We start from the raw sequence: 115,343 nt of genomic DNA, 5'->3' as shown, positions 1-115,343 counted from the left end.
ATCTCCAGCAATGGCCGCTTTGCCTTTTACGGCGGCAAATTGATGGACATCTGGACCCAGCAGGAGATCAAGGAATTGGCCGATATCGACAAAATCGCCAACCGCATCGATCTATCGCGGATGAAACTCAAGGCTGACGATCTCGGCGCCGTGACGGTTGGTCACGGCAAAGGCCAGGTGTTGGTATTCATCGATCCGCGTTGCCCATACTGCGGCAAGGTCATGAAAGACCTGCAAGTCTTGCAAGACCATTACACCTTCAAACTGGTGATGGTCCCCATCCTCGGCCCCGAATCGCAAAACATCGTCGTGCAACTTGCCTGTCAGCTGGGCGCGAGCGATGCCAAAACCAAAGACGCCGTGCGCGACCGCTTGTTGAAACAGGATTACACCGGCTTGCCGACCGAACCGCCGGTGCAGTGCAACAAAGAGCCGCTGCAAAAAGCCGTGGTCACTGCCAAGTTGTTCGATTTGAAGGGCGTACCGTTTCTGATTGCGCCCGATGGCCGCACCCACAGCGGCGCGCCTGAATCGTTAGCCGATTGGTTGGCCGATAAACCGAAACCGTCGCCCAGTCTGGCAACAACGCCCGATACAAACGCACAAAACACAAACGCCACGGAGAAAATGCCATGAAACGCTTTCATCAGTTTTCTATTTATAGCCTCAGTGTACTGCTGATCGCCATCACCACCGGCTGCGCCACCGACTACGGCTGTAAAGGCATGCCGGACGAACCCAGCTGTCTGTCGACGACGCAGGCCTACCATGTGACCAATACGGCGTTGCCGGAAGCCCCTCCGGAAAATAGCCAGGAATCAGAGCCAATGTCAAAACCGGCACTCGCACCACCGTTACAACAACCCGTGCCCAAGATCGAAGATCCCACGCCTATTCGAACGCCATCCCAGGTGATGCGGATCTGGATCGCGCCTTGGGAAGATGCCGAGGGCGATTTGATGGTGTCCAACTACGTCTACACCGAACTGGAACCCCGGCGTTGGATGATCGGCAAGGCGGCACCGACAGCCAGTTCGTCGTTGATTCCTTTACAAGTCGAGCAACGCCCACCGGAGAAACGATCCAGCGTCGATACCACTGATGACGAGAATCCAGTGAATCGATTAGGCAAACAATTGCCCTGATCCTTGATCCCATTTCACCGCAGGTACCACACCCCCTGCGAGAGTGAGCGGGCAACCGCTTAAAACCTGCCGGACTGAACGTCCGAGATTCGACGGGCAACCGTCTTTTAACTACATAGAGGATATTTTTGATGAAAACATCGCATCGAACCGGGGTACTGGTGACCCTGGCATCGTTATTTTTTATGTTGATGGCATCCGACGCCATGGCCGGTGCTGGCGGTACCGAGTTCAACAACGTCTGGACCTTGCTGACCGGCTGGGTGGAAGGCTTGCTCGGCCGCATCATCGCCATCGTGTTCGTCATCGTCGGCCTAGTCGCCGGTGTCGTGCGTGGCAGTATCATGGGCTTCGTGCTAGGAATTGCCAGCGGGGTCGGCCTGTTTGCGGCACCGACCATTATCACCAACATCGTGACGGCCACGATTTAGGCCTGGAATAACGATGACCGGTTCAACTATTGATACCGAGAACGCGGCGGGCAACCGCCGCCCTTGCACATTGGCGAAGGATAAGCGGACCGTCAAGGTCCAAGCCGCCAATGGTCAGCCGATCAACCCCTGTCATCCGGCTAGAGCCCGGCAGTTGAAACGCAAAAAGCGTGCGGTTCGCGTTTGTCGACATCCCTTTACGATTCGCCTGCGTGCCGAGCATCAAACCGAAGCCATGCAACACCTGTATTTCGAGGATCAGACCCCATGACCACCGCGCAACGCCAACGTGCCGATCAGTTATTCACGGTACTGGCTTATGAATATGACCATCATCTGTTCTTGATGGCCGATAGCAGTATTGGTTTTGGCTTTCTGTGCCGACCTCTGACCGGCGCCGATGCCAGCGTTTCCGCGCGCGTCAACGTGTTGCTAAACCAGGACTGGCCGACTGACACCTTGTTGCAGGTGAGCCTTTGGACTTCGCCTGACATCGAAGAATCGCTGGCGATCATGCAGACCCGGCGCTTGAAACAGCAAAAGCCAACCTATAAAACCATGACTCAAGCCAGTATCGAGTTTCTGCGACAAGGCACCACCAAACCGCCGGAATCGATCTCGGGGGCTCGCTTGCGGCGCAGCCACATTTTCGTGACCGTGAAATTGCCCATGGCGCATCCCCGGCCCAGTGAAAGTGACATCCGCCGGGCAACTGAATTGCAACTCGCTACGCAACAGTCGTTGTCGACCATTGGCTTGTATCCGGAGGTGTTGGGTGCTGATCAGTATGTCCGCATCCTCAACACGTTGCTCAACTGGCAGACCGATGCCGGCTGGAAAGACCGGGTGGTACCTGAGTGCGATCCTACCCAATTGATACGGGATCAATTGCTGGATTTCGACAATGCGATTCGGACCGACGAAAAAGGCATTTGGCTAGGACAAAAACGCGTTAAGACCTTATCCGCCAAACGCACACCGGATCATTTTTACTTCGGCAGCGCCAAGAGTTATCTGGGCGACATTTTGTCCGGCACCCGCGGCATTCGTCAAAACACCTTGCTCAGTTTGACCCTGCATTATCCTGACGCCGAATCGACCCGTTCAAAACAAGAAGGCGTAAGGCAATTCATTACCAACCAGGTCAATACGCCGATTGCTCGTTTTCTACCGGTGCTGGTGCAACGCAAACACCATTTCGACGTGTTGTTTGACGCCTACCGTGACGGTGATCGGCCGATCCGGGCGTATTTCGGTGTACTGCTGTTTTGCGACGAACAGGAAGAAGCCGCAGCGGTTTCCAATGCTCGGGTGTATTTTCGGGAATTGGGCTTTCAGCTTTTGGAAGACAAGTATTTCTGCATGCCGTTTTTCCTGAACTGTTTACCCTTTGGGCCGGAACGTTCAGCGATTGCCGACCTGAAACGTTATCGCACCTTGGCCACGCGCCATGCGATTCCGTTATTACCGCTGTTCGGTGATTGGGCCGGCACCGGGACACCGACCTTGAATTTCGTCTCCCGTAACGGCGAACACATGGCTGTGTCGCTGTTTGATACCACCGGCAACTATAACCTCTGCATCGCTGCCGAATCCGGTAAAGGTAAATCCTTCCTGACCAACGAGATCATCGTCAGCTATCTGACCGAAGGCGCGCAGATTTGGGCCATCGATGTCGGCCGCTCTTACGAAAACCTCTGCGAAGTGCTGGAAGGCGATTTCGTCAAGTTCACCCATGGCTCGAACATCTGCATGAACCCGTTCGAGATCGTGCAAAACTTCGAGGAAGAAGCCGATATGTTAGCCGGATTGGTGAGCCAGATGGCGGCACCCACCGAAAAACTCACTGACTTTCAAACTGCAGGTCTGAAACGGATTCTGAAGCAACTGTGGACCGAAAAGGCCCAGGCCATGTCCGTCGACGACATCGCCCGGCAGCTCTGCGCCGAAACCGATCAACGTTTGAAGGATGTCGGCGAACAACTGTTTCCGTTCACGACTCGTGGCGAATACGGTCGTTACTTCAATGGCCGCAACAACGCCAAATTCACCAATGACTTTACCGTGCTGGAACTGGAAGAACTCAAGGGCCGCAAACATCTGCAACAAGTCGTGTTGCTGCAACTGATCTACCAAATCCAGCAGGAAATGTATCTGGGCGAACGCAACCGGCCGAAGATCGTCATCATCGACGAAGCCTGGGATTTGCTCACCGAAGGCGATGTGGCCAAGTTCATGGAACACGGGTACCGCCGGTTTCGGAAATACGGCGGTGCAGCGGTGACCATCACCCAGTCGGTGAACGACTTGTACCGCAATGCCGCTGGCCGGGCCATTGTCGAGAACTCGGCCAACATGTATCTGCTCGGTCAGAAAGCCGAAGTCATCGAAGGCATGAAGCAGGATCGCCGCCTACCGTTGTCGGATGGCGGCTATGAACTCCTGAAAACCGTGCATACCTTGCCCGGCGCCTACTCGGAAATCTTTTTCATCACCGAGATGGGCTCAGGGATTGGCCGTCTGATCGTTGATCCCTTCAAACGCATTCTGTTCTCCACCAAACCCGAAGACGTCAACGCCTTGAAGCAATTGCGCCGGCAAGGTTTGAGTCTGGGCGATGCCATTCAACAACTCATCGACAGTCGCCAGTCTAAAACACGGGAGTTGAATCATGGACGCTAAATCACAATGGCTCAGCACTGTTTTAATCGCTGTCTGTCTGGGATGTCTCGGTGGCTGGTTGGCTGCGCAACAGCAATTACAACAGCCCTTAGAACGCTTGAATTTGGTGACGCCGGTATTCGTGTTCGACAGAGCCAAATTGATTCAATCGATACCACCCAATGCCAGCCAGGAACAGATGGCCAAAATTGTCGATGACTGGCAGGGTCAAGCCAAAAAGCTTAGTGACGCAGGTTATCTGGTGATCGATTCAACAGCGGTGGTGGCCGCACCGGAGGATGTCTATGTTCGACAAACCGGACGCTAAGCCTATGAATAAACCCCGGTTCCATTCGCCATCGTCGCCCGGTGTCACTCGTCCTCGCTTAGGCCTCTTCTTGCTGAAGGCGATACCGATTTTGTTGCTGGTGTTAGCCGTGGAACGTTACCTCGGCCAACGCTTTCTGATCGGCGGCGATGACCAGGTCGATCGCTGCCTGCCGGATAAATGGATATACCTGATCGATACCCAAAATAAAGACATCTGGCGCGGCGATTTGATCGCGTTTCGCGCCGAGCGCATGGCGCCTTTTTTCAAGGACGGCCAGATCATTGTCAAAATCGCCGCCGGCGTCACGGGCGATAGCATTCACGTCGATCCGCAGCACACCACGATTAACGGCGAACGGATCATCGACGGTTTGCCGCTGACCGAGAAACTCAAGAAGCCGGCGGTCCAATTCAAACGCCATGAAACGATTCCACCGGCCGCCTATTGGGTGACCGGGCAAACCGACAAAAGCTTCGATTCGCGTTACTGGGGCTATGTCTACGACCATCAAGTGATTGGACGGGCTTATGCATTGTTTTGATCGGTCACATCGTCCTTGGCGTCAATCGGCGGTCTGTTTGCTCTATTGGTTCAGCGTACATACGGTTCAGGCTGAAGAAGCCTGGCTAGATCGTTCTCAGGCCATCTTGCAAGCCTTGGAAGGCCAGCCTCGACCTGAATGGTTGAACGGTCAGGTTGATCAACGAGACATGAAACGCCAGGCGCAACAAGTCTTGAAAGCTTCGCAGGCGATCCAAGCAGAGGCGCTATCGACGGGATCGGAAAACGTCCACCCGACAAATCCTTCGAACAAGCCACTCACACTGCTGTTTGTCTCGTTTTCGCTCGGCGATACGGCGCTGAAAGAACTCTTCGAAGAAGCAGTCGACCGGGACGATGTGCTACTGGTGTTTCGCGGCCCCAAACCCGGCCAAAAACTGCCGGCTTTGATGGCTGACCTCAAACGCTTGCTGAAGGGCATCGATCCTCTGCCAAACATCGTCATCGATCCCACCCGTTTTCAACGCTGGTCGGTGACGTCAGTGCCTGACATCGTCGTCGAACAGGAAGGGAAAGCCCGTTTACACGTTCGAGGTGTTAGCAGCTTGTCCTGGTTGGACGAGCAACTCAAAGCCGGCAAGCAGGGTGATTTGGGAACCTTGGGCGATGTCGGCGAGATTGCCGAAATCGACTTGCTGGAAGAACTCAAACACCGAGTGGCGGCCATCGACTGGAAACAAAAGCAGCGACAAGCGATTGCACGGTTTTGGGAACAACAGAAATTCGAAGTGCTGTCGGTGGCTCAGGATGATCGCGATCGAATCGTGGACCTGACCATCACCGCCCCGCGCGATCTGACAGCACCCAATGGACAGCTGATCATCCGTGCCGGACAAACCGTCAACCCATTGGACAAGATGCCGTTTGGATTATGTCTGATGGTGTTCGATGCCACGGTGCCGGCGCAAGTTGAGCTGATTCAGCATCAGTCCTGCCAGGACAAAAAGGCCCTCGTGATGTATTTGTCCACGTCTCTGCCGCGTCAAGATGGCTGGGAAAAGCTTAAACACTTGGAAAACACCATGCAGGCACCGGTGTATTTACTGACACCGGATGTGCGCAGCCGTTTTCAGTTACAGCATGTTCCATCTTTCATCGAACAATCTGGCAACCGTCTGATTGTTCATGAACGAAAACTGCCTGTCTCTTCGGGAGAGCGGTCATGAAACGATTCGTTTTCCCTTGGGTTTTGGGAGGCTTGATAACGCTGGCAACCCCGCTTTATGCCGAAACCACCACCAATAGCGTCGATCCGTTATGTTCCGATGCCGAACTGTGGTCTGGCAAGCTGGTCACCGATATTTGCTGGAGCTGTTTGTTTCCGATTCGGGCGGCGGGAGCTTCGCTGGGCGGTGGTAACGTACCGAGCATCGCGACTGATGAGAAGTTCTGTTTCTGTACCGATCCAATGGGGATTCCGGAACTTGGCATGACCATGGGTCTTTGGAATCCGGCGAGACTGATCGAGATTGTCCGCAATCCCTGGTGCTCGCCGGCTTTGGGAGGCCATAAATTCAGTGCCTCGAACGTGCGTCTGATCGCCACCACCGGCAAGGCGGATTTCGATGCCAGTGAGATGTCATTTTTCAATTACCACTATTTCGCGTTTCCGTTGACCATTTTGCTGGATCTGTTCTGGGATGGTCGCTGCAACAGTGATGGCTATCGGGATTTCGATTTGCTGTATGTCTCGGAACTGGATCCGACCTGGAATAATGACTTATTGGCGTTTTTTACCAGTCCGGAGACGACCCTGTTTGCCAATCCGGTGGCCATTTCCGCCTGTGTCGCTGATGCCGCAGCGGCCGCCACCGGCAATCCATTGGATGCTTTGTTCTGGTGTGCCGGCGCCTGGGGTCACATGTATCCCTTATCCGGGATTTCGCCGACCAGTTACGGCACCGATCCCAGGATTACCAGTTTGTTGGCCACGCGCGCCACGGCCTCCTTGCATCGCCGTGGGCTGGCCTGGAAAACCTCGGGCAATGATGCTTTATGCGGCGGCTATATCTATCCCTTCATCCCCAAGTCGCAATACCGGCTATCGATGTTTTATCCGGTCGCGGAAACTGAGTCCAATCATGTAATTGGCGAAACCACCTTCAAATGGGGGGCGGGACGCACGTATCCGGGGCCGGGTGAAGATCATCTATACATCCTATTTAGGTGGCAAGATTGCTGCGTTGGTTTATGAGGCGATGAGACAATTCTTTGATCCCCAAACATTTGTTACGCAAATCCTGTCAGCGGTGCTGTGCGTCACGCTGGCCTGGACACCGTTTGGTGTGTCCTGGGCCGATGCGATTCAGGCGGCCGGGCGTGATGGCCAACAACTCGGTCAGCAAGTCCTCGATGGTTTTGCGTTTCCGCTCGATACCGGCAACGGCACGCTGACCTTAAATCCGGGGACGGCTCAGGAAAGTGCCATATCGATTGGCACCTTGTTTCCGGACACTAACAGCGCTACGACCACGGCCCAGGAGTTTGCCGATCTCTATGGCAACAACCCCGGCACACTGGCGGCGGGGTTGAACGCGCAGACCGCCTTGAACGGCGAATCCAGCTTCACCGGCGAAGCCTATCGCACCTTGATCGACAACGCCCACCAGTCGCATCCGGATTTACACAACGATGCAGTCTGGACTGCCGGTGATCAGGTGTTTGCCAATTTCACGCCCTGGTCGCAGTCGTTTTCGGACTGTACCACCGTGACCACGCAAACCGAGACCAGTCATTCGGTGCAAGTGCCGGATTATCAGTTGTGTCTGCGCCAGCCGACAGTGCCGCAAAGTTGTACAGCGACACATCAAGTCAATGTAGAGACCCTACTCAGTTTTGTCTCCGGGAACGGCGGCATGTCCAGTTGTGGATCCGGCTGCATGGATTTGTATGTTGGCCGAGTCGGCGACAACTACTGGTCAGCCGGTTGCGGCATATTCAACTGGGAAGTCACATACAACGTCCTGCACCCGGAAGCCATCATCAGTGCCACGCTGGAAGATGTCGAGTTCGATGACCATGCCCGCGTCTATTACGGCGGGAATCTGATCTATACCGGTTCCACCGGCTGGGGTGGCTCATGTGAGCTCAGCAATAGCTGGGTCGACCATCCCAATCGCGACGTCACCTATGCCTTCAACAGTACGGGCAACAAAGTCTTCAAACAGGAAACCATGGTTGGTGGTAATGGTGAAGGTTATTCCAGGATTCGGCTCCGTTATGATTTGTCGAAATTGATCACCCAGGATCAATGGAGTTGGAGTGGCCCGAATTGCCAAAACTTAGCCAATGCGATTACTGACGGCATTTGTCAGGCCGGCAGCCAATTGAGTTGTACTAGCGATCCTGCCAATGCTTCGGGTTGTTACGTCGATCCAACTTCGCAGGTGATGGTTTGCGGCACGGATTTGGCACAAGCCCCGGTGGCCAGTTCGACCGGGATTCGCAATACCTGTATGGCGATTCAAGCCTCAGGGCATTGCGATTTGAATCAGTATGGCCAATGCTGGACCGATACCGCCGGCACCCACTGTTTAGAACCGCCGACGAACGGGATACCCAACAAGACCTGTGCGTTGTTGGAAACGCAAGGCTGCTCGTTCATCAAAAGCCAATGTACCAGTGTGTTGGCCTCCGGCACCTGCTGGGACAGCGTCGATACTTACGACTGCGGACAAACTGTCGGCATTCCCGGCATTCAAAGCAATACCCAACAGCAATGCGCCGGACCGATTCGCTGCATGGGCGAAGATTGCATCACGGTGAATCGGACGCAGAGCCAGGATTTCAGCAAGGCAGTAGCCTTACTCAACAGCGCTCAGCAAATGGCGATGGACTTGCATTGTGACTATGCCAACGCCGATCTGCAGCAGAAGGATCCGACCACCTGTCAGGTATTCCAGGGTAAACCCGCCAGTTGCAAAATGGTCGGCGGCGCGCTCAGTTTGGTCGATTGCTGCGAAACGCCCTCGGGTGCGATGGGACTGGGACGTTACATTGATTTATTGATCGCCACCAGTCAGATGGACAGTGCGGTCATGGCCATGGACAGCACTTCCGCCATACGAGGCGCCTGGGAAACCATGCGCACACCGTTTACTCTGGCGGGCGACGCCTGGAATAGTTTTCAAGCGGATTTTGCCTCGACCGTGAATGACTTGGTCGGCACCGACATGCTCAGTACCAGCGACATCGCCTCACAAGGCTTGCTCGACTCGCTAAAAGGCGAATTGATGAAGTCGGTGGCGGAATGGATCGGCCAGACCTTTGGCGAAGCGGCCGGCAATGCCTTGTTCAGTGCCGGCGGTCAGGCTGCCTTCGATTCGGCGGGCAATTTGACCCCGGCGGCGGAATCGGGTGGCGTCGAGTTGGGCGGCGGTGCCGCGGTCGCCGGCGAACTGCTCAGTACGCTGATGACGGCCTACACCGTGGTGATGATCATCATCATGATTATCCAGATCGTCTATTCCTGCGAAGAACCGGAGTACGAACTCGCAGCCAAGAAACAACTGAAAGTCTGCACGGACCTCGGCACCTATTGCGAAAGCAAGGTGGCTGGCGTGTGTTGGGTGCGCAAGGAAAGTTACTGCTGCTACAACTCGCCGCTAGCGCGCATCCTCAATGAACAAATCAAACCTCAGTTGGGCATGGATTTCGGCACGCCGGAAAGTCCCAGTTGTACCGGCATCAAAGTTGCGGACCTGGACCGCGTGGACTGGACCCAAGTCAATCTCGACGAATGGTTGGCGATTCTGGCGCAGACGGGGCATTTGCCGACCGCCGCCAATGCGGCTTCCATGCTGAATCTGGATCAACTCACCGGCACAGGCAGCCGACTCAATCCGCAGAAATACGGCGCAGCCTCCAGCGGCCGCCAAGACACCTTAACCCGTACTCAAGGCCGGATGACCGATTTGGATGTACCCACGGTCAAACGGCAGTCGGAACTGGAAGGCTGGGGCATGGGGCCGCAATGAGCGGTCTAAAACTTACTGAACTGCGTCTTTCAGGCCTTTGCCGGCTTTGAAGGATGGCAATTTGGCGGCAGCAATGGTAATGGCTTCGCCTGTTTGTGGATTGCGTCCAGCGCGTTCGGCACGTTCTTTTACTTCAAAGGTACCAAAGCCTACCAAAGCCACGGAATCACCGGATTTCAACGCGGCTTGAATGGATTGGGTGATGCCATCCAATGCGCGACCGGCATCGGCTTTAGTTAGATTGGCGTGGCTGGCGATGGCGTCGATAAGGTCGGATTTAGTCATAGATAATGTTCGGTGCTTATAAAAAAATGAGTCAATAACGACTATTCTAAGTTTTAAGGGATATATAGTTGTTCATAATTCGTTTGTACAATAAATAGTGGCAAACGTATACCCTTTCAGTTTTTTCAGTTGAGGACGAATATTAAATCGCTCTGACAGCACTGATTCCCGATGAGTTGGAGACAGGCACTCACTAAATTTGAGTTCGTTGATAAATTCTTCATCAATCGGCACATGCAATCTCTCTGGCTCGTGAAATATGCCCTGAACGATTTTTTTTAACGATTCAATATTTACTGCACCGGTAAAACTTATTGAAAGGTTATCGGATACCACTTTCCATGCCTCGCACTCAAGGGCATCTGCCAAAGTTGCATTAATTAGCTTACCAGCGAATGTCCACCAAACTAAATGGTCATGAGAGTAGGAGAAAAGGAAAGTTTTGCCTGGTTCGACCCAATCATATTCCTCACGAAATTCTTCCATTAGAGCGATTGCTCGTTTGGAAAACTTGACCGGAGAGCCTTCCCTTGCCAATACACGCGTAATGGCTTGGCATAAGTCAAAGTGGAATGGCTGCCCCGAACTGAGCCACTGCGATCTGCCTTTCAATTCTGTAGGTTCAACGTATGCTTTTCGACGCGGCCAATCGATATAATTAGTCTGCCAGGATCTGCCACCCAATGTCAGTACGCATGGAGATTTTTCTTTCACAACGAAAGTGGTTTGATGAACTTCCCCTAGTTCCTGCCTTCCATGAAATACTTTGACCAAAGGTGGACTCAGGAAAACAGAAAAAAGCTCCATAAAGTTCTTCCTGCCAAATTGCCTTTCTCCAGAGTCACCAATACTTAAAATCCCTTGGTCAGAATGAAGAATTCCGATATCACACATGTACTGAATTAATTGATTTAGTTGCGTTGGAGGTAAATGAGACACTCCTGGTAAACGTCCAATCCATTTTGGCCAGTCATTAGAAGCAATGCCCCCTTCCTGCAAGGCTAGTGCCATTATTTGCTGTGCGAAAATATGTAAAGGCAGTGGTGGAGGAATAATTGGCTCAACATAACCTTCAGACCAAAGCTGCATCAGTGCTGCAGTTTGCAGGAAGGATTCTTTTTTAGTGGCCAGAAACAGGCAATTTCTTGAGGTTCCCGAACGTCGTCCAGTGCGGCCAATACGTTGAAGAAATGATGCTACAGTTGCTGGTGCATCAATTTGGATTACCCTATCCAAATCACCCACATCAATACCTAGTTCCAAAGTGCTCGTCGCCACAATGACACAATCATTACCTTGGCTGAACGCCTGTTCAGCGGCTTTACGCTCTTCCAGACTCAAACAGCTATGAGAAACATATGTTTCTACCGCCATGCTGCGCAATAGGACCGCCAACTCCTCCACACGCGCCCGACTATCACAGAAGACAAGTCTTTTTTCACCACGATTCATGCGGGAAATGACAATTGCGGCATTTCCCAAGCTCCCTACCCAGTCAATTTCAATTGCAGGTTTAACTGTGCTTTCAACTGGGGGATTTATAACGCTACGCGGTTTTGAACAGCCAGCTGCCAACCAGTCACATAACTCTTCAGGGTTTCCTACAGTAGCGGACAATCCAAGTCGTTGTATTTCTTGTTGTGATAAATGGCCGAGCCTTTCAAGCAAATACATCAGGTGCCAACCCCGGTCATCGCCAGCGAAAGCATGTACCTCATCGATAATGACGCATTGCAAATTACCAAGTAGCTGTCGATGATCAATGCGGTTTGATACCAGCATAACTTCCAGCGACTCGGGCGTAGTTAGCAAAAGATCTGGTGGGTCAGCACGCAGTTTGTTTTTTTGTGAAGGGCTTATGTCCCCATGCCATAAGCCCACCCTGCGACCCAACAAGCTTCCATAATAACTAAGACGAGATTCCAGGTTATTTAGCAATGCCTTGATAGGGCAAATGTATAAAACACTTAAACCCCGCCAGTTTTCAGTGAGCATTCGGGAGAATATTGGAAATGCAGCAGCCTCTGTTTTACCCCCAGCAGTTGGGGCTAAAAGGATAGCGTGTTCTCCATTTAGAATTGGCTCAATTGTCGCTTCCTGTAATGGGCGTAAAGATGGCCATCCTAGACTATTGACTATGTGGTATTGCAGTGCGGGATGTAGTCGCTCAAATGAGCTCATAAATCCAGCCCAATATCATCGACACTATTTGCAAATTTCGCAGCTCGTTCAGCAGCGTTCAGTTCTGTATCGCTTATTGTCAGAGCATAGTGCAGTCGTGGAGCAAAGTCATCAAACTGATCCACCCTATCCAGAACATCGCCCACCAGTTTTTTAAGAAAAATCCTGGGAGCTATGCCTACTTTCCCCCCAAGATTTCCGGTAACAGCTCGAGCCAAATCCTCGATATAGGCGTCGTCAACCAAGTTGCCAATTCGGGTTGTACGCTTGGAATCGGCATAGAGGTTACGGGCCTTGCGACCGACCTCAGTAAGAGAGTCAACATTAAAACCATTGAGTCTAATCTGCACCGCGCGTGGATTATCAAATCTTGCATCAGTAGCAAAATCCACAGCCAAACGTTGCGCTAAGGGCGCAAGACGCTGTATCCCCATTGGGCCATCAAAGAATGCTGGCGTACCAGTAATAACCAAATACAACCCAGGAAAACGACCACTGTCGATTTCATCCATGAGTTGTCGAAGAGCATTCAGGCTTTTATCACGCACATCGCTACGCATCCTTTGTAGCGTCTCAACTTCGTCGAACACAAGAAGTAGGCCGGGATGGCCAGAATCCTTCAAAATGGTCAATACACCTTGAAGAAAACTTAGCGCTCCAAAATGATCAATGTCGCCTTTTATTTTGGCATAACGTTTGATTTCAGCTGCGATGTTGGGCTGACCAGCCATCCAGGCCAAAAGACCGTCAGCAATGTCTTCCTGACCATCCAGTAAGGCGCGGCGGTAGGCACGTAAAGTTAATGAAAATGCGGGTGCAGTTTTAACAACTTCGCCTAAACGTTTCTCCATCAACGCATCAGTGGCGCTGACAAGCGCTTCTACATCGTTTGGGTCAATATCACCTTGAGAGATGACATCCTCTTCCAGGGTAAAAAACCAGGCTTCAATAATATTGCGGAAAGCGCCGGAGGGAGAGTCCGAGGTAGTCAGTCGTTCCATCAACCTGCGATATACCGTCTCCAAACGATTTAAGGGGGTCTCGGTTTCTGAGATCTGTACTTCTGCACAGGCAAAGCCCATCTGCTGAGCACGCTCGCGTAGCCAACGTGTAACGAAGGTCTTACCACTACCATATTCACCGCGAATGGCCTTGAACTGTCCACTGCCTCTTGCAACCTTTCCTAGCTCTTCGTCAAACGTATCGCTAAACTTATCCAATCCAACTGCAAGGGCATCCAGACCATATTGTGGTACTGTGCCACGTCGCAACGCGTCGATAATATCTTCCTTGCGTTGGCTACTGATGCTCATAATTCAAATTGTTTCTTTAAAGATTCTATATTGAGTTTTACCGTTTTAGCTGCCCTGTCAATAGATAATACCGGGTAGCCGTCTACATTCAGTATTTTCTGCACCCCGGCAAGAAATCCGGTGACCCTGATGGCTGGAATTCCAAGTTCTTGAACGACCGCAGCTAACATTTGCTGACCATCCCGCTTGTCCAGGAAGAGCAGTAATGTCCGTAGTTGATCGTCACTTATGACAACGCGACCTAAACGCGATTTCATTTGTCCGTAGAGTGAAGAATTCAGCAAGTCGCTAATCCATGCGACCTCAGTGCTTTGAGATTGGGCGGTTGTGGGGGTATTGCCAAATAGGTCAAAAGTCAAATTGTCCTGCTTAACCTTTTTTGCTGCAGCCGGAACTGCTGCATTTACCGATACGGATTGAAAATCGCTAGGTTCACTTGTCTCCAATCGCCACCATGAAGGTTCTTGGCGAGGTACTTCATGCCAGCCTTCAACTTCTTTGGTGTCACCCGCGTTACGAAAAACTCCAAAAGGAATAATGACCTCCTGTAAGCTACCCCCGCCGTGGTAACCCATTTTTTTACTTGTATAGCGGACTTTTTCTGACCAAGGTAAGATCACCTGATGCGATGGCTGTACCACCCTAGAACCAGTTACCAATACTTCATCCTCAGTAACCTGTTCTATTACTTGCTTAAAGCGCTCACCCTCAGTTTCACTTTTGCGGTAAGTCATATCATGATCTAGCACATGCCCATGGTCACTGGTGAAAATAACCAAACGTTCTGCTTCTTTGGCAGCTTCCAGCACCTGTCGAAGTAAACTAATCGACTCTATATTCCAATTGACGGACAATTGAGCGCCACTACTCAATTGATCGTCAATGGCATTAATGACTGCTCCAACGACTTTATAGTCAGCCCTGGCAATGATTTCCCTGACCTTACCAGACAATCCACCACTTCCAGTTTCATAAAGATCTGCTTTATGAAAAAGGGTTGGGGGGAACTTGGGTGATGTTTGTGATTTCAGATTTTGATGGGCCGTGAAAGCATTTTTCTCATCAGCACTCGTGCCTTCACCAACTTTGCCCGCTAGCAGAGAGTACCTGCTTACCCTAGTTACACTAGGTAGGGCAGCCAACAGACATTCTGGACCATTGCCAGCATCACGGTGCAACTCAACCCAATGATTATGATTAAGGTCGTCCACAAGCTCATGATAAACAGCCTGGCTCATACCATCCAGAACCAGGAGTAGAACAGGGTGATTTTTGGCAAGGGGAGTAATCAAATTATCCAGAGCAGCCTCAACCGGCCAAATTCCACTATCCAGACGATCACCACGAGCAATCACAGGCAAATGATATGAAAACTCCTTGTTAAGTGATTCCCTGAATTCCGTTATTTTTTTAGTTAGCGACCGATATGCTTGGCTGAGTTGTTCGTGCTCATCTCCTGCCCATATTTTACTTCGCGCCCAATCCAGGAAACTGCCATTCTCAACATAATGACGAATGATTAAAGCAGTCCCTTCGGATCTGGCTGTTGTCTGTAAGTAGTTGCATATACGAAGTGCATGCTCAGCAGTTTTTACTTGTTCCTTGCGAATTCTGGTGAGTTGATGCTTCTGAAGTAACTTGAGACCATACACTGCAGATTGGATTGATTTTCCACTAATAGCCTGCTTAAGATTTCTGGCAAACTGTTCCAATCTCATACCAAAAGCTGCTGGCAAAAGGTCAGAATTGATGGCTAGCGCCGAAATATCAAGGCTTGCAAGAATCTGCTCTGTATGGGTGAATGCCTTATTGAGTGCTACCCGGTGAATCTGTTGAATAAGCAGTCGTTGGGCAAATACATTGGATTTTTCCCCATAGATTTTGAGGATATGACCATCAAGTCTGACGCCCCCAAGAAACCGTTCAGTAAATCTTCCACGAGTCTGATAAATATCCTGATCCTGCGTATGATCATCGGTGTAAAGCAAAGAACAAACTAGGCCAATTGCCAACATGTCGGCTGAATGCCCTTGTTTCCATAGTAGTTCAATCAACGGAGTCAGTTCCTCCAGCCTTGGCGTGAGCCAGTCACCCAGATGTTCCTGAACCTTCTTAGGAAGAGTTGAAGCTGCTTTAGCTGAATCTGGCTTTAGAGACCACTCCAACAAAGATTCCAAATCAAGGGATGACTCCTGATAATCAAGCAAACTAAAGGATAAAGCCTCCCAGGCTTTATCAAAGTCCAGCACTTCACCAAACCTGACTTTTCCCTGATAGACGGAGTAAGAGCTTACCAACTGCTCTGCAATCCATCGGTATTCTTTGCCAGTAAGACGAGGATCAATATTTTTGACTCGCAACAGTTGTTGCAAGGTGCGCCATGGGCTGATTCGTTTGGGTTCGTTTTCCCATAATCGAGCCAAAACATCCTTGGCCAAGTGGGTTTCATCAAATGCGGACAATATCACCAAACGGGAATTGTCAGCTTTGTGTTGGGTTAATTGCTCGCGGATGGCAAGTTCAGAGATGCAATACACCAGATCAAACTGAATATTTTCAATCTCGATTGCCGCGTTATCCAAGTCAATCGGCTCTGGCCAGACCAAGGCAATACAGTCGGCATTGGCATCCTTACTCAGAATAGCTTGTATCTGCGTCATTACTGGGCCAGGAACCATTGCTGCTTCCACCATTCTTTCACTCCTCGCCCATAATGGTATAGCTTATGTCGACGGTGACACCATCTTGAAGTTGTTCCTGAATCTCATTCAACAAGACTTTAGCCTCGGTAATCGCCAAACCTTTACGTACATCGCTCTTCACGACTTTTTTTCCTCGCGGCGGTAGCGGGGGCGTTGGTTCCGGTCCTGGAACCGGTTTTTCACGGGTAATGATTGCGGTAGCATCCGTTTGAGCCTGCTTTAACGCAGCAGCCAGATTTATAACCAATTCGTCAGTGGCGACTGCATCCTCCACTGCTTTCTTGATTTTTTGGACTTCGGTGGAGCCATTACTCCAAACGGTTTCCAATAATTTCCAATTATTGTCGGCAAGTGCATGGCTTACTCTTACAGCACTATTGATACTTTTAGCCAGTGCTTGCAGGGTGGTGATTGGCTTAATCTCTGACAAACTCTTAACCAATGCTGCGCCTTGCTGGGATTTAAGATTTTCCAGAACCTCTACGGCAAGTTTTGCATTTTTCAGACGATTGTTGTCCAAAGACAAGCTTAATGCACGGTACTGATTGGTGAGATCGGCTTCCAGTGTTTTACAATCATCCAGATAGTGAACAACGGATTCGGTGACTTTTTTCTGCAAGTCATGTTGATTATTTGCTGTTCTCAATGGGTTGGGAGTCAGGCCGAACAGAATGCCCGCATTGTCACAAGCTTGCTTCCACTGGGCTGGCTCAGCCAATTCCTGCTTGATCAGAGTCAATTCATCTCGGATGTCTTTCAAGGCAACATCGTTGTATGCGCCGCCATACAAGAAATAACCATATTGCCCATGTTCGGCAAAAACCATAATCAACAGGTTTTGAACTTCTTTAAGTAATCCTTTGGGTTTGGGTTGATCCATAGCCTCTCGCAGAACGGCAGCCGTGATGTCACCTCCTTGTTTTGCCACTTCTCGGGCCAAGTGCTGAGGCCAATCCGATTTAAAAATGAAATGCCGCTCGTGCATTTCACCTAGTTTAAGTGGCTGAGCAATTTGTCTCATCAAAGGACGCAACGAAGTATCAACCTCAATTCGTCCGTTTTCAGCGTGAATCGCCCTACGTAGTTCAGTAAAGACTTTCCCCAAATTGGCAATGGATACTTCACCATCAAATTCAGGGTGGTCTGGATACTGAAAGGAAAGGGCTTGACCTAAAAGCTGGTTAAAAGCTTTCTCCATGGTTGTACCCTGCGGCAGCCGCGGGGTAAAGCCAGGTTGCAAAGACATGATTTGGGATTGCAACAAATCATCATTGTCCAGGGAGCCAGGCGAAGGAGTGGTTACTCCATATGCGCCCATCAGATGATCCTGAATTTGCTGACGCAACTGACTCCGCTGATTTTCCAATAACGTTCGGGCACTCGCACGATCTTGCGGGGTTAGATTTCGACTGTATCGAGTGTAACTATCTTCGCTTTTCAAAATCTCCTGAAGCACAACCAGCTTTCCCAGACTCTTTTTGGCGCTTTCACTGAAAAAATAAGGTAGCCAACAGAGAGTTAGCGTCTGACCGCCTTGTTCCTCATAGTTTCGTACTACAGCTTGATCGTCTGTCGGCGAATAGTTTCCTGTATCAAACGGAAAGTCGATGATAACTTTCCACTCATCATCGCGTGCTTCAAACAGACGATTATCGGTAATTTCACGGATGTTCTGAAAAACAATCTCAACCCTGCGCTGAGTTCCTCTCCAGACAAATTCATGTTCCACAAAGAGTTGATTACTATCCCGAATACCAAACGCATCAAATACCATCTCTTTAATCAAACGACGCCGGTTACCGTCATTGTCGCTAATCCGGGCAAGTTCGATAATGCTTTCGGTATCCACCCCTGATAAAGCGATACCAATAACCGGTGTAGCATCGTCACCTGAAAACTTGATCTCACCAACTTGGCCAGCCCATTTTCGGCATTTCTGCAATACGGTTTGTACTTCCTTTCCAGGGATGGGTGATTTGATGGTTCCGTGATTCAACGCAGCCAATTTTGTAGCGGTCAGCTGTTTGAAGCACTCAATTTCTGGCACCAAGGCGGCCAATAGCAAGGTTTTTAGCAGACGTATGTCGTTATTGAATGCTTGCCGGCTCGCATCACTAGCAGGCAGGTCATTGAGGGTTGCAAAGCTCACCCGATGCTCAGCCTCCAGCATAGGTATCAGTTTACGTTCAAATAGGGTTTTGGCGTCATCAAAGTGCTTACGCATTTGTTCCGAGAATGGCTCAGCTTCAGAACCAATTACGTCATAAAGATCTCCAACAGGAATAACACAACCCAACTCCAGGGTCTCCCGTTGATCGACGAGCAGCATGAGCATGACCTTCAGCGCCGTACGTTCACGCTGAAGTGCTGAAGACAAGGCTACCAGCGCTTGCACCAGTGCCGGGCTAAATGGATAGAGTTGCCGGAACATCTCCCTGTCGCCCTGGCTGGTAAGCAGCAGATTGAATGCCTCTTCACGCATTTTTTCTGTCTGGGCAAACGCCTGCTCGATTTGCATTCGTGCCGCCTCATCGATAGGACTTAGCAAACGTCGCTGGGCGATGACAGGCAGGTTGCGATCTTCGAGCGTAATGGTATGAAACCGGCCGTCCCAGTATTTCAGTGAGTCGCTCAGTATTTCCTGATCCACACCGTTATATTGGTCGCCCACAAATTCACGTAGATCGCGCTGACGGGCGATAAAGCTGACCAACGGTAAAGCTCTAGGTATGCCTGTTTCTACCAGTTTGACGACTTTCTGGATTTCTGTATTGATAAATTGCTGGTCAGACAAGCGGCTAGCCAGCCACAGAATCAACTCGTCCAGAAACAGAATAACGGCATCGTAACCAAGTGATTTGGCGTGCTGAGTCATTATCCGCAAGCCTTCGTCAAACTCGACATAATTGCCATGGCCCGTATTAGCCAATTTGCTGAACGCTTTGAATAGTGTTCCAACCAGATCAGCCACCAGTCGTGTCCGATCTTCGTCGCTGGCTTGTCCACTCACGACCGATTCAAAACTAATCGCATCCCAACCGGAGGCAACATCACCCCAATCATCATCACTGGCGACCGAACTGCTGCCAGCATTCAGGGCGGCAAAAAATGCTGCGTTCCCCATGTGATTACGCATCTCAACGGCATCAGCAAACAAATGTTCGCTAAGGTAGAAGCCAGGAATGGGAGCTTCAGGATGGAGTTTTGCAATGTGACGTGCGTATCCTCCTAAGACTCCGGATTCTAAATTGGCCGCGCCGATCATGTGATAGGGAACAAGCAGAATATTCTTGCTTTGCATCCAGTCATCATGTTTTGCAATAGCAGGAGCCAACTCAGCAATGGATCGTGCTTGGGTATTGCCTTGTAACAACAGGTGCAATACCGCCATGAAGTGCGATTTACCGCTACCAAAGCTGCCGTGTAGATAAGCGCCCTTATTGCGGTTTTGTTGACTGCTTACCGTACTTTTTATGAAACTCAGTGCATCTTCAAAGCATTTAGCCAACTGAGGTGTAACGACATAGTCTTTCAGCGTTTGCTCAATGGCGTCTGCTTCCAGACCGCTGGCTAAATTAAGTACAAAATCACCTCGCTGGACTTTCTCAGGGATATGAATCAGCTCTTTTATCAAGGTCATGATGGTCACTCTTAAGCTGTTTTACGACGACGGCCACCGCCGCGTTGGGTTGTTGGCGGTTCCCAGGTCAATAACTCGTCGCGGGACAGTTGTAGCTGGCGTAGTTCTTCTAATAGGAAGCCCTCGTAATAATCGCCCAAGCGCTCACCAAACTCAGGGTCAATCTCGTTATGCCACTGTTTGAGCCATGGAATCAGTTCATCAAGGGCAACCAGCATGGGTTTTAATTGTTCCGCATGCCAACCGTCCCGTTCCTTGCGGTCGATGTACCAGACAGCAATCGCTTGCGCTCGTTGCAGGTGATTCAAACCTGCCCAACCGATAACTAGTGTGCTATCGCCAGATTTTTCGCAATGGGGCAGACTAAAAAATCGCTCTTTAGGTACGTCCAGCTTGCCTCGTAATGGCCAGTAGGACGGTTTACGAAAATCCGCCGTTGCATATTGTGGCGGGAGTGGAATATCACCTATCTCTTCGGCTTTTATATCAACAGCTTGTTCCTTGCTAAGGAATTGTGGGTCTGTTTGATCCAGTTCGGTACGTGCGTCAATAGCATCTTCAGCCCGTTGTTTATCCCACGTTTCCTGCCAGGCGCGGAATTTGAGCATGGCGTTGGGTTTATAGCGAGCAGCCGCCATTTGTGGAACGTTGTCCAGGTCTACCAGCCCGCTTACCAAGGTTTGAGCGTCGAAGGTATCCGTGCCAGTGTAAATTGTTGCCACCTGCTGGAAGGCGCTGTCATTGCGGACACGGTCTGCCAGTTGAGCGCAAGTTAGTAGTTCTGATGCATGGGTTTGTTGTTCCAAATAGTCCAAAAGCCATTCTTGCAAGGCGCTACGTAATTCGTCTGAACGAGCAGAATGGTTAAAAAGGCCCTGACGACCTATCCACCGGCGTTTGTAATGTGGATCTTCGATGATAGCCAGATCACTATTACTGCGGATAGCTTCAATTCTTTGCCGCCACTTTTCTTGCATATCAACAGGCCATTGTGACGGTATAGTCGCAGGTACCTCAAAACCATCCTGATTGATGCCCGTAGCAATCTCAAAAGGCCGCTGCCCAGCTTCTATGGAAGCATCAGTCCAGTTACTAATATCCGCCAGTAAATCAGCTTCACATAGGCCATAGGCATGGTAAAGAGTCCAGTCAAGCTCTTCCTGAATCAGGATCAGTTGGCCGCGTAACCGAGATTTTTCACTAATGGCATTCTCCCAGGCAGTTAGGATAGAACTACCATCTTTCAGCGCCTTATCTAACACCTTCACCGCAGACAACTCGCTTAGCCTATGAGCGAGAGCGTCTGCCTTAGCCGTAAACTGGATGATGCGATTGCGGGTGTAAGGTTGCTCAAATGTACTGGGAATGGGTAGTTTTTTTAAGGCTGTGCCCGCAAATTGATATGGAACCTTTGACCTGTCAGTGATACGAACACCATCTCCTCCTGTCATCTGTTTTTGGTGACTGACCTGCTTCATCCAGAACCCAACAATCGAGCTATTCAATAGTCCCAGTAAAGCAAAATGATCTTTCTCTGTTGCTGTTTCTGGAAGCGTGATCACCGGAGCTGTCTGCTTGAATACTTTGCCTCCACGATCCAATACAAAGTGGTTATGGCTTGCGACTTCCGCAAAAGTGATAGATAACAGTGATTTAAAGCGAGCAAAAAAGAACATTGAGTGTTCGTACCAAAGAAGACCCCGTTCTTCGATAAATTGTCCAAAATCTTTCCTATGCCGAAGGATAGTTCTGTATGGAAAGAAATACTCGTTTAAGTTGAAAGGTAATGGGCTTAATGCATTCCCAGTGTTCAGTTCATATGGCATTAAAGACCAGTCACCTGTAGTGATTTCCCAATCTCTAACTTGTTCTCCAATTACTAAGGGCGCTATGTTTTTGTCCATACCTCCAGTAAGAAAAACTTTTCTTGGCAAATAATAAATCGAATCTTCACCTGTATGGGTTGTTCTCCCAATATCGGAAGTTATGTCGCCTAAAAACCGTTCACATTTTTCTTCCAAATTTTCCTTTAGCTCTGATGCGCCACCACCACCGATACTCCAAGGATGCTTTATGTATAAGGTTCTGGCTTGATCTGCCACACTCACATAATCATTTTGACTACCAGGTTTTTCCAATAGATCAACAACTGAGCACCAAACCTTACCCTCAGAAGCATTGTTTGGAGTACTAGGCTCACCACGAATACCAAGCACCGCACGTATCCAGTCAGCCCTAGGCTTTTGGTTACGGGCGAAAAGGATCACTGTTGGTGTACCGTGTCCAGGAATGTAGGCTCCAGACACATCAATTACATGTGTCAGATCTTTATGAGTCAGATAGTCTTCAATCAACTTTTTCCCGAACTCCCGTTTCATAAAACTGTTGGCGGTAATCATTCCCATATACCCAGCAGGTTGATTTCCCTCTAGTGCTAGAGTTAGGTCAAAAAAACGTTCGGTAAAAGGTACACCTAATGAGTATTGACGGTGACAAGTTGGGTATTTGTCTCGGTAGGCTTGGTTCAAGGCTTTATCTCGAACCACGATATAAGGAGGGTTACCCACGACAACGTGATATTGCTGTCCCAAGATTTTTTCCAGTTTGCCGCGATCTTCTACGTCAAACACATGAGCAATTGGATCGTTCAAGGCATCCATCTGAATACCTTGGCCATAGGATTCATGCCGCCGTCCGTGCAGTAAAGAGTCGCCCACCGCGAGATTGAAGTGGAAATCGGGCGCGTTATTGATTTTGTCACTGCCCGAAGCCTTCATCGCCGCGATCAGCAAACGGAAGCGTGCAATGGCAATCGCATAGGGGTTAATGTCCACTCCGAAGATGGCATCCAATGTCCTCTGTGCCAATGCACGTGCATTGGTCGATGGCTCACGTTTGATCCAGTCGGTGAATAAGCGCTCAAAACTGGTGAGTAAAAAATGCCCGGAGCCACAGGTAGGATCAATCATCCGTAATCCAGGCAGCCCGAACGTTTGTTTGGCTTTTTCTAGGGTGTAATCAAGAATGAAGCTTTCCACAAATTCCGGGGTCTGTAACAGTGCGTAACGTTTGCGCACAGACTCTGACAAGTCTTGATAGAGATCACCTAGAAAACGGGTATCCCAATTCGGATCAGTGAAATCATGCACGATGTCACCGGTCTCTGGGTTCAAAAGCTGAAAGAAATCAATGATGCTCTTTGCACCATCTGCGGAAACAGGCAACTGCCACAATGGATTGTGACGATGATCCAGCAATTCACCCATAGCAGGCAATGATTCCAGCGCTTCAAATTGGCTTAACAGGTATTCTCGTTCGGCGTGGGTTGGATGGTCGTTAAAGTAAACCGTCAGCCGATCCTTGGCATGTTGCAATCGGGTTCCCGCTGGACCAGCAATGATGGGTTCAACCAGCAAGGCATTGTCTTCAAGAAAGCGGATAAATACGCAGGTCAAAATCCACGCAACCGATGCTTGAGTGATTTGTGCCGCCCGCCAGTCAATGAAATGCTCGGCAGTACGCTGCGCCTTTTGTGCGTTTGCATATTCTTGTTTCAGATGCTCATCCAACTCTGTTTGGGCTTGGCAATGCGACAGAACATCCTGTTCAATTTTGGGCAAAAGACGTTGTAAGTCTTGAAGGAGTTGTTGGCGTTGAATCATGAATTCTGGGTTCCTGTCATTGCTAGAGCAGAGGTTTGTTCAGTTGGCTGCGCCTGTGTATTTTCTGATTGTTGTAACAACCAGGTTCTAGGAATGCGGATGAATTCCTTGCTTCCAGCGCCACTAGGCAAGCTAACGCCATCAATAACCGCTCCGGAAGAAGCTACATCGTTAGCGATCAATAGCAATAAGGCCTGAGGCTGTTTGGTGGTCATTAGGTTTTGCCGTAATTCACCCAGCCAATCGTTGATTAGTCCATAGCGTGCAATCAACCCTGGTTCGGTGAGCAGCACAGGTTGGCCTGATTGCTTGATTTCCTCGGCTATCAAAGGTATCGCTTTCTTGACCATCATTTGCAGCCGCGACCAGTCAACACTGTTCTTTTCCGCAGCGTCAGCCTTGAGAATGGTCTCCCATTTAGGAGGTCTACTCATTACGACACAGAGCTGGCGTAAATGATGTAGCAATAACTCATCGAAACTGAGGCATTTCAGGTTGAAGGCCGCTTGCAATCGTATTTTGGCTAGTTGCAACTGGCTTGTTCGCACCGAAAGCGCTAAAAATCGTGCGGATTTTAGGCTGGTCTGTAATGTTGTAAGGAATTGTGTGATTTCTTTACCAAACGCTGGATCACCCTCATCATATTGGGTAGCGAAGTAAGTGCCTTTAGCTGAAAAAACATTGGTCTGGCGTGACTGAGGCAAACAATACGCGCCTTTTGTCCGATCAGGCAGTTCGTAACTGCCATCCCACTGAAAGCCCAGATCAAGTCCCTGCATGAGCGCATCAAGCTGGGGTCTGCCTGGCAACGGTTTAGCATCTGGGTAACGACCCTGAATTCGCGATTGAACTTCTCTGACTGAAAGGGCTCGTGCACCCAGTAAAGCGCCTTGTGCCAACGCTATACTACGTTCCGCCGGCATATCTCGAGGGTAAAACTCTGCACGACTGGATAGCGCAGCACCCTGAGAGGCCGCAACAGCCAGACGCAATAATCGGTGATTACTAAGACCCGCAAATGATTCAGGTGCTGCGACGGCACGAATGCGCTCTAATGCACGCACTGGCGAAAGAAGGGGTTGTTGCTCCGCGCACTCATCTGCCAGTTGTCCGAGTGCTTCGGCGTAATCAGCCAGTTCTTCACCTCGCTCTTGGGTATTGTCTGCTATGAGGACTCGTTTGCCAGAACGGCGCAAAGTCCATCGTGCTTGTTGTCGGCTTAGCTCGGTTTCTACCGCAGCCCGCACTACTGCTTGCGCATGACGTTCGCGTTGTGGCGATGGTTGCATGGAACCTCTTCGCAGTAATACCAACTCAGACAGCTCTATAGCAGTTAAAAGTCCGCCGTTATCAGCTAGCAACTGGTTAATATCGTTACGCAGTTGGGTGATGAATTTGTTTTTTCCCCATTGAGTGATCACTCGCGACTGCAGATCACGTGCCACCATGGTTTCAATGCCGATTTCTGCGCTCAAACTAACCAAGGTTGGCCAATGAACATTGTGGCTGCCTCTGGGAGCGTCACTATCCAACCGTCCCAGGAATTCATTAAGAAAGGCTGCGCGCACTGGGTCACTCGCCTTGTTGCCCTTAGGCACCACCATTGCGAACAGTTGGTCAACGCTACCCAGCAACCCTTCCTCGAGTTGAGAGGTTTGCGGTAATATTTCTGCTCCCAACCGATGTTGTAAGCGGGCGACCAGCTCGGAAAGCTCACGACGGGTCTTGATGCCAACCCCGGTCATTCGCACTAATTCGTTACGGGGCAACTGAAGCAGATCACTGACAGTGTTGATATTAAGTCGACTCAAGGTATCCAGAGCTTGGGGAGATAAGGGTAACAGGCCGATTTGGGTATCAGGTTGTGCTTCTTCAGAGCAAACAGCCGGTTTTTCAGGTATATCGGTATGCAGTGTTGCACGGCGCGCCTGAAGGAAAACCTGATGCCATGCTCGACGCATATCCTCTGCATTGCCAAAACGTTGTTTTACGTCACGCGCCAATGCCTTGCGAAAAAAACTAGACATCACGTCTCGTATCACGGGATCAAAAACAGCTCCGTCGACTTCCAGTGACCCTTCGATCAGTGGTGGCAATCCTTCACTGTTTGTCCAGCCAGGTAAGGTTCCAGTCGCCATTTCATAGAGGGTAAGGGCAACGGAAAAACGCTCGGCATAATCATCCCAACGGCGGCGGCCTGTATCCCGAATAAAGGGATCCATATAGGCGACGGTTCCTGCGGTGTAGTTGTCAGCGCTGATATTGGAGAGGGAAAAGTCAAACAGTACAAGATGCAACTGTTTACCTTGCATCATCAAGCCGATATTTTCTGGTTTGATGTCACGATGTGATATGCCCTTGTCTTCCAGATGGCAGATAGCACCCAGTAAGTCATCACCAAAGCGCTCGAGTAATTCAAGCTGAACAGCTCCTTCTTTACGCAAACGCCGGGCAAGAGTTCCTTCACTAGCATAATCAAGCAGCAGTCCGGTATGCCCAGCAAAATCCCTGGTTTCGTGATGGGCGATAATGGATTGATGGCGAAGTTTGTGTAATGTTTCACCCTCGCTACGCAATCGTTTGTTGTGATCAACATCGACAGCAAGTTTGAGGACGTGCACTTGCCCTTTGTACTCAACGACAAAGGCGACGGAACTAGATCCTCTTCCCAGTTTTTTCTTGACGACAATCCCGCCCTCAAACATGTCACCAGGCACGGCTTCGGTCGGATTGGTCTGGCGCTGGTTGTCTGGACGAGTAATTTCATCTTCAACCAGACTCATGTATTCAATGAAGTCGTCTACAGTCCCAATACGTATAGCCACGTCGGGATGAGTCGCATATTGAATTAGATCCTGTAATTCTTGCCCCGCGCCATTGAGCTCGTCAGTTATCTGTAAACCTGTCCCACGGCTGAGCTTGTCCTGTAATTCCAGTCCATTTTGTGCGGGTGGTTTTCCCGTAAACAGCAAGTATGCAATGGCTCCCAGCGAGAATATATCCAGATATATGGCGTCGGTTTCAGCCTGCGAATGCGCTTCTAGGGCAAGATAAGGGCTTGCCTCTTCCTGGATAAGGCAACTCAAGTTACTCAGAACTGTGAGTTGGTGGGTCTCACTATCGAAAGAGCGATTGGCTGTAGACCAATTGCCAATCTTAACAATGTACCGGCCATCTTCCTTCTTGATGATATAGATGCTCTGAGGGCTTAGGGCTCGATGGTAAAGGTGCTGACCGTGAGCAAATCTCACTGCATCGGCAATTTGGCGAGTCAAATTCAGCGCATCGAGAATATCCAGGCGCTGGCTTGCACCCAAACTGGCAATGAAATGATCCAGTCGGATAGCCGATGGATCATGTTCAAATACCAACGCAGGACCTTGGTCGTGTTGCTGGTATTCACGGGCATGAATAATCCCTGGATGCTCAATGCCTTCTAGCAATCTGAATTCAAGTTTTGCAGCCCTCTCAAGTGTATTAGCTTCTTGGGAATCTTTGCCGTAAGTGAGATAGATGCGGATGCGCCGTTGAATATTGGTTTCGGAATGGGTTGCCAGCCAATCTTGGAAGTGATCAGCCTCATCAAGCAATTCTTTAAGTTCGTATAAACCCACACGCCTTAATCGAAGCGACTCCTTGATCCCAGCTTCTTCCATGGCTCGGGATACCATTTTGGAGGTTGGGCGATCTAGTTTCTTGTGAGTCCAGAACTCGTCAATTTTGCTTAACTCATCCAGTACATTTTTCCGGGTACAAACGTTCTGCCGGGCAGGACCTTGCAGTTTGTTGATTACATTTTCTGAGGACAAAAACACGAGAGTATTGATGAAAGGAATTGTCGCATTTCGAGCTGCGCGTTGGCTGCGCAATAACGAAGCAAGCTTTTTTGCCTTGCGATCAGCCAGCAGACGAGGATTATCAAATGCCTTGCAACGTCCATTATTGTCCCATACCCAAGTGCCCGCATCCCCGCTGATCTCGCCAGGATGTGACTTGATTTCTACCAAGAACAATCCCTTTGGAGTAGCGACCAGAAGGTCAATTTCATTAATAGAGCCATCTTGGGCAATAAACTCAAAGTTCGCCCAGGCACGATAGGGTTCATGATCAGGAAGACATTCACGTAGAAACTCTAACGCCTCGTATTCCCATGCATAATCCGAAGGAGTGATCTGTTTCCAAAGTTTATCCATTTTTTTCTTCGTCCATGAATTCAAGGAGATCACCCGGCACACATCTAAAATAGCGACAGAGAGAGTTCAATGTGTCGGTGCTAGTATTGTATCCAGGTACGTTGGCGATTCGAGTCAATGTTGCCCGAGAAATACCCGTCGCGCTGCTTACATCATTGATTGTAATGCGTTTCCTTTCCCTAAATGCTTTCTGATCAAGACATTGTTTAAACAAAACTCGGATCATGTGATTGCCCTACCTTTACTATATACACTGGAACTAGCTCGGGCATCTTCTCATTGACTCATATTTGAGTCAATTGCATCGATTGTGATTTAGTAGATAGGAATTACACCATATAAAAATCGCTGAAATGTCCTACAAATCGATCCAGCCACAGATGTTCAAGCCCCGCCAAGTAATGTTCAATAGCTATCGTATATCGGCACTTGGTTAGATAACCCAGATAAACCAAAACGTAGGGCATGACCCAGTGTTTGAGACAAAGTGGCCGACCCTAATAAGTGCTTAGCATACGTTTCGGCTAACATCGATTGTTTACTGAAACGGATTAAAAACCGGGCTGTACAAATTCAAAAAAGTTAAACTGTAAGGCCATTTTTATTTCATTTTAGGGAACATGCCAGACACCACCTACAAACAAGCCGCCGGATTGATCCGTGAAGCCGAAAAAATCAGTGCGCTTCCGGTGCGCGTGACCTGGGACGATACGCTTCAGGTTGGCGCCGTGCTGCATTTGAGTGAAGCTCAATGGTCAATAAGTGAAACTGGATTTGGATACACCGCATCCCCATGACACATCACAAAACCAATCGCATTGCAGTATTCGTAGACGCCGAAAATGTCACCAATTGGATCAAACACGATGGCGTCAAATTACTCATGGAAGAGTTGAATCAGTTTGGCCTGATCATTATCCGTCGCGCCTATGGTGTTTGGAGCAAGCCGAATTTGGCCATGCACCAAGCAGCCATCAACCAATCCGGATTTGAACTCATCCATTGCTACCATCCCGTGACCGGCAAGAATACGGCGGATATTCAGATGACGGTGGATGTCATTGAATGCGCTTGGCAACTACCAAACATTACCTGCTTTGTGCTGGTCACCGGCGACTCAGACTTTACGCCAGTCTTTCGCCGACTTCGGGAGATGGATAAGGATGTAATTGGCGTTGGTCAGCATTCAACGTTGAGCGAATGTGTGAAGACGTCTTGCACTCGGTTTATTTATACGGACGATGTCATTAACACGTTGATCGGCAATGAGACTTCGCCACAGGAGTCCGTACCGCCGCAGTCGTTACCGAACTCCACACCAACGCTTACACTGGCACAGGCCGATGAATTGGTCATTGCCCACTTGAAAGCATCGTCTACACCGGTCAATACCTCACAAATCAAGAATTTGCTCAAGCGGACTGCGGCCGACTTCGACGAAAAACATTACGGATTTAAAACATTTACCGATTACCTAACTGCAAACGGTGCCATCGAAATCAGCAAAATCGGCACCGCCAATTTCGCCAGTCTGGCGAAGCTTGCCCAACCGACCAAAACAGTCGAAGCAGTTGCTACCGCAGAAGCCTACAAAGCCCTGCTGAAAAAACACAATGCGCTGCCGGACAATGCCGACACGCTGAAAAAAATTTACAAACATGCCGTGGCCTTGAAAGACATCTGCCCTGATGCGGCGCAATTCAGAGTGGCCTTATTCGATCAGTGCCATAAAGTTGATCCGAGCATCGCTAAAACGACCGTGAACAAGGCATTTTCCTATTTTATCGTCATGGGACTGGTGCATACCGAAAAGGCTAAAGGTGGCGTCGATACCGTGCGGGTGAAAAAAATGACACTCAAGGAGTTTTTATTGAAATCCGACAAGTTGGTCATCGCTAAGCTGCTGGAACTTAGCAAAACCCAGGCCTTGGATTTGAAAGCCAAGGAAATCAAGAAAATCACGCTGTCAACGATCAGTAAAGACAGCATCAAAAAATTGATTGGGGAATAAGACACCATAAACCGGCGGATCAGTACTCCTACGACTCAACATGCGCGAATCGGTGTGACCTCCGGCAGATTAGCAAGCGGAACCGTCAAGCCTGTTTCATTTCATGCGGATTATCGGTCATTTCGCACCGGCCTTATCCGAACTTGGTTATGATTCATTGTCATCAACCACCGAATCCTCATCCTTGGAAAGTTTCACTGGCTCACCCAACAGTCCAGATTCCTGTCGGGCCAGTCTGACTTCTTCCCCATGCCCTTGCTCGTACGCGGCCTGATGAGCATGCCTTTCCATCGTCACAATTTTATTGGCTAGTCGCTGCAATCGCTGCTGCCACTCCAGCCGCGCGGCAATGCAATGTTTGTTGGAGATGACCTGGCATAGCCACAAGGTGTCCATCACGATCATCAACTGATCCAGCAAACGAATCAGCTCGACGAACTGCGCAATCTGCGGTGAGGCAATCTTGGCCACAAATTCCCTTGGGTGCGTGTAGGTCGGCGTTTCATTGATGCCATTGTCAGCCTTGAGTTTTTCCAGTCGACTCTTTTCCTGCTGCAGTTGCTCCGCGCATTCGGCAATCATTTGACCGACGATGCTTTCGATTTCATCGACGGTTTCCTCCCGGCCGATGATGCGCAGGATCACGTCGATCGCATACAAGGACACCATCAGTCGATGATAACTATCACGGATGACCCGAATGGCTTGTTCGCTGTTGATGCTAAACGTACGCTCAAATATAGGCCGACTGATGGCGCGACGCTGGGCTTGCTTGGGCTGTGGAGCTGTTTCGGACATGATCGTTTCCTGATGTGGACGAATGATTCATGATCGTATGCCAATTTTTTTTCGACCTTTCTGCAATAAAGGTCGAATTCGTCCTTTATTGCAAGATCATTTCAAAAAATCTCTGTTTCAATACCCGCCAACGGAATCAGTTGGTCATCGGCCTTCCGATTCTTCCCAGACTTTCTCGGCTGATCTTTCATGATCGCCTTGATCCGACTTCGGTCGGCGTTCCGCTTTTAAGCGGCGACGGTGGTGTTCCATCGGCGTGTTAGGTGCGTCAAGCCTGATGTGAGTTTTTTATTTTTTAACCCTGCCGGGCGTCTCGATTCCCAGTCGGGGTTCGACGGCCGGCGTGCCCATCGCCGCGCCGCTGGGAATTGTTATCGTTGAGTCGGGCGCGGCCGATAGGAGGACATCATCATGGCCAATCGTGGTGTAAACAAAGTCATCTTGCTGGGCCGTCTCGGCGCCGATCCGGATATTCGCTATTTACCGAATAACGGCGGCAAAGTCGTGGCGGTGCGTTTGGCAACCAGTGAAGTTTGGAAAGACTCAAAAAACGCCAAACAGGAACGTACCGAATGGCACCGGGTCGTGTTTTTTAAAAAGCTGGCCGATACCGCCGGCGACTTCTTGAAGAAAGGCAGCAAAATCTATGTAGAAGGCAGTCTTCGCACCCAGCAATGGGATAAGAACGGCGAAAAGCGTTACCGCACGGAAGTGGTTGTGCATGAGTTGCAACTGCTCGATCGCCCAAGTGCGCCTGCATCTGCAAACGGTTCATCATCGAACCCGGTGTCAGATGACGCCGATTGGGACGACGAGTATGCCGACATGCCGCTCAACTAAATCCAGGCGTTACACGAGCTGCCGCAAGCGCCGGTAAATTTTAACCTACTGCCGACCAGTTTTTGCTGTTACGGCTTTTCAACCCAAAGGGGACGACTATCCCCGTTGGGGCCATGGCGTTCCCATTTTGATAAGGAGACCCACCATGAGCAATCAAAATCGAAACTATCAACCTAAGTCGCGCGACTTACCCATGCCGATGGCAGCCCAGCAAGGCTATGGCATTTCGGAGCAGTCCTGGAAGGTATTGACCGAAGTGACTTTCCCCACTGCTAAAACCCCGGAAGCCATCCTGATGGCGCTGGATTATTGCAAGGCCCGCAAGTTGGACATCTTCAAAAAACCGGTGCATATCGTACCGATGTGGAGTGCCGCTTTAGGCCGCAATGTCGAAACCGTCTGGCCGTCCATTATGGAAATCCAGACTACCGCGTCCAGAACCGGTGTTTGGGCCGGCATGGATAGGCCCGTCTGGGGTCCTGATGTCACCAAGACCTTTACCGGTCGCTACAAAGATGACAACGAGCAATGGCAAGAGTCCAGTGTCACCTTGACTTTCCCCGAATGGGTGGCCGTCACCGTGTACCGGATCGTCGGTGGTAAACGCTGCGCCTTTACCGAGGAAGTCTATTGGCTCGAAGCCTACAGCACCGCCGGCGGTAAAAACTCGCAAGTGCCGACCGCGATGTGGATCAAACGCCCCAAGGGGCAATTATCCAAATGCGGTAAAGCAGCGTCGCTTAGGACAGCCTTTCCGGAGGAATGCGGTTATGCCGCCGAGGAAATGGATGGCAAAACCCTTGACGATATTGCCGACGGTAGTGTGATCGATGGCAGTGCCACTGTACTGAATGCAGCCGAGGTTGGCAGTGACGATCACGTTTTTGGGGGCGATTCTGACGTTGATGCAAACCGCGTCATCGATCTGTCGCAAATCCATCCCAAAGTGCAAAAAGCGGTTGCCGAACTGGTTAGACGGACAACAGCGGCCGGTGCCTGGAAAGCCGCCTACGACTATGCCAATCAGAAGTTCAAAGGTCTTGACCTGACGTTTGCATTGGCCGAGTTGGACAAGGTATCGGAGGTTGAACCCAGGGCCACACAGGCATTGGGCCAAACGGAAGGTACCGTCATGCCGCCATTGACACCGAAAGACATGGCGATGACGCAGGCGCGTCAGGCGTTGGGCGCCAACCGTTAGTCATTTCGCTGCACAGGGCTTTTCCGTTGCTTAATCAAAGTACCGGCTAGGCCAATTTCATACTGATGTGTGCTGGTTTTCAGCGTCACATTCAACTACCACCCCTTCAGGGCGTCATGACTCGCCCGTGTGGGGATTCATGATGCTCTGAGTTTTTAGTAAGGAGAGATCATGAATGCAATCGATCAATCATTAAATCGGCTTCCCTGTCATACCGATTGGCGGCGTTACGACTCACCCACGGTGATTCGCCGACATGGGCGTGGCTTTTTAGAACGCAGCTTCAAACCTGGAACAGGCGCGACAGACGTCGACAAACCCTCCAAATCGGAACTGCACAGTTTGGTGGAAAGCTTTGGCGGCTTGGTGTTGCCGACCGCGGATGCCGTGTTGCTGCTGTTTGCCGATTATCACTGGGCGCAACGCTGTGAACGGCATTTAACCCAGCGCGGCGTGCCCTCGTTGCGGTTAGGCTGCCACATTCAGTTGCCGGAAGCCTGGCGATGAAAGTCATCAACGTCTCCCAACGTAGCGACGCCTGGCGGCAATGGCGTTCACAAGGTATCAGTGCCAGCGAAGCAGCCATCGTCATGAACCACTCGCCGTACAAGACCCCGTGGAGGTTGTGGGCGGAGAAAATCGGCCTGGTGCTGGAAGCCAGACTGGACAACAACCCGTTGATCCGCGCCGGCATCCAGCAAGAGCCCGAGGCTTTGCAACGCTTCGAAGACAAACACGATCTGATGTTATTGCCACTGTGCGGTGAGTCGGAACAGTATCCGTTGATGCGGGCTTCGTTCGACGGCTTGTCCGACTCGAATGAACCCGTGGAAATCAAATGTCCGCACGAGACCACGTTTCTGGATGTGCTGTTGAATCGGGAAGCGTCCGAGGCCTATCAACTGTATTGGTGCCAAGTCCAACAACAATTGCTGGTTTCCGAAGCGCAACGCGGGTTTTTGTTTTTCTACCACCAAGACCAGGATGTGGAATTCGAGATTCAGCGCGATGAGACTTTTCTCACCCGGCTGGTCGATACCGCGATGGACTTCTGGTCGGCGGTCAAATCGAAAAAGGAACCGAGTAAGGATCCCGAACGCGATTTGTTCTTGCCCAAAGGTCATGCGGAGCAGCAATGGCAGCAACTGGCGGCGACGTATCGGCAACGGGCGTTGACCATCTTGGACCTCAAAACCCAACTCAACCAGTTGGAGGACGAGCAGTCGCGCATTGAATACACCTTGGTGGCTTTGATGGGCGATTACGTGGCTGCGGAGCATTCCGGGTTACGGATCAGCCGGTTTCAAAGCCAGGGTGCCATCGATTACAAGGCGGCACTGCAGGCCTTGCAACCGGATGTTCAGGCAACGGCGCTGGAAGTCTATCGTAAACCGTCGGCCATGCGGGTCCGGGTGACCTGCCGGAACGACGACGGCAAACATGCCGAAGTGCCGTTCGACGCGCAAGCCTTGAATGACTTGGTTGGCGTGGACTTTTGGTTTTGAGTCTTGATGGTTCATTTAACAACATCCTGTAACCCTGGTGGTTACGGGATGTTCATTCATTGACGGCAGAATCGATTCAGGTCGGGCATGTCGGTTTTAGGCTGGGCTTTGCCGCAAAACCCAACCCAAAACCCGCATCGTTCAGGCATTCCCTTCGTGGAATCCCGAATCCGGTTTCGACCGGCGTTCCGTTGTTAAGCGGCATGAGCGTTTGCCTCGTGTGTCAGGTGCGTCAAGCCTGGTGTTTTTGTTTGTCCCGTTAGGGTTCATCACCTTTGCGGGACTCGGTGACCCCTTTTATTCATTGAAGGAGGTCATTATGAATCACGACTTTTGGAAAACCTTGCACGGCTGGCTGAACGTTGCCCATAGCGACGACATCCAGGCCAAAAAGCGGTTGCTGCTGGAGATGCACCGCCAAATCTCTGACCCCGGTTTGAGAAGCGACATTCATCGCATCCTGCGTTTGATGGATCGGGAGCTGTTGGCCCGCGCCGAATGGGCAATGTACTGCGTGATGCAATTGCGTTAACCCGTTTTAGTTACCCTGCCTTGTCAGGCATTATCCACCCGTTGGGGCTCATCACCCCTCGGGGCCGGTGCGCCCCTTGTCATTTGAGGCTAGTCCTCGAGGAGCTCACCATGTACCAACAATATTCCATTGCCAATACCTTTGGCATTCAGGCCCCGGCTGCCATGAAAGTGGAAGGCTTTATTCCAGCCAATAATCCGTATGTGCCGACTATCAAGCCGTATGTGTTTCGTAAGGATCACTTGCGCGACGTGTTGGCGTTTTTAGGCGCACACAATGGCGACGGCTTATACCTGACCGGTCCTACTGGTTCCGGTAAAACCTCGTTATTGGAGCAAGTCGCGGCGCGTCTTAATTGGGGCGTGCATTCGGTCACCGGTCACGGTCGACTGGAACTCAACGATCTGCTCGGCCAGTACATGCTGGTCGACGGCGGCACGATGAAGTGGATCGACGGCCCGTTGACCCTGGCAGTCCGCCTAGGCCATGTATTGTTGATCAACGAGATCGATGCCATTGATCCTGCCGAGCTGATTGGCTTGAATGAAATTGTTGAAGGGAAACCTCTAACAATTCCGCAAACCGGCGACGTAATTGTCCCGCACCCGAAGTTTCGTTTGGTGGCCACCGGCAATAGTGCTGGCAGCGGTGATCAGTCGGGCTTGTACCAAGGGGTGTTACGTCAGAACCTGGCGTTTTTAGACCGCTTTAGATTGATGGAAGTCGGCTACCCCGAACCCGAAGACGAAATGAAACTGTTGGCCGATGTGGTGCCGAGCATGCCGGAAACGGTGCGCGAAAGCATGATCAAGGTCGCTAATCAGATTCGTAAAGTCTTCATCGGCGGCGCGGATGGCGGTGGCATGTTATCGGTGACTTTATCGACGCGCGGTTTAGTGCGTTGGGCGTCATTGGTGGCCACTTTCAAAAGTGCGCCCAATGCCTTGGCTTATTCGCTGGATCGGGCCTTGACCTTTAGAGCCGAACCCGCCGAACGCGAAGCGATTCATCGCATCGCCAAGGATGTGTTTGGGGATGATTGGGCGAATTAGCCATGAGCGTCTGGACTTTATACCGGCATCGTAATGCTGACGGCAGTTCCAAAGATTGGGCGGTCCGAAGTAATTCGGATGGCAGTATCACCACCCGCTGGGGCAAAACGGATTCTCGTCTGCCGAGCAGCAACACACGAACGGGAATACGCCAGCACGATATCGAACGACAAAAACAGGCCAAAGGCTATGTGTTTGTCGGCAAAGTCGAAATCGATACCGATGGCAACATCCGTTTGCCCCGTTCCGCGCCGATAGCCGATCCAGTAACAGTGTCGATCGAAATGCCACCAGTCGCGGTCGACAAGCTGTATTGGCATGTCGATTGTCGCGCCGGGCACGCTACCTTGCTCGACATGGGTATCGCGCTACGCCGTTGGTTGGGCGATCTGGAAGCCTGGTCTCAGGCTCAAGGATTTGCCGCAAGTAACTGGTCCGGTTGGCAACGACTGATCAATGCCAGTCTGGGCGAAGAAGCCTTTGATCTCAGCGGGCAAATCCACCGTGAACACGGGGTGTTGCCTTGGCTGTGGATGATGGCCTTGAAGCATGCGGCATTTCCCGGCGTTTTGGTCGGCATTGCCAGCGAAACTGGCCGTGATGTGTCGTCGGACTTGAAAGCCGAAACCGAGGTATTGGCATTATTCGATACCGACATTGAGGCGATAAGGCCGCTGGCGGAAAGCCTGGGGCTCTTGAAACCTCGGCTCGATCTGGCGTTGGCCATGGCCGATCAAACCGATCATTGGTTTTGATTTACTGAAGGCCCAGCCTTTTATTCCTGTATCGAGTTCGACACAGGCATTTTTTAACATTCACCCGGAAGGGGCCATTCGCCCCTGCGGGGTCAGTGAGCCTTCTTCCATAGGAGGTTCACATGACACAAACCCAACTCATTTTGGATCAAGTCGTCTTGATCAAGGTCGACGCTACGATTTACGGCGCGCGCAAAAAGCTCAACAAGGAAGATCTAGTATTGGCCGACGGTAGCAAGTTGCCGCCGGAGGATTTGGCCAGTTTGGGCTCGAAGCGCTTGCTCGATCCGGATCGGCTATCGGTGTTCAACCGCCTGAAAAAGGAAGCCGAACGTATTTGTTTACGCGTCGGCACCCGATTTCTGGGTGGATTCGTCGTACCGGTCGTGGCAGCGGCGCAGGTCACAACGGAACTGGATCGCATCGCCGGTGACTTTGCCCAGGCACGGACCGAGTTTCTGGATGGCTACGATGCGGCGGTACAAGACTGGATGATTAAACATCCGGAATTTGCCGGCATTATCGAAAAAGCCATCGACTCGGTGGCATTGGTCGCCACCCGCTTGACGTTTGACTACCTGGTGGTCTCGGTCGCCTTACCAGACCAGTTGCCAAAACAGGAGGTGGAACGCCTGGAATCAAAAATCGGCTCGTTAAGCGAGCAGATGTTCCATGAAATCGCGGCGGACGCCAACTTGCTGGTCGAGCACTCGTTGCTCGGCAAGGAACAAGTCACCCGCAACGCGCTCAGGCCGATCAAACGCATCCGCGACAAGCTTGATGGTTTGAGTTTTTTGGATCATCGGGTGGCACCGGTGGTCGCGACGATCGATGACTTGCTCGGCAAAATCCCGAATCGGGGATCGATTGAAGGCAGTTTGCTGCAGGAAATCCTCGCTACGGCGATGTTGCTGGCCGATCCGGATAAAACCCGGCGGCACGGTGAAGGTTTGTTGGCTGGGCAAGCTCCGGTTGTCGAGACTGATGCTGATGTTGAGATTGATGTTGTAGAAACCGTCGATCAGGCGTCGTCAGAATCATCTGAACTGACCGCATCATCAACCCTCGTCATTCCCGTATTAGCTGATGCCGCTACAGACGAAACGGATTTTACCGATTTGTTTGACGGTATCTTTGACGACGAACCCGAAGCTGAATCGGTAACCGATGACTGGGCTTTGGATGTCTTGCTGGATAAGTGTCAGCCCGATCGGGAAACCGGGCACGATGCCGAACAAGCCTCTGATTCGGAAAACTCAGCAGAACCGGCAACGGTGACGGCGGGAGACGATGAGGAAGCGGACGATTCTGATCAGGACTATTGGTTCTGATCAGACGCCATTTAACACTTAACCCATTGGGGCAAAATCATGTCCCGCTGGGGTCGTGGTTTGCCCCTAAATTTTGGAGTACACCATGAAAAATAGAACCCTACACAATGCATTCCCCATTGTTGCTGCTGCCATTGGCAATCGCTTTGGCGTCAAAGTCAGTGTCGGCGGTGATAATGCCTATACCGATGGACAATCGATTCAATTGCCAGCCTATGACGGCGATGATCCGGATTATCAGGATGTCGCCTGGGGCCTGTTAGCCCACGAAGCGGCACATATTCGCTATTCGGATTTTACGCTGCATTACGGCAGTTCGGTCTTACGCCGGCGATTATGTAATGCGATTGAAGACGTCCGCATCGAGCATGAACTGGCGAAAGATTTTCCGGGTACGCGGTTGACGATAGGTACGGTGATCGAAAAAATGATTGCTAAAGGCGACTTTGTGGCCAGCCTTATCGACGATCATCCGGCCAACATTCTGTACGGCTTCGTGTTGAAAAGTTTGCGAGCCAAGGTATTGGGTCAAGCGGCGTTACGGCCGTTGGTCGAAGAAACCGAAACCTCATTGAAGGCGAAGTTTCCCATCGGCGCGGTGACGCGGTTGAAAGGCTTGCTGTCCGAAGTCCCGGAGGGTTTACAATCGGAGAGTGATTGCCTGATGTTGACTGATCGTATCCTGACCATGATTGAGCAGGAATTCGAGCAACAACAGCAGCGTAATCAGAACCAGATATCGGCCGATAGGGAATCGTCGCCTGAACCGGGCGATACGGATCAGGATGGTGAATCAGCCGATTCGGACGATTCGAATGCCCCGGATTCGAAGGATGACATGGAACCCGGTGAACAGTTAGCAAATGACACTGATGACGAATCGTTTTCAGAACCAGTGGGTAATGGTGCGTCGGATCCAGAAAATCCTGACGATGAACCGGCAATGCCATCCGACAGCTTGACATCCAACCAACAAGGGGATGATGAAGATGATACGGAGATTGCCGACCCAATGGACGTCTTGCAGACCTTGTTGTCCGCCGGAGAAGGTGACATTGAGCAAGATTTATTCGAGTCATTGAAATCGGCGTTGTCGTTGGCCGCGGAAAATGTATCGGAGTTGCTGATGCCTAGCGGCCATGAACCGCCCATGGATGATCGAACCGGTGCATTTTTGCTTCGTAAGGTGCAATGCGAATCGGGAAAAATCCGCGCCGCTTTGCAAGGCTTGGTGCAATCGCAAACTCTCAACCGCTCGCAACACGCCTGTCGTGGTCGGCGGATGGATGGCAAGCGCTTACACCGCCTGCCGCTCGGTGAAACCAAGGTGTTTCAGCGTAAGCAGGTCAAAGCAGCACCCAATACGGCGATTCATCTGTTACTGGATAAATCCGAAAGCATGGGTTATCAGGTGACTGATAGCCAAGGGCAACCGATTGGATCGCGAATGCCGATTGCGTTGGAAGCCACTTTGGCGCTGGCGTTGGCCTTTGAAGGTATTCCGGGGGTTAATCCTGGCGTCACTGCGTTTCCCGGGCTTCAGGATGATTCGGTGTTCCAGTTGCTGGAGCATGGTCAACGGGTGAATGTCCGCACCGGTGCCTTCTCGCTGGCAGCCACCGGCAGTACGCCGATGACTGAAGCGATTTGGTTTGGTGCGGCGTCACTGCTGCGTTGCCGAGAACCGCGCAAGGTATTGATGGTGATGACCGATGGTCAACCCAACGATACGCTGAGCACGCTGGATATTTTGCAGCGCTGCCGGGATAGCGGTATCGAAACGGTGGGCATTGGTTTGGGACTGGATGTCAGTCATCTGTTTCCGATTGCCATCACCATTAACGATCTTTCAGAGCTGAGAGCACAATTGTTCGATCTCTCGAAAGCGGTGTTGTTGGCGGCCTAAGTCTCGGCCAGTCAATTATCCGTAGCCCAATCCTTGGCGTAATGCCTTGGATTGTGGCTATGGGTAGCTGATTGCAAACGCAGTTTGTCGAATGCACTCACTTCCTGGAGCCCATTCGACAAACAGACATTTCATGCGTTCTTTTCAAAGAATGGTGAATCCGACTTCGGTCGGCGTTCCGTCTTTAGACGGCGAGCACGTTAAGCCGTGATCGTGTCGGGTACGTTAAGCCCGATGTTAATCGCAGTTTGCCCTGGCAAATTGTCTGCAATTCATCCCACTTCGGGCGACCATCGCCCGACTGGGCGCTGTTCATTCGAAGTGTTTTCTTAAATTTTCAAAGGAGAACTTCAATGAACTTTATTTTCGGCATCATCCTACTGGCTATGTTTATCCTCGCCTTGCGGGTGATTTGGGCAACAGCATTGCAACTGCTGGGCGCATTGAAACATGCGTCTCAAACGTTTCACAGCTATCGTGCAAAGCGCCTAGCTCGAAACCGATTACCGGTGATCTTGCCCCAAATCCGTCATGAAGTGGATTGGTTGGCGATGTCAGATTCGGTGCGTCAGGAAATTCATAGTCGCAATCGTGAAACGAATCGCGAGCTGGATCGCTTGGAACTCCAATATCAAGCCAAACAGAAAACGATCAAACTCTACGAGGCGGATATTGAAATCGCCAAACTAGAGCGGGATTTATTGAAAATCAAACCGACTATCGTCTCGGCGGAAACCGAGGCTAAACCCCGTCGGCGGTCTAAAAAAGTGGGCGATTCAGCCCTGGTGGACGACAAATCCGCTAAGACTGCCCAACAGGTATTTCAATTGAGGGAAGCGCTGAAAGGTAATGCCAACGCACCGGCTAATCAGCAAGCCCGCCATTGAATACTCGTAGCGTGATTCCGGTTCCTGTATTGATGCTGCGAACCGGAATCTCGCGTTGGTTGGATTCATCAGCAAACACCCAGCTACCTTCGGGCAATAACGACAACAGGTCGTTCTGGGTTTCCCGACGTATTTGGCGAATTTTGTTTAGAAACGGCCAGGCTTGTTCAGGATCGTCAACCCGATTGAGCACGTCGGCTTCCAAAACATCCAATTTTTGGAAAATTTGTTGGCAATGTCGAACGACTTTTAGTGGTTCGTCGACAGGAATAGCCATCGGCTTTTTCGTTGGAATCAGCTCCTCTGTCCGCTTCGGACTGAGGAAGTCAAAAATGCGCAAAATATCGTCAATCATGGCTTTTTCTCTGCTTTTTAATGAGTTTTAGCCACCATATACCGATTTTTACGCGAATTCAACCCCGCTGAACGAGCCGTTTTTCGGCTTTAATCAGCGTTATTTACCTGCAGGAACGTCATCCTGCCGGGTGATCGTTCCTGCGATTTTTTGGAGGCAATGACCATGTCATCAACATTAGAAAATGGCGTTAGCCATTCGCATTCTGAAATTGAAGGTGTTTGGTATTTGAATCAGTACCGCTGCCCTTACTGCAAAACCGAATGGGCGGATGTATGGGATAGCGGCTGTAACGATCGCTGCCCGGACTGTAACAAGGAGATCGAGCCTTATGAAATCGCATTGATCGAGGGTGAATCGGTGGAAACCGAATCTCCAGTCCAAGAACCAGCCTTAGCCAATGCCACGCCGGAAGGCATGAATCGACTATTCGTAGTGTCCTACGAGATCGACTATGTGCACCGGGTGTCGGTGGGTATCACCGCGGATAGTCCCGAAGCGGCACAACAAATTGCCGAACAGGCATTCAATGACGCCACCATTTGGGATGACACCGCCGCCATACCGTTATTGTCGGATGAATACCTTGAGTCGGGCGATGAAAGCCTGGTATGGGAATGCGTGGCTGTTGAACAACTGCCGGAACCGGATTATTCGGTACGGCAATTGAAGCAGGAACAAGCAGCCATGCGGGTTTGTCGGGGTTTGATTGAAGCCTATCAACAAGGCGAAACCAACGGCGGCAGTATTGATTGGGACGATTTGGATCAGTTAATACCTCTGGCAGTGCAAGCCTTGGGAAAACCTGCACTGGGCATCCAATCCTAAAAAATGCGCCCGTTGTGACGCGCTATTTGTAAAAGCCTGAGTTAGCCAAATCATCCGATTCGGCACTCATTTTTATCCACCCACACGGGAATGTCCTATTCCCGCTGGGGATTCGTGATGTTTCCGTTTTTTCATTGAGGACAACATCATGAATCAAGTCTTTGAACACACGTTCGGCACGGGTCATTGCATCCAGTATCAGCGATTACCGTCCGGCACCTGTTATCACGCCGACACACCGGAACCGGTGGTCGAGTTGCTGGAACAGTTGCGGTACAGCCGACGCAAAATCCGGCTGTATTACGGCGATATCCAAACCGGCCAATCCTGGCTCGATGAACACGATGTCATCGGCTGGATTGGTCGCTCGATGGGCACGATCAAAGTGCCGTTGTTGATAGAACCCGGTGACATCGGCGGTCCGGCATTAATGGATCATTGCATCGTTCGTGTCGATAGCCCGCGCCAGGTGCTTTACCAACACGAAGACTTTCGCGTCGGCGAGGTGGAACTGGTGAGAGGTGAGCTTAAACGCTTGCCCTGGGAAATCTGGATCGACGGCAGCGTGCAAGCCCGGTTCAAGGCAAAAACCGAAGCCCGGCAGTATCAGGACTTCATTCAAGGTAAGCGGTTTGCGTTGATCTGACGCGCCGTTTGATTTCGACACTCGGTTAAGCCGAGATTTTTTTATTTTACCCCTGCGGGATGATTCTATCCCGCCAGGGATAAATCGGTCGTCAGGGGATTCTTTGGAGTACACCATGACAGACCCTTATCAATATTACCCCACGCCAGAAGCACTGAGTCGTAAAGCTTGGGCGATGTTCAAGAACCAACAATTCGCTCGGGTATTAGAGCCCTCAGCAGGCGAAGGACATTTGCTTCGTCCAGGGCCATACCAGTACGGTAAACGTTTGCCGATCGATTGCATTGAAATCGATATCCGCAAACACGCGGCTCTGCGCGATGACGGATTTGCTGTGGTGGGAATGGATTTTCTGCAGTTTCAAAGCGGCAGTGTCTATTCTCACATCATCATGAATCCGCCGTTTGCCGAAGGCGCCAAACACGTGTTGAAGGCTTGGGAGATCTTGTTTGACGGTGAAATCGTCGCCATTCTCAATGCCGAAACTGTGCGCAATCCGTTTTCGAAAGAACGCCAGTTGTTATTACGGTTGATCGAGCAGCACGGCGAGGTCGAGTTTCTGCAAGAAATGTTCGCCGGCGAGGATGCCGAACGCAAAACGCCGGTCGACGTGGCTCTGGTCTGGTTGAAAAAAACTTCGACGTTCGAACAGGACATCCTCGGCAGTATTCTGGACGATTTGCGCCAGGATCGTCGAGAGGCCGACGATTTAGCGGGCGAGTTTCATTTGCCCCATGAGCTGGCCTTGCCGAATGCCTTCATCGATAACGCGGTGTTGATGTTCAATGCCGCGGTCGAAGCAGCGCGACAGGCCGTGGTCAGTGAAGCCCGTGCCAGCCGTTATCGGGCTATGCTGGGCAAAACGCTCGGCGAACTGAGCGGTGGCGGTATCAGCAGTGAAGACGAGTCGTCTTCGGATGCGGTGAAGCGGACGCTGTTTAAACGCTATCACGATCTGAAGAATCGGGCCTGGGCCAGCATTTTACGCTCGACTCAGGTCACTTCGCGCTTGTCATCGGCGGCGCAGAAACGCTTGGAGTCGGATTTCGAAACGGTCAAGTCCTTGGAATTTACCGTGCCGAATATCTATGGCTTTCTGCAAGGCATCATCGATCAGCAAGGTGAAATTCAACTGAGCATGGTGTGCGATGTGTTCGATCTGATCACCCGCTATTACAGCGATAACGCGGTGTTTTACATGGGCTGGAAAAGCAATGACAAACATCGCACGCTGGGGATGCGGATCAAAACCACGCGATTCATTCTGCCGGGTCATGGCTCGAGTGCTTACCAGAACGGCCTGAATTGGGAGTCAGAACGGCTATTAGCGGATTTCGACAAGGTGTTTGCCTTGCTCGATGGTAAGACCGAAGCGGAAGTGAGTTTGGTGTCGGTGTTTCGGCAGCATTTTCACGCGCTTCGGGTTGGCAAGCGGATCGGTGGCAGTTACTTTGACGTTCGCTATTATCCGGGCGTTGGCACCATTCACTTTTTTCCGAAAAGTAAAACCCTGATCGACCGGATGAACCGTTGGGTCGGTCGCCAGCGTCGCTGGTTGCCGCCCGTGGAAAGCCAAGCCGGACAAGGTTTCTGGCAACAGTTCGAACAGGCGGAAGCGTTCGACAGGGTGTTTCACACCGAAGTGAACAAGCAGTGTCCACGCAGTAGCCGGCATGTCCATTTCGATCCGTTTTGGGCGATCAAGCACGGCGGCGAGTCGGAACGGGAAAAAGGTCATCGTCTGTTAACCCAGGCGATGAGCAGCGTGTTGGCCAGCCGAGGCATCGATCCCGATGCGGTGTTGGAAAACGAACAATCCAGCTTGTTGGAATGGACGGGTTCTCTACCATCGGCTACCGACCTGGCTTTGGCATCGTAATTCGGTGTTAGACCGGGACTTAACTTAACCACTGGCCTAGCCAGTATCACCCGCTTCGGGGAGATGATCCGTTCTCCCCGTCGGGGTTGGACTGTGTCGCTTCCTCAGGGCTTTTTATTCGAGGAACTCACATGAACACCACACAATTATCGGTAAACCCCGAAAAATTGATTAACAACCTGCGTTTCAGCTTTACCCAGTCCACCACGGTACTGGGCGAATTGATGCAAAATGCCCGCCGCGCCGGCGCCACGTTCGTCAGTTTCGAGTATTCGGAAGACACTCGAACCTTGACGGTGTGTGACGATGGCTGCGGCATCGCCTGTTTGAAAACGTTGCTGACCGTGGCCGAGTCGGGCTGGGATGTTGACGTCATCGAACGGGAATGCCCATTTGGCCTGGGATTTTTGTCGGCAATCTTTGCCTGCGATGCCATCAGCGTCGACAGCAAAGGCGGTCGATTTTCGGTGGATACGGCCGAGCTATTGGCCTTCCAACCAATTGCGATCGAACCTGCTGACTGGCAAGGCATCACTCGTTTGACGCTGACCCAGTTCAAACCCGAAGCGGATCGGATTGAATCCCAGTTGCGTCGATTGGCGCGGGGATTTCCGATTGAGGTGCGCTTTAACGGTGTCAGCCTGGATCGGCCGCGAGCAGTCACGTCAACATTACCGTTCATCGAGATCGAACTGGGCGATCTGTACTTGTATGGCTTGTCCCAGGGCGAAGACTGGTTGCGACAGTCGGAGTATTTTCATCTGTATCTGCAAGGTTTACCGGTCTATCACAGTCACCACGAACGAGACCCCGGTCATGTCATCCACTTGGATTCAAGCCGGTTTTTCGCTCGGTTGCCCGACCGGGATAAATTGATCGATGAAGCACAGGTGATTGCTGAGGTTAAGCACGTTCTGCAACGGGAAGCCAGGCAACGAATGGAAATGATCAAACGCGAATTGTCTGCTGAGGAGTTTGTCCTTGGCTACGACACCTTGAAAACTTACCGCTGCCTGGATTTACTGAATGACGTGCCGTTATTGCCGAAACAGGTATTGGCCATCATTCAGGATTATCCGATCAAGGAAGGTTGCAGCAGCGTCAATTTGGCAGTGGTTTCGCAACCGGTCAGTCGAAGCGATGTGGAAAACGGCCTTGTCAAAGTTGCCGACCTGGATGATCTCGATGAGGTCGGTGCGCTACGCTGGATGTTCGCTTGGCGCCGGGATTATCGAATATTTCGACCGGGGCTGGATGCCGGGCATTGGCTATGTTCGTACCTGGTCGATTTGAATGGGCCGGAAGTCACTTTGGACATAGTCAATGAATCGCACCGCGCTTATTTTGCGGGGCAATGGGTAAGTGGTCAGGCGGTATTTTGTGAACAGTACCGGTTAACCCTTAATGGCGAGTCTGTCGACATCGATAACGATGCCGTATATGACGAGGACCAGGATCGCTTCATCGTACCAAGTCGGGAGACATCCGGATTGGTGGTTTGCCAGGCATCGTCCTACTACGACGAATGGGATACGTTCATGGAATCCGCCAAGGAAGCCGATGAATGGGATTTTCATAACTTCGTGGTGGCCAATACGGCTGACAAACCGGCGGATGCATTGCAACGACTGCTGCCGAAATTTGGCAGTTGTCCGGCGCTGTTTTCCAGGACCTTTCAAATCGTGCTCGGCAATAGTGGCGATGTCGTCACCGTTGCGGAAGTGTAGTCGAAACCCAATCGGGCCGATGGCCGCGGCTGTGTTAGCCCGTGGCTTTTGGCTGGATTTCTGGCGAACGACCACTTAACAAGCATCATTCCAAAACACCTGACGCAGTAATGGCGTCAGCTTAAGCGTCTTTAGCGAAATGTGTTCTGCCGACGGTCAACGTCTGCAGACATCGCTGACGAGGCTTTGAATATTTTTGACAACCCTTCCGGAGAAAGTCCACCCCGGAAGGGAGCGGCTTTCTCCAAATTTTAAGATTACGGGAGAAAGCCCATGTTATTCATTCGAGGAACCAATAATCGTTACCGTATGGCCGATGAACAGGATGTCATCTTAGAGGCCATTCAGATTTACAACCGCACTTTCAGTCGAGGCGAAGCCTTGACCAGTCCGGACAAGGCGAAGGACTGTATCAAGTTAAAATTGGCGCCGTATGAGCACGAAGTATTTGTGTGTCTGTTCTTGGACAATCAACACCGCGTCATCGCTTGCGATGAATTGTTCCGGGGGACGATTGATGGCGCTAGCGTGTATCCGCGCGAAGTGGTCAAGGCCTCGTTGCACTATAATGCTGCGGCGCTAATCATGGCGCACAACCACCCATCCGGGATTAGCGAGCCCAGTCAGGCGGACCGCGTGATTACAGAGAAACTCAAAGAGGCCTTGGCCTTGATTGACGTACGCGTACTTGATCATTTCATCATTGGCGAGACCGTATATTCCTTTGCGGAGCATGGCTTGTTGTGAGCTTGCTCTTGGGCTACCGAGGCAGACCAACGCATCACAGAGCGTGGAGATTGATCCAATAGGCTATTTCAAGAAAAAAATGTGATAACAGCGCCCCGTCCTTCAGACGGTGGCGCATTTTTCCATCATGATGCATTTTTGTTAAATGCTTCACAATTATTGCCAGCATCTTCCGTTTTATCCTGTTTTTTCACCGTCTCCCAGTCAACGTCCCGCAAAGTCTTGCGAGGAAAGTACCCCAAATCAGACCACTTTCCGTGTGAGATTTTTCCAGTGCGTGGGCCTAGCATAACGCCTAACGAATTTGCCGAACACGGGAAGACAAGTAATGTCGACACTGGAAGAAGATCTATCGCAACTCAATTTTGAATATCTGATGCTGGCTCGTGAATCTGTCCGTAGCAACGCGCTGGAAGCCGCCTGGCGTTTTGGCCTGAATCAGAAACAGCTCAGTGTCATGGAAACATTGACAGTGGAAAAGATGCGGGCATTGGCGGGTAACAGTCGGGCCATCATTCGTTTATTACCGCTAAAGACTCCACAGCATATGGCACCGTCTGTGCATAGCGCATTGCTGATGTCCGAGCTTGATAACGAGGAGGATGTCTGAATGTATCGGATACCCAGCGAAATAGCTTTGCCGGAATTTTTGGAAACGATGTCCATGGCGAACAAACTCATTCGGTTAGGGGCAAGGCCACCAGTCGTTCAGCATCTCTGTGGCATCGGTCGCAAGGTGGCGATTCGTCTGCACAAGGACGCCCATCACAGCCCATCAAAATCAGGCATGTTGCCGTACGATTCTTATTGGATTGCCCGTTCATCACTGAATGCGCTGCATGCTTCGACTTTTCTGGGCATTTTTGCGGATATCTCTCAACTCCACAGTCAGAATTCTATCAACGCTAGGAGATTCTTGGCTGCGTACGCGCTGTACAGCGAAGTGTTTCGGCGAGCCAATAATCTCAATGGTTTGGGCGTTAGCGCTGATCGCGGTAACTTATTGGTTATTAACCGTGCTTGGCATCTTATTCAACAATTAAATAGCCGGGAAAGTCGGCTCGTTTTATGCGAAACCTGTCAATCCCGGCATATCGTACTGAACACAGTGCCAAAATTTTACCAACGCTGCCCAATTTGTGAGGTTTGGGCTGAAAAAAACATACGTCGCTACAAGGCGGCTTGTCTTGGCAGGCAAGTCGATCAAGCTCGGGATGCACGGTTGTCGACGACTTAACCACCGACAAGGAGATTGTTATGTATGTCGTCATCAAGCACCTCACCAAACTGAAAACACCCCAGACCTGTCATGGTAAGCAACTGGTACAACGAGCGAGAGAATGTTTTTTGCTCAACGAATGCCTGACACTGGACTTTGAAGGGGTCGAATCCATCTCTATAGGTTTTTTCCAGGAAGCCATCCTCACGCTGGTGAACGAGTTTGGAGCTGACTTCCTCAAATGCAAGTTGCAGGTAGTCAATATGAGCCCGGCTGTAGAAGCGATCATGCAGGATGCAGTGATCCGTGTGGATGGGTATGTTGATCGATTGATGACCCTACACCAAGAAACCGTTGACCAAGAGCTATATGATCTGAATCTGGCGTGGCTAGTAAAGGTGCGTACCGTCGCCCGAGAAAATGCCCTACAAGCGCTTTTGATCATGGGAATTGCCGATGAAGAGTTGCGATTAGCAGTGGCAAAGTTGTCTATGGACGAAATGCAGGCTCTCGCCCGATCTGGTTGTTTATGTTTTGCACCCCGCTTTACATCGCAATTTATTCAGGGCTTTGGACAGCGTCACCATGATCTGGTTGATTTGTTGTTGGCTTTCACTGCGGGTTAGGTGGAGTGGTCATGTTAGATAACTACAAGCAACAAACACTGGCCCTTGAACTCATCAAACGCAAAGCCCGTATTGGCACGATTCATCAAGAAACAGCCATTTCAATTAAATGGCTGCGAAAAGCTTATCGTCAATATCATGGGTTTTCTGCGCGTTCCGGTGATAATAAACAATCCATTCACGCGCTCACCCGCTCTAACCAACAATATAAAGAGGCTGCAGCCTTTGCTGCTTGTTATAGACAGGCTCAGTTCATCATCGACCAACGCAGTATTTACCAAGTCATCAATGCTTTTGATGCTTTTAAGAAAATGCACCCGGCCAGCAAACTGGATTTCTCCGAAACCAGTGTGATTATTGAAGAACTATTAGCCAACACAATTGAACTGACGCGATGTCCTGTTTGTAATTGCTGGAATTTGCTGCGCGCCCGCATGAATCATATTGAGCGGTGTGGGGTTTGCAAGGCACGTTTGAAAAAATGAGATTGAGCAGGTGCATGGCGGTTTTTTAATTTTCAAGTTGGCAGTAAGAATCCAGGAAGTTACAGCCTATTTTTGCCTGATTGGCGGAATTTAAAACATGACGAATAATTACCCACCAAGAATCTTAAGGCTGCCAGAAGCACAGTATTACTCTGGTATGGGGCGAACCTTGTTTGATCGTGAGATTCGTCCCAATCTTCCCGAAATTCAAATGGGAAACCAAGGTATTGGCTTTGATCGACTTGACCTGGATCACGCTTTAGATGAATATAAAACCCGCAACGTGAGGGTTAAGGAGCAACCATCATGGCAAGAAACAAACTCCCAGGGTTGTACTGGGACAAGAAAACAGGGAAAGGTTCCGTCGACAAACGGATCGACGGGATCGGAAGAGTTCGCCACCGCTTTACAGCGAGCTCACAAATCGAAGCAGAGGCGGAATACCATAGAGCGATAGCTGCAGCTAAAACGGAAGCGGCAGCGCCGAAACTGCGGACGTTTCGAGAAGCTGCAACAAAATTTCTAAACGAGGAGGTCAAACCTAGCTTGAGTCGAGATGCCAAGTGCTTGGAAAATTTGGATCCGTGGATTGGGCATCTTAGAATTGATCAAGTGCATCAAGGCACCTTACAGCCCTACATTGAGCATCGCCAGAAACTTGGAATTAAAAGCGGTACTGTTAATAGGGAGTTATCTGTTGTAAGAAGGATATTGTCTCTTGCCTCTCGGGTATGGCGAGACATGGACAATAATCCATGGTTACCGACAGCTCCGCTATTACGGTCCCCAAATTGGGGAGACACTGCGCATCCTTATCCACTGAACATTGAAGAGCAACGGCGTTTTTTTAAAGAGTTGCCTTCGCATTTGGCTGAAATGGCCATGTTTGCTTTGAATACTGGTGCTAGGGATAAAGTAGTTGGTGAATTACGTTGGGAATGGGAAATCAAAATTCCTGAAATCGGAACGTCTGTCTTCCTAGTGCCGGGAGATTTCACTAAAAATGGTACACCGTGCTTGTTGGTACTAAACAGTACGGCGAGAAACATAATTGAAAGCCGGCGTGGGAAAATTGCCACGCATGTTTTTGGTTACAGGGGGAAACCGGTCGTTCGAATGTATAACTCCGCCTGGAAAAAAGCTTGGGTAAGAGCGGAGTTACCTGTAGGCAAAGAGGTTTTATCAGGACCTCACAACCTCAGACATACCTTTGCAAGGAGGTTACGACTTGCGGGTGTGCCATTGGAAACCAGAAAAGCGTTGATGCATCACATTGATGGAGACATCACGGTGCATTATTCGCCAGCAGAAGTTGGTGAATTGATAACGGCAGTCGAGATGCTGACTAAGGTTGAAGGGGTAACTATGTTGCGATTGGCATCGTGATTTACCCAGTGGGTAAATCAGCAAAAATCGACTGGTTTACCACAAAGCCATAACCAATTGATTTTTTAGCATAAAAATGGTGCCGGCAATAGGAATCGAACCTACGACCTTCGCGTTACGAGTGCGCTGCTCTACCTGCTGAGCTATGCCGGCGTGTGAGGGGGCTATTTGTAGATGGTTTTGGGGTCTTTCAAGACCGGCTCGGTGGTTTGCCAGGCACCATCGTGCAGGCTGCGGAAAAAGCAACTTTCTCGGCCGGTATGGCAGGCGATGCCGCCTTCTTGTTCAATTTTAAGCAAAATTACATCAGCATCGCAATCCAGTTGCATGTCGATGACTTTTTGTCGGTGCCCCGATTCCTCGCCTTTGCGCCACAGGCGCTGGCGAGAACGCGACCAGTATACCGCATAACCGTCTGCGGCCGTGAGCGCCAGCGCCTCGCGGTTCATCCAGGCAAACATCATCACACGGCCGCCGATGCTATCTTGAGCGATAACCGGCACCAGGCCGTCCTCGGTCCATTCGATTTCGTCCAGCCAGGCTAGGCTCATAGCCGCACCTCTATACCGCGAGCTTGCATGTGTTTTTTGGCCTGTTCGATTGTGTATTCGGCAAAGTGGAAAATGCTGGCGGCCAATACCGCATCGGCTTTGCCTTCGAGGATGCCGTCGGCTAGATGGTCGAGGTTGCCGACGCCGCCGGAAGCGATCACCGGGATGCTGACCGCTTCGCTGACGGCCCGCGTCAGCGCCAAATCGAAGCCGGACTTGGTGCCGTCTCTATCCATGCTGGTCAGCAAGATTTCGCCGGCGCCGTAATCCCTCATTCTGACGGCCCATTCGACGGCGTTAATGCCGGTTGGTTTGCGGCCGCCGTGGGTGAAGATTTCCCAGCGGTCTTCCTCGCCGTCCTGGCTGATTTTTTTGGCGTCGATGGCGACCACGATGCATTGCGAGCCGAATTTTTCCGCTGCTTCTTTAACGAATTCGGGCCGAAACACCGCTGCGCTATTGATGCCGACTTTGTCCGCGCCGGCATTGAGCATGGTGCGGATATCCTCCAAAGTTCTGATACCGCCGCCGACTGTCAGCGGAATGAAAACTTCGCTGGCCACTTGTTCGACGACATGGACGATGGTGTCGCGGTTATCGTGAGTGGCGGTGATGTCGAGAAAGGTAATTTCATCGGCGCCTTCGCGATCGTAGCGGCGGGCGATCTCCACTGGATCGCCGGCATCGCGAATATCGACGAACTTGACGCCTTTGACGACGCGGCCGTTATCGACATCCAGGCAAGGAATAATACGTTTGGCTAGGCTCATTGTACTGACGATAGACCGGGTTATAGCTTAAGCATCGGTTTCACCGAACGATTCGGCCAATTTTTCCCCTTCGGCAAAATCCAGGGTACCTTCATAAATCGCTCGGCCGGTAATGGCGCCCATGATGCCTTCGTGAGCGACCGCGCCGAGGGCTTTGATGTCGTCCAGGTTGGTGATGCCACCCGAAGCGATGACCGGGATATGAATCGCCCGCGCCAGATTGGCGGTGGCTTCGACATTGACGCCCTGCATCATGCCATCACGGGAAATGTCGGTGTAAATAATCGCGGCAACGCCGTTGGCTTCGAATTTTTGCGCCAGATCGATGACGTCGTGGCGGGACAATTTCGACCAGCCGTCGATAGCCACCTTGCCGTCGCGAGCGTCCAAGCCGATGATGATGTGGCCTGGAAATTCGATCGATACGTCGCGGACGAAGTGCGGCTCGCTGACCGCCTTGGTGCCGATAATTACATATTGCACACCGGCTTCCAGATAGGCTTGGATAGTATCCTCGTCGCGAATACCGCCGCCGATTTGCACCGGCACATTCGGATAAGCTTGGGCGATGGCTTTGATCACTTCGGCATTTTTGGGTTTGCCGGCGAATGCGCCATCCAGATCGACCAGATGCAATCGCTTCGCTCCCGCTTCCACCCAGCGACCGGCGACGGCTAGCGGATCGTCGGAAAACACGGTGTCGTCTTCCATACGGCCCTGGCGCAAACGGACACATTTCCCTTCTTTCAAGTCAATTGCGGGTATCAGCAACATATCTAAATCTCGACAGTTAAATCACTAAATCTAAAGGTTAGTAAAGCCAACATCTAAGGGTTGGAAGTTACACCGTCCCGTTCCAGCGCAAGAAGTTTTGCAATAATTGCAAACCTACTGCCTGGCTTTTTTCGGGGTGAAATTGCACGGCAAACACATTGTCTTTTGCCAGTGCGCAGGTGAATGCTTGCGGATAATCGGCGCTGGCGGCGGTATGCCGCGCATCGTCAGGGACCGCGTAATAGCTATGCACGAAATAGAAGCGGCTATGGTCCGGAATGTCTTGCCAAAGCGGGTGCGGCACTTGTTTGACCCGGTTCCAGCCCATGTGCGGGATTTTCAGGACGTTGCCTGCGCCGTCGAGCATATGGTCGGCAAAACGCCGGACATGCCCCGGAATTATATTCAGACAGTCAATGCCGTCGTTTTCCTCGTTGTCGGTCAGCAAGGCCTGCATGCCCAGACAGATGCCCAGGAACGGTTTGCTCGAAGATACATCACGGATCACATCGGCCAAACCGCTATCGGTCAAGGCCTGCATGCAGTCGCGGATCGCGCCGACACCGGGAAACACCACGCGATCGGCCGCATGGATGACGGCGGCATCGGCGCTGATTTGTACGTTAACGCTGCTGTCGGCATGTTGAAGCGCTTTGGCGATGGAATGCAGATTGCCCATTCCGTAATCGATAACGGCTACTGATGACATAAAACTAGGGATTCAGGGTCAGGGGTTCTAGGCGGAATGCTTGGAAATTATAGACTGCCTTTGGTGGAAGGCATGATGCCCGCCATGCGCGGGTCCAGGCTGATCGCCATCCGCACGGCCCGGCCAAATGCCTTGAAAACGGTTTCGGCGATATGATGAGCGTTGCCGCCTTTCAGATTGTCGATGTGCAAGGTCACGCCGGCATGATTGACGAAACCCTGGAAAAACTCCTTGAACAAATCCACGTCGAAATTGCCGATAAAAGCGCGCTTGAATTCCACGTTATAAAACAAGCCCGGACGGCCGGAAAAATCCACCACCACTCGCGACAAAGATTCGTCCAACGGGCAGTAGGCGTGGCCATAGCGGTAGATGCCTTTTTTATCGCCCAGCGCTTTGGTAAAGGTCTGGCCGAGCGTGATGCCGATGTCTTCCACGCTGTGGTGGGCGTCGATATGCAGGTCGCCGTGCGAGACTATTTCCATGTCTATCAAGCCGTGCCTGGCTACTTGATCCAGCATATGGTCCAGAAACGGCAAGCCGGTAGTAAACGCGGCCGAGCCGTTGCCGTCGAGATTGATGGAAGCTTTAATCTGGGTTTCGAGCGTATTGCGTTCAACCTGAGCGGTGCGTGGGTTCATGCTTGTGCGAATGGCTTATTTCGGCGCTAGTTTACGTGATTGTGACGGCTACGCCAAACTCTTGCTGGCGATCTCATAAACATCCTTGGACAGATGCTCGGTAGCGACAATACGCTGTAATTGCTGTTTCATCAAGCCCTGACGGTCCGCGTCATAACGCCGCCATTGCGCCAGACCGGTTACCATCCGGGAAGCGATTTGCGGATTGAGCGTATTCAGCGCCAATACCTGATCGGCCAGGAAGCGGTAGCCATCGCCGTTTTTAGCATGGAAATGCAACGGGTTGGCTTGGCTGAAGGCACCGATCAGCGAGCGCACCCGATTCGGTGTTTTCATGTCAAAAGCCGGATGCCGCATCAAGGCCTGCACGGTGGCAAAGGTATTGGGCATGCTGCTGGTAGCCTGTAAGGTAAACCATTTATCGACGACCAGTGCTTCCTTGCGCCATTGCACGTAAAAACTGTCCAGACTTCTGGCCTTGGCGGGGTGATGGCTGTTGACGATGGCCGCCAGCGCCGCCAGTTGGTCGGTCATATTGCGGGCGCTATAGAATTGTTTCTCGGCCATTTGGTAGCTGTCTTCGGATTCCAGCGTAATCAAATAACTCAGGCAGGTATTTTTCATGCGCCGCCGACCGACCGCGCCGGCATCGAAACAGCCCGATTCGTCGCGGTGATGTTGGATATACAACTGTGTAAGCTCGGCTTGCAAGGCTTCCGCCAGGGTCTTTTTCACAAATTCGCGGGCTTGATGAATCGCATCGACATTGATGATAGCCATTTGCCCGGACAAATAGCTCTCTTCCGGCAGCGCCAGCAGCAAGGCTTGATAAGACAAATCCCCAACAGGGTCGGTCAATACGCTGCGATAGGCCTCGACGATGACCGGCTCCAAATGCAGAGGTTTGTCCGATTCTATCGCCTCGATCAGCTTGAAGATGGCCTGCACCGCCAATTGCTGGCCGGCTTCCCAGCGATTGAAGGTGTCGCTGTCGTGCCGCAGCAAGAATGCCAGTTCGTCCAGGCTGCGTGGCATTTTCAAGGTGACCGGCGCCGAGAAACCTCTTAATAGTGATACTACCGGCGGCTGGGGCAGATTCTCGAAGTTGAAGGTTTGCTCGGCTTCGGTGACATCCAAGGTGATTTCCGCTTGGTTGGTGCCGTTGAAATGAATCGGCATGGCCGAGCCGTCCGCTGCCAGCAAGCCCAGTTTCACCGGAATATGCAGCGGCGCTTTCACCGGTTGATTCGGCGTCGGCGGACAATTTTGCTGGATGGTCAAATGTAGCTGTTGCGTGGCGGCATCGTAATGCTGGCTCACCGTCAACACCGGCGTGCCGGCTTGCGCATACCAGCGACGGAATTGATTCATCTCCACGCCGTTGACCTCTTCCAGTGCTTTGATGAAATCTTCGCAAGTGACCGCCTGGCCATCGTGACGTTGGAAATATAAATCGCAGCCTTTACGAAAACCCTCCGCGCCCAGCAAGGTGTGCAGCATCCGCACCACTTCCGCGCCTTTTTCGTAAACGGTCAGCGTATAGAAATTATTGATTTCGATATAAGCTTCCGGGCGCACCGGATGCGCCAACGGGCCGGCATCCTCGGCAAACTGGCGAGTCCGTAATGCGTTGACGTCTTCAATCCGCTTCACGGCCGGCGAAGTCATGTCGCCGCTGAATTGTTGGTCGCGGAATACGGTAAAGCCTTCCTTCAAACTCAGCTGAAACCAGTCGCGGCAGGTAACGCGGTTGCCGGACCAGTTATGAAAATACTCGTGGCCGATCACGCCTTCGATATGCTCGTAATCGCTGTCGGTGGCGGTATCGGGTCGGGCCAGCACAAACTTGGTGTTGAACACGTTCAAACCTTTGTTTTCCATCGCCCCCATATTGAAATGGTCCACCGCAACGATCATGTACAAATCCAGGTCGTATTCCAGGCCGTAGGTCTCTTCGTCCCAGCGCATCGCATTTTTTAGGGACTGCATCGCATGCGCGCATTTATCGACGTTGTGCTGTTCGACGAAAATTTCCAGCGCAATATGGCGACCGCTCATCGTGACAAATTCGTCTGCCACACATTCCAGTTGACCGGCCACCAGCGCGAACAGGTAGCAAGGTTTGGCAAACGGGTCTTCCCAACTGACCCAATGCCGATTGTTTTCCAACTCGCCACTGCCGGTTTTGTTGCCATTGGATAACAGTACCGGATATTTGGTTTTGTCCGCGACCAGCGTGGTCTTAAAGCGGCTCATCACATCCGGCCGATCCAGAAACCAGGTGATTTTCCGAAAGCCCTGTGCCTCGCACTGGGTGCAGAGCATGCCGTTGGACAAATACAAGCCTTCCAGCGCTGTGTTGGCCTCGGGATTGATGATGTTCTCCATGATGATCTGAAACGGCCTGTCCTGCGGCACCTCATGCACGATCAAGGCTTCCTCGCCGAGCAGATATTGGCTTGGTTCCAACGGTGCACCGTCGATCGCGACGCTAACCAGTTGCAATTCCTCGCCTAGCAGTTTTAGTGCGACACTCTCGGCTAAGCTCTGTGGATTGCGGCGCAAGCTCAAGGTCGCGCGCACGTGGGTACGTTGTTCGTCCAGATCGAAATTCAGTTCGACGTTGTCGATCAGGTATTCGGGCGGGGTGTAGTCTTTCAGGTAAACGGTTTGCGGGGTTGCGTCGCGCATTATTTATCGCTCTTCTTGTTTAACGGGTTGCGGCTTATACGAAATCAGCCAGTAAGTCAGGCCCAATGCCACGATGACTGCGGCAATGGCCGTAATGTAAGCGGGATCCAGGTCCTTGAAATCCAGCATGATGACTTTCCGGGCCACGGCCATCAAGGCGGTGGCGATCACCATTTTAATCGGCAGGGTATCGTGCTTGATGTACAGCGTGATGTTGATGAAAATTTCTATCGCGATCAGCACTGCCATGAACGAACCAAAAATCACCAGAATGTCGGATACCGTCAGCATCAAAAACGGCGGTTCGACCAGGCGTTGGTACATCACATAGCCGACATCGGCCACAGCCCATAAAATCACCAATACCATCAGCACCGCCAATACTCTGACCGCGAAATGAATCACCGCATGCAGCACTTTGAGCATGCCATCTTCCGCGACCGGCGGCAGTTTTACCTCTTGAGGGTCGTCGCGCAAATTGCGGTTCGCTCCGGGCCGGGAGGCTGACGAAGGCGGCGGAGCGGGTCTGGCGGGTGGTTTGGATTCCATCGATTACTCCTGATTTTTTTGCAAAGCGACAAAGGCCAATAATCCCCAAGCCGCTAAAAAGGCCAAGCCGCCGAACGGGGTAATCATGCCCAGCCAGCCGATATTGAATATCGCCAATAAGTATAGACTGCCGGAAAACAGCACGATGCCCGCCGCAAATAACCAGCCGGCCCAGCGCAATAATTTATGTTCCGGCAACACTGCGATCAAAGCCAAGGCCAACACATGCCACATCTGGTAGCTTACCGCGGTTTTATAAACCTCCAACAGGTGATCGGGCAGCAAATGCTTCAAGCCGTGGGCGCCGAAGGCTCCCATCGCGACACCGGTAAAGCCGCCGACGGCAGCCAAAAATAGAAAAGGCGAACGCATTATTTCTCCAACAGCCTAGGCATCAGTTGTACCAGATTACACGGCCGGGTGCGGTAATCCAATTGATCTTTGATCAAGGATTCCCAAGCCGTGCGGCAAGCGCCGGACGAGCCCGGCACACAGAATATATAGGTGGCGTTGGCGACGCCGGCGATGGCCCGCGATTGCATCGTCGAACTTTTGATGTCTTGATAAGAAAGCATCCGAAACACTTCGCCGAAGCCATCCAACACTTTATCCAATAAGGGCAGGATGGCTTCAGGCGTACCGTCGCGGCCGGTCACACCGGTGCCGCCGGTGGTGATGATGGCGTTGACCGCCGGATCGGCGATCCAATGGCTGACGGCTGCACGAATTTGGTAAATATCGTCGGGGACGATTTTCTTGTCGATCAATTGATGCCCGGCATCGGTCAAACCGGTCGCCAGGGTTTGCCCGGATATGTCGTCCGCTTCGGTACGGGTATCGGATATCGTCAACACGGCGATATTGATCGGGATAAACTCTCGGGCTTCGCTCACGGCAAGACTCCAGTTAAAGACTTAAGCATTCTATGTAAAGCGCCGCCGGACAAGCAAGCGCTGATTAAATCGCCGGCTGTCATACCGGCTTAACCGAGAATGCCGTAAACTCGGAGCCTGATTTAAATTCCGTTAGCTGCTGCGTCCTTGATTATGCCTATCCAAATTTCCCGTTACGAAAAAATCGCTAGTCTTGCGGCCTTGTGCCTGCTGCTGTTTGCCTGTTATCAGGTGTTGCGGCCGTTTCTTTTCGATCTGTTGTGGGCGGCCATCCTCTGTTTTGTGACCTGGCCGCTGTATGCCCGTTTGCGCGACTGGAAACTGACTGCTAACTGGGCGGCGGCGGCGATGGTCTTGCCGATCGGCATTTTGCTGCTGACCCCGTTTGTCGCGGCAGGATTTACCTTTACGGACGACATCAACCGGATGCTGCAATGGCTGAACCAAAGCGCCCATGTCTGGCCGGCGGCGCCGACCTGGCTGCAATCTTTGCCCTTGGTCGGCGATAAGGCCGTTACTGCCTGGCAAAGCTTCGGTGAAGATTCCAGCCGCCTCGTCAATCTGGCCCGGCAATATGCCTTGGGCGCCAGCACTTGGGTGTTGCAACAAAGCATCAATCTGGCTGCGGAATTGATGCATATGGGCCTGAGTATCCTGGTGCTGTTTTTCTTCTATCGCGACGGCGAACACGTCGCCCAGCACGTCGTCATCGCCGTCGAACGCCTGGCCGGCGAGCAAACCCAGCGCATCCTGCACATCGTCCGCTCCAGTCTGCGGGCCGTGGTTTACGGTATCCTCGGCACCGCGCTCGCGCAGGCGTTGGCGTCTATCCTGGGCTTTGTGATTGCCGGTGTGCCTTACGCTTTCGTGCTGGGGGTGGTGGCTTTCTTCTTGATGATCATCCCGGCGGCCGGAACCGTGATCTGGTTGCCGATCTCATTATGGCTGTTGGCCGAAGGCGAAACCGGCTGGGCGATATTCATCGCGATCTGGTTCCTGGCCTTCGTCGGCACGATCGACAACTGGTTGCGGCCGATACTAATCAGCCGGGAAGTGGAATTACCGTTTGTGTTGATCGTGTTCGGGATATTCGGTGGCTTGTTGGCGTTTGGTTTCATCGGCGTGTTTATCGGCCCGACTTTGTTGGCAACCAGTTATGCGTTGGTGTTGGATTGGTTGATAAGGAAGGAGCAGGAGGGGTTTGAGTCTGGTTCTGGTGCTGGTTCTGAAATTTCGGCTGATGATGCTGATTGATTGTGTCGCTAATCGTAGGCGGGCTAGACATTAGCGACACTTAATGGACAACCAGTTTTAGATTTCCGCGTGCGGGAAAGATGGGGCTTGCTAAAAAGCAACAAACCCAATCAACTCGTCAGCTTCAAATATTTCTTATACAAACTGTCCTTATCTTCGACCACGGCAGGGTCTTTATCGATGCAATCCACCGGACAAACCTCCATGCACTGCGGCTTGTCGTGATGGCCGACACATTCGGTGCATAGGGACGGGTTGATGACATAAATATCCTCGCCTTGCGAAATGGCGCCATTCGGGCACTCCGGTTCGCAGACATCGCAGTTGATACAGTCGTCGCTGATAATGAGTGCCATGATTACTCCTGAAATTTTTCGGTTAAGCGTTGTTTGACCAAATCCGGCACGAAGCTGGACACATCGCCATTCAACTGGGCGATTTCGCGGATCATGCTCGACGAGATGAATTCGTATTGTTCGGCCGGGGTCAGAAATACGGTTTCGATGTCCGGAGACAGGCGGCGGTTCATGCCGGCCAGTTGAAATTCGTATTCAAAATCCGACACCGCGCGCAGGCCGCGGATGATGACGCTGGCCCGATGCTGCCTGGCGCAATCGACCAGCAAGGTGTCGAAGCCGATCACGCTGACATTGCTGAATTCGGTGACCACTTCCTGAATCAAGGATACACGTTCTTCCAGCGTAAACAGCGGCATTTTGCCTCTGCTGACAGCGACTGCGACAATGACATGCTGGTAAAGCCGGGAGGCGCGGTGGATCAGATCCAGGTGACCGTTGGTGATCGGGTCGAAGGTGCCGGGATAAATCGCGGTAATGTTCATCGGCTTTGAAAATGGCAAAAGCGGCTTATTTTAAACCATTCGCAGCAGCAAAAGTATCCGATTGCTTTTGCAGCAAGTGATAACCGACTTCGCCAGCCGTTTTGGCTTTTAGCAAGCGCCAGCCGGCGGGCAGATCGTCCAGCGGCCGATTGCGTTCGCATTCCAGATAGATTTTGGCGTAATCGGCCAGCCAGCCTTGGGCGTCCAATAGCCGACAGGTCTGCCCGATCAAACCTTGTCCGAACGGCGGATCGAGAAACACCAGGTCGAACGGCTGAGCCGGCGTGTTTAGAAATTGCCCAACATCTTGCTGCACCACCTGAATCTGTGTCGCCGCCAGTTTAGCGATGTTCTCGCGCAACTTTTGGCAGCTGGCCGGGTTGTTTTCCACTTGCACCACCCGTTTGGCGCCTCGGGACGCGGCTTCCACGCCCAAGGCGCCGCTGCCGGCGTAAAGGTCCAGGCAGCGGCTACCCAAAATGTCGGCTTGCAGCCAGTTGAACAAGGTTTCCCGCACCCGTGACGGGGTCGGACGCAAGCCAGGCGCGTCGTCGAATACGATTTGCCGGCTACGCCATTCGCCGCCGATGATACGGATTTGATTTGCCACTTTTATTTCTGACCTACTGTCACGGTTTGCAACAATTCCGGTTTTACCCGGCGTTTGAACGCATCCTTGATTTGCTCGATGCTGACGGCTTCGACATTGCTCTGAAAGGTATCCAGATAATCCAGCGGCTGCTGATAAAAACCGATCATGGCCACGTAGTCGGTCAGCTTGCTGTTGGTATCGAAACGCATCGCAAAGCCGCCGGTGATATTTTGCTTGGCAGCGGTCAACTCTGCATCGGTCGGGCCTTTATTCAAAAATTCATCGAAGGTCTTGTGTAGCACGTCCAAAGCCTGCTCGGCTTGGTCGTTACGGGTTTGCAGACTCATCATGAACGGGCCTTGCCGGTACAGCGGGGCAAACATACTGTGGGCGCTATAAGCCAAGCCACGTTTTTCCCGCACTTCGTCAAACAATCTGGAAACCATGCTGGCACCGCCTAGGATATGATTGCCAACATACAAGGCAAAATAATCCGGGTCTTTACGGTAGGTGCCCGGCAAGCCCACCAAGACATGGGTTTGCGTGGAAGGGAACTCGATATGTTGTTTGCTGGCTTTGCTTGGCATCGTCACCGCTGGAATCTCGGCGGGTTTGCTGCCAACCGGTAATTTGCTCAGCAGTTCGTTCGCGGTGCGCTCGGCTTGCTCGCGGCTGACGTCGCCGACGATCACCACCATTGCGTTGGCAGCCACATAGTGTTTTTGATAAAAGTTTTTCAGATCGGCGGCGCTAAAACCGGCCACGGTTTCGACGATACCGGCCTCCGGATGGGCGTAGGGATGATCGCCGTAAAGCGCTTTGTTGAAGGCAATGCCAGCCAGCTCGCCAGGCGATTCTTCGCGATGTTTCAAACCGGCCAAGGTGCGGGCTTTCTCGCGTTGAAAGTCGGCTTCGTTAAAGGCCGGCTGCGTCAACACGGTTTCGAAAGTGGCCAGCGCTTTATCGAACAAGGCTTTCTCGGTCAGCGTCCGTACCGCTAGCCAGGCCATGTCTTCGCTGACGCCAGCCGAGTATTGCGCGCCGACCGATTCGAAACGCTGGGCGATGTCGTCGGCGTTCAAATTACCGGCGCCGCTGTCCAGTAACGCGGAGGTCAGCGCGGCGACGCCGAATTGCGCTTCATCGCGGGCGCTGCCGGCATCGAATACCACCCGTACATCGACCATCGGCAAGCCGGCGGTGCGCACGTAATAAATACGGCTGCCTTGCGGCGTTTGCCAGTTTTCGATTTTGGCGGCGGACCAGACAGTTTGGCTCAACAGCAAAAGTGCCAAGCCGATTAAATTAAAACGCATGATGGGCTCCTATGGCTTTTGCAGGTTTGCTGGCTTGGGTAATCGGTTGCGGATCGAGATAAGCGACGGTCAGCGTATCTTCGATCAAGTATTTACGCGCCACTTCCCTAACCTGCTCGGCGGTGACTTGATTGACCTTGTTCACATACTCGTCGGCTTTTTGCCAACCGATACCAACCGTTTCCAGCGTGCCTAATTGCATGGCCTGATAGAAGTTGGAGTCTTTTTGATACACCGCGCTGGCCAGTACCTGGGCCTTGATGCGTTGTAATTCGTCCTTGTCGATCAGTTCGTTTTTCAATTGATAGACCTCGTCCAACAAGGCATATTCCAGATCGAAAACGGTTTTGCCTTCCGCCGGGGTCGCTTCCAGCAAGAACATCTCGGGCAAGCGTGAGGTCAGGTCGTAACCGGCACCGGCCGCTACCGCGATCTGCTTGCCTCTGATCAAGCGCGAAGACAAACGGGCGCTATCGCCGCCGTCCAGCACGCCAGCCAACACTTCCAGCGCGTAGGCTTCCCATTCCGGCTTGGCGGTTTTCAACACCGGCACTTTGTACCCCATCATCAGGTAGGGCAGTTTGGCGGGTGCTTTGACGGTAATGCGCCGCACGCCGCGCTGCTCACTTTCGTCCTGCGGTTTTACCGGTTTCAGCACGCTGGGTTGCAGCGGCGCGAAATACTGCTCGGCGAGTTTTTCCACTTGCTGGGCATCGACGTCGCCCACCACTACCAGCGTGGCATTATTCGGGGCGTACCATTGCTGATACCAGGCTTGCAGGTCTTCGACTTTGTAATTGGCGATGTCGGACGGCCAGCCGATTACCGGATTCTTGTAAGGACTGTTAGTAAACGCGGTGGCCATGAATTGCTCGTGAACTTTGGAGCGAGGCTGATCGTCGGTGCGCATCCGCCGTTCCTCGGTGACGACTTCCAATTCTCTTTTCAATTCCTCGGCTTGCAGATTGAGGTTGCGCATCCGGTCGCTTTCCAGTTTAAAACTGATCTCCAGGCGCGACTTTTCCAGGGTTTGAAAATAAGCGGTGTAATCCTGGCCGGTAAAGGCATTCTCGTTGCCGCCGTTTTCGGCGATGATCCGGGAAAACTCGCCGGCTGGATATTTTTCGGTACCCTTGAACATCATGTGTTCCAGCATGTGCGAGATGCCGGTGATGCCGCCGGGCTCGTAACTGGACCCAACCTTGTACCAAACCTGCGATACTACCACCGGCGAACGATGATCCTCCTTTACCAATAGTTTCAAGCCGTTGCTAAAAACATGTTCGTGTACCTTGCTATTCTCGGCGTGCGCCAACACAGCAGGACAAAGCAGCGCTAACGCCGCGAGCCTATAGTTCATAAATCCCTCGTTAACTAAAAGATGGTGAGCGCCTGTGATTATTTTAATAATCAATGGTTCACTGTTATTCTATATGTTTAAAGACCTGCAAATCCATTTGGTACTTGATGACCGACACAACTTCCGCGCTATCCTGGAAAGACTACTTAGAGCTCTGTAAGCCCAGAGTGGTGGCATTGATCGTGTTTACCGCCATCGTCGGCATGTTGCTGGCCGTGCCGGGCATGCCGCCACTGGACAAGTTTTTCTACGGCAGCATAGGCATCGCCCTAGCGGCATCCTCGGCAGCGGCGATCAATCATTTCATCGATCAAAAAGCCGATGCGGAAATGGGCCGCACCAAAAACCGTCCGCTGCCTACCGGTCATTTGAACTCTCATCAAGTCTTGGTGTTTGCCAGCTTGATCGGTTTTGTAGCCATGGCAATACTAACCATCAAGATCAATGTGTTGACCGCCTTCCTGACCTTTTTGTCGCTGATCGGCTATGCGCTGATTTATACGGTATACCTCAAAAAAATGACGCCGCAGAATATCGTGATCGGCGGCGCGGCCGGCGCGGCACCACCGGTATTGGGGTGGGCGGCGATTACCGGTGAAGTGCATCCGTATGCGTTGTTGCTGTTTTTGATTATCTTCGTCTGGACCCCGCCGCATTTCTGGGCGCTGGCCATCGCCAAACGCGAAGAATACGCCAAGGTTTCCATCCCGATGTTGCCGGTGACGCATGGCGTGGAATTCACCCGTCTGCAAATTTTGTTGTACACCATCCTGTTGCTGATCTCCACCCTGCTGCCCTATCTGACCGGCATGAGCGGCTTGATTTATTTAGTGGCGGCGGTGTTGCTGGGGTTGGGCTTTATCTATTACGCGATTCAAATGATGCGCAAGAAGGACAACAAAACCGCGATGCGCACCTTCGGTTATTCCATTGTTTATTTGATGCTGATTTTCGCGGCATTGCTGATCGATCATTACTTCCCACTGTCATTCTCATGAGCTTGTTGACCCAGGAACATCCGTTCGCGGAATTTATCAAGATACTCGGCAAGGGCAAAAAAGGCGCCCGGCCGCTGACGCAAGACGAAGCCTATCGGGCGATGCAAATGATCTTGGCCGACGGCCAGGTCGAGCCGATTCAACTTGGCGCATTTTTGATGTTGATGCGAGTCAAGGAAGAAACCTGCGAAGAGCTGGCCGGCTTCGTGCAAGCCGCGCGGGAAAGCTTTGCATTCGAAGCCAAAGTGTCGGTCGATCTGGACTGGTCGTCCTACGCCGGCAAACGCCGTCATTTACCCTGGTTTTTATTGTCCACGCTACTGCTGGCGGAAAACGGCATTAGGGTTTTCATGCACGGCGCCGGCGGCCATACCGAGGGCCGTTTGTATACCGAGAATGCGCTGCAAGCCTTGGGGATTAAGGCCGCAACCTCGATAGCCGAAGCCGGCCAGCAATTGGAGCGGGACAATTTCAGTTATCTATCGCTGGAATATATCTGTCCGAAACTGTACGACATGATCAATCTGCGGCCGGTGATGGGTTTACGCTCGCCGGTTCATACGCTGGTTAGATTATTAAATCCGTTCGACGCCAGCCATAGCATTCAGGGCATCTTCCATCCCAGCTATCGGCAGGTTCATCAAAAGGCCGCACTGTTGCTGGATCAAAAAAACATGGCGGTATTAAAAGGCGAAGGCGGTGAAACCGAGCGCAACCCGGATGTGGAATGCCTGGTACAGAGCGTGAGCGACGGTGAGCTTGAGGACGAAACCTGGCCAGCCCTATTCGAACGCCGACATATGAAAGCCGAAGATTTAGATCCTCAATTGCTAGCGCAATTCTGGCAAGGCGAGCTTAGCGACGAGTTTGGCGAAGCAACGGTGATTGGTACTGCGGCGATAGCCTTGAAACTGCTCGGCAAGGCCGATAGCCAGCAACAAGCTCAGCAATTGGCGATGCAGTTTTGGACAACCCGCAATCGGCAGCGTTTTTCAATCTGAAGTCAAAGGTGGGTAGCGAAAAATCGGGATGCCTTTGATGCTGTCTCGTTCCATATGTAGGTATTGCAAGCCCATCAGCGTCGAAATGTCGTCATGTTCGCTCCAGATCACTGTCGCCTCTCCGCTCAGGCCAAGATGATGGTATTCAAACCCGGTCACCGTGCCTTCCGCAACATCTATCCTGCCGAGCATGCGTATCATTAAACCATCCACTGAAACGTTTTCGGTATTGAAGGCATAATCGGTATCGTTGAAAATGATGTGGCCGGGAGCCGTCATGTTTTTGCGATAAGCGCGGCGGCTATAAAGCAAATTGTCGGTATCGTAGGACAAATTGCGAAATTCTATCGCTATCTGAAAACCGTCTTCGGTTGCTTCGGCTCGAGCGACTTCCGCTTCCCCCGCCAAGCGTATTTCAGGGAGGTAAAAATCGACAATAGGCGAAACTTGCAGTGCGGTAAAAATGTCCTTAATGTCGTTAATCTGCGGTTTGACCTTTAACACCGCCAGCAACCCGGACAGCGAAAGATTCACGACCCAAATTTCGTGTTCTTCGTAGCCCATGTAGAGCAGGCCGTGGCTGGTGAGGTTTTTGCGGTAGGCGCGGTTTTCAGTCGTTGGCATTGTTGTCCTTCTGTTCGGTAGGGCTTCCTATGTGATTGTCGATAAAATACTAAGGTGTTAATTAAATCAATGCCATTGTTCTTGAAAATACCATCAAGGGCAGGAACGGGAACCCAAAGTAAAAATCTGAATCCCTGCTTTCGCGGGCGACGATTTAGTTAGCGCTTTCCTAAAGTAAGTTCTTTATTACAATCTGATTCGCTAGGATATGAAACGCAGAATAATTTTTCTCGCAAGTCTAGTCGTTTTATCGGCCTGTGCAACCATGCCACCGAAAAACACCGAAAATATTTGCCAGATTTTTCGTGAAAAAGACGATTGGTATCAAGCGACATTAAGTTCAGCGCGACGCTGGGGTGTGCCTATTGCGGTGCAAATGGCCATCATCCATCAAGAATCCAGCTTTGTCGCCGACGCCCAGCCGCCCCGGCCGTTGATCCTAGGCTTCATCCCCTGGTTTCGCTCCAGCAGCGCTTACGGTTATCCGCAAGCCAAGGACGAAACCTGGGCAGACTATCAGCAAAAAGCCGGCAATTGGTGGGCGGATCGCGAAGACTTTTCCGACAGCTGCGACTTTGTGGCCTGGTATTGCGCGACCAGCAATCGCAAACTCGGCATCCCGACTTCGGACACCAATAAATTGTATCTAACCTATCACGAAGGTCTCGGCGGCTTTCAGCGCAACAGCTATTTATCCAAGCAATGGCTGCTGAATACCGCACAAAAAGTCCATCAACGCGCGTTACGTTACGATGCGCAACTGGCGACCTGCCGGCAAGAGCTGGACACTAAAAACTGATAAACTAGCGCCCCCAACCATTTATCGGGAGTCTTCATGAAATCCACGAAACAACGTGTTATTGCTATTTTAATCGCTTTTATTACAGGATTCGTTATGTTCTCAATGGCCAATGCCAATACCCCAGCCGAAAACAAAGCCGCAGGCGAAAAATTTCTGGCGGATAACGCCAAAAACGCCGGCGTGATCGCTACCGCCAGCGGTCTGCAATACCTGGTCTTCAACGAAGGTACAGGCGCCGCACCTAAAGCCACCGACAATGTCACCGTGCATTACAAAGGCACCACCATCGACGGCAAGGAATTCGATAGCTCCTATGGCCGCGGCGCGCCGGCGACTTTTCCATTGAATCGGGTGATTGCCGGTTGGACCGAAGGATTGCAATTGATGAAAGAAGGCGCCAAATACCGCTTTTTCATCCCATCCAATCTGGCGTATGGCGAGCGTGGCGCTGGCCGTGACATCGGTCCTAATGCCGCGCTGATTTTTGATGTGGAATTGATCAAGGTCAACTAAGATTTGACTTGCAGCCGGTATTCAAAATGCCGGCTATTTTGTTAGTTTTGGCGCGGACGGTGGATCAAACTATTCGTTCGTGCCGAGTCGATAAAATGATGGGAAGCTATCCAGTTTCCCATGTTGGCGCTCAGGCTTAATGTTAGGTCAATGCGTCGAATTGACTTGTCAAACCAAGCGCAGTTCATTTATGCTTAAAAGCCGTTATTCAAAGGCAGCTGGTATACAGGCTATTACGGATTAGTCCGCTTTTGACATTTTCTGCAACAATTTCAACGCATCTTCGTGGCCAAGGAATAGGACATTACACCTTCAATATTAACTGAAGTAAACCTCTAAATCGTAATCTTAAATTAGGTGGCTCACCGTATAAATCGCCATCTTTCTTTTTATAAGCAAGCTAAATAGCGCCTAGAATTTTGGCCGGTACCCGGCCTTAAATTCTTCGAGAACAGAGGCATTTTATGAAGCACCTAATTAATCTTTGGATAGTGATAAACCTTTGCTGGGGTGTTCAGGCAATAGCTGTCGATTATTATGTTAATCCCAATGGCGACGACTCATGGTCTGGCAGTCTCAAAACGCCCAGTTCGCAGCTTAACGATGGACCGTTTAAAACCCTTGAAAAAGCCAAACAAGCCATCAGGAGTTTGAAGCAAACACACGCCTTTAACGACAAGGTTACCGTTAATATAGCGGGGGGTATTTATTATTTAAATCGGCCGCTCAGTTTTAATTTAATGGATTCCGGCTTTGCAGGTCGAGAAATCGTTTGGCAAGGCGAGCCTGATGCGGAAGTAATAATTAGCGGCGGGCTACCCATTACCTGTAAAAAGCGCGACGCGCTAATTTGGGACTGTCCGCTTACCCAATTGCCGGAGAATAAAGATTTTTTCGATACCGGGCGCATAAAAGGTAATGCACCGAAATTTGAACTGTATGTCAATAATCAAAAACTGGAATTGGCCCGCTGGCCGGATCAAGATTGGGCGCATATTAAAATTCCACTAGATCAGAAAACCCAGTTTTCGGTAATGGAAACTATGCCGCCACTGAGCGGAGAGATAAGCGCTGCCCAGGTACATATATTCCCTGGCAATGACTGGTTTGATCAAATTATTGGTATTGAGGCAGTTAATCAAACAGACAATACTATTAAAATGACAACACCAACTGTTTATCCGTTAGATAGCGGCAGGCGGTTTTACATTCAAAACCTACCGTCATTGCTGAATGCGCCCGGCGAATGGTTTTTCGACAACAATACTAAAACCATCAGCTTTATCGCGCCGGATGGTATTAACCCAGATACGGTTGTAGTGTCGTCTCTACCGAATATAGTGCTAGCTGACGATATTAGCTATTTAACTTTTAAAAATCTCAGTTTTCAATATAGCGCCAGCGCACCGGTTTTTATAAAAAATGCCAACAACGTTGTATTGGATAGATTGGATATTAGTAATGTTGGAGGCAAAGGGGTAATTGTAAAAAATGGAAAAAACATACAACTAATCAATAACAATATTCATCATACAGGCGCAGAGGGCATAGCCATTGCTGGCGGAGATAAAAAAAGCCTGCAATCGTCCGGCAATGTTATTCATAACAATCATATTCATCATAATGGTACGATATTGCTGGCCTATTCACCAAGTATTCGTTTGGAAGGAGTAGGTGGCAAAGTAACGCATAATCTATTGGAATATGGTCCGATTACCGGAATTATTTTTCTAGGTAACGATCACTTGATCGAAAAAAACGAAGTTCATCATTTCTGTTTACAAGCCGCAGATTGTGGCGCAATTTACAGCGGGCGAGATTGGTCTACACGGGGTAATGTCATTCGGAATAATTATATTCATGATGTTATTGGCTTCGGCATGAAGAGTGTGGATGTGGCAACAAATCAAGTGGTTTACCAATCGCCAAATTATGCTATAGGGGTATATTTGGATGACGGTGCCAGCGGCTTTGATGTCAGTGGTAATATTTTTGAAAACGTCGCTATGTCGCTCCATATTCATGGCGGGAGAGACAATAAAATTTACAATAACTATTTTAAAACCAATGATTTTACGATATGGGTTTCTCTGATCCCGCCTGTTTTTTTGGATCAAATTCAAAAAACACTGGATACGTCGCCCTATATGACAGAAATTTGGAAGCAAAAATATCCGGAATTGGCTACTCCCATGCATAATAAAGCCTGGCCCGAAGGAAACCGGATAGAGCGCAATATATTTGTTACCAGCAAACCGGGTGGTTATTCATTTCGATATTTTTTACCGAGGGATTCTACGGTTATTGCCGATAATATAATTTGGTCCACTACAGGCAAACTGGCGGTCGACTATAACGTGCTTGAATTGAACCATAAAGTCGGCGGAGCACCTTGGTCGGAATGGGTGGCGCAAGGCATAGACAAAAACGGCATTATTGCCGACCCGTGCGTGACCATCGTTAACAAAAAAATGATCACCTGTGCCGGGTCGCCTATTAAAGACATCGGTTTTCAACCCTTACCAAGCGATATAGGCCTCATTCAATAAAAATGCTCGCAAATGTGCAAGAGGGAGAGGGAAATTAATACCAGAGAATTTGGACGCACTCACCCCAACCTCATCCCTTCGGAAGTTGTCGTAAAAGGTAGGTTGGTCTGAATACGATGAAACCCAACATTTCGATTTTGTTGGGCTTCGCTATGCTCTGCCCAACCTACTCTTGACTTTTACGATAGTCCCCGCCGAAGGGAGAAGAGACCGACCGCTTCACTTAACGGTAGTCGAGGAGATGACCACAACTTATACGGGTTTCTTTGGCCAGTAGCTGTCGACCAATTCCCGCGTTGAATGAATATTACCTCGGCTTGATGCGCCGAACACAATCGATTCGATATTCGGTTGCTGGCAAACCCATTCGATGGCTTCTTTAGGCGGGATAGCGCCCGAGGCAAATACCGACATGGCGATCGCCCGAAATTTCTTTTCCTTCAACACCCTCTCGTAAGCCTCGAAGCCGCCGGACATACGAAAGCCCACTTTATTGATATTGGCGCAAACGATTGGATTATCTATTCCAAGGCTTTCCAAAACGTCCAATAATTTGGGCATGTTCATGGTGATAAATCCCGGTTCCGCACCATAACGGGTTTTGACATGGTTGGCGAAGATGCGAAAAGCCTCGTTAAAGCCCAATCCCAACAGAAAATCCACGACGACGTTTTGCAGAAAAATCACCGGCGTTTGCAGTCCGGAAAACATCTTCATTTCCGCATCGATCAACAGCGTGGTAATGCCCTCGATATCTTTCTTCGCTAAGGACATGCCGCCGCGCACCGCGGAGTCAATAAAGCCCTCATCCGGCAGAAAATGCTTAATCGCCCCCAATAAGCCGTGGTCGGTCATGGCATTTGCGTATTTGTGCGCATAAGGCATGCAGGGGAAAAATTGGTAGTCCGCATAGCGTTCAGGGTTCGCGCGCATATGATCACACACCAGCGCAATCCGTTCGTGTGTGGTGCACATGAAAGTCTTGATTCCTTCATCATAGGCGTTGTCCAGCACTTCAATGACGGTGTTAATATCTTGAAATCGCATCGCCTGGCTGCGAGCTTTTTCTTCCGACATATGATTAACGCCGAAGAATTGATTGTCGCCAAAAAGTAGTTTATCCATTCAAAAAAACTCCAAACCTCAAAGGGTTGCCATATTATTTAACATTGCAAAAGCGGAGTCTGTTCGTCCGCTGAACTTGAGCTATCAAGATTGCAAAAAAGAAAAGATGCCGCGTTTCTTGGTGGGAGCGACCGACAAAACCTGGTCATTACCGACCGACGCGCCTTTTTGTGCATCGGCAATCATCATGGCGATGACCTTGTCGGTTTCTGCGGCGCTGGTAAATGAATTGACGTTTTCCAAGCGTTTTTCCGCAATACAGTTAACGAAATAATCGAGTTGCGCCGAATATTCTTCGCCTCTGACGTAGAACCAAACTTCATCGGTCAATTCGGTGGTATTGCGAACATTCCAACCCAATTGATAACCATCGGGTATCCTTGCGGTATCTCGCAGATAAACCTGTATTTCCTGCCGATCGGCAATAATCCGGCCGGTTGTGCCCCAAATACTAATCTTCGTGCTCATCTTCCGATAAGATTCGTCGCTCCAGTTGACTGATATTTGCGCGCTCTTACCACCATCGAAATACAGTGTGCCGAATACTTCGTCGTCGGTTTCTTTTGAAAAAATGCTGTTCAATATGCTGCCGCCAACACCGTGAGGCATGCCCAGATACCAATTCAATAAGTTGAGCGGGTGCGCGGCGTAGTCATAGAGACAGCCGCCGCCAGCCGTGCGCTGGGTGCGCCATGAACTGCCCTTCGGCCGCATCACCACGGGGCCGTAAGCTTCGGCGAGCACATGCGATACCTCGCCAATGGCGCCTAACTCGAGAAGGCGCTTTACTTCCTGGAAAGCCCCAACAAAACGGTAGTGATAGCCCACCTGGTTGACGACGCCTTTTTCGACCGCCAACGCCGCCAATTCATCCGCCTCTTGACTATCCACACTGAACGGCTTTTCGCAGAATACGTGCAAACCCTGGTCGAGTGCCTTGCGCACCATGGGGCCATGCATGCTGGATGGCGTGGCGATAATGACAGCATCCAGTTCGGCGTCGCGCAGCATGGCGTCGTAATCCGTAAAAGTGCGCACGCCGGTATATTTATTCAGCACGTCCAAAACATAACCTGCGGCATCGCAGACCGCTGCAACTTCCACGTTCGGATGTGCTTTGATAATGGCGAGATGCGACAAGCCCATTTTTCCTAAACCTACAACCGCTACACGAACCACAATACCACTCCTTAAGAATTAACTTTTACACCTTGAAACCGCTGCATCATCCCGGCCAATGCCGCCTCGGCAACAAACACAAACGACCACCAATAGCGCTTGGCACGCAACTTGGGCTGGATAATCAATCTAAAAACCCATTCCAGCCCCAGCGCCCGAATCCAGAGCGGTGCCCAGGGCACGGCGCCCGAGTGATAGTCGAATGACGCGCCAACGCCAACCATCCAGGGCGCTTTCACCCGGTGTAGATGCTTGGCAATCCACGCCTCTTGCTTAACTAACCCCAGGCCGACCCAGACAATATCCGGCTGGCATTCGTTGATCATCCTGACCACGTCTTCGTCTTCCTGCTCGGTCAGTTCGCGAAATGGCGGACAATAAGTGCCCACCACTTGCAACTGCGGAAACTGTTCTTTAAGTTTTTCGGACATTAATTCTGCGACGCCCTCCTTGCCGCCATAGAAGAAGTGACGCCATCCCCTGGACTGGCCATATTCGCTGCAATCCAGCTGCAGGATGGGGCCGTTGTAGCGGTTGATCTTTAGCCCCCAAAAATACCCGGCGGCAATCACGCCCACCCCATCGCATAAAGAAAAATTGGCTTCTTGAATAAATTTAAGATGATCTGGACGCCTTAAAGCGTGGTACATCGACTCGGTATTGGTAATGGAAATATAAGCCCCCATTTTGCGAGCGGAGATTACTCTATCCATCTCTTCCAACACCACGGATGGCGGGCCTGAATAGACAGGGATATCCATAATCCGATTAACTGACATCGTCACGATTGTTTCCTCATTCGTCTTCAATTTTTAAAAAACTTATCCGTCAGCACTGCTAACTGCTAGAACTTCCGTTCCATATTCAGACAACGCTCAATCCCATCGGCAAAATGCTCCACCATATTCTGCAAGGTGTAGCGTTGCGCGTCGGCAAGGGCTCTTGTTTGTAACTGCGCGTAGCGCGGCGGGTTTTGGAATAAATCGATGATGGCATTGGCATAAACTTCGGCATCGCCAGCCACCACCAAGCCGTTCTCGCCATCTTTAAGGTAAGCAATTTCCGGGCTGTGACGAGCATCGGTGGTGGTGACCATCGGCACACCGGCGCAAAACGAATCCAGCACATGCAAGCCCACCAATCCGGGATTTAACACCAGATGAGCCAAGCGAAAATATTCGGCTTTTTCGATGCCTTTGCGGACGCCCAACCAATGCAGCCAAGGCCGCGATGCCGCCGCCGCTTTAATGTCACCCGCACTGGGGCCGTCGCCGATAATCAGCAAATGAAAATTAGGCAATGCCGCCCGAATTTTGTCGGCCGCCGCCACCATGTAATCCAGGCGTTTGTCGGGATACAGCGAGCCGCAATACAAACCGACTTGGGCGTCTGCGGGTACATCAAGCTGATGGCGCAAGTCTGCCAGGCGGGCATCGGAAACCGCGGCCAAATCGGCCACAAAGCTTTCGTTATCGATGGCATTGTCCAACACCGTAATCCGCTCGCTCGGATAACCGTCGGCTAGCAGAATAGCCTTGGTCAGGTCGGTATAAGCAAACCACCAGTCGACGCGGCCCACTAGAAGTTGCTTCCACCTTTCGAACAGGCCGGTTGGACGCGTCGACTGAAAATTGCGGCCATGTCCCCAATAAGCCACTTTTGATCGATGCAAGCCACGCAGGAATAACCAAGGGTAATTGGACATTAGCCGGTTCTCCTGCATCAACACCACCAAGTCGGCATCGCGATGTTTGGCTGGAAAAGGCTGCCAAAGGATGTCTTTATTGCCGATGGAGACATAGCGATTTACCACCACGTCGGCCCAGGGCAAAAAACCGCAGTCCTTCTTTTGTTCTTCACGTTTTGTTGCTTGGCCGTGCACAAGGTGAATATCAATGCCTCGATCGGCGCAAACCTTGCGTAATCGGTTGAGTAATTCCATGCGGTAATGGAACAATCTATAGTTGAGCAAAACTACTTTTTTCATCAGCGATAATCTGAACTAGTGAGCGTTTTTTTAATATAAATACTGAATTTTCAATCAGGACTTTCTGGCGACAACCAATAAGTTTGGCATGAAGGTGAGAACGCCCCGGTAAAGCAAGTCGCTTTTTCCAAAGAAAATTGAATTGAGCGTATCCGAATAAAAAATACTCAGTATTTTTGCAAAAATAAAAGGTATTTTTCCTACATAACACCCTGAGTAGTGCTCATTCAAAATAATGCTAAATCCATTATCCTCAAATAATCTATTTAAACGCCTTTTTGTTAATGGATAAGAGTGGGTGTAATCGCAATCAAAAAACAGCTTTCCCCAGCTTAAATAATCAGGCACAGCCACAATAATAAGTCCGTCTTCTTTCAATATTGCATGGATGTTGCCGAGTAATTCAGACGCTTTTGCATGATTATCCATATGTTCCAACACATGCAGCAGTATGCAACAGCTTACTTCATTGCCGATGTTTGGTAGTGGCGGAACAAAAGAACAGTGCACGTTAATATTTCTTTCCGCCAATTTTTCGGCAATTTTTGAACTACCTTCAATCGCCGAATAAGTGATTCCCTGTGCCAATGCAATATCTGCCACATAGCCGTCGCCAGGACCGATTTCTAAAATAGAGTCTGTCGTTCCATGTTTTGCAGTGAGATCAAATACTATTTGAGCAAATTTCTTTTTTATGATTTCTCCAAATTTATTCCTATCGCGCGATGCGTAGTAGCCATAAAATGACATAGACGTTTCCTATTTGAATTTTAGAAATTGCATGGTGGCCAGCTTGGGTAGGCGTTAGCCTTGGCCCAGCCTATTGGCCTTGAACGTTGGTTTACACTTTATTGAGTTCGGCATTAATCAACAAAAAATGCCTGAAATAACCGCCAACCAGTCGTATCACATCCAAAACGATATAACTTGGAAAAAGCGCTTTCGGGCAATTATTCCAGCCATACCACCAACGCGTTTTCAGATTGGCGGGCGATTTAATACTGGTTAAAAAAGTGATAAAGCCTTTTAACGACAAAGTATCACGCACCGTCGTCATGCCGGTGGCGGCCACATGGGAAAAAACCCGACAGCTCTTGCACACATAAGCCGGGAAGCCTGCCCGTTGGGCTTTATGGCTGAAATCGTAATCGGCGGCGTAGTGCGGCAAATGACGCTCGTCGTACAAACCCACAATCCGAAATACCTCCATGGGAAACAATGTGCCCCGCCCGGACGCCAGCGTCACGGCCATCACGTTGTCGTCGCCCGGCAGATGATGTTTTTCAAACGACACTGCCCGGTCTTTTGCGGCCAGCCAACTTTGACGGTAACCGTCGCTGACACGCTCGCCGGTGGCGACGTCATGGACCACCGAGGTTAAAACCGCATGCGGGTATTGAGTGCTTTGGACGGCTAATTCGGCCAGATAGTCGGGCGGCAGCTCGGTATCGTTGTTCAAGGTCAATAGATAGTCTTGCTCGGCGGCGTGTTGCAATACGTATTCAACGCAGCGATTCATCGCCCCCGTCCACCACAAACTGTCGTCGGCGTTGAGCACAACCACGTCCGGAAAGTCCCGGTTGATGCGCTGCGTGCTGCCATCCGTGGAACCGTGATCGCAAATAACCACGCCGAAATTTTGAAAGGTTTGCGTTTTAAGGGTTGCCAAACATTTCAGAGTAAATTCAATGCGGTTAAAAACGGGTATGCAAATCCAGATTTTCATGACGATTGCCTAGCGGCCTTATATTGATTAAAAAACCAGAAAGTAACACCGCATAAAAACCAGAAGACATATCCACATGTTGTCATGGAGGTATTCATCGCCGAAAAAATTAAAAAGAATAAAATATAACTATATAAATAAGCGCCTTGTAATTTAAAAACTTCAGTACGCGCGAGTTTATAAGCTGTTTTCATTGACCTGAAAATTATGGTAAACAGTAAAAGAGTGCCAATAATGCCGGTATTCATTAACGAAGAATAAACAAAATTATGGGGGTGATAAATATTGAAGTCGCGCGGACTAAACTCTGAGCGTTTGATGACTTCTTGAAGCTCTTTATATTCCAGTCCGGTAAAAGGTCGTTTTTCTAACTCCTCGATTACCGTTGTAATGACTCTTGCGCGGACAATAGTGGTTTTAGTGGGGTCAAAGGTTTGTTCCACACGGCTTAGGAGTTTGTCCAGCATATTAACATTGGCAAACGCCTGGAGAATCGAAAGCATGACAATAACTAGCGCTCCTGCCACCCCCATCAGAATGAGAGTTTTAATTTTTTTTCCTTTAAAAAAAGATAAGGCCATAAATGCAAGACCTATGGCTATGAAGGACGATCGGTGTCCAAGCATCATCACGCCGGAGAGAGGAAGAAAGGTAAGATATTTCTTATATTCCCAGCAAAGCAGAGCAATGGCGCCAAGTCCCAGCAGGATGTTGCCGTCGCCAAAGCCAAGTCTTAACGTATCTTGGGCGTTCAACGCCAGTTTTGTATCATCCGAATTTAGTAAAAAGGGCTGATAGAGTGGAAACACTAACGAAAGAAAGACAGCAAATTTAATTAAACGCTTTAGCTGGCTAACGTCTTTATAGATCGCTAGCGGTAGAAAAAAATAGATTGCCGGCGTGTCGGTCATAAACATTCTTAACAAACTATCGAATGGTAGGTTATTAAGAAAGCCGATCATTAATTTGCCGACAAATAAAAAGATAAATAATAAAACAAATATGGCTGTTGTCTTGGTTTCCGATGCGTTAGGTCTTTTAGTGTTTCTATAAAAATACTTTATAAAATAAACCAACGCAAATATTGCTGCAAGCGCATAAAGCAAGTCTAAAGGGAATGCATTGACGCTGCCCAAAGTTACTTTTAAGTGACTCATAAATGCTCGGCTAGCCAGGCCGTTTATGAATAAATAGATCAAGGCTAAGTAGGGTATGGCGGTTGGCCGCAATATAATAAAAATGCAAAAAAATAAGGCAACGATTACTTCTATCATGTCAAAGCTTAATTAATATAAAACAGGATTGGTTTTCGGCCACAACTTTTAAAGCACCGACCCTATAACTTTCGCGGGATTACCGACAGCAATAGAATTGCAAGGAATATCTTTTGTCACAATCGACCCGGCGCCAATCACACTATTGCGACCGATTTTGACCCCTTTCATGACTTTGCTGCCGGCGCCGATAAATACGTTGTCTTCTATTACCACCGGCGCACATCGGACTTTATCGGGAGACTTGTCGAATCTCCTATTTTTAGGCTCTATTTTATGAAAATCGGTGTCAAATATTTGCACATCAGCACCTAGCAAACATTCGGAGCCAATTTCTACGGAAACTGCCGAACAAATGACCGTTCCACTTAGCCCGGTATTTGCACCGATAGTAATCTGCGATTTAGGCCTCAGTGTTCGAATTATTACCGGTCTGGAGCTGCCTAAGGCGGTGAAGCGCGAGTCCGAACAAAGCATAACTCCATCTCCAAATATCACTTTACTATCTGGACACAGTGTGACGATGGGATAACCGTAAAGAATTGTCCGATATTGAGTGTCAACGCCAGATGCGCGTAACAGTAATCGACCACTAAAATTCCACCATCTTTTCAAGACAGCGTCACGCAGACGCAGAACTGTATAAAACATTATTTTCGCGGCCATATATGTCTTGGCTATTAGATTTTTGGTATGGTGTCAGTAAGCAACGCCTGCCGGTACATTGCTAAGTACGATTCGCTTATCGCTTTGGGTGCGAACATCCTTAGTGCTCGGGTATGGCCTGATGATGAGCGCTCGCTATAATATTCATCAAATGCTTCTTCTATGGCTGAAGCAATATTGGCCAGATCGGATACATCTGTCAGTACCGCGCAGCAGCGGTTGTCAGTCGTCTCGTCGATACCGACTACCCAGGGCACCGCGCCGCTACGGCTACCGGCGACTATCGGCAGGCCTAGCGCCATGGCCTCCGCAATTACAACGCCAAAGGATTCTTCCAGGGAGGGATGCAGCAGCAAGTCCAGCCTATTAAGGCGTTCAATCAACTGCTTATGCGGAGTGGCACCATGAAATATCATGCCGGCTGCGATCCCCTGCTGCTGACACCATTGTTGCGCGGATTCCCCTGCACCGAACTCGCGGCCAAAGAGATGCAATTCCGACATTGGCTCGTTACGATGTATTTTGGCGAAAGCCATTAATGCCGCTTTGGGATTTTTAAGATCATCCCAGCCATTACAAACCATACCGATATGTTTTACTGGCGGCCTAGTTCGTATTCGTCCGTTAGATATTACGTAATTGGCTAATGGATTGGGAATAACGTTAATAGCTTGGCTTGTGTAATGTTGTACAGCCTCGGACATATAGTTAGAAACAGCGGAGAAATGCTGTCCTTTCCAAAACACTTGGCGGGCCATTAGGTAGCGAATGGCCCGATAGGGGCTGCGCGTATGGCGAAGCACTGCCGCCGGAGCATCATGGCAGGTGATTAGATGTGGCAGTCCGGTTTTGATGGCGGCCAGAGCAAATTCGTAGGTCCAGTGAGCATGAATAATGTTGGGGTTTGCTAATTTCATAGCATTAAACAATTGCTGTCTTTCATAAGCAAAACCATCGATTGCACGACCGACATGGTTCTTATTAAAGCGCCAGGCTCGTGGGCGAGCGGGGCAAATGTAGAAATCGAAATTTACCCCGCTGGCTTTAACTGGCCCTGAATGCGGATAGAGCGAAGGATCTGTGGTGAAAGCGGATACTTTGTACCCTAGCCTTAATAATTCAGTAATCAAAACACCTGTGAGCGGTGCACCTGGATAACCAACCGGTAGGTCGCTAGCGCCTTCGGTCAGCAAGTCTGCAATGTATTCTGTGGCAATGGGCCCGGCAATGCCAATGTGTAATGTCACAGCGATTCGCCTTGGGCCGAAGGCGCGTGACAACCAAACAGCTGCTCATGAATCACAGAAACCATATTGGCATAAACTACGGTGACTTCCAGGTGTTGGCGGGCGTATTCGGCCGCCTGAAAACCCAATTCATTACGTTGTTCGACGGTCAGGCTCAGGATGTACAGTGCAACATCTACTGCCTCCCGTGGGCTTTTAATGACGAATAAGCCGGGAATATTGGCAAACACATGTTCATAGCCGGGTTGGTAATTGGTGATATGTGGCACTCCGCATGCCAGGCTAATCGGAAAGCGGTCGGAAGTGTACATGGCAATCCCATCGTACTGTCCCCAGTTAACGCTCATCCAAGCATCACGAATCGCGGTTCCCTGCTCGTCATATCGGATTTTTCCTTTGCAATAAGGCTCGCCCTGCCAACCTAGGTCGCCACCATACACCGCAAATCGATCGCCCAGAAATTTGTATAGCCCGCGTGCGGTGTTTTTCCTGCTTCGCCCACCGGGAACGTGTAGCCAGGGTATCCGTTTTAGACAAGGGAGATTGGCAATCATGATGGCGTCATAGCGACGGGTTGTCGTTGGTTGCCACGGCGTTCCAAACCGATGACTGTCGTAAGAATGCAAGGCAAATCGAATTTTTTTGGCTCCGGCACTATGGGCCATATCCGCTAAATATCCTGTTCCTCCCAAAAAACAAATATCGGATTGAGAGAGAACAGCTATCACGGTGGCATCCATGCGTTTGACCAAATAACCATAAGGGTCTTCTTCATATAAAACCAATTTAGGTTGGCTTGGTATGCTCTTGAGTTGTTGCAAAAATCCCTTGTCCATTGGATAGCGATTACTGGGATGCTGAATAAATATGACATTCGGCGCAAAAGCGCGGGCAGACTCCAAGAGTTCATTCAATGCGTCATGATGGTTCCCTAAGGCATTTTGCCGCACTAAATAAGAATAGGCGGTGTACGCGGAAAAAACGCCTTCGCGATACAGTTTTTCAAACGCCATGCGCGGACCAATTTGGTCACCTTCCGTGTTTTCATTTGGTATGTAAAACCAACGCATTCAGACTCCTTCAGATATTAAAAGCATTACTCAATCTGGTTTTCCAACTATCGGGAAGCCATGTGTGCGCCACATAAGCTTTGTAAAATACACATATAGTTTTGCAAAAAAATTAAGAAATCTGATCGAGTAAAGCTTTATTTCTAAACTATTTAATTCGCTCAAGCATTCTTTGTTTAGGCGGTCAAAGTAAAATTTAAGTGTTACATAGTCGTTATCTCTAAGCGCGACCAACATCCTGTTTCTGAGGTCATACCTAAAGAAAATCTTGAATAGTCTGATTTTATCTGGATGATTTAGAGCAAACTCATGTGTTAAGTTAAAAAAATCAACCACATCCTGCATCAGCTCACTATTTCCTTCTTTTTTTATGCCTGTGATTTGTCCAGATACGCCATTATTTCTAATTCCTAGCGGAAAGCCTATATATACGAATTCTCCCAGGAACGCGATACGATTAAAACAACTCCAGTCTTCGCATAATTTCTTACCGACTGGAAAGCCATGTCCGTTATCGAGCATGTTGAAAAAGCGCTTTGAAATAGTCATGGCGCTTGTATGTGGCATGGTGTGCGGGTTTTCAAAGTACTCAACTATCTGAATTTTACTTTTGTATCTATTCAAAGTGGTATTGCCTGCTTGCCCAGTCAATATATTTCTATGCCAGCTTGGGAATCCATACATGCTTGCGTCTGGAAATAACTCAATAGCTTCTTTCAATTTATCTAAATACCCTGGCAGCCATTCGTCATCGGCATCTAAAAAAGCAATATAATTGTATTTGGCGCGGGCTACCCCGGTATTGCGTGCGACGCTGACGCCTTGATTTTTTTGCTCGACTATTTTTACTCGTGGGTCCGAAGTGAAGCTATTTATTACATCAACGCCGTCATCTGTGGAACCATCATTAACTATAATAACTTCAAAATCTTTATAAGTCTGAGTCAGTACGGAGGCTAAAGTCCGCATTATCATATGGGCTTTATTGTAAAGAGGAATGACTACTGTGATCATTTTATTACCGAAGGTTTTTTAAACATTGATGATACGAGTTTCTTGATATGAGATCTTTCTTCTCTTGAAAAGCCTATAAAAAAAACTACCAACAGGTAAGCAGTTGCACTTGTTAAAATTGTAGAGGTCAAGCGAATCGGATCAAGATCAATAAAATAATGCGGAACAAACGAAGCTCCAAAAACAAGTATAAATGTCAGGCTACAGCGCAATATCACGTTCAACATAAAAGCCGATGGCGATAAATCGCAATGTTTTATAGCATAAAAAACGATTATAGCCGACGAAATAATTGTATAAATTATAAACACCACATAAATGGCGTAAGCAGGTTGCTGTGCAGTATATAGAAAATAAGACACAGGCAGAGGCAGTAGTAGCAACAAAGAGCTCGCTATCTGATATGACTTGATATTTCCCACTGCTACTATCGCAGAAACCACGGGATGGAATAAATGCTCAATTAGGATTCTTATTAATAACAGGCGACAAAATATAACCGTAAAATCGGGCACATCAGCCAGCCATAGTTTCAATATAAGTGGCATTTCAATTAGTACGGGAATATGGAAAGCCATAACCAAAAAGAACGAAACCTTGCTGCCCATCATGGTTGCTTTTAACATTAACTCCCTATTTCCAGATCCTTCACTTTTGTTTATTAAAGGGGTTAATGCCTTCAACATATTGACAGAAAATGCGCCTAATTGTCCATTTAGCTGATTTGCAATGTTTTGAGCGGCATTCACCGTGGTTCCAAAAAACATATTCAGAACGACGCCTTGTCCGTAATTAGCGACAAGCGAAGTCGTAGAGCCTAAAAAAGACCAGCTAGCAAAACTTGTCATTTGTCGGAATATTTTTTTATCGAAGTTTTGAAAAACATCCACCGAACATTCTTGATACTTACAACGGCAGTAAACTTGTTTAATGAATAACAAGAATACCGATAGTAAAGCCATTAAAAATCCATACGTAAGCAGCCGATCATAAGTGCTATAAACAATAAAGTAAGCAATTCCTAACTTTAGAAGCGACTCTATAAAACCCAAAATCGCATAAACCAGCATGTTTTCATGGGAGGTAATAACAGCTTCATAAGGCACCGAAATGATGGTGAATAATGCGCTCATCACCATAAATTGATATATCAGCTTGGCTACTTCTATGCGGCCTTCAGAAATATTTAGGGTTCCGTTAAAAAAAAAATAACCGGCAATCTCTAATATTAATAGAACAAGAAAAGCTGTCACCCAGTGCAATACCAGGCTTATGTTAAATATGCGCCTTAATTTATCGAACTCGCCCGCCCCTTGAGCGATTGATATAAAGCGCTGTGTTGCGCTTGACATAGTGGTACTTAAAAAACCAAGCATCGCAATAACGCCACCGACCAAGCCAAATAAACCGAAATTGTCGGCTCCTAAATTGGCTAAGGTTAGGCGTGTGGTATATAAAGAAATGAAGACTGTAAGCAGCATGCGGGCATATAGAATGCTGGTATTCTTAACCACTCTTTTTGATGCTTGCATTATTTTATTTCGAAGTTATGAGAGTTTTATTAAAATATGCAAGCAATTGCTAATGGCAGGAGCGTTTTATACAGTAGCGATTAACCAACAAAATGACAAACGCTGCACCGGATAAATCCGCTGTTAAATCCAACAAGCTTCCTGCGCGACCGGGTACGGTCATTTGATAGCCTTCTTCAAGGATACCCGATAAGGCCGACACCAATAAGGGCATGGAAAATAGCGGCACGGCCGGCTTATCGTTTACACAAAAAGCTACGGCGCACAAGAAAAACGCTAAAACTCCAAATGCCACAAAGTGAGCCAGTTTATCCAGCCCGGAAACTTCGCCCATAATTTTAGCCGGTGGTTGTGACGATTCTGCGAACAGAATGCCTATCCAGCCGATACTCAGCAGGATGAACAACATTGCCAGTTTGCGATTGCCTTTGAATTTAGCCATTAATGATGTCGATAGTGATAATCCGGATGTTGAGCGGTCACGCCTGGACGAGTTTGTTTCTGCATTTCTGGCAACAAACGGTCCAGATTAGGCGCTACGAACATGCTTCAGGCTTCTAATAAGCTTGCTGCCCGATAAAGCCTTTAAAAACCGTCAAGATGACGATTTTTAAATCCAGAATAATGGACCATTGCCGAATGTATTCCAAATCGTGGTGAATCCGCCGTTCCATTTTGTCGATAGTGTCGGTTTCGCCTCGGCAGCCGCTAATCTGGGCTAAGCCGGTGATGCCTGGCTTCATTTTGTGCCGCAGCATGTAGCCTTGGATATGTTTGCGGTAGTACTCGTTGTGAGCGACGGCGTGCGGGCGGGGGCCGACCACCGACATGGTGCCGCTCAATACATTCAGAAACTGGGGCAGTTCGTCCAGCGAGGTGCGCCGCAAAAAGCCGCCCAAGGGCGTCACCCGGCTGTCGTTGGCAGTCGCCTGCTTGATGCTGTCGCCGTTCTCGCATACCGTCATCGACCGGAATTTCCAAACCTCGATAGGCTCGCCTTTAACGCCGTAACGCAGTTGCTTAAATATAACCGGTCCCGGCGAGGTCAGTTTAATGGCGATAGCGATGATCAGCATCGGCAGGGCGATAAGCGGCAAGATGACCAGGCACAACAGCAAGTCCAAAAGGCGCTTGGAGGCGCCGTCCAGCGAGGAGTTTAATGGCGTATCGAAAATGCTGACGACCGGGATGCCTTTGACGCTGCTGAGTTTAGACTGCATCAGGTTAAAAGTAAAAAAATCCGGCACGATGTTAACCGACACGGTGCTGTCGGCCAATTCGCGGATAAGTTGGTTAATCCGTTTTTCTGCGCGTAGTGGCAGAGTGATGTAGATATGATCGATTTCTCCACTCTTGGACTTTTCCAGCAAGGTTTTGAAATCTCCGACGATGGTTTCGACCATCTCTTCTTCCTGGCGGCGTTGTGTGTTCTCGATACGGTCGTCGAAAAATCCGGCAAATCGATAGCCCAGCCAAGGCATTTCGGTTAGTGCATTGTTTAAATGCTTGCCCAGCGCGTTGCCGCCCAAAATGGCGTAGGTGCGTGTATTCAAGCCCTGTATCCGCAGATACGACAACGCGGTGCGCCGCAGAGCATGCAGCGTGATGACGCTTAACGGTGCTAACGGTAGCCACAATTCCAGGACTTGCCTGGAGTATTCGAATCCCAGGTCGAATACGAAAAAACTACTGGCTATTATTGCAAAAGCGATCATCCATGACATTAGGATGCGTACGGCATCGTCAAACATTGGGTCGCCGCGCCAGCCCTGATAAATTGCCTGGTGCTCGGCAAAAATGCCGAACAGCAAGGTACAGACCACGAACAGACCCAAGTACTCGCGACCGAATGGCTCGCCATAAATATTTAAAGACACATACAGCGTGATAAAAATCAAGGCTGTGTCCATGGCCCACTTTATACTTTGCAGTTCAGGCTGTAGCGGTCGAATAAATCCTTTTGGGCGAAACTGAGTCATATCAAATATACTGATTAGCTTAATGAGAACATCCCCTGTTTGTTTGATTATAGAACTATATAACAAGTTTATTGCAGCTTAATGAAAGCTTAATGAGCGGCATGCGGTGCGGCAGGTCAAAAAGGCGGACCGAATTTCAATGCGTTTTATGACACGCTCGCTGGCAACGCTTCGAGTAAAGTCGAAGCCGCTTCCGGACGTACGGTTAGGCAAACGGTAATCGTTGGGCGTCACTTTTATACAGCTTGCATTAAGTGGAATGCCGCAAAAGTTGGGCCGAACGCAAGCCCAATAGTTTTATTTTGTGGGGTTAAGCGCTTGCCGGTAAACCCTGTTGGGTTTTTGCGATGTTCATCAGAGGAACAAGTTTTTGCTTCGCGCTGAAAAGTACAAATAAAGAATTACGGAATCCATATGACAGCTTCATTCATCTCAAACAAAGCCATTCCTGTCCGCGAACGCCTGATCATGGCGCTGGATGTTTCCAGCATCGCCGAAGCACAAGCCTTGGTCGAAGAACTGGGCGATGCGGTGATTTTTTATAAAGTGGGCATGGAGTTGTTCATGTCCGGCGATTATTTCGGTTTTATCGAGTGGCTTAAGGCCCGCGACAAAAAAGTCTTCGTCGACCTGAAATTCTTCGATATTCCCGCCACGGTGGGCCGCGCCATCAAGGCCTTGAGCAATAAAGGCGTCGATTTGGCCACCATTCACGGCAACGATTCGATCATGGAAGCCGCGGCCCAAGCCAAGGGCGACTTAAAAGTGTTGGCGGTCACCGCATTAACCAGTTTGGACCGCGGCGATTTGGACGATCTGGGTTTTCAATGCGATGTTAAGGATTTAGTGCTGTCGCGCGCCAAGCGAGCGCTGCAAATCGGCTGTGATGGCATCGTTTCATCAGGTCTGGAAGTCGCCATGATCCGCGAACAGCTCGGCGAGAAACTGCTGGTGATTACACCCGGCATTAGGCCGGTGGATAACCGCGAGGACGACGATCAAAAGCGTGCGGTCAGCGTAGAACAAGCCATCCAAAACGGCGCCGATTACATCGTGGTCGGCCGACCGATCCGCGACGCCGCCGACCGCAAAGCCATGGCGGAAAAAATCCAGGGGCAAATCGCGGCGCAGTTTAGTAAGTAGGGATTAGGCGAAAGGCACAGGAGTAAAGGTGAAAAAGTCCTGGATGGCTGTTCGGCCTCGGTGTGTTTCGTGGGTGGCGAATACCACATAAAATTTCACTCCCCGTTAAAAGTGGGCATAATGCTCGCGTTTTTTTAATGCGCGAAATCAGCCAATGCAATGAAACCAGCGGCAAATATCTATCTGATCGGTCTGATGGGCGTGGGTAAAACCACCATCGGCAAACAGCTTGCCAAAGCCTTGCAATGGCCTTTTTACGACAGCGATAAAGTGATCGAGGAATGCACCGGCGTCGATATTCCGACCATCTTTTCCTACGAGGGCGAAGAAGGATTTAGGATGCGCGAACAGACCGTGATTCATCATTTATCGGCGTTGCAAGGGGTTGTGATGGCCACCGGCGGCGGCGCCGTTTTACTGCCGGAAAATCGCCAAGCGCTGAAGGAAAACGGTTTTGTGGTGTATCTGCACTGTTCGATCGACAAGATTTTGCATCGCACCAAGCACGATACCCAGCGGCCGCTATTACGCACCGACAACCCCAGGCAGCGTCTGCAAACCTTGTTGGCGCAACGCGACCCGCTGTACAGCGAATGCGCCGATTTCAAGATCGATTCCGGCGTGCTGCCCACTAAAACCGTGGTCAAAACCATTTTGCAGCAATATCAAGCTGCTTTAGAAAATCATGAAAGAATTGCAAGTTGCATTAGATAACAATAGAAGTTACCCGATTTACATTGGCTCCGGCTTGTTGGCTCAACCGGAATTGTTGAGCCAACACATCCGTTCCAAACAGGTGCTGATCGTCACTAACGACACCATTGCACCCTTGTATCTGGCCAAGTTGCAAGCCACATTGACGGCGTATCAAGTCCAAACGGCGATTCTGCCGGATGGCGAGCAATTCAAGACCTTGCAGTATCTGGAAAAAATCTTCGACCAGTTGCTGGCTAAAAAATTTAGCCGTAATGCCACCTTGATTGCCTTGGGCGGCGGCGTGATTGGCGATATGGGCGGCTTCGCGGCGGCTTGCTATCAGCGCGGCATCGCCTTTATTCAAATTCCCACCACCTTGCTGGCCCAGGTCGATTCTTCGGTCGGCGGCAAGACCGGCGTCAATCATCCGCTGGGCAAGAATATGATCGGTGCGTTTTATCAACCGCAATGCGTGATCGCCGACGCCGATGTGCTGGATACCTTGGACGACAGGCAGCTATCGGCCGGCTTGGCGGAAGTGATTAAATACGGCCTGATTCGCGACGTCGCGTTTTTAGAATGGCTGGAAGCCAATATGGGCAAGTTGCTGGCGCGCGAGAAAGCCGCGTTGGCTTACGCCATCGAGCGTTCCTGCATCAATAAAGCCGAGGTGGTCGGCGAAGACGAATTCGAGTCCGGTGTGCGCGCCACGCTGAATCTCGGCCATACCTTCGGCCACGCCATCGAAACCGGCTGCGGCTACGGCCATTATTTGCACGGCGAAGCGGTCGCCATCGGCACCTGCTTTGCCGCCGATTTGTCGCGGCGCTTGGGTTGGCTAAACGATGCCGACGTCGAACGGATTATCGCCATTTTCAAAGCCGCCCACTTACCGGTGACGCCACCTAAGGAAATGACCACCGAGCAATATGTCGATTTGATGGCAGTCGATAAGAAAAATGTCGACGGCAAAATCCGGGTGATTCTGCTGGAAGCGGTCGGCAAAGCCTCGCTGCCGATCAACGTCGATCTGGCGCAGTTACAAGCAAGCTTGAAGGCTTATGCTGGATAACGACAACCTGACCTACAGTTACCAGCGCAGATCGGTAGTCAATAACGCCGAACGGGCTTTGATTACCTTGGAACGCTCGCAAAAGCTGGATTTATTGCTGCATTTACTGGCCAATCTGCAACAATCGCTGATCGTCTGCGGCCCGGAAGGCATCGGTAAAACCACCCTGCTAGAGACGGTCCGCCAAAATCGCAAGGATCTCTGGGAGATTGCCTTGCTATCGGCATCGCCCAGCTCCAGTTTCGAGAGCCTGATCACCGATCTGTTGCGCAGTCTGAATATCACCAAGGCTTCCGCGTTTGATTTAAGTGCCTTGCGCGAATTCTGCGCGAAACAAAAAGTGGTCTTGTTAGTCGACGATGCCGGCACCCTGGTGCCGGGCCTGATCTCAACCCTGATGGAGTTTGCCGATTCGCTGCCGGGCCTGCGGCTGGTGTTTGCGATGAGCCACGACCAGTTTCACATCAAAAGCGGCACCGACAAGGCGGTGGAAGATTGCCATTTCATCGAACTGCCGCCACTCAATAAAAAACAGTGCGGCGAATATTTGCAAAACCTGTCGGCGCAACCCGGTGCGGTCATCTCATTTAATGCCATCGGCGACGCGTTGGTCGATGACTTATACCGCGATACCCACGGCATCCCCGGTAAGATTCTGGCGGAACTACCCAAACTGGCCGATTACCAAAACCGTAAAAGCAGCAGATTGGGGTTGTGGCTCGCGATTGTGGCCATCCTGGCCGGCGCTGGATTTGTGGTCAAATCTTTGTTGCCGCCGGAGTTCGCTCAACAAATCGCGGGCAACATGCCCGTTGCCGGCCAAGCTAGCAGCATCGACAATGCCACGACCGAAAACATCGCATCTTTGCCGGTCTTGCCAGTACCAACACCGCAACCGGTAAACGAGCCCGCTGCCGAACAAACTCAAGTTTCTACACCGACTTCGGAACCTGCGCTGTCGGCGCCGGCCCCGTCGCCAACGGTTGTTTCTGTCCCGGCCATACCGGAATCCAAGCCCGAGCATCTGCCGGAAACAGTGAATATCCAGCCGGCAAGCCAACCCGCATCAAGCGAAACCGGGGCCACTCCAATAAGTGCCACCACAACCCCGGCACCAACGGAACCGGTAGTTAACAAACCGGAAGCGGCCAACGCCGACCCATTACCGGCTGCCGAGCCACTGCCCCAACAAGCTGTCGAGAAACCAATCGAACGAAAACCGGTCAAGCCTTTGCCGGAAGGCAGCGAACGCGATTGGATCATGGCGCAACCGCCCGGCAACTACACCTTGCAAGTGATGGTGCTTTCCAATAAGGATGCTGCAATCCGGTTCCAGAAAAAATACGCCGATTACAGGAGCGGCTTGAAATATTACCCCATCAACAAAGGCGATCAGGAGAAATACGTGGTAATTTACGGCTCTTTCCAAACCGTCGCCGAAGCCCAGGCGTTTAAGGCAGTAATGCCCGACGAGTTTAAACAGGCGCTGGAAAAGCGCTTCAGTGCCGTGCAAAAAGAAAGCCGCCGCTGATTACCCACCTAACTGAAACGAATGACTAACTTACAAAACGACTTATTCTTAAAAGCCTTGTTAAGACAGCCCGTCGAGCGCACCCCAGTCTGGATGATGCGCCAAGCCGGGCGTTATCTGCCCGAATATCGCGAAGTACGTGCCAAGGCCGGCAGTTTCATGCAGCTCTGTACCAATCCGGAACTGGCTTGCGAAGTGACCTTGCAACCCGTAGACCGATTCGGCTTCGATGCGGCGATTCTGTTTTCCGACATCCTGACCATTCCCGACGCGATGGGTTTGGGCTTGTCGTTTGCCGAGGGCGAGGGTCCGCAATTCGCGCATCCGGTCAGAACCGCCGCCGACATCGCCAGGCTACCGATTCCCGATCCGGAAACCGAATTACGCTATGTGATCGATGCGGTGCGTTTGATCAAAACCAATCTGCATGGCCGAGTGCCGTTGATCGGCTTTTCCGGCAGCCCGTGGACACTGGCTACCTACATGGTGGAAGGTAAAAGTAGCAAAAGCTTTCAAAAAGTTAAAAGCCTGATGTTCGAACAGCCGCAACTGTTGCATCAAATGCTGGATAAACTGGCGCAATCGGTCGCATCTTATCTGAATGCGCAAATCGCCGCCGGTGCCGATGCGGTGATGGTCTTCGATACCTGGGGCGGCATACTTAGCCATGATGATTACCTGGAGTTTTCCTTGCGTTATGCGCGGCAAGTGCGCGAGTTGCTGAACACTCGGCACGACGGCCGGCAGATTCCGACCATTCTATTCACCAAGGGCGGCGGATTGTGGCTGGAAGCAATGGCCGACGCCGGCTACGAGGCGCTGGGCCTGGACTGGCAAACCGACATCGGCCAAGCCCGCGCCCGAGTCGGCGACCGGGTGGCTTTGCAAGGCAATATGGACCCGATCACGCTCTATGCGCAACCCGAAGTGATACGCGAAAAAGTTGGCAAGGTACTACATGGTTTCGGTGCCGGCTCGGGACATGTATTCAACCTGGGACACGGTATTTTGCCGGATATTAATCCGGAACACGTCAAGGCGATGGTCGATGCGGTACGGGAATTGAGTCCGCAATATCACGAATGAATCGATGTGGGTCCAAAAGCGCATCCAACTGCCTGCTAAACCGCGTGGCTTTCATCTGATAAGCCGCGAGATTATCGCTCAGCTGCCCGAACTCGACAGCATTGAAATCGGCCTGGCGCATCTGTTTTTACAACACACCTCGGCATCGCTAGCCATCAATGAGAACGCCGATGCCGATGTGCGCCGCGACCTGGAAAGCTATTTTTCCCGATTGGTCGCGGAAAATGAACCATATTACCGGCATACGTTCGAAGGACCGGACGACATGCCGGCCCATATTAAGACTGTTATGCTGGGCAGTTCGCTGACTATTCCGATCAGCGACGGCCAGCTGGCGCTGGGAGTCTGGCAAGGCGTCTATCTATGCGAGCATCGCAATCACGCGGGCAGTCGCACTATCATCGTTACGTTACACGGCGAATAAAGAGGTGTTTATGAAATCGTTGCAATTAATGGGCCTGTTGCTGTGTGCCAGCTTCAGCCTGGAGCTGGCCGCAGAAGAAACCGGCAAACCGATGGAAATGACCGTTTACCGCAGCCCAACTTGCGGCTGTTGCGGCAAGTGGCTGGAACATGCCAAGCAAAGCGGCTTTAAGATCAACGATGTGATTAGCGAGGACATGGATGCCATCAAAGCCCGCTTTGGTATCCCCGAGAAATTGGCCTCCTGCCATACTGCCGTGGTAGACGGCTACGTTGTCGAAGGCCATGTGCCGGCCGCCGACATTCAAAAATTATTGCAAAGTAAGGCAAAAGTCGCCGGCATCGCCGCGCCCGGCATGCCGATGGGCAGCCCTGGCATGGAAATGGGCGGTCAACAGGACGCGTATAAAGTGGTTTCCTTCGATAAAGAGGGCAAGTTTGAGGTGTTTGCCAGCCATGGCAATGCCAATTAAAGCCGACTGATTTATAGGTCGGAGGTTATTGGCTCGGGAGCGGTTTTATCCGGTCCTGAGCCAAGCAACGCCGAAAAGCGTTTCGCTCGGCATCACCGCCGCCAACAGGCAAGGACCTCCTGCCCACTAAGCTAAATCAATGCCGGACAGCCATTTTCCTGTCACTCTGCCTGAAATCGTTTTATTTCAAATATTTTCAGATGGCGGCTTTATAATCGTCCGCATTTTTGAATGCGGTTCATCAATCCCTCTCCATTAAAAGACATCGAGAATATGTTAACGCAGGGAAGCCAAGTCCTCGTCAGCGGTGCCAGCGGTTTTATCGGCGCCGAGCTTTGCTTGGCCTTGCGGAACCGGGGATGCGCGGTCAGAACGACCGGCCGCTCCGATGGCGCCAGCATAGTCTTGGATATGGCTAAGCCCGACACTTATCCGCCAGCCCTGTGCGCTGGAATCGAGGTGGTGTTCCATCTGGCCGGCAAGGCCCACGCCTTGGCGGAAAACAGGCAGGATGAATCGGAATATCGGCAAATCAACGCCGAAGGCACGCGTAAATTACTGGAAGCCGCTCGCGATGCCGGGGTAAAAGTTTTTGTATTTTTCAGCAGCGTTAAAGCGGTCGGCGCTAGCGGCCGGCCACCACAGGACGAAACTGTTATCGAACCAGCCAACGACCCGTATGGCGCATCCAAGTACGATGCCGAACAACTGGTCTTGCACGGCGGCTATGTGCCTCATCCGGTCGTGTTGCGGCCCAGCATGGTCTACGGCAATACCGAGAAAGGCAATTTGCCGCGCATGATCAGGGCCGTGCGTCGAGGTTTTTTCCCACCGTTACCGGAATTGGCAAACCGGCGGTCGATGGTGCATGTCAAAGATCTAGTAGCTGCGGCAATGCTAGCCGCGGAAAAATCCTCGGCGGCCGGCCAAATCTACATCGTCACCGATAGCCATGACTATTCCACCCGACAGATTTTCGATCAGATCAGAGCGGAGCTGGGCAGGCCGCGCATCGATTGGTCAGTGCCGATGCCGTTATTAAATGCCTTGGCCAAATTGGGCGACGGTTTCGGCCGGCTGCTGGGAAGGCGAATGCCGATCGACAGCGACAGCCTGAAAAAATTAACCGATTCGGCCTGGTATTCGTCTGATAAAATCTGCCGCGAGCTGGGCTTTCGGCCCCGACATACGCTTTCCGAAGCCCTGCCTGACATTATTCGCTTTCTCAGTTAATCCAGCGTGCTACTGCTTTTCACCGTTATTTTGCTGCTTGCCGTCATTCTGACCGGTCTGATTCGCCGCTACGCCTTAAACAACAAGGTGCTGGACATCCCCAATCATCGTAGTTCGCACAGCGTTCCGACTCCGCGCGGCGGCGGACTGGCGATCGTGCTGGCGTTTTGCGCCGCCACACTTTGGCTGTTTTTCAATCGTCAATTAGCCGGCACCACGCTCGCCCTATTCGCTTCCACGTTATTGGTAGCCGCCATCGGTTTTTGCGACGACCACGGCGAGGTCGCCGCCCGCTGGCGATTTTTCACGCATTTGCTGGCGGCAGCCGTCGCGCTACTATTGATGAACGGTATACCGCTTTTGTTGATACCGGCGCCTTTCGACGCCATGCTCGGCCGGCTGACCTTGAATCCGGGCTGGCTGGCTTATCCGCTCGGCATTTTGTTTTTAGTCTGGACCTTAAACCTGTTCAATTTCATGGACGGCACCGACGGCATAGCGGCCTCGGAAGCGCTGTTCGTTTCCTCGGCCTTGGCCGCTTATCTGTTTTATATCGATCGATCCTTGTGTACTATCGCCTTGAGCCTGGCTGCGGCTTGCGGCGGTTTTGTAATCTGGAATTGGCCGAAAGCTAAGATTTTCATGGGCGATGTCGGTAGCGGCTTTCTCGGCTTGCTGCTGGGCATATTGATTTTGCTGGCAGCCCAACAAGCGGCTGTGTTGTTGTATTGCGGCTTGATTTTATTTGGCGTGTTCGTGGTGGATGCCAGCTATACGCTAAGTTACCGGTTGTTCAGCGGCCAAAAATGGTATGCCGCGCATTGCTCGCACACCTATCAGCTCGCCGCCAAACGTTATGGTCATCTTGCGGTATTGCTGACTTGTTGGGTGATCAATCTGGGCTGGCTATTGCCGCTGTCGTTGTGGATATTCATCCATCCCAGCCATGCGCTGGCCGGCCTGGTGCTAGCCTACCTGCCGTTAATTTATCTGGCTTACCGGTTCAAGGCCGGCCACACCGAGTTTATTGTTCCGTGACCTTACGATTTCGCTCCCGCACTACCATTCTTCTGCACGACTTGTGCATGATCCCGCTGGCCTGGTTCGGCGCGTATTGGCTACGCTTTAATCTGCATGAAATTCCCGATGAATTTTTTTATTCGGCCTTGTTATTTTTACCGTTTGTTATCGCCATCCAAGTCAGTTTGTTTTGGACGTTTGGTTTATATCGCGGCGTTTGGCGGTTTTCCTCGCTGCCTGATCTGATCCGGATCGGCAAAGCCGTGTTCACCGGTATCTTCATTATTGCCGCCAGTCTATTTTTATACGACCGGTTACACGGTGTACCGCGTTCGGTGGTCCCGCTTTATGTATTGATCCTGTTTTCCCTGTTGAGTATACCGCGCCTGGTGTACCGCTTCTGGAAGGAGCGAGTATTTGTCGAGCGTATTGGCCGGCGCGCACTGATTATCGGCGCGGGTTCTGCGGGTGAAATGCTGGTCAGGGATTTATTGGCGAACATAGACAGCGGTTACATCCCGGTGATTTTTGCGGACGACAATCACGGCAAATTCAAGCGCGAAATTCGCGGTATCCGTGTCGCCGGCAATGTCGAGCAAATACCGGCATTGGTCGAGCAATGGGATATCGAAACAGTGCTGATCGCGGTGCCGTCCGCCAGCGACAGCCAAATGCGCCGTATCGTGGAAATCTGCGAAGGCTGTAATATCGACTTTCAAACGCTGCCCTCGGTTAAGGAACTGCTGAGCGGCGCGGTCACCAAAGCCAACCTCAGAAGCGTTTCCATTGAAGATATTCTGGGCCGGGCGCCGGTCAAGCTGGACTGGCAAGGTATCAAGGCCCATTTGCATGACAAGACGATTCTAGTCACCGGCGGCGGCGGTTCGATAGGCTCCGAACTATGCAAACAGCTCGCCCGTGCCCAACCGCGCAAATTGATTGTGTTTGATCAATGCGAATTCAATTTGTACAAAATCGATGCGGATTTGACCCGCTTGTTCCCGAACTTATCACATCAAGCGGTGCTAGGCGATGTCGCCGACCCGATTGCGGTGCAACATTTAATCGCCGGGCAGCAACCGGAAATCGTGTTTCACGCCGCTGCTTATAAGCACGTACCTTTGCTGGAAGGTCAGATTCGCGAGGCGGTGCATAACAATCTGATCGGTACTAAAATCCTGGCCGAAACCGCAATCGCCGCTGGCGTGGCGCGCTTCGTATTGATTTCCACCGACAAGGCCGTCAATCCGACCAATGTGATGGGGGCGACCAAGCGCGCGGCGGAAATTCTCTGCCAAAACCTGGATCAGACCAGCGTCACTCGCTTTACCACGGTACGTTTCGGCAACGTTCTGGATTCGGCCGGCAGCGTGGTGCCGTTGTTTCGAGAACAAATCAAAGCCGGCGGCCCGGTCACCGTCACCCATCCGGAGATTACTCGCTACTTTATGACCATCCCGGAAGCCTGCCAGTTGATCATGCAAGCGGAAACCATAGGTCAAGGCGGGGAGGTATTCGTGCTGGACATGGGCGAGCCGGTGAAGATTACTTATCTGGCCGAACAAATGATTCGCCTGAGCGGCAAATTGCCCAATAAAGATATTCAGATCAGCTTTGTCGGTCTACGGCCCGGCGAAAAACTGTATGAAGAGTTGTTTCACGATCAGGAGCAATTGATGGCCACCAGCCATGAAAAATTGCGTTTGGCCAAGGCCCGACTCTATGACTCGGTGGAATGGGCTAAACAGATCGAAAATTTGCAGGCCGCCTGCGGGCAACAAGATAGCCAGCAGCTATTGGCGGGATTGAAACTGCTGGTGCCCGAATTCGACAACGGTCAAGGCGCTATCCGATAGCAGTACAGCTTGGTCTTACGGCTATCCGCCAGATCCAATACCGACTCGGGGTTACCTTCCGGAATCGGAAACGAGGACGACACAAACAAGCTGCCCCCCCGCATTTCCCGACGAATCTTCGCGCCGACCCTCGCCATGACCAAGGGGGATAAAAAGGCAAACACCACATCGAATTGTCCCAAATCGAGATCCCAGAAACTGGCGAGTTTGGCACGGACATTCGGGTGGCGACGGCAACGACAAGCTGAAAATAGCCACGGCAGCGGTGCGCGTTCCAAGGCCAGGATGCGCACATCCGGGCAAGCAGTCGCCAATGGCGCGACTATGGTACCGAGGCCGGCGCCGATATCGGCAAAAGAGCGGGCCTGTTCGCGTCGAACGATGGCTATCAGCGCCTCGCTGACGGCGTTGGAGGATAAAAATAAAGGCACGTCGCCTTTGACCGTCCCCCAAAATACCAGGACCAATCCCAGCAATCCCAGCAGATACCAGCCAGCAGGCAAATGAAATGTCTGGCTCAGCAACACTGCCGGCATGAACAGCAAATGCATGGGCAGCCACCAGAGCGGTTGGCCGATCCAACGCGAAAATAACCCTGCCAATAGAGCCTGCAAGATCACGGCTGGCCAAGGCGTGATCGGCGCCGGTGCCCATAAACGAAGTGCCAACACTACGGCCAAAGCCAATAGCTGACAGAGCAGAGCCTTGACTAAACGCATTGCGGAATGGGCAAGATGGCCGCAGGTATCAGTCGCTTACTGCCCAGTCCCGGAAATTTTAGTATTTTGCTGTATCGTGGGCGAGATAGGCGGAAGACTCGGGGTTGCAGTGCTGCCGTCATTGGGTTTGTCTTCCGCGCCCTCGTGTAATACCTGATTCTCGGTTTTTTTATTCATCACGATAATCGAAATCCGCCGATTCATCGGATCGTCCGGGCTTTGCTTATTATAGGGAATACTGGAGGCCAGACCGACCACGCGCAGCACTTTTGCTTCGCTGAGCCCGCCCAAGGTCAGCTCGCGGCGCGCCACGTTGGCCCGGTCGCTGGATAATTCCCAGTTGGAATAACCGGTCCGGTTACTTGGAAACGGTAAGGAGTCGGTATGGCCGTTGATACTGAGTTTATTCGGCAGTTCGTTGATGACCGGTGCCAGTTCCCGGAGGATGGCCTGCGCATAAGTTTCGATCCCGGAACTGGCCAGTTTGAACATCGGCCGGTTTTGTGCATCGATAATCTGGATTTTCAAGCCTTCCGGCGTGGTTTCCAGCTTGATCTGGTCTTTGTATTCAGCCAGCTTGGCGTTGGCGTCGAGCATCGATTCAATTTTTTCCTGAAGTTGTTCCAACTTCAGTTTTTCCTGTTCCTCGGCCAGTTTTTCGATGTCTTCCGGCGTCTGTTCGGCAGGCGGTGTTTCGCCTTGATGAACCTGGCCTTCGTCTTGAGACTTCAGGTCGGTGCCGCCGCCCTGGATGATACTGACTCTGTCGCCGGTACCCTCGCCGCCGCCAGGCGTGATCGAGACCCCGAACGGATTTTGAAAATATTCGGAAATACCTTTTTTGGTTTTTTCATCGGTGGAACTGAGCAACCACATCAACAAAAAGAACGCCATCATCGCGGTCACGAAGTCGGCATAAGCGATTTTCCAGGCGCCGCCATGATGACCGTGCCCGGCCTTCTTTTTGATCTTCTTGATGATTATCGGTTGTTCGGCCATCTCTGATTATCCTTTAGCGGCCTTCAACTGTTCCTCCAACTCGGTAAAGCCGGGGCGGATATGATGCGGAATCGTGGTCCGCATGAATTCAACCGTCATCACCGGCGAGGTGCCTTTGGCGCAATTCAGCAAGCCTTTCTGCGCGCAGCGGTAGGAACCGGCTTCTTCTTCCAGTCTATCCTCCATCACCGCCGCCACCGGCGCGACGAAGCCGTAGGACACCAGAATACCCAAGAAAGTACCGACCAACGCCGCAGCAATCAATTTACCCAGCTCCGCCGGCGGAATACCCACCGACTCCATGGTATGCACCACCCCCATCACCGCCGCGACGATACCGAATGCCGGCATACCGTCGGCAATCCGCTGTACTGCCTTGATCGGTGCGTGGCCTTCTTCATGATGCACTTCGATCTCGGCATCCATGATGTCTTCCAATTGGTTGACATCGACGCCGGTCAGGATCAAACGCAACTTGTCGCAGATAAATTCCATCAAATGGTGATCTTGGACGATTTTTTCACCGAAAATGGCGCTGCCTTCCGGATCATCGACGACTTTTTCCAGCGACAACAAACCTTCCTTACGCGCCTTCTGGCTCAAGGCGTTAAAACTCATCAATAATTCCAGGTAATAATCCTTGGTGTAACGGCTGCTTTTCAGGGTGCCGATGCCGCCGGCAATCGAAGCCTTGATCGTGTTCATCGAGTTACTGGCGGCAAACGAACCGAGGGCAGCACCCATGATGATGACAAACTCGACGGGCTGCATCAGTACGCCCAAATGTCCGCCGGCCATCAGGAAGCCGCCCAACACGGCGCCCAAAATGACTACATAACCAATGATCACAAACATGGTTGCCCCTTAAAGCTAAAAGGTGATGTTAGAAATTCAAATATGGGCGGATTGTCGCATTTATTAAGGCTGGATCAAATGCTTGTCACGACATGCGGCTGGTCCGTCTTTTTTAAAACCAGCTTGCTGATGGCCGGCAGCACTACGAAGGTGCAGGTCATGATCCAAAAAATGCCGATGGTGATCACCAAGCCCATGCTGGAGATGCCTTGGTGAGGCGAAAAAGCCAGGCCGACGAAGCTGGAAATGGTGGTCAAAGCGCCATAGAACATGCCGCGCGCGGTACTGGACTGGTAAATATTTTGCTCTTCCGACAAGGAATGATGCAGTTTTTCGACCATGTGTATGCCGTTATCGACACCCAGCCCCATCAATAATGGCAGCGCGATGATATTGGCAAAATTGATCGGCGTGCCGGTAAATACTGTGGTCGCCATCGTGAACAAACCGGCCAGTACCAAGGGTGTCATCACCAACAAGGTGTCGACTATGCTGCGGCGGATGAACATCAACAGCAGCGCAATCGCCACCAGCGCGATGATAATCGCTTCCTGAAACGCGCCGATCACGGCTTTCATCGATTCCCAATACATCACCGGCAAATCGGTGGCGTCCGGCGCGACTGCTTGCACATCGGTAATAAAGGTTTGTAAATTGCCGAGATCGTTCAGGTCTTCCTTGGGAAAAATCTGGATGCGATACAGGCCGTCCTTGCTCAACCAACGCTCCCTGATTTCCGCCGGGATGCTGTCAGGCACGATTTCCTCGGCATGAAAGCCGATCAGCAACTGGTTCATCACCGTCGGCAAGGTGCCGAGCAAGGAGGTCTGAATTTTCTCGATGAACACGCCGCGGTCGGGTTGCAATCTAGCCTCCAATTCCAGCATCACGTCCTGCAATTCCTGCTTAAAGGTTTGCAAGGATTTGATATCGGCGGGATTGGTTTTTTTCGGCAGATTATTGTCGATCGCGGCGATCATCCGTTTGATTGCCGGCAGTGGGTCGGTGCCGGTTTTTAGCTGTGGGAAAAATTGGCTTTGCGGACCTAGCGTCAGTACCATGTCATCGATGATGCCCAGCTTGGATTCTTGATCGTCCGGCACGAAATCGAACAGGCTGACCGTTTTATCGACGGTTTTTAGCCCCTTCAGCTTCTGTTGCACAGCCTTGGCTTCGGCTGCGTCCTTGGCCAAAACCGTCAAAGTCATCGGTGACGTATCTCGCTCCTTCATCAAATCCTTGAAAGCGACCACCGATTCGGTATGCGGGTCGCGCAGATTCAGTGGATTGAAATCGGTTTGTACCTGAAACACGAAATACACCGCCACCAGCGCGCCCAGCAGTGTCAGCAATGAAATCGGCTTGGCGTAATGCAGGGTAAAGTGCGCCAGCACTAACGAGAACCTGGACGCGCCGGGCTGCTCGCCATGTAGATTATGTACCGGCGGATTCGGTAATATCTTCAGTAACACCGGCAGCACGGTCAAGGTGACGAACAAACAGATGAACAAGCTGGTGCCGGCCAGCAAGCCCAATTCCGAAATACCTTGGTAATCGGTGGGAATGAAGGCGTACAAACCGATCGAGGTGGTACCGGCACACAAAATCAGCGACGGGCTGGTCGCCAGCAAAGCCGAACGGATTGCCTTGCCTTTATTGTTGCCGTATTGATCCAGATTGTCGCGATAGCGCAGACAAAAATGGATGGCGTATTCAACACCTAAGCCGATGTTGGAGACCGCAAACGCCACCGAAATCAGGTTTAGCTGCTTCACTGCCAGCGAAGCGAACAAGCCGCAAAACACCATGCCCAGCGCCAACGTAAACAAGGTCGCCAACATCAACAACCAGGAACGGTAGGCGATCAGCAAGATGCCGCACACCAGCACGATGGAGAAAATACTGGCGGTAAACGTGCCTTCGCTCATGCCGGCCATTTCGTCGTGCTCCAGACCGACTTCGCCGGTAATCCACACTTTGACCGTCGGCAGATTCGGATCCTGGATCTTGTGGGTAGCCTGGCGAATGATGTTAATCGCCGGTTCCACCGGTAAAATCTGGCTGTAATCGAACTTGGGCGTGACGAAAATAAAGGCCTTATCCGATTGCTCCTCGCTGATCTTGTTTTCCGCGATCAGTTTTTGCCAGGACAGCAGATCGGTTTCGCCGTTCAGCGTCTTGTGCAGGGAGTTGCTGACCTTGTCGATCAGCGACATCAGGTCGATGGGCACTTCCTCGGTCTTGGTTTCGGCGTTCAACGCGTCCTCGAAAATCGAGAAGAAACCGTTCAGGCTGGGATCCTGGGAGATTCGACCGATGAAGGGCTGAGCTTGCGCCAGCGTCACCGAGAAATCCTGGAGCTTGTCGGAATCCAGGTACAGCAAACCGTTACGCTGAAAAAAGGCGTTTTCGTCTGGCCGGTAGACCTTGGTGAAATGTTCGGTATCGGCTCTCAGTTCCCGACTCAGCCGTTGGGCGGCGGCCTTGGTCAATTCCGGACTGGTCGATTCGACCACCAGCAACAAGGTATGCACTTCCTGGCCGAACTGTTGCTCGAATTTGCGGCGGTTTTGTTGAAACGGCGCGTCTGGCGCGATCAATTCGGCGGTATCGGTGTTGACGGTGAGATGATTGCCGGTGTATTGAACCGCTAGATAAGCCAGTATGACCGAGGCTATCAAGACCAGGGCCGGTGAATACAGTAACCAGTTTCCCCAGCGATAGGCAATATTACCCAAACGTTTTTCCAACGACATGCTCAAGCGCTCACTACGGTGTTAATCAAATATAAGGTATAGCCGGCATAGACGGTCAGCAATATGCCGCCTTCGACCCGGTTGATCCGGCCTTGCCCGCGCTTGCCGGCATAGCCCAATGCAAATAACGATGCGGTCAACAGCGCCATCAGCGGCCAGTCGCGATTGACGATTTCCAGCGGAATCGACATCGGATGAATCACGCCAGCCAAGCCGACCACCGCCAGGGTATTGAACAAATTGGAACCGATGATATTGCCCAGCGCCAGGTCATGTTCGCCTTTGCGGGCGGCGGCGATCGACGAAGCCAATTCCGGCAGCGAAGTGCCGATGGCGACGATGGTCAAGCCGATCACCAAATCGCTGACGCCTAAGTCCTGGGCAACCGATACCGCGCCCCATACCAGTAGCCGTGAGCTGACGACCAACAATAGCAAGCCGCTAATCAACCAAATGATGGCCTGAGAGAAGGACATCTCGTGCTCTTCCAGTTCGTCCGCTTCCTCTTTGCCCAAGGAATCGGTTCTTTCGGCTTTCTGGTTTAGACCCTGGCGTATCATCCAGGTCATCACGCCGACGAACACGATCAACTCCAGCGCCGCATCGGTCCGCGACAATTCGCCGTCGTATAATTGGCCTAGCGAAAACACGGTCACCGCAAACAACACCGGCAGCTCTTTTTTGACGATTTGCGAATGCACCACAATCGGACTGATTAATGCCACCGCGCCGAGGATCAGGGCGATATTGGTGATATTCGAGCCGTACGCATTACCCAGCGCAATCCCCGGATTGCCTTGCCAGGCCGACAGCGCCGAAACGGTCAATTCAGGCGCGGAAGTACCGAAACCGATCACCACCATGCCGATCAACAACGGCGACATCCCCAGAAACCGCGCTATCGCGGCAGCGCCTTCGACAAAAATATCGGCACTCCAGACCAACACGATCAGACCGATGACTATCATCAACAGTGGCAAAGCCATAACTTACCCTTCAATTTTAAAGATCAAAAAAATCAATATACCACCGCCTATCGATGGCTAGCGTCAATCCACGGTCCAATGCACCAGCCCGCTATAGGCGGTCGCGAGCACCACGACGCCGAACAGAATCCGGTACCAGGCGAAGATAATGAAATCGTGGTGGCTGATATAGCGCAACAAGCCTTTCACGGCCAGCAGAGCGCTGATGAACGCGGCAATCAGGCCAACGGCGAAAGACAGCGCGTCGCTTTCGACTTGTAATAAGTCACGATGCTTGTACAAATCGTAAGCGCTGGCGACCACCAGCGTCGGAATCGCTAAAAAAAACGAAAATTCGGTGGCGGCCTTGCGCGACAATCCAAATAGCAAGCCGCCGATGATCGTCGAGCCGGAGCGGGACATACCGGGAATCAGCGCAAAAGCCTGGGCGATACCCAGCTTGAGCGCATCGAGCGCCGACAAATCGTCCACGTTTTCGACCCGGATTTTATGCTCGCGCTTTTCGGCCCAGATGATGATGAAAGCCCCGACGATAAATGCCAGCGCCACCGGCACCGGTTTGAACAGGGCCGCCTTCAGAAATTTGCCGAACAACAGGCCCAGCGTCGCCAACGGCATAAAGGCTATCGCCAGATTCAACATAAATTTTTGCGCCTGCCTGTCGCTGGTCAGCCCGCTCAGTACCGAGCCGATTTTGGCCCGATATTCCCAACAAATCGCCAGAATCGCGCCGACTTGAATCACAATGGTAAACAGCTTGGCTTTGTCGTCGTTAAAATTCAGCAGGTCGCCCGCCAGAATCAAATGACCAGTACTGGAAATCGGCAAAAATTCCGTTAAGCCTTCTACAACGCCGAGAATCAGGGATTTGAGGATCAGGGTAATGTCCATTATTTGTCAGGCTCCGTACTGTTCAGGTACCAGGGTCGAAATCAGTGTGTCGATGAGGTGGATGTAAACGAATCTAAATGGGCGGGTCTATGGAAAAGCCATATGAGCGGGGCGGGATTATAGTCGAAATCTCAATTATTACGTAACTTTACGCTGTAAGGTGCCGCTAATCCTGGCCTTTATTCGCCATCGACGCGGCGATCGTTTTGCCGAACCGGGCTTTGCATAGCAGTGGCCGATCTGCCAGAATCACCGGCATTGGCTGCTCATCAAGATCGAGACTATCCCGCCGCACATCGTCATGGAAAGGTATCAGATCATGCCAAACGCATACCCGCCGTTGATAGCCGCACTTTGCGATCCTGCTCGTTACCCGCATCCAGTCAAGCGGGTTGTCGTGCTGGAAACCCATATCTCCTGGGTACTGTTGGCCGGCCGTTATGCTTATAAGATCAAGAAGCCGGTCAATCTGGGTTTTTTGGATTTCAGTCCGCTCAGCCAGCGACATTTTTACTGTCAGGAAGAAATTCGCCTGAACCGGCGGCTGGCGCCCAATATTTATCTTAATGTCGTCGCGATTGGCGGCAGCGCGGCGCAACCCATGTTCGATACCGAACCGGCTATCGAATATGCGGTGAAAATGCGGCGTTTCGCGTCCGGCAAGCTGCTAGAGACCTTGCTGATGCAAGGGCGAATCAAGCCCGAACACATCGACAGCCTGGCCGAGACAGTCGCCCGCTTTCATGCCGGTTTAACGCCGGCCGCTGCCGATTCGAGCCATGGCACACCGGCAAACATTTGCGCACCGGCCCAACAAAACTTCCAGCAATTGCATGAACTATTGGAAGAGGAAGATTCAACGCGCCTAAAGCAACTGCAAGGCCGTTGCCGGCGCGAATATCTGGCTTGCGAAGATTTATTTGAACAACGCCATCGCAGCGGCTTTATCCGCGAATGCCATGGCGACCTGCATCTGGGCAATATCGTCTTGCTGGGCAATAAACCCGTGGCATTCGACGGTATCGAGTTTTCCGACGAATTACGCTGGATAGACACGATCAACGATGCGGCTTTTTTAATCATGGATTTGCTGTATCGCGACCGCGCCGACTTGGCTTACCGCTTCCTGAACCGCTACCTGGAAACCAACGGCGACTATGCCGGCCTGGGCGTATTACGCTTTTATCTGAGTTACCGCGCCACGGTGCGCGCCAAAATCGCCGGCTTCCGTCTGACGCAAACCGGTGCCGATTCGGCAAGACAAGAATGCCGCCGCTATTTAGGCTTGGCCCATGCCAGCCTAAACCACCGTAAGCCGGCGCTGATTATTACCCATGGCTTGCCCGGTTGCGGTAAAAGCATGGTTTCGCAAATGCTGTTGGAAAAATACCAATTGATACGTTTGCGCTCGGACGTGGAGCGTAAACGCTTGTTCGGACTCGGCGCGCGGCAAAATAGCAACTCGGCCATCGACGGCGGTATTTATGTCCCGCAAGCCAGCCAGCAAACCTATCAACATCTGCTGCAACTGGCCCGCATGCTGCTTGCATACGACTTTCCGGTCATCGTCGACGCCGCATTTCTGAAACAGGACCAACGCCGGCCGTTTCAAGCTCTGGCGCGGGACATGGGCGTGTCTTTTGCGATTTTGTCGATCCAGGCATCGGAGGAATTGCTGCGGCAGCGTATCCGGCAACGGCAACAGCTTGACGGGGATGCGTCGGAAGCCGATCTGGCCGTGCTCGATCAAGCGATCGCTAGCCAGGAAGCCTTACAAGCCGACGAACGGGGCGATATGCTGGAATTACGCAACGACGCCGTCGGCCTGGACTTTAACGATCGGCAAACGCTCTGGCGTAGCCTGGAGCAACTTTTAAATCATATCGAGACGAGACAGGAACCATGAAAGCCATGTTATTGGATAAGCCAGGAAGCCCGTTGCGACTTGCCGACCGAGCACTGCCGGTCTGCAACGATAATCAAGTGTTATTGAAAGTCCGCGCCTGTGGGGTGTGCCGCACCGATCTGCATATCGTCGATGGCGAACTGAATGCGCCTAAACTGCCCTTGATTCCGGGTCATGAGATCGTCGGCGTGGTGGTCGACAAAGGCAAAAACGTCGATCGCTATACGATCGGTCAACGTTTGGGTGTGCCCTGGTTGGGGCATACTTGTGGCCTTTGCGGATACTGTCAAAGCGGCCGGGAAAATCTGTGCGACACTCCCGGCTTTACCGGTTACACCTTGGACGGCGGCTATGCCGAATATGCGGTCGCCGACCAAAATTATTGTTTCCTGCTGCCTGATGATTATTCGGATGCCGAGGCGGCGCCGTTGCTTTGCGCCGGATTGATAGGCTACCGGGCGTTGGTAGCCGCTGGCGACGCCAAAGTCGTCGGTATCTACGGTTTCGGCGCGGCGGCCCACATCATTGCCCAGGTCGCGCGCTGGCAAGGACGCACCGTATTTGCGTTTACCAGACCCGGCGACAGCGCCGGCCAACAATTTGCATTGCAATTGGGCGTCGATTGGGCCGGCGACTCGTCGCAGGCGCCGCCGCAAGCCATGGAGGCGGCGATTTTGTTTGCGCCGGTCGGTGCGTTGGTGCCGGAAGCGCTGCGGCATATCGTCAAGGGCGGCACCGTGGTCTGTGCCGGTATTCATATGAGCGATATTCCGTCTTTTCCTTATTCGATATTGTGGGGTGAGCGCACCGTGCGCTCAATAGCCAATTTGACCCGCGAGGACGGCGAGGCTTTTTTGGCGATCGCGGCGCGCACCCGAATCATCACCCATGTGCAGACCTTTCCGTTAAGCGACGCCAATCTGGCATTGGCAAACTTAAAAAATGGCCAACTGCAAGGCGCGGCGGTTTTATTGTTGGACTAAGGCGGACGTCGTCAACAAGCCGTTGCAAAAACGCGCTCTTGGACATTACCGAATTCAGGGTAAATTAGCTTTAGAGGGATGAATTTCCTCCCCTCCTTGATCTTTGTTAGAATCGCGGTTGATCTATAAAGAATTACCCTAATAAATACCACCATTTGAGCCATGAATAAAAAGAAAATTATAATATTCGCCCTCTGCTTGGCAGCCCTGCTTGCCATCCAGATTAAGTTCTTCCTGCCTTTCATGTATGACATTGCCGCTTCGGATTTATTTTTAGTGGAAAGCAAGGACGCGGCAAACCCAATGTCTATCAGCACCGATATGACTGCGCTGGCATTCGCCCATTGCAATACCTACATCAAAAACAACGCCGACGAAGATCAAAGCTTTTCTTTCCCTACCCAAGCGACCAACGCCTGGACCCTTGGCAACTACGAATACATCGTTAATGCCGATGTTGAAATCAGCAGCAAAGACAGCCCTAGCGCGGTGCGTCATTATGCTTGCCGGATACAATACAGCAAGGGCGACGACACCTCGGGCGTGAACGATTTCGATAACTGGAATATCGAGGGCGTAGGCGGCTTGACCGACTAGTCTTGTGAATTAAGCGCGGCGTGTTCCGCGTCAGGATAAGCCCTCAATATGCAAATATTGGGGGCTTTTTTGTGGGATCAACGGCATGCCAAGACGCCTGTTTTGACGTACGGTTATTTTCTAGTTTCGCCAAATTAAGTGTCATGAGCACTTAATTTTCCCGCTTACGCGGGAGTTTAAGCGCGAATGACAATTTTATAGACACCCTTTAAAAATTAATGGTCACCGTGCCGCGAACCATTCTAGGCTCGATCGGGTGTTTCAGAATGCCGGTGGCGGTGCTGACGCCGTTAGGGTAGGCAGACTCATAGGCATAGGCGATGTCGTTGCTTTCCGATCCCAATAGGTTGAAAACATCGATTTCCAGTTTGTATTGCTTCTTTTTGATACCGGCGCCGAGATTGACGATATTGGTATCGCCGGCCCAAAAAGTACCGGATTCATCGAGCGGCACATGGCCGAAATGCCGGAAACGCAGTGTGCCGAACAAGCCGGTGCCGGTGGGATCTTCGACCGTAATGCCGGTGCTGATGACTCGGCCGACTGAGTTAGGGATGAAGTTGTCGGTTTCGTTGGCATGCGTGTCCGCATAGCGCGCCGTGGTGATCGCGTAGTCGGCATCCAGGGTCAACCAATCGGTCGGTTTATAGTAGTTGGTCCATTCGATGCCGTAGCGGTCGGATGCGCCGTTGATTTCAGTGGTGCCGGCATCGCCGACGAACACCAGTTCCTGGCTGGATTTAAGCCACCATGCCGCCACGGTGGTGTTCAAGCCGGGAATGAAGTTACTCCGTACTCCAACCTCCGCACCGCGAGACCAGGCCGCCGGAGAGATCGTCGAGGAAGTGGCATCCAAGAACTGGCCATCGGTCGGATTACGCCGTATCGTGGTGCCGCGGGCGTCGTTGGAATGGTAGCCGTAGCCGGCATTTAGGAAATATTCGGTGTCGTACCAGGGGCCGATCACCAGACTGAACTTAGGGCTAACCATGACCTTGCCGCGGCTACCGGAGTTGGCGGCGTTGACGGAAGTATCGTGCTGGATATTGTCGCGCACCCGCACGTCGTTGTTGATGAAATCGCCGCGCAAGCCGGCGATGGTGCGGACTTTTTCGTGCCAATGCGTATGGTTTTTAAAATAGGTGCCGATGGTCGTCGCGCCGACATCGCTTTTGCTGACAGTATCGAGAATTTGTCTGGCATTGGTTTGGTAGAGTCCCAAATCCATGATCTGGTCGTGGCGCAATTGCACGCCTACCGTGTTATCCATTTCAAAGCCGAATAGCTTGTTGTAGCGGGTGTGGTCGAAATTTCCGCCGACCTGCACCCTGCGCTCGGATTGCAGGATCTGGTCGGACGGGTATGTCCTCATGTCGCCGTCCGGGTTGCATTCGCCGACAAACGGCTGATTGCATGGGTTGTCAGCGCTCAATACATGGCCGCTGAAATTGGAGTACAAATTCAGATCGGTATACAGCGCGTAGATATTGGCATCGTTTTTCCAGTTTTTGCCGGTCTGCCAGAAATTGCCGGATAAGCTATAGCGATTGGTTGCGCCGCCGTCGGTGGGGTCCATCGAGCCATATAAACCGAGCGAACCATTATCGAGTGCATACTGCGGAATCTGGTTAGTCGCGGTCCAACTGTTGCTATAGGCCTTGCCATTGATCGACATCCCCCAGTCGTGTTGATCCAGGGTGTACTTCAACATGCCATTAAACTTTTTCGAATCTTCCGGCACTTGCCAGACGCCGTTGTAGAGATTGAACTCGGCCGCATACAACAAATCGCCATCGCCGAGCTTGGTGGAATTGGCGGCCAAGGTACGGTAGTAGTCGAATTCGCCGGCAGTAAATTTGACGATGCCATCCGTCAACTTGTCCATCGTGGTCATCTTGGCATAGCCGGCAGCGGCAAAGTCGCCCACTTCCGCATAATACGGACCTTTGCCGTACTCGACCTTTTTCACCAGTTCCGGGATGATGCTGTTAATGTCCATATAGCCCTGGCCATGGGCATGGGTAGTCATGTTCATCGGGATGCCGTCGACATAGGTCGTGAAGTCGGTGCCATGATCCAGATTGAAGCCGCGCAAAAAATACTGGTTGGCTTTACCTGAGCCGCTGTGCTGCGTGGCTACCGCGCCGGGCACGACCTCGATTAGTTCGCCGTTACGCGACAGCGGCCGGTACTCGAATTGCTTCTGGCTAACCTCGCCTTGCGAAGCGGTTTCGGCGAGGCCGATCAAGTCTTTACCGCGGCCGTCCTCTTCTACCTCCACTGTTTCAAGCTCTTCCGGCTTATTCGGATCGACGGAATGGGCTTGCGCCCACGAATAGCTCAAGCCTAGTGCGATACCTAAACCGATGGTTAAAGGCGTGAGCATGAATTTTTTGTTTTTGTCGGGTGCTCGCATGATTCCTCCTGTTGCAAAAGTGTTTGTGTTAAAAATTCTTCATTCGTGGTGCTTAGTCTGTCGTCTCTGACCGCGATACTGATTTTCGGGTAGCGGCTTAATTTTTTACCCATAGGCTGCGTTCCAAATCTTGCCAGCGAATACGGTTCTGCAGTTGTTCATCTGGCCTAAATTGTCTTGGCCATTAGTGTTGACTGAGCTGGTCGAAAGTTGATCGACCTGCTTGGGCGGGGGGATGATTAACGGGCGATTTATTAACGCTGCCGGGTAAAGCGTTGTATCTACAGCGCGGTTGCCAACCAGGCTACGGCTAGCTTTTGAACCGGTTGTGGCGTTGAAACTTTGGATATGGCCTTCGCGGAAAGCGCCGTGATAGGCACAGTCTTTATGGGCTTCGAAACAGAATTTGTCAGAATCGAATTTGGCGACGGACGGTTGAAGATTGGGCTCTTCAACAGCAGGAATCGGGGTGTTGCGGAGATTTGGAGCAGCTTGCGGGGCTAAAACATGGGGGTATAAAGCCGGCGGCGAAGTCAGGCCGACGCCATTGCTGAGCAGTTGTCTGCCGGGTGTATGGTTAATATCGGGATAATAATGGTTAAAGTCCAAACCGCTATGGCTTGGGTCGTCCGGATTGAATGAACATCTGTCCAGGCCACTGTCCAATTCGTGCAAAGCGGCTGGTTTTAAAGTCAGCACATAGCCGCGGTCATCCGCTTTAATTTCCGTACTGTCGTTTTCCACACTATCGGCGCGAGGACTAGCAATTTTGCCGCTTGTGGCCGAACCATGCCCAGTCCCGACACCCCGCCTGGCAAATTCCTCGACAGGCGATATCTTCGCCGTACCTACAAATCCTGTCTGATTCGTTGCTATCCAAAAAGGCGCGGTGTCGCCGAATCCCGTGTCTTCGACAAGCGCAGCCGTTTTTATTTTGTCATGAGCAAGCGATTCGGCGTTTTTGGCCAGAGCCGCGCTGGAAAACATCAGCGTCAACAAGCAGGTGATGCCGAATACCACCAGCTTGGCCACCAAGATGCCGGCACCATGCAACAGCAGCGTGGCCAGCATAAAACCTAGCGTATAAGAAATCAGACTGGCCGAGGTGGAAATTTCCTGGCCGTGGGCGAAACCGTGGAAAAACGCGAAAAATGCCACGATCAATACGTTGATCTGGGCGCTGAAGCGGACTTTACGGGTAATCAATACGCTGAAAACCGCGCAGGACAACAGGATAATGCCTTCCACGCTGGGAATGGCCAAACCGGCCGCACCGGCCAGGCCGCCCAAACTCATCACGCCGACAAAGGCCAACGGCAACATCCAAATCGCCTGTCCGCGCAACTGCGCGGCCCAAATGCCCACCGCCAGCATGGTCACCAAATGATCCCAGCCGGTCAGGGGATGGCTAAAGCCGTTACTCCAGCCGATGCTGTCGAAATCAACGATTTGATTGCCCAAAAACGCCAGCAACAACGCGAACGGCAAACCAAAGGACAGCAATAGCCTGCCAGGGCGGCGTCCTGAATCGGATTGTTTGCTTAGGCGATTGAGTTGCATCAATGGTTTTAAGGGGCAATCAAGAAGAATGTTGCGATGTTAATGTTGGCGAGTATAAATCGAGAATCAATTAAGCGAAAGATGATGCTGGCTTTTTGCATGAATTGGTGACCAATTCAACGTCAATTTCTAAACTTCCGGCGCTACGGGTTGAGCATTACAACAATGTGCGCTCCAACAGCCAATAAGTGCCCATCAAGGCCACCATTGCCGAACAGCTTTTCAGGAATTTCTCAGCTATCGCCGGTTTGCTGTTCAACCACCAAATCAGCGGCAACACAATCGAGGCCACAGCGATCTGGCCGGTTTCGATGCCGAGATTGAAGGACAGTAAGGGTAGCAGGATGCCGGTGTCACCGGAACTGATGTCCATCTCCCGCAGCACGCTGGCGAAGCCGAAACCGTGGATCAGGCCAAAGCCGAAGGTCAACCATTGCCGGCCCTTGGGATGGTCACCGCGAATCAGGTTCTCGACGCTGACATAAACGATGGTTGCGGCGATAAAGGGTTCGACGAAGCTGCTGGGCAGCTCGAATAAATCAAGACCGGCCAGAGCCAAGGTAATCGAATGAGCGATCGTGAAAAAGGTGATGATCTTGATCGCTGGCCAGAAGCTGTGAGTGACCGCCAACAGCGCGAACAGGAACAGCAAATGGTCGTAGCCGGTGACGATGTGCTCGATGCCCAGTTTCAAAAAATCTAAGAAAGCCGTTAAGCCGGAATGGCTTTCCGCCGAGGTATTGCCGGCCAGCGCCACTTGTAATTGATCGTCGGCCTTGCCCAGCATCTTTTCGCTCAGCGTTTTGCCGACGGCATCGTGTACCGTGACATATTGCTGATGACCGTCCGGCAACCAGGCCAGCAGCTTGGATTGCAATAACAATTGTTTGTGCGGCACGGCCTGGAAGCCGAACTCGACATGAGCATTGTTCTGCTCGTCGTAGTTAACGATTCCTGGCGCTGTAGCAGCCACATCAACGCCATCGATATCAACCCGCAACTGCTCGGCCAGCATTTTGGCGATCTCCGGCTTGGCGGCTTCGCGTTCGGCTGCACTGACTTCCGCGTCCAGATCGCTGTCCATCGGCGCAAAAGCTTCGATGTCCTGCAATGCAAAGGTCAGTTTTGCGACGACTTGATCGGCCTTGATCGCTACGTCGATCGAGCTAAGGCCGGGGGCGTGCGCAACTGCCAAGCCCGATTGCAGCAGCAAGCCTGCCAGAAATAAATATGTTCTCAAGTTCGCCAGCCTATGCGTTTTTCGCGTCCCGCTCATTACTAATATTCCCCGTTGTTATCAGGCCGTCGCTTTGGACTTGCGTTTATGTAAATAAATTAAAAAGCCTAGAACGACTAAAACCAACGCGACGACACCGCCAATTGCGATCAGCGGCAGATCTGCGCCATTTGGTTCGACGCCGACTTCCAGCGCCACCCGAAACTTGTCGTCTTCTTCCATCGCTTCGCCGATTAATAAATACAACACGTAATCGCCGGTTTTATCGACATCGGCTTGCGCTTCTACTGCGCCTTTCGGATAAAGCTTGGAAGGAATTTCGGTGACGGTGCGGATTTCGCGAATGTCATCAGGCGCTTTTTGACCGGTTTTTTCCACTTCCACCAGACGGATGCCGATCGGTGTGGTGCGAATGTCGCGGTCGATCAAATCGGCCGTGAAAAACATCTTGCCGGCTCTAGGGATTTTCTGACAGAACGGCACGAAAGCGGCTTTCGGGTCGACATTCTTATCGTCCTTGGAGGGCTGCAAATAGGCGCTGAAATGCACCGCGTAAAAATCGTTGGCGATGATGCAATCCAGGTCGGGACGGTTACCCAGCGCGTTGGATTGCTTGGCGCCGAAGCCAAGCTTGTCGCAACCGCTCAACAAAAAGACGCAGGCCAGGAACCCGGCTATCAAAAAAGCGGGAAGTCGCTGAATATTCATAGAATTAAGCCAAGTGAAGAATGCAGATTAAGGTTTGATGGTAAATTCGAATTTGCCGGTGACGATATGGGTATCCTCGGAGACCACCCGATAGCGGATGGTATAAGTGCCGGGTGCCAGCGTTGGCACCGTGGCGTAGATATTCGCGCCGTTGGTCAGACTTTGCGCGACATCGCGATTATCCACGCGCTTGCCGGTGCTGTCGATTACCGCTAAGGCTTTGTATTCGCTGCGTACTGCGTCGTTAAACCATAGGTCGATCTGCTTGGGCGATTCGGTGACGGTTTCGTCCTTGGCCGGCTGCGATTTCACCAGAATGGCATGGGCGAATGCCGAGACCGGGCAGAGCAGCGCGACGGCCAACAAGCTGGTTTTTATTGTTTTTGTTATCTCTAACTTGAGCATGACAACCTCTTAAATTATTAACATCATTGTAAAACCGCCGCCGACCATTGTTTGCCGTCCCCGGTTTGTTGCAACCACATTGCCAGCAGGCCGGCCGGGGTGGCAACGATACGCGGAAAGGTCGCGGAGCCAGCCGACGACAATGGCTTGGCGACCGACCAGCTACCGCCATTGTCGGCGGATTCGGCGATAAATACCTTGGAGCCATCAGCTCCCAGTGCGTCCCACACCGCCGCCAAGCGATCGGCGCCGGCCGCTATATCCGAATGAAACGCGGCGGCACCTTCACCCAGCCGTTGCGGCGCCGTCCAGCTCTTGCCGCTATCGGCGGATTGCATATGATACAGCCCCACCTGATTTTCCGCGCCGGTCCATACCAAACTATGTAAAGAACCGTCGCCGGCGATACTCAGGCCGCCGCCATTATGTGGGCAACCGTCGAAGCTCCAATTGAACATGCCGACCGTGTTAATCCGTTGCCAAACGGAGCCGCCGTCGGCCGATTGCGCCAAGGCCATGTCGCGCGGCGTCATATCCCGGTACAACAGATTCAGCGTGCCGTCGGCGCCCAGCGCCAGCCGGTTCCAGCAGCACGAGCAACTGGAGTCATCAATGGTTTGCGCCAATTCCCAGTGCTGGCCGACATCGCTGCTACGGGCATAACGTACGCCCTGATAACCGTTTTCGTCTCTATCGTCCAGCCACACCGCATGAAAGCGGCCTTCGGTATCGGCCAATAGCTCGTGATGCGATTGATCTGCATCGCTGCCGGTCGGCTTGGCACCTTGCTGCCAGGTTTTGCCGGCATCGTTCGAATACACCGTCAGCAACGGCCCCATGCCCGGTAATTCGCCGGTAGTTTGCCAGACCACCATTAATTTGTCGCCGGCGGCGGCGATTTGAATGTCGTTGCCGATTTTCGACTCGACAGGCTGATTGAACTGTTGGTTCAGTGCGAAGGGTTGAGACCAATGCAAGCCGCCGTCTTCCGAATGCAGATAGCCGATATAAGGCTGTTTGCCGGTAACGGGCATCGCGACAAACGCCGCATGTACGGTCTGCCGGTCGACATAGACGTCGAAACTAATTAAATTTTGTAATGCCAGCGCCTTGGCGTCGATAGGATTGACGGCGGTGGTACGCAAGGCCGTCCCGGCCGCTACAGGATTGGAGGCTTGTTCGTCACAGCCGGTTAGTGCCAGGGCGGCGGCCAGGCAATAGCCCAAAATGGAGGCCTTGAACTTCGGCATGGGAGGTACGACTCAATCAAGAAACGGGGCAGAGATTAGACCATATTGCGAGGAAAAGCAGAACCGGACATTAGCGCCTATCTCGCCGCCACGAAATGTTTTAAGTCGTTTATGTGTTTGTCGAGCTCTTGCCATATAGGCTTTACTGCAAGCCGTCCAGGTTTTTCCGCTGAGTCTCGGCTTTTCAAGGTGGGGCTGATACTTGAAGAAGAGCACCGGGCCGCCGTTGCGGCTCCGGTGTATCGCCAAATTGGATATTTTCTGTCGCGTGTTAATCGTCGAACGGCTCAATCACTTGCTTGATCTGCCGTGCGCGGTCAATGAGAGCGTTAGCGTCCACTTTGGCGATTTTTTTGCTCCGTTGCGCCTTGACCTCATGAATAAAGGCATGGAGGGCGTGGCCATTATGTTCAGGCTCGTCTCCGTGGTGTCGATTGGTTATTGCAAGCTTGGCAAGCAGAGATCTCTCAATACCCTTATGCAGATCAAGGTCGATTACTTGTTGACGAAGATCGTCCAATAGACCAGCGATCAGCGTTAAGCGGATTTGATTTGCTAAGACGGCATGAAATGCCGTGGTAGGGTGCTCGTTATCCCAAAACACATATGCTTCGGGAGTGTCGCAGACGGTGTCCGTTGGGCTGGCGGGCACAACAAAACCGGTGTAGCAGGGTTCCGTGGCATTGCTTAAGCCAAACGCGGCTGGATTGCCGACGACTTCCCTCAGGAACGAGAAGGTATCGAACCGGATGATATTGACATCATTGGTGCTGGCAATCTCGTCCAGTACTTGATCCAAGGTCTGGTTATAACGAGTGGCCAGGGCCGTTGCGGTGTCGGAGACCAGGGTGGAATTCGGCGGGTTACGAGTGAATACCCTTGGAACCACGCCTAAATCCGGCAGATTGGGCACGAGTATGTCCCGCGCCCCGGCGTCGATGAAGGCTTGAATACTATTGCGGATACCTTGTACCGCTTGATCGCTCATGGGTTTCGTGGCTGCGAAACCTTGGACGATCGTTCTGCCGATTAAGTCCGACATATCGTTTGAGCCCGAGAAAACAATATAGAGTCCATGCGGGTCGTTAATGGCCTGATCGACGAAGGCTTGGCGCTGCAGGTTTAATGTCCATGGATACCGGCCTGGGGTAAATCCGCCAGCCGTCGGCGGATTTTCGACAATATTGTAATTGGTCCTGGTCCCGCCATAGGCGAAATTAGTGCCGCCCCCGTCCGATGAACTGGCGGTTAAACATCCTCCTAGTTTTTCCGCTAGCAAGCCCGTGTAGACCTCGCCATTGGAAAAGCGGCCCGAGAAATAGTGATCGTCAGCCGGTGAACCAGTTCCAGTAAGAGTCGTCGTTGCCTGAAATAAATTTCCTTGATCGGCTAGGCTATCGCCTAGCACATAAATATCGCTAAAAGCGCCATGGTCGCAGGAGTCTGCGAGCGTCGCGAAGGGAGTAAGCAGAGCCAGTGCCGGTAAAAGTTTCGACAACCCCGTTTTTTTTATCATGA

103 protein-coding genes and 1 tRNA gene (1 of these 104 running past the window's edge) are annotated in these 115,343 nt (G+C 51.2%); 51 read left to right on the top strand and 53 right to left on the bottom strand.

Translation table 11 applies throughout. The features are described from left to right. The 10 genes from QZJ86_RS19605 to traN all read left to right on the top strand — a co-directional run. Positions 1–636 carry the 3' portion of a DsbC family protein gene (locus tag QZJ86_RS19605; protein WP_301672210.1) on the top strand. It extends 189 nt beyond the left edge of the window, so the window shows 636 of its 825 coding nt (coding positions 190–825); its start codon lies beyond the left edge, outside the window; its stop codon occupies positions 634–636. Then, a complete protein-coding gene (locus tag QZJ86_RS19600; RefSeq protein ID WP_301672209.1) occupies positions 633–1,145 on the top strand; it encodes a TraV family lipoprotein in 513 nt (170 codons plus the stop codon). The genes QZJ86_RS19605 and QZJ86_RS19600 overlap by 4 nt, the downstream gene beginning before the upstream one ends. A gap of 131 nt (positions 1,146–1,276) precedes the next feature. Further along, the gene (gene traA, locus QZJ86_RS19595) at positions 1,277–1,576 is read left to right on the top strand and encodes a TraA family conjugative transfer protein (protein WP_064007116.1); all 300 of its coding nucleotides are present in this window, start codon (positions 1,277–1,279) and stop codon (positions 1,574–1,576) included. Between the two features lie 13 nt (positions 1,577–1,589). Continuing rightward, positions 1,590–1,847: an RRXRR domain-containing protein gene (locus QZJ86_RS19590; RefSeq protein WP_026600537.1), complete on the top strand. Its 258-nt coding sequence runs from the start codon at positions 1,590–1,592 to the stop codon at positions 1,845–1,847. Beyond that, a complete protein-coding gene (gene traC / locus QZJ86_RS19585) occupies positions 1,844–4,258 on the top strand; it encodes a type IV secretion system protein TraC (protein WP_301672208.1) in 2,415 nt (804 codons plus the stop codon). Before QZJ86_RS19590 ends, traC begins: the two co-directional genes overlap by 4 nt. After that, positions 4,248–4,565, top strand: a complete 318-nt coding sequence (locus tag QZJ86_RS19580; RefSeq protein WP_301672207.1) for a hypothetical protein — start codon at positions 4,248–4,250, stop codon at positions 4,563–4,565. The genes traC and QZJ86_RS19580 overlap by 11 nt, the downstream gene beginning before the upstream one ends. Positions 4,566–4,569: 4 nt before the next feature. Beyond that, a complete protein-coding gene (lepB, locus tag QZJ86_RS19575; protein WP_301672206.1) occupies positions 4,570–5,109 on the top strand; it encodes a signal peptidase I in 540 nt (179 codons plus the stop codon). Beyond that, complete coding sequence (locus tag QZJ86_RS19570) at positions 5,096–6,295, top strand: TrbC family F-type conjugative pilus assembly protein (RefSeq protein WP_301672205.1); 1,200 nt, start codon at positions 5,096–5,098, stop codon at positions 6,293–6,295. The genes lepB and QZJ86_RS19570 overlap by 14 nt, the downstream gene beginning before the upstream one ends. Further along, positions 6,292–7,323: a TraU family protein gene (locus QZJ86_RS19565; protein ID WP_301672204.1), complete on the top strand. Its 1,032-nt coding sequence runs from the start codon at positions 6,292–6,294 to the stop codon at positions 7,321–7,323. Before QZJ86_RS19570 ends, QZJ86_RS19565 begins: the two co-directional genes overlap by 4 nt. Positions 7,324–7,327: 4 nt before the next feature. Then, entirely contained in the window at positions 7,328–10,105 is a 2,778-nt protein-coding gene (traN, locus tag QZJ86_RS19560) for a conjugal transfer mating pair stabilization protein TraN (RefSeq protein WP_301672203.1), read from the top strand. A 12-nt stretch (positions 10,106–10,117) separates the two neighbouring features. On the opposite strand, the gene QZJ86_RS19555 is transcribed toward traN, so the two are convergent. From QZJ86_RS19555 to QZJ86_RS21635, 8 genes are all read right to left on the bottom strand, one after another. Further along, a complete protein-coding gene (locus QZJ86_RS19555) occupies positions 10,118–10,390 on the bottom strand; it encodes an HU family DNA-binding protein (RefSeq protein WP_301672202.1) in 273 nt (90 codons plus the stop codon). A 72-nt stretch (positions 10,391–10,462) separates the two neighbouring features. Then, positions 10,463–12,571 carry a DEAD/DEAH box helicase gene (locus QZJ86_RS19550; RefSeq protein ID WP_301672201.1) on the bottom strand — a complete coding sequence of 703 codons (2,109 nt, stop codon included), beginning with the start codon at positions 12,569–12,571 and terminating at the stop codon, positions 10,463–10,465. Beyond that, the gene (brxD, locus tag QZJ86_RS19545; RefSeq protein WP_301672199.1) at positions 12,568–13,884 is read right to left on the bottom strand and encodes a BREX system ATP-binding protein BrxD; all 1,317 of its coding nucleotides are present in this window, start codon (positions 13,882–13,884) and stop codon (positions 12,568–12,570) included. The genes QZJ86_RS19550 and brxD overlap by 4 nt, the downstream gene beginning before the upstream one ends. After that, the gene (gene pglZ / locus QZJ86_RS19540; protein WP_301672197.1) at positions 13,881–16,577 is read right to left on the bottom strand and encodes a BREX-2 system phosphatase PglZ; all 2,697 of its coding nucleotides are present in this window, start codon (positions 16,575–16,577) and stop codon (positions 13,881–13,883) included. Before pglZ ends, brxD begins: the two co-directional genes overlap by 4 nt. A 4-nt stretch (positions 16,578–16,581) precedes the next feature. Continuing rightward, complete coding sequence (locus QZJ86_RS19535; RefSeq protein WP_301672196.1) at positions 16,582–20,226, bottom strand: DUF6079 family protein; 3,645 nt, start codon at positions 20,224–20,226, stop codon at positions 16,582–16,584. Between the two features lie 11 nt (positions 20,227–20,237). Continuing rightward, entirely contained in the window at positions 20,238–23,888 is a 3,651-nt protein-coding gene (gene pglX / locus QZJ86_RS19530) for a BREX-2 system adenine-specific DNA-methyltransferase PglX (protein WP_301672195.1), read from the bottom strand. After that, on the bottom strand, positions 23,885–28,105 hold the full coding sequence (gene pglW / locus QZJ86_RS19525) for a BREX system serine/threonine kinase PglW (RefSeq protein WP_301672194.1): 4,221 nt from the start codon (positions 28,103–28,105) through the stop codon (positions 23,885–23,887). The genes pglX and pglW overlap by 4 nt, the downstream gene beginning before the upstream one ends. Then, a complete protein-coding gene (locus QZJ86_RS21635) occupies positions 28,074–28,307 on the bottom strand; it encodes a helix-turn-helix domain-containing protein (protein WP_407081626.1) in 234 nt (77 codons plus the stop codon). The genes pglW and QZJ86_RS21635 overlap by 32 nt, the downstream gene beginning before the upstream one ends. A 394-nt stretch (positions 28,308–28,701) precedes the next feature. On the opposite strand from QZJ86_RS21635, the gene QZJ86_RS19520 reads away from it, so the two are divergent. Then, complete coding sequence (locus QZJ86_RS19520) at positions 28,702–28,878, top strand: hypothetical protein (protein ID WP_301672193.1); 177 nt, start codon at positions 28,702–28,704, stop codon at positions 28,876–28,878. Further along, positions 28,875–30,092: an NYN domain-containing protein gene (locus QZJ86_RS19515; protein WP_301672192.1), complete on the top strand. Its 1,218-nt coding sequence runs from the start codon at positions 28,875–28,877 to the stop codon at positions 30,090–30,092. Before QZJ86_RS19520 ends, QZJ86_RS19515 begins: the two co-directional genes overlap by 4 nt. Before the next feature lie 147 nt (positions 30,093–30,239). On the opposite strand, the gene QZJ86_RS19510 is transcribed toward QZJ86_RS19515, so the two are convergent. Continuing rightward, complete coding sequence (locus QZJ86_RS19510; protein WP_301672190.1) at positions 30,240–30,890, bottom strand: hypothetical protein; 651 nt, start codon at positions 30,888–30,890, stop codon at positions 30,240–30,242. Positions 30,891–31,301: 411 nt separating this feature from the next. Between QZJ86_RS19510 and ssb the strand changes: the two genes are divergently transcribed. The 10 genes from ssb to QZJ86_RS19460 all read left to right on the top strand — a co-directional run bounded on the left by ssb (position 31,302) and on the right by QZJ86_RS19460 (position 40,899). Then, entirely contained in the window at positions 31,302–31,730 is a 429-nt protein-coding gene (gene ssb, locus QZJ86_RS19505) for a single-stranded DNA-binding protein (RefSeq protein ID WP_301672188.1), read from the top strand. 145 nt (positions 31,731–31,875) lie between these two features. Continuing rightward, positions 31,876–32,931, top strand: coding sequence for a phage recombination protein Bet (gene bet, locus QZJ86_RS19500; protein WP_301672186.1), 1,056 nt, complete (start codon positions 31,876–31,878; stop codon positions 32,929–32,931). Between the two features lie 171 nt (positions 32,932–33,102). Then, a complete protein-coding gene (locus QZJ86_RS19495; RefSeq protein WP_301672185.1) occupies positions 33,103–33,438 on the top strand; it encodes a hypothetical protein in 336 nt (111 codons plus the stop codon). Then, positions 33,435–34,436, top strand: coding sequence for a YqaJ viral recombinase family nuclease (locus tag QZJ86_RS19490; protein ID WP_301672184.1), 1,002 nt, complete (start codon positions 33,435–33,437; stop codon positions 34,434–34,436). Before QZJ86_RS19495 ends, QZJ86_RS19490 begins: the two co-directional genes overlap by 4 nt. A gap of 319 nt (positions 34,437–34,755) precedes the next feature. Further along, positions 34,756–34,968: a hypothetical protein gene (locus QZJ86_RS19485; protein WP_020481812.1), complete on the top strand. Its 213-nt coding sequence runs from the start codon at positions 34,756–34,758 to the stop codon at positions 34,966–34,968. A 110-nt stretch (positions 34,969–35,078) separates the two neighbouring features. After that, positions 35,079–36,020, top strand: coding sequence for an AAA family ATPase (locus QZJ86_RS19480; RefSeq protein ID WP_301672183.1), 942 nt, complete (start codon positions 35,079–35,081; stop codon positions 36,018–36,020). Between the two features lie 2 nt (positions 36,021–36,022). After that, entirely contained in the window at positions 36,023–36,775 is a 753-nt protein-coding gene (locus QZJ86_RS19475) for a hypothetical protein (protein ID WP_301672182.1), read from the top strand. Positions 36,776–36,897: 122 nt separating this feature from the next. After that, positions 36,898–38,106, top strand: coding sequence for a DUF3150 domain-containing protein (locus tag QZJ86_RS19470; RefSeq protein WP_301672181.1), 1,209 nt, complete (start codon positions 36,898–36,900; stop codon positions 38,104–38,106). Positions 38,107–38,191: 85 nt separating this feature from the next. After that, positions 38,192–40,012 carry a VWA domain-containing protein gene (locus tag QZJ86_RS19465; RefSeq protein WP_301672180.1) on the top strand — a complete coding sequence of 607 codons (1,821 nt, stop codon included), beginning with the start codon at positions 38,192–38,194 and terminating at the stop codon, positions 40,010–40,012. Positions 40,013–40,365: 353 nt separating this feature from the next. Further along, a complete protein-coding gene (locus QZJ86_RS19460) occupies positions 40,366–40,899 on the top strand; it encodes a hypothetical protein (RefSeq protein WP_168033357.1) in 534 nt (177 codons plus the stop codon). Here QZJ86_RS19460 and QZJ86_RS19455 read toward each other — a convergent pair. Next, a complete protein-coding gene (locus QZJ86_RS19455) occupies positions 40,877–41,176 on the bottom strand; it encodes a hypothetical protein (RefSeq protein ID WP_301672179.1) in 300 nt (99 codons plus the stop codon). The two genes, QZJ86_RS19460 and QZJ86_RS19455, sit on opposite strands and share 23 nt — an antisense overlap. 243 nt (positions 41,177–41,419) lie before the next feature. Here QZJ86_RS19455 and QZJ86_RS19450 point away from each other — a divergent pair, with 243 nt between their 5' ends. The 10 genes from QZJ86_RS19450 (at position 41,420) to QZJ86_RS19405 (ending at position 50,797) form a co-directional block, all read left to right on the top strand. Beyond that, positions 41,420–42,082 (top strand): hypothetical protein, encoded by a 663-nt coding sequence (locus QZJ86_RS19450; RefSeq protein ID WP_301672178.1) that lies wholly within the window; start codon positions 41,420–41,422, stop codon positions 42,080–42,082. Between the two features lie 148 nt (positions 42,083–42,230). Then, positions 42,231–42,728 (top strand): hypothetical protein, encoded by a 498-nt coding sequence (locus tag QZJ86_RS19445; protein ID WP_301672177.1) that lies wholly within the window; start codon positions 42,231–42,233, stop codon positions 42,726–42,728. Between the two features lie 115 nt (positions 42,729–42,843). Then, entirely contained in the window at positions 42,844–44,607 is a 1,764-nt protein-coding gene (locus tag QZJ86_RS19440) for a DUF4942 domain-containing protein (RefSeq protein ID WP_301672176.1), read from the top strand. Between the two features lie 131 nt (positions 44,608–44,738). Next, positions 44,739–46,334, top strand: a complete 1,596-nt coding sequence (locus tag QZJ86_RS19435) for an ATP-binding protein (protein WP_301672175.1) — start codon at positions 44,739–44,741, stop codon at positions 46,332–46,334. Positions 46,335–46,607: 273 nt separating this feature from the next. Continuing rightward, positions 46,608–47,081, top strand: a complete 474-nt coding sequence (gene radC, locus QZJ86_RS19430; protein ID WP_301672174.1) for a RadC family protein — start codon at positions 46,608–46,610, stop codon at positions 47,079–47,081. A 328-nt stretch (positions 47,082–47,409) separates the two neighbouring features. Continuing rightward, complete coding sequence (locus tag QZJ86_RS19425; RefSeq protein ID WP_301672173.1) at positions 47,410–47,691, top strand: flagellar transcriptional regulator FlhD; 282 nt, start codon at positions 47,410–47,412, stop codon at positions 47,689–47,691. Next, positions 47,692–48,318, top strand: a complete 627-nt coding sequence (locus QZJ86_RS19420) for a FlhC family transcriptional regulator (RefSeq protein WP_301672172.1) — start codon at positions 47,692–47,694, stop codon at positions 48,316–48,318. A gap of 20 nt (positions 48,319–48,338) precedes the next feature. Beyond that, positions 48,339–48,926: an STAS-like domain-containing protein gene (locus QZJ86_RS19415; protein ID WP_301672171.1), complete on the top strand. Its 588-nt coding sequence runs from the start codon at positions 48,339–48,341 to the stop codon at positions 48,924–48,926. 11 nt (positions 48,927–48,937) lie between these two features. Beyond that, complete coding sequence (locus QZJ86_RS19410; protein WP_292574485.1) at positions 48,938–49,411, top strand: FlhC family transcriptional regulator; 474 nt, start codon at positions 48,938–48,940, stop codon at positions 49,409–49,411. Between the two features lie 306 nt (positions 49,412–49,717). Beyond that, complete coding sequence (locus tag QZJ86_RS19405; RefSeq protein WP_301672169.1) at positions 49,718–50,797, top strand: tyrosine-type recombinase/integrase; 1,080 nt, start codon at positions 49,718–49,720, stop codon at positions 50,795–50,797. 77 nt (positions 50,798–50,874) lie between these two features. Here the strand turns inward: QZJ86_RS19405 and QZJ86_RS19400 are convergent. The 10 genes from QZJ86_RS19400 to moaB form a co-directional block, all read right to left on the bottom strand. After that, positions 50,875–50,950: transfer RNA gene (locus tag QZJ86_RS19400), tRNA-Thr, on the bottom strand. A gap of 11 nt (positions 50,951–50,961) precedes the next feature. Further along, the gene (hisI, locus tag QZJ86_RS19395) at positions 50,962–51,348 is read right to left on the bottom strand and encodes a phosphoribosyl-AMP cyclohydrolase (RefSeq protein WP_301672167.1); all 387 of its coding nucleotides are present in this window, start codon (positions 51,346–51,348) and stop codon (positions 50,962–50,964) included. After that, positions 51,345–52,118 (bottom strand): imidazole glycerol phosphate synthase subunit HisF, encoded by a 774-nt coding sequence (hisF, locus tag QZJ86_RS19390; protein ID WP_301672166.1) that lies wholly within the window; start codon positions 52,116–52,118, stop codon positions 51,345–51,347. The genes hisI and hisF overlap by 4 nt, the downstream gene beginning before the upstream one ends. Before the next feature lie 27 nt (positions 52,119–52,145). Then, complete coding sequence (hisA, locus tag QZJ86_RS19385) at positions 52,146–52,892, bottom strand: 1-(5-phosphoribosyl)-5-[(5-phosphoribosylamino)methylideneamino]imidazole-4-carboxamide isomerase (RefSeq protein ID WP_301672165.1); 747 nt, start codon at positions 52,890–52,892, stop codon at positions 52,146–52,148. A gap of 67 nt (positions 52,893–52,959) precedes the next feature. Next, positions 52,960–53,601 (bottom strand): imidazole glycerol phosphate synthase subunit HisH, encoded by a 642-nt coding sequence (gene hisH, locus QZJ86_RS19380; protein ID WP_301672163.1) that lies wholly within the window; start codon positions 53,599–53,601, stop codon positions 52,960–52,962. A gap of 47 nt (positions 53,602–53,648) precedes the next feature. After that, positions 53,649–54,242, bottom strand: coding sequence for an imidazoleglycerol-phosphate dehydratase HisB (hisB, locus tag QZJ86_RS19375; RefSeq protein WP_301672161.1), 594 nt, complete (start codon positions 54,240–54,242; stop codon positions 53,649–53,651). Between the two features lie 48 nt (positions 54,243–54,290). Further along, a complete protein-coding gene (pepN, locus tag QZJ86_RS19370) occupies positions 54,291–56,933 on the bottom strand; it encodes an aminopeptidase N (RefSeq protein ID WP_301672159.1) in 2,643 nt (880 codons plus the stop codon). A gap of 3 nt (positions 56,934–56,936) precedes the next feature. Next, the gene (locus QZJ86_RS19365) at positions 56,937–57,482 is read right to left on the bottom strand and encodes a phosphate-starvation-inducible PsiE family protein (RefSeq protein ID WP_301672157.1); all 546 of its coding nucleotides are present in this window, start codon (positions 57,480–57,482) and stop codon (positions 56,937–56,939) included. Positions 57,483–57,485: 3 nt separating this feature from the next. Next, positions 57,486–57,854, bottom strand: coding sequence for a DUF423 domain-containing protein (locus tag QZJ86_RS19360; RefSeq protein WP_301672155.1), 369 nt, complete (start codon positions 57,852–57,854; stop codon positions 57,486–57,488). Further along, positions 57,854–58,375: a molybdenum cofactor biosynthesis protein B gene (moaB, locus tag QZJ86_RS19355; protein WP_301672153.1), complete on the bottom strand. Its 522-nt coding sequence runs from the start codon at positions 58,373–58,375 to the stop codon at positions 57,854–57,856. Before moaB ends, QZJ86_RS19360 begins: the two co-directional genes overlap by 1 nt. Before the next feature lie 153 nt (positions 58,376–58,528). On the opposite strand from moaB, the gene QZJ86_RS19350 reads away from it, so the two are divergent. Continuing rightward, complete coding sequence (locus tag QZJ86_RS19350) at positions 58,529–59,629, top strand: AI-2E family transporter (protein WP_301672152.1); 1,101 nt, start codon at positions 58,529–58,531, stop codon at positions 59,627–59,629. A 110-nt stretch (positions 59,630–59,739) separates the two neighbouring features. Here the strand turns inward: QZJ86_RS19350 and QZJ86_RS19345 are convergent, their stop codons facing one another. The 5 genes from QZJ86_RS19345 to QZJ86_RS19325 are packed head-to-tail and all read right to left on the bottom strand — an operon-like array spanning position 59,740 to position 63,738. Then, the gene (locus tag QZJ86_RS19345) at positions 59,740–59,985 is read right to left on the bottom strand and encodes a YfhL family 4Fe-4S dicluster ferredoxin (protein ID WP_301672151.1); all 246 of its coding nucleotides are present in this window, start codon (positions 59,983–59,985) and stop codon (positions 59,740–59,742) included. A gap of 2 nt (positions 59,986–59,987) precedes the next feature. After that, positions 59,988–60,470, bottom strand: a complete 483-nt coding sequence (coaD, locus tag QZJ86_RS19340) for a pantetheine-phosphate adenylyltransferase (RefSeq protein ID WP_301672150.1) — start codon at positions 60,468–60,470, stop codon at positions 59,988–59,990. 25 nt (positions 60,471–60,495) lie between these two features. After that, positions 60,496–61,080 carry a 16S rRNA (guanine(966)-N(2))-methyltransferase RsmD gene (rsmD, locus tag QZJ86_RS19335; protein ID WP_301672148.1) on the bottom strand — a complete coding sequence of 195 codons (585 nt, stop codon included), beginning with the start codon at positions 61,078–61,080 and terminating at the stop codon, positions 60,496–60,498. A gap of 2 nt (positions 61,081–61,082) precedes the next feature. Further along, complete coding sequence (locus QZJ86_RS19330) at positions 61,083–62,378, bottom strand: M16 family metallopeptidase (RefSeq protein ID WP_301672147.1); 1,296 nt, start codon at positions 62,376–62,378, stop codon at positions 61,083–61,085. Then, complete coding sequence (locus QZJ86_RS19325; RefSeq protein ID WP_301672146.1) at positions 62,368–63,738, bottom strand: M16 family metallopeptidase; 1,371 nt, start codon at positions 63,736–63,738, stop codon at positions 62,368–62,370. Before QZJ86_RS19325 ends, QZJ86_RS19330 begins: the two co-directional genes overlap by 11 nt. Positions 63,739–63,845: 107 nt before the next feature. Here QZJ86_RS19325 and cyoE point away from each other — a divergent pair, with 107 nt between their 5' ends. Beyond that, positions 63,846–64,736 carry a heme o synthase gene (gene cyoE / locus QZJ86_RS19320; RefSeq protein ID WP_301672145.1) on the top strand — a complete coding sequence of 297 codons (891 nt, stop codon included), beginning with the start codon at positions 63,846–63,848 and terminating at the stop codon, positions 64,734–64,736. Further along, positions 64,733–65,737 (top strand): glycosyl transferase family protein, encoded by a 1,005-nt coding sequence (locus QZJ86_RS19315; RefSeq protein WP_301672144.1) that lies wholly within the window; start codon positions 64,733–64,735, stop codon positions 65,735–65,737. The genes cyoE and QZJ86_RS19315 overlap by 4 nt, the downstream gene beginning before the upstream one ends. Here the strand turns inward: QZJ86_RS19315 and QZJ86_RS19310 are convergent. Further along, on the bottom strand, positions 65,729–66,361 hold the full coding sequence (locus tag QZJ86_RS19310) for a PilZ domain-containing protein (protein ID WP_301672143.1): 633 nt from the start codon (positions 66,359–66,361) through the stop codon (positions 65,729–65,731). The genes QZJ86_RS19315 and QZJ86_RS19310 overlap by 9 nt on opposite strands. A gap of 208 nt (positions 66,362–66,569) precedes the next feature. Here QZJ86_RS19310 and QZJ86_RS19305 point away from each other — a divergent pair, with 208 nt between their 5' ends. From QZJ86_RS19305 to QZJ86_RS19295, 3 genes are all read left to right on the top strand, one after another. Beyond that, entirely contained in the window at positions 66,570–67,160 is a 591-nt protein-coding gene (locus QZJ86_RS19305) for a transglycosylase SLT domain-containing protein (RefSeq protein WP_301672142.1), read from the top strand. 96 nt (positions 67,161–67,256) lie between these two features. Then, positions 67,257–67,676, top strand: a complete 420-nt coding sequence (locus QZJ86_RS19300) for an FKBP-type peptidyl-prolyl cis-trans isomerase (protein ID WP_407081625.1) — start codon at positions 67,257–67,259, stop codon at positions 67,674–67,676. A 464-nt stretch (positions 67,677–68,140) separates the two neighbouring features. Beyond that, the gene (locus QZJ86_RS19295; protein WP_301672140.1) at positions 68,141–70,225 is read left to right on the top strand and encodes a right-handed parallel beta-helix repeat-containing protein; all 2,085 of its coding nucleotides are present in this window, start codon (positions 68,141–68,143) and stop codon (positions 70,223–70,225) included. Positions 70,226–70,477: 252 nt separating this feature from the next. Here QZJ86_RS19295 and QZJ86_RS19290 read toward each other — a convergent pair whose 3' ends face one another. The 14 genes from QZJ86_RS19290 to QZJ86_RS19225 all read right to left on the bottom strand — a co-directional run bounded on the left by QZJ86_RS19290 (position 70,478) and on the right by QZJ86_RS19225 (position 84,955). After that, positions 70,478–71,350 carry a hypothetical protein gene (locus QZJ86_RS19290; protein WP_301672139.1) on the bottom strand — a complete coding sequence of 291 codons (873 nt, stop codon included), beginning with the start codon at positions 71,348–71,350 and terminating at the stop codon, positions 70,478–70,480. Positions 71,351–71,434: 84 nt separating this feature from the next. After that, positions 71,435–72,529: a Gfo/Idh/MocA family protein gene (locus tag QZJ86_RS19285; protein ID WP_301672138.1), complete on the bottom strand. Its 1,095-nt coding sequence runs from the start codon at positions 72,527–72,529 to the stop codon at positions 71,435–71,437. 11 nt (positions 72,530–72,540) lie between these two features. Further along, positions 72,541–73,308, bottom strand: a complete 768-nt coding sequence (locus QZJ86_RS19280; RefSeq protein ID WP_301939035.1) for a WecB/TagA/CpsF family glycosyltransferase — start codon at positions 73,306–73,308, stop codon at positions 72,541–72,543. 65 nt (positions 73,309–73,373) lie between these two features. Next, on the bottom strand, positions 73,374–74,516 hold the full coding sequence (locus QZJ86_RS19275) for a glycosyltransferase family 4 protein (protein ID WP_301672137.1): 1,143 nt from the start codon (positions 74,514–74,516) through the stop codon (positions 73,374–73,376). Positions 74,517–74,570: 54 nt separating this feature from the next. After that, entirely contained in the window at positions 74,571–75,266 is a 696-nt protein-coding gene (locus QZJ86_RS19270) for a class I SAM-dependent methyltransferase (RefSeq protein WP_301672136.1), read from the bottom strand. Between the two features lie 91 nt (positions 75,267–75,357). Further along, complete coding sequence (locus QZJ86_RS19265; RefSeq protein WP_301672135.1) at positions 75,358–76,242, bottom strand: glycosyltransferase family 2 protein; 885 nt, start codon at positions 76,240–76,242, stop codon at positions 75,358–75,360. Further along, entirely contained in the window at positions 76,239–77,399 is a 1,161-nt protein-coding gene (locus QZJ86_RS19260) for an O-antigen ligase family protein (protein ID WP_301672134.1), read from the bottom strand. Before QZJ86_RS19260 ends, QZJ86_RS19265 begins: the two co-directional genes overlap by 4 nt. Positions 77,400–77,564: 165 nt before the next feature. After that, a complete protein-coding gene (locus tag QZJ86_RS19255; RefSeq protein ID WP_301672133.1) occupies positions 77,565–78,182 on the bottom strand; it encodes an acyltransferase in 618 nt (205 codons plus the stop codon). A gap of 14 nt (positions 78,183–78,196) precedes the next feature. Next, on the bottom strand, positions 78,197–79,429 hold the full coding sequence (locus QZJ86_RS19250; RefSeq protein WP_301672132.1) for a glycosyltransferase family 4 protein: 1,233 nt from the start codon (positions 79,427–79,429) through the stop codon (positions 78,197–78,199). Further along, complete coding sequence (locus QZJ86_RS19245; protein WP_301672131.1) at positions 79,426–80,499, bottom strand: glycosyltransferase family protein; 1,074 nt, start codon at positions 80,497–80,499, stop codon at positions 79,426–79,428. Before QZJ86_RS19245 ends, QZJ86_RS19250 begins: the two co-directional genes overlap by 4 nt. 30 nt (positions 80,500–80,529) lie before the next feature. Next, positions 80,530–81,513 carry a glycosyltransferase family 2 protein gene (locus tag QZJ86_RS19240; RefSeq protein WP_301672129.1) on the bottom strand — a complete coding sequence of 328 codons (984 nt, stop codon included), beginning with the start codon at positions 81,511–81,513 and terminating at the stop codon, positions 80,530–80,532. After that, positions 81,510–83,045, bottom strand: coding sequence for an MATE family efflux transporter (locus QZJ86_RS19235; protein ID WP_301672128.1), 1,536 nt, complete (start codon positions 83,043–83,045; stop codon positions 81,510–81,512). The genes QZJ86_RS19240 and QZJ86_RS19235 overlap by 4 nt, the downstream gene beginning before the upstream one ends. A gap of 49 nt (positions 83,046–83,094) precedes the next feature. Further along, positions 83,095–83,487 carry a VanZ family protein gene (locus tag QZJ86_RS19230; protein WP_301672126.1) on the bottom strand — a complete coding sequence of 131 codons (393 nt, stop codon included), beginning with the start codon at positions 83,485–83,487 and terminating at the stop codon, positions 83,095–83,097. Between the two features lie 115 nt (positions 83,488–83,602). Continuing rightward, complete coding sequence (locus QZJ86_RS19225; RefSeq protein WP_301672125.1) at positions 83,603–84,955, bottom strand: undecaprenyl-phosphate glucose phosphotransferase; 1,353 nt, start codon at positions 84,953–84,955, stop codon at positions 83,603–83,605. Positions 84,956–85,438: 483 nt separating this feature from the next. Here QZJ86_RS19225 and pyrF point away from each other — a divergent pair, with 483 nt between their 5' ends. The 10 genes from pyrF to QZJ86_RS19175 all read left to right on the top strand — a co-directional run bounded on the left by pyrF (position 85,439) and on the right by QZJ86_RS19175 (position 95,557). Beyond that, positions 85,439–86,167 (top strand): orotidine-5'-phosphate decarboxylase, encoded by a 729-nt coding sequence (pyrF, locus tag QZJ86_RS19220; RefSeq protein ID WP_301672123.1) that lies wholly within the window; start codon positions 85,439–85,441, stop codon positions 86,165–86,167. A 159-nt stretch (positions 86,168–86,326) separates the two neighbouring features. Continuing rightward, the gene (locus QZJ86_RS19215) at positions 86,327–86,881 is read left to right on the top strand and encodes a shikimate kinase (RefSeq protein ID WP_301672122.1); all 555 of its coding nucleotides are present in this window, start codon (positions 86,327–86,329) and stop codon (positions 86,879–86,881) included. Next, entirely contained in the window at positions 86,853–87,935 is a 1,083-nt protein-coding gene (gene aroB, locus QZJ86_RS19210) for a 3-dehydroquinate synthase (protein WP_301672121.1), read from the top strand. Before QZJ86_RS19215 ends, aroB begins: the two co-directional genes overlap by 29 nt. Beyond that, positions 87,925–89,466, top strand: coding sequence for an AAA family ATPase (locus tag QZJ86_RS19205; RefSeq protein WP_301672120.1), 1,542 nt, complete (start codon positions 87,925–87,927; stop codon positions 89,464–89,466). Before aroB ends, QZJ86_RS19205 begins: the two co-directional genes overlap by 11 nt. 21 nt (positions 89,467–89,487) lie before the next feature. Continuing rightward, on the top strand, positions 89,488–90,552 hold the full coding sequence (gene hemE, locus QZJ86_RS19200; RefSeq protein ID WP_301672119.1) for a uroporphyrinogen decarboxylase: 1,065 nt from the start codon (positions 89,488–89,490) through the stop codon (positions 90,550–90,552). A gap of 4 nt (positions 90,553–90,556) precedes the next feature. Then, complete coding sequence (locus QZJ86_RS19195; RefSeq protein ID WP_301672117.1) at positions 90,557–90,976, top strand: secondary thiamine-phosphate synthase enzyme YjbQ; 420 nt, start codon at positions 90,557–90,559, stop codon at positions 90,974–90,976. A 10-nt stretch (positions 90,977–90,986) separates the two neighbouring features. Next, on the top strand, positions 90,987–91,448 hold the full coding sequence (locus tag QZJ86_RS19190; protein ID WP_301672116.1) for a DUF411 domain-containing protein: 462 nt from the start codon (positions 90,987–90,989) through the stop codon (positions 91,446–91,448). Positions 91,449–91,679: 231 nt separating this feature from the next. Beyond that, positions 91,680–92,681: an NAD-dependent epimerase/dehydratase family protein gene (locus QZJ86_RS19185; protein WP_301672114.1), complete on the top strand. Its 1,002-nt coding sequence runs from the start codon at positions 91,680–91,682 to the stop codon at positions 92,679–92,681. A 6-nt stretch (positions 92,682–92,687) separates the two neighbouring features. After that, entirely contained in the window at positions 92,688–93,719 is a 1,032-nt protein-coding gene (locus QZJ86_RS19180; RefSeq protein WP_301672112.1) for an MraY family glycosyltransferase, read from the top strand. A gap of 47 nt (positions 93,720–93,766) precedes the next feature. After that, complete coding sequence (locus QZJ86_RS19175) at positions 93,767–95,557, top strand: polysaccharide biosynthesis protein (protein ID WP_301672111.1); 1,791 nt, start codon at positions 93,767–93,769, stop codon at positions 95,555–95,557. On the opposite strand, the gene QZJ86_RS19170 is transcribed toward QZJ86_RS19175, so the two are convergent. From QZJ86_RS19170 to QZJ86_RS19145, 6 genes are all read right to left on the bottom strand, one after another. Next, positions 95,539–96,276: a class I SAM-dependent methyltransferase gene (locus tag QZJ86_RS19170; protein WP_301672110.1), complete on the bottom strand. Its 738-nt coding sequence runs from the start codon at positions 96,274–96,276 to the stop codon at positions 95,539–95,541. The two genes, QZJ86_RS19175 and QZJ86_RS19170, sit on opposite strands and share 19 nt — an antisense overlap. A gap of 36 nt (positions 96,277–96,312) precedes the next feature. Beyond that, a complete protein-coding gene (gene motB, locus QZJ86_RS19165; protein ID WP_301672109.1) occupies positions 96,313–97,275 on the bottom strand; it encodes a flagellar motor protein MotB in 963 nt (320 codons plus the stop codon). Between the two features lie 6 nt (positions 97,276–97,281). Then, positions 97,282–98,130 (bottom strand): flagellar motor stator protein MotA, encoded by an 849-nt coding sequence (motA, locus tag QZJ86_RS19160; protein ID WP_301672108.1) that lies wholly within the window; start codon positions 98,128–98,130, stop codon positions 97,282–97,284. Between the two features lie 74 nt (positions 98,131–98,204). After that, a complete protein-coding gene (locus tag QZJ86_RS19155) occupies positions 98,205–100,886 on the bottom strand; it encodes an MMPL family transporter (RefSeq protein WP_301672107.1) in 2,682 nt (893 codons plus the stop codon). Between the two features lie 2 nt (positions 100,887–100,888). Beyond that, positions 100,889–101,872: a calcium/sodium antiporter gene (locus QZJ86_RS19150; RefSeq protein ID WP_301672106.1), complete on the bottom strand. Its 984-nt coding sequence runs from the start codon at positions 101,870–101,872 to the stop codon at positions 100,889–100,891. 63 nt (positions 101,873–101,935) lie between these two features. Then, a complete protein-coding gene (locus QZJ86_RS19145) occupies positions 101,936–102,763 on the bottom strand; it encodes an undecaprenyl-diphosphate phosphatase (RefSeq protein ID WP_301672105.1) in 828 nt (275 codons plus the stop codon). Between the two features lie 319 nt (positions 102,764–103,082). Between QZJ86_RS19145 and QZJ86_RS19140 the strand changes: the two genes are divergently transcribed. From QZJ86_RS19140 to QZJ86_RS19130, 3 genes are all read left to right on the top strand, one after another. Beyond that, entirely contained in the window at positions 103,083–104,669 is a 1,587-nt protein-coding gene (locus tag QZJ86_RS19140) for a bifunctional aminoglycoside phosphotransferase/ATP-binding protein (RefSeq protein ID WP_301672104.1), read from the top strand. Continuing rightward, the gene (locus QZJ86_RS19135) at positions 104,666–105,652 is read left to right on the top strand and encodes a zinc-dependent alcohol dehydrogenase family protein (protein ID WP_301672103.1); all 987 of its coding nucleotides are present in this window, start codon (positions 104,666–104,668) and stop codon (positions 105,650–105,652) included. Before QZJ86_RS19140 ends, QZJ86_RS19135 begins: the two co-directional genes overlap by 4 nt. A 162-nt stretch (positions 105,653–105,814) precedes the next feature. Continuing rightward, positions 105,815–106,249, top strand: a complete 435-nt coding sequence (locus tag QZJ86_RS19130) for a hypothetical protein (RefSeq protein WP_301672102.1) — start codon at positions 105,815–105,817, stop codon at positions 106,247–106,249. A gap of 208 nt (positions 106,250–106,457) precedes the next feature. Here QZJ86_RS19130 and QZJ86_RS19125 read toward each other — a convergent pair whose 3' ends face one another. From QZJ86_RS19125 to QZJ86_RS19095, 7 genes are all read right to left on the bottom strand, one after another. Continuing rightward, positions 106,458–108,665, bottom strand: coding sequence for a TonB-dependent receptor (locus QZJ86_RS19125; protein WP_301672101.1), 2,208 nt, complete (start codon positions 108,663–108,665; stop codon positions 106,458–106,460). Between the two features lie 105 nt (positions 108,666–108,770). After that, positions 108,771–110,225, bottom strand: coding sequence for a HupE/UreJ family protein (locus QZJ86_RS19120; RefSeq protein WP_301672100.1), 1,455 nt, complete (start codon positions 110,223–110,225; stop codon positions 108,771–108,773). 157 nt (positions 110,226–110,382) lie between these two features. Then, positions 110,383–111,465 (bottom strand): HupE/UreJ family protein, encoded by a 1,083-nt coding sequence (locus tag QZJ86_RS19115; RefSeq protein WP_301672099.1) that lies wholly within the window; start codon positions 111,463–111,465, stop codon positions 110,383–110,385. A 57-nt stretch (positions 111,466–111,522) separates the two neighbouring features. Then, positions 111,523–112,170 (bottom strand): hypothetical protein, encoded by a 648-nt coding sequence (locus QZJ86_RS19110; protein ID WP_301672098.1) that lies wholly within the window; start codon positions 112,168–112,170, stop codon positions 111,523–111,525. A gap of 27 nt (positions 112,171–112,197) precedes the next feature. Continuing rightward, positions 112,198–112,575, bottom strand: coding sequence for a copper resistance CopC family protein (locus QZJ86_RS19105; protein WP_301672097.1), 378 nt, complete (start codon positions 112,573–112,575; stop codon positions 112,198–112,200). Positions 112,576–112,598: 23 nt separating this feature from the next. After that, a complete protein-coding gene (locus QZJ86_RS19100) occupies positions 112,599–113,825 on the bottom strand; it encodes a sialidase family protein (protein ID WP_301672096.1) in 1,227 nt (408 codons plus the stop codon). A 271-nt stretch (positions 113,826–114,096) separates the two neighbouring features. Next, complete coding sequence (locus tag QZJ86_RS19095; protein ID WP_301672095.1) at positions 114,097–115,341, bottom strand: SGNH/GDSL hydrolase family protein; 1,245 nt, start codon at positions 115,339–115,341, stop codon at positions 114,097–114,099. Between the last annotated feature and the right edge of the window lie 2 nt (positions 115,342–115,343).

The organism is Methylomonas montana, from assembly GCF_030490285.1.
Classification (GTDB): Bacteria; Pseudomonadota; Gammaproteobacteria; order Methylococcales; family Methylomonadaceae; genus Methylomonas; species Methylomonas montana.
The sequence above is the reverse complement of the archived record's forward strand: the minus strand, read 5'-3'. Positions and strand labels throughout refer to the sequence as shown.

What these genes read in the sequence shown, in the direction of transcription:
- QZJ86_RS19270 (WP_301672136.1), bottom strand. Translation starts at nt 75,266, where the DNA reads ATGTCATTTTATGGCTACTACGCATCGCGCGATAGGAATAAATTTGGA.
- QZJ86_RS19535 (WP_301672196.1), bottom strand. Translation starts at nt 20,226, where the DNA reads ATGACCTTGATAAAAGAGCTGATTCATATCCCTGAGAAAGTCCAGCGA.
- QZJ86_RS19350 (WP_301672152.1), top strand. Translation starts at nt 58,529, where the DNA reads ATGCCTATCCAAATTTCCCGTTACGAAAAAATCGCTAGTCTTGCGGCC.
- QZJ86_RS19565 (WP_301672204.1), top strand. Translation starts at nt 6,292, where the DNA reads ATGAAACGATTCGTTTTCCCTTGGGTTTTGGGAGGCTTGATAACGCTG.
- QZJ86_RS19550 (WP_301672201.1), bottom strand. Translation starts at nt 12,571, where the DNA reads ATGAGCTCATTTGAGCGACTACATCCCGCACTGCAATACCACATAGTC.
- QZJ86_RS19465 (WP_301672180.1), top strand. Translation starts at nt 38,192, where the DNA reads ATGAAAAATAGAACCCTACACAATGCATTCCCCATTGTTGCTGCTGCC.
- aroB (WP_301672121.1), top strand. Translation starts at nt 86,853, where the DNA reads ATGAAAGAATTGCAAGTTGCATTAGATAACAATAGAAGTTACCCGATT.
- QZJ86_RS19240 (WP_301672129.1), bottom strand. Translation starts at nt 81,513, where the DNA reads ATGATCACAGTAGTCATTCCTCTTTACAATAAAGCCCATATGATAATG.
- QZJ86_RS19110 (WP_301672098.1), bottom strand. Translation starts at nt 112,170, where the DNA reads ATGAATATTCAGCGACTTCCCGCTTTTTTGATAGCCGGGTTCCTGGCC.
- QZJ86_RS19100 (WP_301672096.1), bottom strand. Translation starts at nt 113,825, where the DNA reads ATGCCGAAGTTCAAGGCCTCCATTTTGGGCTATTGCCTGGCCGCCGCC.
- motB (WP_301672109.1), bottom strand. Translation starts at nt 97,275, where the DNA reads ATGGCCGAACAACCGATAATCATCAAGAAGATCAAAAAGAAGGCCGGG.
- traN (WP_301672203.1), top strand. Translation starts at nt 7,328, where the DNA reads ATGAGACAATTCTTTGATCCCCAAACATTTGTTACGCAAATCCTGTCA.
- QZJ86_RS19520 (WP_301672193.1), top strand. Translation starts at nt 28,702, where the DNA reads ATGCCAGACACCACCTACAAACAAGCCGCCGGATTGATCCGTGAAGCC.
- QZJ86_RS19555 (WP_301672202.1), bottom strand. Translation starts at nt 10,390, where the DNA reads ATGACTAAATCCGACCTTATCGACGCCATCGCCAGCCACGCCAATCTA.
- QZJ86_RS19225 (WP_301672125.1), bottom strand. Translation starts at nt 84,955, where the DNA reads ATGGACACAGCCTTGATTTTTATCACGCTGTATGTGTCTTTAAATATT.
- QZJ86_RS19415 (WP_301672171.1), top strand. Translation starts at nt 48,339, where the DNA reads ATGTATGTCGTCATCAAGCACCTCACCAAACTGAAAACACCCCAGACC.
- QZJ86_RS19515 (WP_301672192.1), top strand. Translation starts at nt 28,875, where the DNA reads ATGACACATCACAAAACCAATCGCATTGCAGTATTCGTAGACGCCGAA.
- QZJ86_RS19315 (WP_301672144.1), top strand. Translation starts at nt 64,733, where the DNA reads ATGAGCTTGTTGACCCAGGAACATCCGTTCGCGGAATTTATCAAGATA.
- motA (WP_301672108.1), bottom strand. Translation starts at nt 98,130, where the DNA reads ATGTTTGTGATCATTGGTTATGTAGTCATTTTGGGCGCCGTGTTGGGC.
- QZJ86_RS19215 (WP_301672122.1), top strand. Translation starts at nt 86,327, where the DNA reads ATGAAACCAGCGGCAAATATCTATCTGATCGGTCTGATGGGCGTGGGT.
- QZJ86_RS19510 (WP_301672190.1), bottom strand. Translation starts at nt 30,890, where the DNA reads ATGTCCGAAACAGCTCCACAGCCCAAGCAAGCCCAGCGTCGCGCCATC.
- QZJ86_RS19310 (WP_301672143.1), bottom strand. Translation starts at nt 66,361, where the DNA reads ATGCCAACGACTGAAAACCGCGCCTACCGCAAAAACCTCACCAGCCAC.
- QZJ86_RS19175 (WP_301672111.1), top strand. Translation starts at nt 93,767, where the DNA reads ATGATCCCGCTGGCCTGGTTCGGCGCGTATTGGCTACGCTTTAATCTG.
- QZJ86_RS19410 (WP_292574485.1), top strand. Translation starts at nt 48,938, where the DNA reads ATGTTAGATAACTACAAGCAACAAACACTGGCCCTTGAACTCATCAAA.
- QZJ86_RS19470 (WP_301672181.1), top strand. Translation starts at nt 36,898, where the DNA reads ATGACACAAACCCAACTCATTTTGGATCAAGTCGTCTTGATCAAGGTC.
- hisF (WP_301672166.1), bottom strand. Translation starts at nt 52,118, where the DNA reads ATGAGCCTAGCCAAACGTATTATTCCTTGCCTGGATGTCGATAACGGC.
- QZJ86_RS19475 (WP_301672182.1), top strand. Translation starts at nt 36,023, where the DNA reads ATGAGCGTCTGGACTTTATACCGGCATCGTAATGCTGACGGCAGTTCC.
- QZJ86_RS19445 (WP_301672177.1), top strand. Translation starts at nt 42,231, where the DNA reads ATGAATCAAGTCTTTGAACACACGTTCGGCACGGGTCATTGCATCCAG.
- QZJ86_RS19120 (WP_301672100.1), bottom strand. Translation starts at nt 110,225, where the DNA reads ATGCAACTCAATCGCCTAAGCAAACAATCCGATTCAGGACGCCGCCCT.
- QZJ86_RS19095 (WP_301672095.1), bottom strand. Translation starts at nt 115,341, where the DNA reads ATGATAAAAAAAACGGGGTTGTCGAAACTTTTACCGGCACTGGCTCTG.
- QZJ86_RS19145 (WP_301672105.1), bottom strand. Translation starts at nt 102,763, where the DNA reads ATGGACATTACCCTGATCCTCAAATCCCTGATTCTCGGCGTTGTAGAA.
- QZJ86_RS19150 (WP_301672106.1), bottom strand. Translation starts at nt 101,872, where the DNA reads ATGGCTTTGCCACTGTTGATGATAGTCATCGGTCTGATCGTGTTGGTC.
- QZJ86_RS19365 (WP_301672157.1), bottom strand. Translation starts at nt 57,482, where the DNA reads ATGGAATCCAAACCACCCGCCAGACCCGCTCCGCCGCCTTCGTCAGCC.
- QZJ86_RS19590 (WP_026600537.1), top strand. Translation starts at nt 1,590, where the DNA reads ATGACCGGTTCAACTATTGATACCGAGAACGCGGCGGGCAACCGCCGC.
- QZJ86_RS19345 (WP_301672151.1), bottom strand. Translation starts at nt 59,985, where the DNA reads ATGGCACTCATTATCAGCGACGACTGTATCAACTGCGATGTCTGCGAA.
- QZJ86_RS19235 (WP_301672128.1), bottom strand. Translation starts at nt 83,045, where the DNA reads ATGCAAGCATCAAAAAGAGTGGTTAAGAATACCAGCATTCTATATGCC.
- QZJ86_RS19170 (WP_301672110.1), bottom strand. Translation starts at nt 96,276, where the DNA reads ATGCGTTTAGTCAAGGCTCTGCTCTGTCAGCTATTGGCTTTGGCCGTA.
- pglX (WP_301672195.1), bottom strand. Translation starts at nt 23,888, where the DNA reads ATGATTCAACGCCAACAACTCCTTCAAGACTTACAACGTCTTTTGCCC.
- QZJ86_RS19245 (WP_301672131.1), bottom strand. Translation starts at nt 80,499, where the DNA reads ATGCGTTGGTTTTACATACCAAATGAAAACACGGAAGGTGACCAAATT.
- hisH (WP_301672163.1), bottom strand. Translation starts at nt 53,601, where the DNA reads ATGTCATCAGTAGCCGTTATCGATTACGGAATGGGCAATCTGCATTCC.
- QZJ86_RS19450 (WP_301672178.1), top strand. Translation starts at nt 41,420, where the DNA reads ATGTCATCAACATTAGAAAATGGCGTTAGCCATTCGCATTCTGAAATT.
- QZJ86_RS19195 (WP_301672117.1), top strand. Translation starts at nt 90,557, where the DNA reads ATGTGGGTCCAAAAGCGCATCCAACTGCCTGCTAAACCGCGTGGCTTT.
- QZJ86_RS21635 (WP_407081626.1), bottom strand. Translation starts at nt 28,307, where the DNA reads ATGATCCGAGTTTTGTTTAAACAATGTCTTGATCAGAAAGCATTTAGG.
- QZJ86_RS19280 (WP_301939035.1), bottom strand. Translation starts at nt 73,308, where the DNA reads ATGTCAGTTAATCGGATTATGGATATCCCTGTCTATTCAGGCCCGCCA.
- traC (WP_301672208.1), top strand. Translation starts at nt 1,844, where the DNA reads ATGACCACCGCGCAACGCCAACGTGCCGATCAGTTATTCACGGTACTG.
- QZJ86_RS19455 (WP_301672179.1), bottom strand. Translation starts at nt 41,176, where the DNA reads ATGGCTATTCCTGTCGACGAACCACTAAAAGTCGTTCGACATTGCCAA.
- radC (WP_301672174.1), top strand. Translation starts at nt 46,608, where the DNA reads ATGTTATTCATTCGAGGAACCAATAATCGTTACCGTATGGCCGATGAA.
- coaD (WP_301672150.1), bottom strand. Translation starts at nt 60,470, where the DNA reads ATGAACATTACCGCGATTTATCCCGGCACCTTCGACCCGATCACCAAC.
- QZJ86_RS19185 (WP_301672114.1), top strand. Translation starts at nt 91,680, where the DNA reads ATGCGGTTCATCAATCCCTCTCCATTAAAAGACATCGAGAATATGTTA.
- QZJ86_RS19300 (WP_407081625.1), top strand. Translation starts at nt 67,257, where the DNA reads ATGTTCTCAATGGCCAATGCCAATACCCCAGCCGAAAACAAAGCCGCA.
- QZJ86_RS19190 (WP_301672116.1), top strand. Translation starts at nt 90,987, where the DNA reads ATGAAATCGTTGCAATTAATGGGCCTGTTGCTGTGTGCCAGCTTCAGC.
- QZJ86_RS19295 (WP_301672140.1), top strand. Translation starts at nt 68,141, where the DNA reads ATGAAGCACCTAATTAATCTTTGGATAGTGATAAACCTTTGCTGGGGT.
- QZJ86_RS19205 (WP_301672120.1), top strand. Translation starts at nt 87,925, where the DNA reads ATGCTGGATAACGACAACCTGACCTACAGTTACCAGCGCAGATCGGTA.
- QZJ86_RS19255 (WP_301672133.1), bottom strand. Translation starts at nt 78,182, where the DNA reads ATGGCCGCGAAAATAATGTTTTATACAGTTCTGCGTCTGCGTGACGCT.
- QZJ86_RS19485 (WP_020481812.1), top strand. Translation starts at nt 34,756, where the DNA reads ATGAATCACGACTTTTGGAAAACCTTGCACGGCTGGCTGAACGTTGCC.
- hisA (WP_301672165.1), bottom strand. Translation starts at nt 52,892, where the DNA reads ATGTTGCTGATACCCGCAATTGACTTGAAAGAAGGGAAATGTGTCCGT.
- QZJ86_RS19495 (WP_301672185.1), top strand. Translation starts at nt 33,103, where the DNA reads ATGAATGCAATCGATCAATCATTAAATCGGCTTCCCTGTCATACCGAT.
- pepN (WP_301672159.1), bottom strand. Translation starts at nt 56,933, where the DNA reads ATGCGCGACGCAACCCCGCAAACCGTTTACCTGAAAGACTACACCCCG.
- cyoE (WP_301672145.1), top strand. Translation starts at nt 63,846, where the DNA reads ATGACCGACACAACTTCCGCGCTATCCTGGAAAGACTACTTAGAGCTC.
- pyrF (WP_301672123.1), top strand. Translation starts at nt 85,439, where the DNA reads ATGACAGCTTCATTCATCTCAAACAAAGCCATTCCTGTCCGCGAACGC.
- QZJ86_RS19105 (WP_301672097.1), bottom strand. Translation starts at nt 112,575, where the DNA reads ATGCTCAAGTTAGAGATAACAAAAACAATAAAAACCAGCTTGTTGGCC.
- QZJ86_RS19330 (WP_301672147.1), bottom strand. Translation starts at nt 62,378, where the DNA reads ATGCGTTTTAATTTAATCGGCTTGGCACTTTTGCTGTTGAGCCAAACT.
- QZJ86_RS19130 (WP_301672102.1), top strand. Translation starts at nt 105,815, where the DNA reads ATGAATAAAAAGAAAATTATAATATTCGCCCTCTGCTTGGCAGCCCTG.
- QZJ86_RS19155 (WP_301672107.1), bottom strand. Translation starts at nt 100,886, where the DNA reads ATGTCGTTGGAAAAACGTTTGGGTAATATTGCCTATCGCTGGGGAAAC.
- QZJ86_RS19490 (WP_301672184.1), top strand. Translation starts at nt 33,435, where the DNA reads ATGAAAGTCATCAACGTCTCCCAACGTAGCGACGCCTGGCGGCAATGG.
- QZJ86_RS19230 (WP_301672126.1), bottom strand. Translation starts at nt 83,487, where the DNA reads ATGGCTAAATTCAAAGGCAATCGCAAACTGGCAATGTTGTTCATCCTG.
- QZJ86_RS19405 (WP_301672169.1), top strand. Translation starts at nt 49,718, where the DNA reads ATGGCAAGAAACAAACTCCCAGGGTTGTACTGGGACAAGAAAACAGGG.
- hisI (WP_301672167.1), bottom strand. Translation starts at nt 51,348, where the DNA reads ATGAGCCTAGCCTGGCTGGACGAAATCGAATGGACCGAGGACGGCCTG.
- lepB (WP_301672206.1), top strand. Translation starts at nt 4,570, where the DNA reads ATGAATAAACCCCGGTTCCATTCGCCATCGTCGCCCGGTGTCACTCGT.
- QZJ86_RS19260 (WP_301672134.1), bottom strand. Translation starts at nt 77,399, where the DNA reads ATGAGTCACTTAAAAGTAACTTTGGGCAGCGTCAATGCATTCCCTTTA.
- QZJ86_RS19440 (WP_301672176.1), top strand. Translation starts at nt 42,844, where the DNA reads ATGACAGACCCTTATCAATATTACCCCACGCCAGAAGCACTGAGTCGT.
- pglZ (WP_301672197.1), bottom strand. Translation starts at nt 16,577, where the DNA reads ATGGTGGAAGCAGCAATGGTTCCTGGCCCAGTAATGACGCAGATACAA.
- QZJ86_RS19125 (WP_301672101.1), bottom strand. Translation starts at nt 108,665, where the DNA reads ATGCGAGCACCCGACAAAAACAAAAAATTCATGCTCACGCCTTTAACC.
- brxD (WP_301672199.1), bottom strand. Translation starts at nt 13,884, where the DNA reads ATGAGCATCAGTAGCCAACGCAAGGAAGATATTATCGACGCGTTGCGA.
- hemE (WP_301672119.1), top strand. Translation starts at nt 89,488, where the DNA reads ATGACTAACTTACAAAACGACTTATTCTTAAAAGCCTTGTTAAGACAG.
- ssb (WP_301672188.1), top strand. Translation starts at nt 31,302, where the DNA reads ATGGCCAATCGTGGTGTAAACAAAGTCATCTTGCTGGGCCGTCTCGGC.
- QZJ86_RS19600 (WP_301672209.1), top strand. Translation starts at nt 633, where the DNA reads ATGAAACGCTTTCATCAGTTTTCTATTTATAGCCTCAGTGTACTGCTG.
- QZJ86_RS19480 (WP_301672183.1), top strand. Translation starts at nt 35,079, where the DNA reads ATGTACCAACAATATTCCATTGCCAATACCTTTGGCATTCAGGCCCCG.
- QZJ86_RS19265 (WP_301672135.1), bottom strand. Translation starts at nt 76,242, where the DNA reads ATGAAAATCTGGATTTGCATACCCGTTTTTAACCGCATTGAATTTACT.
- QZJ86_RS19325 (WP_301672146.1), bottom strand. Translation starts at nt 63,738, where the DNA reads ATGAACTATAGGCTCGCGGCGTTAGCGCTGCTTTGTCCTGCTGTGTTG.
- QZJ86_RS19435 (WP_301672175.1), top strand. Translation starts at nt 44,739, where the DNA reads ATGAACACCACACAATTATCGGTAAACCCCGAAAAATTGATTAACAAC.
- QZJ86_RS19140 (WP_301672104.1), top strand. Translation starts at nt 103,083, where the DNA reads ATGCCAAACGCATACCCGCCGTTGATAGCCGCACTTTGCGATCCTGCT.
- QZJ86_RS19420 (WP_301672172.1), top strand. Translation starts at nt 47,692, where the DNA reads ATGTATCGGATACCCAGCGAAATAGCTTTGCCGGAATTTTTGGAAACG.
- QZJ86_RS19460 (WP_168033357.1), top strand. Translation starts at nt 40,366, where the DNA reads ATGAACTTTATTTTCGGCATCATCCTACTGGCTATGTTTATCCTCGCC.
- traA (WP_064007116.1), top strand. Translation starts at nt 1,277, where the DNA reads ATGAAAACATCGCATCGAACCGGGGTACTGGTGACCCTGGCATCGTTA.
- hisB (WP_301672161.1), bottom strand. Translation starts at nt 54,242, where the DNA reads ATGAACCCACGCACCGCTCAGGTTGAACGCAATACGCTCGAAACCCAG.
- QZJ86_RS19580 (WP_301672207.1), top strand. Translation starts at nt 4,248, where the DNA reads ATGGACGCTAAATCACAATGGCTCAGCACTGTTTTAATCGCTGTCTGT.
- QZJ86_RS19290 (WP_301672139.1), bottom strand. Translation starts at nt 71,350, where the DNA reads ATGGATAAACTACTTTTTGGCGACAATCAATTCTTCGGCGTTAATCAT.
- QZJ86_RS19305 (WP_301672142.1), top strand. Translation starts at nt 66,570, where the DNA reads ATGAAACGCAGAATAATTTTTCTCGCAAGTCTAGTCGTTTTATCGGCC.
- bet (WP_301672186.1), top strand. Translation starts at nt 31,876, where the DNA reads ATGAGCAATCAAAATCGAAACTATCAACCTAAGTCGCGCGACTTACCC.
- QZJ86_RS19275 (WP_301672137.1), bottom strand. Translation starts at nt 74,516, where the DNA reads ATGAAAAAAGTAGTTTTGCTCAACTATAGATTGTTCCATTACCGCATG.
- QZJ86_RS19425 (WP_301672173.1), top strand. Translation starts at nt 47,410, where the DNA reads ATGTCGACACTGGAAGAAGATCTATCGCAACTCAATTTTGAATATCTG.
- QZJ86_RS19570 (WP_301672205.1), top strand. Translation starts at nt 5,096, where the DNA reads ATGCATTGTTTTGATCGGTCACATCGTCCTTGGCGTCAATCGGCGGTC.
- QZJ86_RS19135 (WP_301672103.1), top strand. Translation starts at nt 104,666, where the DNA reads ATGAAAGCCATGTTATTGGATAAGCCAGGAAGCCCGTTGCGACTTGCC.
- QZJ86_RS19360 (WP_301672155.1), bottom strand. Translation starts at nt 57,854, where the DNA reads ATGCGTTCGCCTTTTCTATTTTTGGCTGCCGTCGGCGGCTTTACCGGT.